Raw genomic sequence first — 108,796 nt, 5'->3', positions numbered from 1 at the left:
TTCGACGTCCAGCATGTATCAGGCAGCCCCTCATCCGAGGCGCTGCGCGCCCCACCTTCTCCCCCGAGGGGAGAAGGATTGCGGATAGGGCCATCAGATCAACTCCACGTCGACGTGATGCCGCGCCTTGACCAGGTCATAGCGCGCAGGCTTCGACGGCGGCGGCAGATCGATCATCCGCTGCACCGCCAGGGCGGCGCGCTCGGCCATCTCGGGCGCCACCGTCACCTCGAACTTCATGTCGCGCAGGCAGTCGCGGATGTTCTCCAGGGTGATGCGCTTCATGTGCGGGCACAGGTTGCACGGGCCGATGAAGTCGACGCCGGGCACGTCGCCCTTGACGTTCGAGGCCATGGAGCACTCGGTGATCATCACCACCTGCTTCGGCTTGCGCGCCGCGACATAGTCGATCATCGCCGCCGTCGACCCGGCGAAGTCCGACGCCGCCAGCACCTCTTCCGGGCATTCCGGGTGGGCCAGGATCTCAGCCCCCGGATAGGCGGCGCGCATCTCCTTGATGTCGTCTGCGGTGAAGCGCTCGTGCACCTCGCAGCGGCCCGCCCAGGCGATGATGCCCACGGTCGTCTGGGCCGCGACGTTGCGCGCCAGATATTCGTCGGGGATCAGGATGACCTTGTCGACGCCCCACTCCTTGGCCGCCCATTCCACCACCTGAACGGCGTTGGCGCTGGTGCAGCAGATGTCGGTCTCGGCCTTCACATCGGCCGTGGTGTTCACATAGGTGACGACCGGCAGGCCCGGGTGCCGCTCCTTGATCAGCCGCACGTCCGCCCCCGTGATCGAGGAAGCCAGCGAACAGCCCGCGCGCAGGTCGGGGATCAGCACCGTCTTGTCCGGCGACAGGATCTTGGACGTCTCGGCCATGAAGTGGACGCCCGCCTGAACGATCACCTTGGCGTCCGAGCGCGCCGCCTCTTTGGCCAGCCCCAGGCTGTCGCCGACATAGTCGCCGACCCCGTGGAAGATCTCCGGCGTCATGTAATTGTGGGCCAGGATGACCGCGTCGCGCTCGCGCTTCAGCCGGTTGATCTCGCTGATCAACCGGGCCTGCTGCGGCCATTCCAGCGGGGTGACGAAGTCCTTGACCTTGTCCCACACCGGAGCGGTCTCTTCCGCCAGTTCCCTCGACAGACCGAAAGCGCCGTCCGCCATCATCCCTACTCCTGCAACGGCCGTCTGCACGGCCCCGACTTATGCTCAAACTTAGCATAAGCAGGAACAATGTAGGCCGTTCCGCACACGGCGCAAGGGAAAAGGACGCCGCCGCCTGATGAGCGGGCGAAAGCTTGGCTTGCCTTAGGTGGAGAGACTGGGCGGCTTAGAGGTCGCGCATCTGCTTTTGCGCCGCGCTGAAATACTGCCAGCCGGTCCACAGGGTGACGATAGCGGCCAGCCAGATCAGGGCGTCCGAAAACAGCTGGAAGGCCGGCAGGTAGTCGAACGGCAAGCCCCAACCGTCCCAGTTGCGGGCGAACAGCTGGCACCCCAGAGCCACCATCTGCAGCGTCGTCTTCCACTTGGCGGCCAGGGTGACGGGCAGCTTGATGCGCCCGGCCATCGTCTCACGCAGGGCAGAGACGGCGAATTCACGGAACAGGATCAGGCCGCAGGGGATGATGATCTGCTGCACCGAGCCGCTGGTCAGAACGCCCAGCACGGCGCCGGTGACCAGGATCTTGTCAGCGATGGGGTCCAGGATGGCGCCCCAGCGCGTCTCCGCTTTCCAGCGGCGGGCCAGATAGCCGTCGATCCAGTCCGTCGAGGCGGCGATGACGAAGATCCAGAACCCCGTCCGGTACATGGCGAACTGGTCGTCCGGGCTCAGCCAGGCCGAGACGAAGGGGAAGCCGCTGGTCGCCCCCGCCAGCAGCAGGAACATGACGATCCCCGCCGCCAGCCGCAGGCTGGTCAGAATATTGGGGATGGCTTTGTAGGCAGGGGCCATGACGTCTTCCGTTGCAACACGCCGGGTGTGCCACGGTTCGCGGCCAGAGGCGAGGGCGAGGTAAGCGGCGAGGGCGTCGCCTAGTCCAGCCGCTCGAACCGTCCCGGCCCCGTCAGCTTGGACAGGATGCCCAGGGCGATGCCGAAATGCAGGCCGCTGAGCTTCAGTTCGCCCGCCGCCTCCTTCTCCGCGATCCAGGGGAAGGTGCGCAGGTTGTCAAGCGACAGGCGCACCACGGCCTCCTCGGCGGCGCATTCGACCTGTTCGGCGGGCAGGGTCTCGACAGCGCGGCGCACGCTGGGGGCGGCCTGTTCGACCCAGGGGGCGACGAAGTCCTGACAGTTGGCGGGGCGCCGTTCAGCATGGCGTTCACCCCGCCGCACGAGGCGTGGCCCATGACGACGATGTGCCGGACCTTCAGAACATTGACGCCGAACTCCAGCGCCGCCGAGACGCCGTGCAGCTTGCCGTCCGGCTCATAGGGCGGGACCAGGTTGGCGACGTTACGCACCACGAACAGCTCGCCCGGCGCCGTGTCGAAGATCAGCGCCGGGTCGGCGCGGCTGTCGGAACAGGCCACGACCAGGGTGTGCGGCTTCTGCCCGTTGGCGGCCAGAGCCTCATATTCGGCGTGTTCGGACGGCCACCGATTCTGGCGGAAGCGGTGATAGCCCTTGGTCAGTTCGTCGGTCATGAAGCGCTTCCTAGACCCGCGACGCTTGGTCGCTCAACCCGGAATCTTCGTCTCTCATGACTTGTGAAAGAAGCCGTGGATGCGCTCGGCCAGGGCTTGACTGACGCCGTCGACCTTGACCAGATCGGCGACCGAGGCGCGGCTGACGCCCTTGGCCGAGCCGAAGGCGTGCAGCAGGGCCTTCTTGCGTCCAGGCCCGACGCCCTCGATCTCGTCCAGCGGATTCTTCTTGATGTCCATCGAGCGGCGCTTGGCGTGGGCGCCGTTGGCGAAGCGGTGCGCCTCGTCCCGCAGCCGTTGCAGGTAATAGAGGGCGGGGCTTTTCAGCGGCAGCATGAAGGGCGCCTTGCCGGGCATGAAGAACTTCTCCAGCCCCGCGTCGCGATCCGGTCCCTTGGCCACGCCGACCACGGCGATGTCGTCGACGCCCAGATCGGCCATGACGGCCAGCACCTCGGCCAGCTGACCCGCCCCGCCGTCGATCAGCAGCAGGTCGGGGCGCTCGACCGCCTCGCCGGCCTCCTCGTCCTTGACCAGCTTGCCGAAGCGGCGGCGCATGACCTCGCGCATCATGCCGTAGTCGTCGCCGGGGGCCAGGTCTTCGCCCTTGATGTTGAACTTGCGGTACTGGTTCTTGCGGAAGCCCTCAGGCCCCGCGACGATCATGCCGCCGACGGCGTTGGTCCCCTGAATATGGGCGTTGTCATAGACCTCGATCCGCTCGGGCCGAGCGTCCAGGCCAAAGGCCTCGCACACCTCGTCCAGAATCTTGGACTGGGCCGAGTTCTCGGCCAGCTTGCGGCCCAGCGCCTCGCGGGCGTTGGTCAGGGCGTGATCGACCAGACTGGCCTTGCCGCCGCGCTGGGGGCGGGCGATCTCGACCCGGTGTCCGGCCTTCATGCTGAAGGCTTCCTCCAGCAGTTCCAGTTCATGAGGGCGGACGTTGGACAGGATCAGGCGCGGGATCGGCTTGTCCTCATAGAACTGACCCAGAAAGGCGGCGAGGATTTCCGGGTCGCTGTCGCTCTTGTCCACGCGCGGGAAATAGGCGCGCCCGCCCCAGTTCTGACCCGCGCGATAGAAGAAGACCTGGACGCAGGCCTGACCACCCTCGGCGTGCAGGGCGAAGACGTCGGCCTCGGCCACGCCGTCGGCGTTGACGCTGCTTTCCATCGAAATGGCCGACAGGGCGCGATCCGGTCGCGCACGCGGGCGGCGGTCTCGAAGTCCAGGTCGTCCGACGCCGCCTGCATCTCCTGCGACAGACGGCCGATGACCGCGCGCGACTTGCCGCGCAGAAACTGTTCGGCCTCAGTGACCAGCTCGCCGTAGTCCTCAAGGCTGATCAGGCCGGTGCAGGGCGCCGAGCAGCGCTTGATCTGGTGCAGCATGCAGGGGCGGGTGCGGGTCTCGTAGACGCTGTCGGAACAGGACCGCAGCAGGAAGGCCTTCTGCAGGGTGTTCAGCGTGTGGTTGACCGCCCAGGTCGAGGCGAAGGGACCGAAATAGTCGCCGGGAATCGTATGGGCGCCGCGATGCTTCCTGACCTGAGGCGCGCGGTGGTCGCGGCGGATCATCAGCTCGGCGAAGGACTTGTCGTCCCTCAGTACCACGTTGAAGCGCGGCTTCAGCTTCTTGATGAAGTTGGATTCGAGCAGCAGGGCCTCGGTCTCGGACGCCGTGACCACCAGCTCCATCGAGCGGGTCAGCGACACCATGAGCCCGATGCGCTGGGTGTGGAATCGCCCTTGCGCATACTGGACCACCCGCTTCTTCAGCGACTTGGCCTTGCCGACATAGAGGCAGGCGCCGTCCTCGCCGTACATGCGATAGACGCCGGGCTTGTCGGGCGCGCGCCGGGCCTCGTCCGCGATCAGCTCGGCGGCCTGAAGCGGAAGGGCGTTCGCCTGCGAGTTGGGCGTTTCCGGAGTATCGGGCGTCGGATCGGTCATCAGCCGGGATATAGGCTCAGCCGCGCCGGACCAGAAGCACCCCGCCGATCACCAGCGCCACCCCGGCGACGCGGGTCAGGCTGAGCGGCTGCTGGGGCACGCCCATGGCGCCGAAGTGGTCGAGGATCAGGCTCAGCGCCAGCTGGCCCGCCACCATCAGGGTGATGGTCAGCGCCACGCCGATCTTGGGCACGCCCCAGGCGGCGGCCACCACGAAGACGCAGCCGTACAGACCGCCCATCCAGCCCCAGGCGGGCAGAGCCTTCATCGCCTGCACGTCCGGCCGCGTCTGCAACGCCATCGCCAGCAGCCCCAGCGCCACCGTACCGACGAAGAAGGAGACGAAGGCCGCATTGACTGGCGACCCGACCGCGCTGGCCAGTCGCGCATTGGTCGGCCCCTGCAGCGCGGTGGCGGCGCCGCCGAGCACCATGGCCAGCAGGGCGAGGACGGGAAGCTGCATCGGCTGTCTCACCAGTTCGGGTCGGGCGCGGCGCCGCCGAAGATCTCGGCCAGGCGGGCGCGAGTGGCGCGGGTGGCGTCGTCGGGCAGGGCGTGGGGATGGAACCAGCCGATCTCGGCGATCTCGCCGTGGCTGGTCCGCTCGGTCAGGTCGAAGGCGTCGATGCGAAAGACCAGCACGTGATCCCCTGGAAAGAAGCGTTCATTGGAGTGGACCGACAGCAGGCGCGGCTCGCCCCTGACGATCAGCCCGGCCTCTTCGCGCAGTTCGCGGATGACGGCGGCCTGCGTCGTCTCGCCCTTGTCCACCCCGCCGCCCGGCAGCCACCAGCCCTCCAGATAGGTGTGTTTGACCAGCAGCACCCGTCCCTCTGGGTCGACCGCCGCGCCGCGCACGCCCAGCGTCATGCCCCGGCTCATACGCGACCAGGCGAAGAACAAAGGCCGGGTGAAGGGTTCGATGCGCGTGCGCCAGTTCGCCATGCGCGCACGATAGGCTGCGGTCGGGCGGCTTGAACAGGGGCGCGCTTGCCCCTATTCGGGGACAAAATCAGGAGCTGCACCATGCTGGCCATCGCCACCATCTTCGTTTTCATCGCCGTCATCGCCGCCGTCAACTATTACGAGTTCGGCCGGGTTGACTGAGTCCGGGCGCGCTGACGCCCCTTCGCCGCCCTTGTCGAGAGGCGCAGCGCTGGTCACCGCCGCCTCGGGCCGGATCGGGGCGGTGCTGGCCAAGGCGGCCGCTCAGGCGGGCTATGACGTCGTCGTCCACTATCGTTCCGACGCCGACGGCGCGCAGGGCGTGGTTCAGGCGATCGAGGGCATGGGACGGCGCGCGGTCGCCGTTCACGCCGAGCTGACGGACCCCGACGCGCGCGCCGCCCTGATGGATCAGGCCTTCGCCTTCGGGCCGTTGCGGGTGCTGGTCAACAACGCCTCCCTGTTCGTCTATGACCAGCTGAAGACCTTTCAGGAGGCGGATCTGCGCCTTCATCACGAGGTCAACGTCCTGGCGCCGCTGGCCCTGATCCGCGACTTCGCCGCGCGCCTTCCTGAGGCGGACGAAGGCGTGGTGGTCAATATGCTGGACTATAAAGTCACGGCGCCGAACCCCGACTTCTTCTCCTATACCGTCAGCCGCGTGGGCATCGCCCACATGACCGGCGCCCTGGCGCTGGCCCTGGCGCCGCGCATCCGCGTCTGCGGCATAGCGCCGGGCCTGACCCTGCCCTCCGCCGGCTGGCCCGAGGCCGACTATCAGGCCGGGGCCGAGGCCACGCCGCTGAAACGGCCCGTCCCGGTCGAGGATCTGGCCGCCGCCCTGACCTTCATCCTGACCGCGCGCAGCCTGACCGGACAGAATCTGGTGGTCGACGCCGGGGCGTCCCTGACCCGCCGCGACCGCGACCTGGAGTTCGCCTGAGCCGTCAGCGGCGGCGTCGTTCGCCGCCACATGACCTTTATTTGCCGATAGGTTGGTGCTTTAGCTGCCGCCGTTCATCCTGAGACCTTCATGCCCGCTGTCCGTTTCACTCGCCGCTTCTCGATGGCGCACCGGCTGATCGCCGATGCGGGGTCGAAGTGCGCCGTGCCGCATGGGCACAACGAGTTCGTGACCGTGACGCTGGAGCCGACGGCCGAGATCGACTTCGGCGGCGCCAACTATGCGGCCTCCTTCGAGCGGCTAAAGGCGCGCTGGCACGGCTTCGTCGACCGCAGCCTGGACCACGCCTTTCAGCTGAACCGCGCCGACCCCTTGCTCGGCTGGTTCCAGCAGCATGAACCGCATCGGCTCAACCAGTTGCTGACGGTCGACGGCGACCCGACGACCGAGGCCCTGGTCATCGCCCTGTGGCGCAAGCTGGAAGCCATCCTGCAAGCCGAGGGTCTGCCGTTCCGCCTGGCCGAGCTGGCCATTGAGGAAACGCCGACCAACACCGTCCTGACGCGCGGCCTGACCGAGCCGGAGCGGGCCTGGGCGCTGGGCGGCTGGTGCGACCGGGCCGATTTCAGCATCAATGATCTTCTGCCGCCGGAGACCTGGTCTTGAGCGCCGTCGTCACCCCCTGCCCTCCGCCGAGCCGCGCCGCCTGGGCCTGAAAGTCATGGTGCGGGCGCTGAAGGTCGAAGCCTCCATCGGCTTCTATGACCACGAGCATGGACGGCTCCAGCCTCTGGTCGTGGACGTCGAGCTGGACCTGGGCGACGCGCCGGTCGAGCGGTTGGCCGACACCCTGGATTACGACGGCGTCGCCCGCATCGTGCGCGAACTGGCCGCGGGGCCGCACATCGCCCTGATCGAAACCTTCGCCGAACGCACGGCGGTCGCCTGCCTGGCTGATCCCCGCGTGCTGGGCGTCATCGTGCGGGTCGAAAAACCGGGCGCCATTCCTGACGCCGCGGCCGCCGCCTGCGAAGTCGCCTATTCGCGCTGAGGCTGGTTGCGCGGGGCCGTCCGTCCCGCCATCATCTCGCTCTGACAAGAGGTTCCGATGGTCCAGTCCGGCGATTACACCAGCAACAGCGACGGCGAGGTCTCGGCTGACCTGTCCGGGCTCTATGTCGGCTATGCGCTGATCCTGCTGGCGGCGCCGACCTTCGGCGTGGCGGCGGCGGTCGGACTGCTGCGGGTCTGGCGCCGTGCCGCGCCGGTCGATCCGATTCTGCGCAGCCATTTCATCTTTCAGCAGCGCACCCTTCTCGCCGCCGTCTGCGCCATCATCGCCGGCGCGGTGTTGATCCTGGTCAACGTCGGCGTCTTCGTCCTGTTCATCATGGCCGTGTGGACCATCGTGCGCGGCGCTCTGGGGCTGAAGGACCTGCTGAACGGACGCCCTATCGCTGAGCCCCGCCGCCTCTTCTACTGAAAGGACCGCCTTTATGAGCGAGCAGAACCCGGCCGCCCCCATTGCGGGCCGCGACGGCGCCATCGTGGCGTGGATCCTCTACATCCTGTCGATCCCCAGCGCGAACGTGCTGGTGCTGGTCGGTCTGGTGGTGGCCTACATCACGCGCGGCTCGGCCACGGGTCTGGCGGCCCAGCATGTCGAGGCGCAGATCAAGCTGTTCTGGTCGGTGTTCTGGATCAGCGCCATCCTGTGGGTGCTGGTGGCCGTCAGCGCCGTGGCTTCGGCCTTCCTGATCGGCATTCCGTTCCTTCTGCTGTTCGGACTTCTTTTGCTGCTGGTGTCGATCTGGTTCACGGTGAAAAGCGTTCTGGGTCTGCTGGCCCTGTTGAACGATCGGCCGGCCTGATCTGACCCCTTCAGGAGGAGCCTTTCGTGTCCGCCTTCAAAGACCACGCCGCCGACCACCGCTTCCAGCAGACATTCGCCGATTCTGACGGGACCGAGCATCCCGTCTGGGCCGAATACGCCGTGCGCGGTCATGCCCGCATCATCCTGCACGTCGAGGCCCACCCGGCCCTGCGCGGCACGGGCGCCGCCGGCCGCTTCATGCAGGCCCTGGCCGAACACGCCCGCGCCGAAAAGCTGACGCTGATCCCCCACTGCAGCTACGCCGTCGCCTGGCTGAAACGCCATCCCGAGTACGAAGACGTACTCGGTTCGTAGTGGGCTGCGGTCAGAAGGCTCCGCCTTCTCGACCCGACGCAGCCTGGCGCTTCGCGCGCTCAAGCAGCGAGCCGCCGCGCGGCGAGCGGTAGCGCCCTTAGATCAAGGATGACTCTTGGCGACGATGGCCTTCATCGTCTCGGCCTTGGAAGGCAGGTCCGCAACCAGGCGGGCGGCCAGTTCGCGGGCGCCGACCGGATAAGCGTCGCCGCCGTCGGCGATCTCCTTGGCCATCTCGGCGGCCTTGCACAGGGCGGCTTCGAGCGCCTCGACCTGTTCAAGGGCGAGGGCGCGAGCTTCGGCCTGCAGGCGCTTGACCCGTTCGGCGGTGGTTTCGGGGGCGCGCATCAGGTCATAGACCTCGGCTTCCGGCGAGGAGACCACGCGCAGGGCGGCGCGGGCGTCGGATTCATTGCTGGACTTGGTCATCGCATATTCTCCTGGCGACAGCATGCCTCATTTTCGCCTTAGGGTCGCATCCCATCTGCAGCCAAGCTGCAAGGACGGCGCCGCATGTTGCGCCAAGGCCGCATCAATCACGACCGCCGCCAACGGTTCCGCTTGTGTTACGCTCTTTGACACTGTGGTCCAGCCGCGCTTTGCTGTCGCCGCACAGGGAGACGCTGATGAGACAGACCGTTCCGCCGCCGAAGCCGCCTCAGGGAGAAGCAGGCGAGTGGACCCTTCTGCAAAGCCGGCTCGACCGCACCTTCTGGCAGTGGGACCGGCGTCCCGAGCCCGCCGCCCCCGTCCTGACCCGCTTCGTCATCGTGCGCCCGCCCGAACGCCTCGACTACGACACCTTCGATGAGGCCGAGGCCATGTTTGAGGCGATGGAAGAGTAGAGGGCTTCAGTCCGACGCCGCCTCGCCGCCCTGAACAATGCGGACCACGGCCAGGTCGGCGGTGACGTTGCCGAGGGTGCGGAAGATATCGGGCACGACCTCGACCGCCAACAGCAGCGGCAGCAGCTCCAGCGGCACGCCCATGGCGATGCAGATGGGGGCGATGGAGGCGAAGAAGCTGGCCTGACCGGGCAGGCCCACCGTGCCGATCGAGATCAGCACCGCTGTCAGCATGGCGGCGAACAGCTGGCCCGCCGAGGGCTCCAGCCCGAACAGGTGGGCGCAATAGATGGCCACCCCCAGATTGGCGACCGGGCTGGTGATGCGGAAGACCGCCACCGCCAGCGGCAGGACCAGACCCGCCGTCGCCCGCTTGACGCCCAGTTCGTCGACCGCCCGCTCGACCATGACCGGCAGGCTGGCCAGCGACGACTGGGTCGAGAAGGCCACCACCTGCGCCGGCGCCGCCGCCCGGGCGAACCGGCCCAGCGACACCCGGCCGAAGATGACCGCCAGCGGATAGAAGATCAGGCCGATGCCGATGCAGGCGATGGAGATCAGCGCCACATAGTGCAGCAGCACCCCCGCCGCGCTGGCCCCCGCCGTCAGCCCCACCCCGATCGACAGGGCGAAGACGCCCAGCGGCGCGACGCTCAGCACCCAGCGGACGATGACGATCATCGTCTCGCCCACCGCCTCGAAGAAGGTGATCAGAGGCACGCGCAGCCGCTCGGGCAGCCCCGAGGCCGCAAAGCCGAAGAAGACGGCGAACACCACCATGCCCAGAATGGCGTCCTCGGCGGCCGCGCGGATCGGGTTGGACGGGGCGATGGTCTTCAGAAACTCGCTGAACGGCGCGCCCGCGCCCAGGCCTTCGGCGCCTTCCGGCTTGATGGCCAGCAGCAGGCGCGCGCCTTCCGGGTCGATCGGCCACAGGGCGTGCAGCCCATAGGCCGCCGCGACGGCGTACATGGTCGCAAAGACGATCAGCCCCCGAACCAGGCCACCGCCTTCAGCGCCAGACGCCCGGTCCGCGCCGCATCGGCGATGGAGGCGATGCCCGTCACCAACAGGCTGAACACCAGCGGGATGATCGTCATCCTCAGCGCATTGAGCCACAGCTGGCCCAGCGCCTGGATGAGGTCGGCCGTCACATGCCCGCCCGGCAGGCCCCAGCGCTGCGCCGCCGCCCCGGCGACCAGGCCCAGCACAAGCGACAGCAACACAAGCATGCTGAGAGAGGTCAGAAAGGAACGCGCCGATTTCATCCGGCCACGCTAGCAGCCGCCGCGCCGTGCGCCAGCGGAAATCGGCGACCGCCTCCTGCCTTAATGCGGCGTGCCTGAATTGGCCGGGTCCAGCGGCAGGCCCGCCGCCTGACGCGCCTTCATCACCCGCAGCCAGCCGTGCATGGCCTCTGAATCCAGCCCGTGCATCATCAGCCGATAGCCCGCCTGCAGCGTCGACAGCGCCACCAGCGGGTGGCCGTTCTTGACGAAGGCCATGTGGTAGCTCGTGCCCAGGATGCGGGCGATGTAGATGGCGATCACTTCATCCAGCTGCAGCGAGCTGGACGCCCGCACGAAGTCGTCGCGCGGCAGCATCAGGGCGTAGATCGGAGTGTAGAACTCCACCGCCGTCTGCACGTCGACGAAGTTATGCCATTTGCGCGGAAACTCCTCGAACGGCGGGAATTCGTCCGAGATCATGGAGAAGTCGATGCGTTCGGGCGGCGTCAGCTCCCGCCCCTCGGCGCGCAGGGCGGCGTTCAGCTCGATGACGAAGTTGAAGATGTTCAGATCGTGCTGAAGGAACAGGTCCGGCTCGATGTCCTTCAGCCGCGTCGGCGTCAGCGGCCACTTCGTCACCTTGTCGCCCACGCCCGCATTCTCCCGCACGAAGGCGGTCAGCTCGGACCCGACATGGAAGTGGCGCAGGATCACCCGGTTGGCCTCGGGCGTGGCGAAGGTGCGCAGGCCCCAGTGGATGGTCTTGTGCAGCAGGCCGTTCAGGTTCGGGTATTTCGGCGAAATGACCCGCAGCACCTTCACCAGACAGAAGAACAGGAACACCAGCGGCCGCGCCACCGGGAACAGCCAGCGCCGCGAGCGCGACCGCGCCCCCAGCAGCAGGTCGCGCTTGGCCCCGTCGTCGATCGGCAGGCTGTGATCGAGATACAGCGCCATCCACGGGTCGGGATCCCTGGGGTCGAACCGCGCGGGGTCGAACGGGTCCTCGTGCGGCTTATAGTATCTCACGCCGCGATCTCCTCGATCTGCAGGGCGTAGAGGCGGGCCGTCACCCTGGCCGTCGTGACGATGCGTTCGGCGATGAAGGGATCGGGCAGGACCATGCCCAGCATCTCCTCGAATTCCTTCATGTGCTCGGCGTCGTTGTCGCCGTGATACAGCAGGAAGCGCACCGCCTCGTCGGGCAGGGCCAGCCGCTCCTGCACCTTCAGGCCCCACGGCCGCGCCTTGATCGAGCCCAGCCCCTCGATGATGAACATGGCGCCCAGCAGGCCGAAGGGATCGGGCTTGGACGCCTCATGGAACATCCACGCCGACAGGGCCTCGGACCCCACATTCTTCGGCGCCGACTGAATATCCTCCAGCGCCCCGCCCGAGGCTGTGAAGTCGGCCTCCAGCAGGCGGAAATCGCGATGCTCCGTCACCGCATGGCGCATCAGGGTCGAGCGCAGCTCCAGATGATCCTCGCCGATGTTCGACGCCGCCCGGCTCATCCACAGCGCCCCGTCCTTCACCTGCTGGCGCAGGTTGATCAGGAAGGCGTGGTAGTCGGCGACCTCGAACCGCCCGCGCGTCAGCTTGCGGATCAGGGGCGTGGCCTCCAGCCGCTGCTCGAAATCGGCGAAGACAACCGCCAGCTTCCTCAGAGTATCGGCCACCGCCGCCTCGGCTTCGCGTTCCGCCATCACACAATCTCCAGCATCATGAAGCCGATCATCGCCCGCCCGCTCTCGGGCACGATGCACAACACCCTGTCTCCGCGCTTTCCGCGTCCCGACTTCAGGAAGGCGTCCAGCATGACCCAGATCGAGGCCGAGCCGACATTGCCGCTGTCGGCCAACGTCGTGAACCACTTCTCCTCCGGGATCATCGCCGCCGTGCTTTCCAGCAGGCCGACAATCTCCTGACGCAGCGACCGCGCGGAGTAGTGACACAGCAGATGGTCGACCTGATCCGGCACGATCCGCCCGGCGTCCACCTTCTCCAGCCAGACGCCGATCCAGGCGCGGATGACGATCTTCAGCAGGTCGAAGTCCTGCAGCAGGGCCACCGCCCCCGCCGCATGGGCCGCCGCCGGGCCTGCGTGGCTCCAGGCGCTGGTCATGTCGGCGCGCGCTTCCGGCGTCGATCCGGCCCACATGCAGGGATCGAAGCGCCCGGCCAGCGACGTCATGTCGATCCACTCGACCTTCAGGCTGAAGCCGTCGGGCTTCGGCCTCGGCTCCATCACGACGGCGCCCGCCCCGTCCGACAGGGTGAAGCGCAGGAAGTCCGCCTCGATCCGCGCGCGGCCCTTATCGTCCACCAGCGCCGTGCCCTCATAGAAGGCGGGCCGGAACCAGCGCGAGGAAAACTCTCCCGCACAGGCGGCGGCCACATCCGCCTCGCCCGCGCGCACGCTCAGCCACGCGCCCTTGGCCGCCATCAGGGCGCTGGCGCAGACTGACTGATAGCTGAACGCCTCCAGCGGCCCCGCGCCCAGTTCGGCCTGAACGGCGCTGGCGTGGCCGGGCACCAGATAGTCGCCCTGCGTCGCCGCCGCGCCCAGATGCTGCAGGTCGCCCAGGCTCAGCCCCGCTGCGTCCAGCGCCGCCCGCACCGCCTCGGCGCACATGGAGGCGTTGGAATGCAACGGCGCCCCGTCTTCGTTCAGGGCGTAGTGCCGCCCTTCGATCCCGTTCCAGCGCAGGGCGCGGCGCCCGACAGCGGACGGCCGCCCGCCGATCCGGCCGATGAAATCCTCCATCCGATCGTTGCCGATCCGCTCGCCGGGCAGGACGGCGCCGGTCCCGGTGATGAAGACGTCGCGAAGCTCACTCATGGCGCGGACCTTGGCGATACGGCCCCAATCGCACAACCGGGAAATCGCCGTTTCAGACGTCGCCCTTTATCGGAATCGCCGTTCCGCGCGCCCTAGCGTCGCGCAGGCGCAGGCATTACCTTGATGTTCATGGCCCGTTCTCCCGCGACACCGTCCCCGAAGCTGACCAAGCCCGTCCACACGCCCAATCCCGGTCTCAGCGAGGCGCCCGTCGCCTTCGATCACGGTCGTGCGCCGATGTTCGCGCCGGTGAGCGGTCCGCGCCTGACGCCCGAGGAAGCGCCCGCCGCGCCCGCCGACTGGGTCCCTCACCGCCCCGACCGGCCGACCAACAAGAAGCGCATCCCGTTCCGGCTGGAGACGAAATACCAGCCCGCGGGGGACCAGCCCTCCGCCATCGCCGAACTGGTCGCCCAGGCGAACGACGGGGAACGCGAACAGGTGCTGCTGGGCGTCACCGGCTCGGGCAAGACCTTCACCATGGCTAAGGTGATCGAACAGACCCAGCGCCCGGCCCTGATCCTGGCCCACAACAAGACGCTGGCGGCCCAGCTCTATTCCGAGTTCAAGGCCTTCTTCCCCGACAACGCCGTCGAGTATTTCGTCAGCTACTACGACTACTATCAGCCCGAGGCCTACGTCCCGCGCACCGACACCTACATCGAGAAGGACTCGTCGATTAACGAGCAGATCGACCGGATGCGCCACGCCGCCACCCGCGCGATCCTGGAGCGGGACGACGTCATCGTCGTCGCCTCGGTCAGCTGCATCTACGGCATCGGCTCGGTCGAGACCTACACCGCCATGACCTTCGGCCTGAAGGTCGGCGACCAGATCGACGAGGCCAAGCTGCGCGCCGACCTGATCGCGCTGCAGTACAAGCGCAACGACGTCCACTTCGAGCGCGGCATGTTCCGCAAGCGCGGCGATACCCTTGAGATATTCCCCGTCCACCTTGAGGACCGCGCCTGGCGCATCAGCCTGTTCGGCGACGAGATCGAGGCCATCGACGAGTTCGACCCCCTGACCGGCAAGAAGACCAATGCGCTGGACGAAGTCACCGTCTACGCCGCCAGCCACTACGTCACCCCGCGCCCGACGCTCAATCAGGCGATTACCGGCATCAAGGCCGAGCTGAAGGAGACGCTCGACTGGATGGTCGAGAACGGCAAGCTGCTGGAGGCCCAGCGCCTCGAACAGCGCACCCGCTTCGACCTGGAGATGATGGAGGCCACCGGCTCCTGCGCCGGCATCGAGAACTACAGCCGCTGGCTGACCGGCCGCGCGCCGGGCGAGCCGCCGCCCACCTTCTTCGAATACATCCCCGACAACGCCCTGCTGTTCGTCGACGAGAGCCACGTCACCGTGGGCCAGATCGGCGCCATGTACCGCGGCGACTACCGCCGCAAGTCGACCTTGGCCGAGTACGGCTTCCGCCTGCCGTCGGCCATCGACAACCGGCCGCTGAAGTTCGAGGAATGGGACGCCATGCGGCCCCAGACCGTCTTCGTCTCGGCCACCCCCGGCGCCTGGGAGTTGGACAAGACCGGCGGCGTCTTCGTCGAACAGGTCATCCGCCCAACCGGCCTGATCGACCCCCCGGTCGAGATCCGCCCCGTCTCCGGCGCGACCCGCAACCAGGTCGACGACGTCATCGACGAGGTGAAGGCCACCAGCCGCGCGGGCTACCGCTCCCTGGTCACCACCCTGACCAAGAAGATGGCCGAGGACCTGACCGAATACATGCACGAACAGGGGGTGCGCGTCCGCTACATGCACTCCGACGTCGACACGCTGGAGCGCATCGAGATCCTGCGCGACCTGCGCCTGGGCTCGTTCGACTGCCTGATCGGCATCAACCTGCTGCGCGAGGGCCTCGACATCCCCGAGTGCGGCCTGGTCGCCATCCTCGACGCGGACAAGGAGGGCTTCCTGCGCTCCGAGACCTCCTTGATCCAGACCATCGGCCGGGCCGCGCGCAACGTCGACGGCCGCGTCATCCTCTACGCCGACCGCATGACCGGCTCGATGGAGCGCGCCATCGCCGAGACCGACCGCCGCCGCGAGAAGCAGCAGGCCTACAACCTCGAACACGGCATCACGCCCGAGACGGTCAAGCGCGACATCAAGGAGATCCTCGACAGCCCCTATGAGTCGCGCGACCTGGACCGCCTGACCCGCCCCGGCGTCGCCGAGGAAGCCAAGCCCTTCATCGGCTCCAACTTCCAGGCCGCGCTCAAGGATCTGGAAGGCCGGATGCGCGAAGCCGCCGCCAACCTCGAGTTCGAGGAAGCCGCCCGCCTGCGCGACGAGATCAAGAAGATGAAGCTCCTCGACCTCGAGTTCGCCAACGAAGCGCTGACGGGCGCGGGCGAGGAAGTCGACAAGTCCGCCCCCAAACGCTGGCGCAGGGAAGCGGCGGCCGAAAAGGCCGAGGCGTTCAGGAAGGGGCGCTGACGCCCCTCCCCTTCACCCCCGTCAGTTTCCCTTGGTCCCGGAGGTGTGAGCCGGGCCGCGGAAGATGGCGTTCAGGAACATCGGCTTCAGCCCTTCCAGGAAGGCGCGCATGGTGACGTCCTGGGTGAAGGCGACGACCTGGCCGCGCCCGACTTCGGACGCCATGGCGACGGGCTTGTAGGCCAGCTGGCGGCGGTTCTCGGCCCACAGCTGCCCGGACGCCAGCACCTGATCCGGTCCGGCCAGACGCACGACGTTGGTCCCCTGATCGCGGGCCAGAGGGGTGTAGATGTCCGAGCCGCGCACCATGACGCTGAGGGTCGGGGCGACGCCCGCGCCCAGCCAGTGTTCATTGTCGACCACGGCGCTGGCCAGGACGCCCGCGACCGGATCGGGCGCCCCGCCGTGGTGGCCGGTCAGGGCCAGGTATTCGGCGTCGGTGGCGATCTCGCTGCCGCCGTCCTTCTTGTCCTTGTCGCCGTCGCCGGAGGCGGCGCTCTCGCGGCGGCTCTCCAGCAGCTTGGAATCGGGATCGGTCAGCAGGCGGCTGGCCGAGCCGACGCCGATCAGGACGCCGCCCGCCTGGACCCAGGCGCGCAGATTAGCGACGCCGCTCTCGCCGAGGATCTGCTTATAGTCGCCGCCCGAGGGCAGGATCAGCACCTGGTAGCGGGACAGGTCGGCGTTCGCCAGGCGGCGGGTGCGCACCGCCGTGACGGGCCAGCCGTATTCCCGCTCCAGCACATGGCGGATGGATCCGGCCGATTCCGGCTCGGTCGGGTCATCCCAGGCCATGGCCACGCGCGGGGCGGCGATGAGCGTCGCCTTGTCCGAGCCGACGCTGGGACCGCTGGAGACCCAGGAGGTGGCCAGCGGCGTCACCTGGGCGCCGCTGCCGGCGGCCAGACGGCGGACGCGCTCGTCGAGGTCGGCGGGCGACCCGGCGCGCGGCACGATAAAGGTCCCGCCCGGATAGGCGCGGCCGTCCAGGGTGAAGGGCTCCTCGACGGAGCGGACCGGCAGCTTGTCGGTCAGGGCGGCCGTCAGGAAGCGCATCCCCGCCGTGCCCGGATGGATGGCGTAGCCGTAGGTCGCGTCGCCGGAGGCCACGGCGGCGGGGCGGATCAGTTCGGGGCCGACGGCGGCCGTCTGGACCGAGGGGGCGCCGGTGCAGCGCTGGCTCGGCACGTTGAACAGCAGGGGCAGCGACCAGCCGGTCAGATCATAGATCTCATCGCCCAGACCGCGCGCGCGGCGGGCCTCCTGCTCGGCCAGGAATTTCGGGTCCAGCGGCACGTCCTTGGCCAGCAGGGTCTCGGCCATGCGGCGCTGCGGCTGGGACAGATTCACGATGTAATCGCCCGCCTGATAGCTCTGGCCGCAGGCGGAGAAGGATGCAGTCGCGCGTCCGACCTCCAGTCCCGAACGCACCAGCAGTCCCGCCAGCTTGTCGGCGGCGGCCGGGTCGGCCGCGGCGGAGCGCGACAGGACATAGGCCCCCGTCCGCCTGAAATCCCGTCGCGGTGGAAGGCGTAGAAGTCGCTGAGCAGTTTCTCGCGGTCGCGGGCGGCGGTCTCGATGGTCGACAGGGTGGCGGTCAGGTGGCCCTTGACCGTATCGGCGTAGGTCAGCATCTCGCCCGAGGAACGCCGCGCCAGCAACCCGCGCGATGAGCCCTGCTCATAGGTCATGGAGACGGCGCCGAAATAGGCGGGCCAGCCGTCGCCGTAGCCGGGGTAGAAGGCGTCGAAGGTTTCGCGCGTGAAATAGTCCAGCCCCGCCTGATCGAAGCGTCCGGCGGTGTTGCGGCCGAACCGCTCGCGCGCGTCCAGGATCGGCGGATAGATCCAGGGGTTCAGCGGCTGGGCTTCGGGCGGGAAGAAGAAGCTCGAATCCGTGCCCATCTCGTGGGAATCGACCACTACCTGCGGACGCCATTCGCGGATCAGGGCCGAGTGCCCTTGCGTCTCCGGCTGGGACTGGATGAACCAGTCGCGGTTCAGGTCGAACAGATTGTGGTTGAAGCGGCCCGACGGCCAGGGCTCGGCCCGCTCGGCCGACAGGGGATCGCCGTTGGGCTGGGCGCCCAGGCCCGCCTCGAAGCTGTTGATGAAGCGCTCGCGCCCGTCGGGGTTCTGGGTCGGGACGAAGACGACCACGACGTTCTCCAGCCAGCCTTGCGCCTCGGCGTCGAGGCTGTCGGTCAGGCGGCGCGCGGCGGCCAGAGCGGCGTCGGCGGGGCTGATCTCATTGCCGTGGACCGAATAGGCCATCCAGACGATGGCCGGTGTGTCGTTGATCAGGGCGCGGGCCTGCTCGGGCGAGGTCTTGCGCGGATCGGCCAAGGCGTTGGTCGCGGCCTTGATCGCATCCAGCCGGGCGATGTTGCGCGGCGAGCCGACGGCGGCCCAGAACAGGGGGCGGCCCTCCCACGACTGGGCGTAGTCGCCCATGACCATGCGGTCGGGATTGGCGGCGCGCAGCGCCTCGAAATAGCGGCGCACATCAGCCGAGCGTGTGATGCGCTCGCCGCTGTCATGGCCGACGACGGCCTGAAGCGCGGGCGGCGTCTGTTGCGCCAGTGCAGGCGCGGCGCCCAGGGCCAGGCTGAGCGCCAGCATGGAACAGGCGGCGCGGCGACGATACGACATTCAGAATACTCCCCTACGGAGCGGCCAACTTAGCCTTGCGGGTCCCGTGAAGGAAGCGGCGGGACATCCTGTATTGACTATGGCGCACAGTATGTCGCATACACTGTGCGTCACACACTATGTGGCGGCAGGTGAGGCGACAGCGTGGATCGGGAACTGTTCGAGACGATGCGGCTGGAGCTGCGGCGCGGGACGCTGGTCCTGGCGGTGCTCGCCTGCCTGCGGACCGAACGCTACGGCTACACCCTGCGTCAGGCGCTGGCGGCGGATGGGCTGGAGATGGAGGAATCCACCCTCTACCCCCTGCTGCGGCGGCTGGAGGGGCAAGGGCTGCTGACCAGCGAATGGCGCGAGGAGGAGAAGCGAAAGAAGCGCTTCTATGTCCTGTCGCCGGGGGCGAGGCCATGCTGGCCGCCCTGACCGAGGAATGGCGCGGCATCAACGCCTCGCTGGAACGAATTCTCTGAAGGGACGGGAGAGGGCGCGATGGACATCATCGAACGCTATTTGGAGGCCGTGGCGGCGCAACTGCCGACCGAGGACCGCGAGGACATCGTCGCCGAACTGCGCGACCTGATCCTGAGCCGCGTCGAGGCCCGCGAAGAGGAGCTGGGCCGTGCCCTGAGCGACGAGGAGAAGGAGGCGATCCTGCACGAGATCGGCCATCCGCTGATCGTCGCCGCCCGCTATCGCAAGGGTCCGGACAGCCTGATCGGGCCGGAACTGTTTCCCTATTGGCTGTTCGGGGCCAAGGCCGGGCTGATCGTCATTGCGGCCGTTCAGGCGCTGGGGCTGTTGGTCAGCGTGTTAGGCGCGCCGGCTGATTTCGGACGAGCGATCAGCCAGGCCTTCCACGGCTTCTTCTCCGGGGGCTGACCCTGCTGGGAGCGCTGACCTTGGCCGGCGCGATCCTGGAGCATTACGACATCAAGCCGACCTGGCTGACGAAATGGCGGGTGCGCGACCTGTCGGCCTTCGGCCTGGCCGATCCGGCGAAGTGGGGCGCCTCTCTGTCGGGCTCTGAGAAGGCCAAGGCGGAGTGGTTGCCGAAGGGCGCCCGCGTGTGGGGCGTGACGGCGAACGACAAGCCGGGGCTGGAGGCGCTGGCCTCGCTGATCGTCGGGGGCGTCTTCGTGATGTGGTGGATCGGCGTGATCCGCTTTCCGGGCCTGGGCGAGTTCTCCTTGAGAAGCGGCGCGGTCGGGATCGAGGCGGCGCCGGTGTGGGCGGCCCTCTACGGCCCCATCCTGGCCCTGGCCGTCGGCGGCATGGCGGTGGACGCGGTCAGCCTGATCCGCGGGCGCGAGGGGCGGTTGACCTTGCTGCTGAAGATCCCGCTGGCGGGCGCGGCGCTCTGGGTGCTGTGGCGACTGTTTGATGCGGGCTGGTGGCTCACCTTGACCCAGGGCGCGGCGAGCGCCCGCGTCGAGGGCGGGGCGACGAACATCAGCCTGGACGCCCTGCGCGCGGTGAACGATGCGGGCCGCGATCTGGAGGGGACAGCCCTGACGCTGGGCACGGTGCTGACCTGGGTGTTCGCGGTGATGGCGATCAGCTTCGTCGTCAACATCGCGACCTATGTCTGGCGGCTCGCGACGACGCGCGAGGGGTGATCTGCCGGGCTGCGGCGCCGTCATGTCCGAAAACCGCGAGACAGGCCATCATCTCAGGCGCAAGGTGCGGGCATGGACAACGCCCGCGACACGCTGGATCAGGAGGCCTGTTATCGGGCGGTCCTGACGCGCGACCCGCGCTTCGACGGGCGCTTCTTCACCTGCGTGAAGTCCACCGGAATCTATTGCCGCCCGGTCTGCCCGGCGCGGACGCCCAAGCGTGAGAACATGCGCTTCGTCATCAGCGCGGCGGCGGCCGAGGAGGCGGGCTTCCGCGCCTGCCTGCGCTGTCGGCCGGAAACCGCGCCCGATATGGGCGCGTGGCGGGGGACGTCCAACACTGTCAGCCGGGCGCTGAACCTGATCGAGGCGGGGGCGCTAGATGAGGGCGACGTCGACGCCCTGGCCGCGCGGCTGGGGGTAGGCGAGCGACACTTGCGCCGCCTGTTCCGCCAGCACCTGGGGGCCGCCCCGGTCGGCGTGGCCCAGACGCGCCGCGTCCTGCTGGCCAAGGCCCTGATCCACCAGACCGACCTGCCCATGGCCCAAGTCGCTATGGCGTCCGGCTTCGGCAGCGTGCGCCGCTTCAACGAGACGTTTCAGGCCCTTTATGGACGGCCCCCGTCAGCGCTGCGGGCGCGGGCCGAGCGGCCGTGGGACGCCAAGTCGAATGAAGGCGTGCGGCTGAGCCTGCCCTATCGCCCGCCCTATGAGGTCGAGGCCATGCTGGCGGCCCTGAAGGCGAGGGGCGAGACGGTTGAGGGCGGGGTCTGGCGTCGCGTTCTGAACCCGGCGACGGACGGGGCGACGGGCGAGGTCTCGGCCCGGTTCGAGGACGGGAACCGCCTGGCGGTCACGGCGGCGCTGGACGACCTCAAGGCCCTGCCAGGCGTGCTGGCGCGGGTGCGGCGGCTGTTCGACCTGCCAGCCGACCCCGAGGCCATCCGGCGCGACCTGTCGCTCGACCCTGTTCTGGCGCCCTTGGTCGCGGCGCGGCCCGGCCTGCGCCTGCCGGGCGCCTGGATCGACGATGAGGGCGACATGGCCAGCGACCGGCTTGAAGATCACAGGCTCGCGGCGCGGGCCGAGCGGTGGCGACCCTGGCGGGCCTATGGCGCGCTGCACCTGCGCGAGGCAGGCGTAGACGGCGCGGCGATCATGGAGAGCGACGATGAAAAAGACGCAGCTTGAAGCCTTTACGCTGGACCGCATCGCCACGCCGGTGGGCGAGGTGCTGCTGGTCACGGACGCGGAGGGGCCGTGCGCGCTTTCGACTTCACCGACTATGAGGCGCGGATGATGACGCTCCTGGCCCGTCATTACGGCGAGGTGCGGCTGACGCCCGGCCGCGCGCCCGAAGCGGTGCGGAAGGCCATTATCGCCTATTTCGACGGCGACCTGACGGCGCTGGACCGCCTCGCCGTGAAGACCGGCGGCACCGACTTCCAGCGCGCGGTCTGGGCGGCGCTGCGCACCATTCCGGCGGGACGAACCTGGAGCTACGGCCAACTGGCGAAGGCCATCGGCAAGCCCGCGGCGGTGCGCGCCGTGGGGCTGGCCAACGGAGCCAATCCGATCGGCGTCATCGTGCCCTGCCACCGCGTCGTCGGCGCCAAGGGAACCCTGACCGGTTACGCGGGCGGGCTGGAGCGCAAGCGCTGGCTTCTGGCGCACGAAGCGTCGCAGCTTGGCCCTGATGATGGAACGGGACAGGGGGCGTTTGCGCTGGACTGACAGCGCCCTTTCCTTTCGGCGCTCATATGTGGAGTCTGATATGAACCTGCCCAACGGGGCTCTGGTCGCCGTCGCCGACGGCGAGAAGCTGAGCCTGTTCCGCAACACCGGCCACAACCTCGACATCCAGCTCAAGCCGATGGCGACTCCCGAAATCCCCGAACGCCTGTCCGGCGCGCCGGGCCGCCGCTCCAGCGACGCCAACCCCGACAACGACACCCAGGCCGAGGACGGCTTCGCCATGGGCGTGGCCGAGGCGCTGAACCACATGGCCCTGACCAACAAGTTCGAGGCCCTGGCCGTCGTCGCCGCGCCCAAGACCCTAGGCCAGTTGCGCAAGCATTGGCACAAGACGCTGGAAGGCCTGCTGGTCGGCGAAATCGCCAAGGATCTGACCGGCCGCCCGGCCGATGAGGTGGCCGAGGCGATCAGCCGGGCGTGACATAACGCCCGTCATCCCGGCCGCAGCCTCGCTGGCGAGGCGGAGAGCCGGGACCTCCCAGACCTCGACGTTCGCCTCTCTGGCGGTCCCGGACAGCGGCTGCGCCGCTTCCGGGATGGCGCCGGTGGTCAGGCCGCCCCGTCCAGGAACAGGCGGCAGGCCGCGTTGTCCGTCTCGTCGACGTACGGATAGCCCAGGTCGTCCAGCGCCGTCGTCAGGGCCGCCGCCTGATCCGGCGGGACGCTGACGCCCGCCAGCACCCGGCCCGCGTCGTCGCCGTGGTTGCGATAGTGGAAAAGGGTCAGGGCCCAGGCGGGCTGAAGGCTGTTGAGGAAGCGCAGGAAGGCGCCCGGCCGCTCGGGGAACTCGAAGCGCAGCAGCCGCTCATGCGGCAGGCCGATGGTGCGTCCGCCGACCATGTGGCGGACGTGCAGCTTGGCGGTCTCGTTGTCGCTCATGTCGACGACGGCATAGCCGTCGGCGGTCAGGCGACGCAGAAGGCTTTCACGCTCGGCGGCGCCGTCGCGCAGGGCCACGCCGACGAAGATCTGGGCCGTGCCGTCGCCGGACCAGCGATAATTGATTCCGTGATCGAGCGGCCGTCCAGGCTTTGCAGGAAGCGGTGATAGTCGTCGCGCCGATCGGGCATGGAGACCGCGAACAGGGCTTCGGCGCCCTCGCCGATCTCGGCCCGCTCGGCGACGTGGCGCAGGCGGTCGAAGTTGACGTTGGCCCGAGTTGATCGCGACCAGCGCCCCCGATCCGGGATTGCGCGCGGCCCAGGCCTTTAGGCCGGCAAGCGCCACGGCGCCCGACGGCTCGGCTACCGCGCGCACGTCGTCGAAGATGTCCTTCACGGCGGCGCAGATGGCGTCGGTGTCGACCAGGACGATCTCGTCCAGCAGATCGCGGCACAGGCGGAAGGTTTCGTCGCCCGCGCGGCGCACGGCCACCCCGTCGGCGAACAGGCCGACCTGATCCAAATCGACGACCCGCCCGGCCTCAATGGCGCTTTTCATCGTCGGAGCCTCGGCCGGTTCGACGCCGATCAGGCGCGTCTCAGGCCGCAGGAAGCGGACGATGGCCGCCACCCCCGCCGCCAGCCCCCGCCGCCGATGGGGATTAACACGGCGTCGATCGGATCGGCGTGCTGGCGCAGGATCTCCAGCCCCACCGTCCCTTGCCCGGCGATGACGTCGGGATCGTCGAAGGGGTGGACGAAGGCGGCGCCGGTCTGCTTCTCCAACTCGCGGGCGTGGGCGTAGGCGTCGTCAAAGCTTTCGCCATGCAGCACGACCCGGCCGCCCAGCCCCTGGACCGCCGCCACCTTGATGCCGGGCGTGGTGGTCGGCATGACGATGGTGGCCGCCGCGCCGCGTTTCGCCGCCGCCAGCGCCACCCCTTGCGCATGATTGCCCGCCGAGGCGCAGATGACGCCGCGCGCCAACTCCGCCTGGCTCAGGGCGGCGATCTTGTTGTAGGCGCCGCGGATCTTGAACGAGAAGACCGGCTGCAGGTCCTCGCGCTTCAGCAGGGCGGTCCGGCCGAGGCGGGCCGACAGCCGCTTGAGCGGATCGAGGGGGTCTCCTCGGCCACGTCATAGACGCGGGCGGTCAGGATGCGGCGGACGGTGTCTTGCACGATGATCTCGGTCAGGCGTCAGAAAAAGAAACGAAGCGTGTGCTCGTCTAGGCCAGACCAAACCTTATGAGAACGAAAATTGCGCCCTTCCCTGCTAATCTAAAGCGCCTTCTCCAGAACCACGAAGGCCAGGTCGCGCGTTCGGGGCAGGCCGAAGCGGGGGTCGTCCAGCGGGAAGGGGCGGGTTTCGCCGGTCAGGCGATAGCCGCGCCGTTCGTACCAGGCGATCAGTTCGGCGCGCTGGCGGATGACGGTCATCTCCATGCGCGTGGCGGCGAAGCGGGCGGCGGCCTCGGCCTCGGCGGCCTCGATCAACAGACGGCCCAGACCGCCCGCCTGACGCGCCGGATCGACGGTCAGCAGGCCCAGATAGGCCAGGCCCCGCCCCTGATCCGCGACCTGAACGCAGCCGATCAGGGCGCCGTCGACCTCGGCCAGCAGGATGATCCGCGAGGCGTCGGCGAGGATGTCGCGCAACTCCGCCTCGTCGGTGCGCTGGCCCTCCAGCAGGTCAGCCTCGTGGGTCCAGCCGGCCTTGGCGCTGTCGCCGCGATAGGCGCTTTCGATCAGGGCGCGCAGCGCCGGCACGTCGTCCGGCGCCGCAGGTCGAAAGACCGGGCCGGTCAACGGCGCGCCCGGCGCGGGGCGGCCTTGGGCGCATCCGCGCCCAGTTCGGCGATCAGGTGATCCATGCCGTAGACGTCGCGCAGGGCCGTGGTCACGGCCTGGGTGGTGACGATGACGCTGCGGTTGACGTTGCGGTCATAGCCATAGGCGTTGCGCTGGGTCAGGACGGTGGAGTCGAAGTTGGCGCCGATGATCTCGCCCTTCGCATTCACCGCAGGCGAGCCCGACGAGCCGCCGATGGTGTCGGACGAGACGGCCATGTTCATCACCGCGTTCGGGTCAATGCGGTCCTTGGCGGCCAGCAGCTTGGGCGCGACGTTGAACGGCTCGGCGCCGGTCGCCCGGTCCCACAGGCCGGCGAAGGTGGTGAAGGCGGGGATGCGCTGGCCCGGCACGTCCGTGCCTTCGACCCGGCCGTAGGTCAGGCGCAGGGTGCCGGTGGCGTCCGGATAGACGGCGTCGCCGAAGACGGCGAAGCGGGCGGCGGCCAGCTGTTCCGAGGCGCGGTCGGTCGGCGCCTTGACCTTGTTGTCCCAGTCAGCGCGCACGGCGCGGGCGTCGGCGTCGATGGCCAGGACGTACTGGATCAGAGGATCGGTCGAGGCCTGAACGGCGGGCAGGCCGCCTTCCCACAGGGCGCGGCGCACGTCCGGATCGGCCAGCTTGGTGCCCTCGACCAGACGGGCGGACAGGCCCTCGGGGCTCTCCTTGCCCAGCAGGGTGCGGACGTAAGGGCTGTCGACGGTCAGCCATTCGCGCGTCTTGGACAGCCACCATTCCAGACGGATCTGCTCCAGCTCCGGATAGGTCGGGCGGGCGGCGAACAGGCTGGACTGCACGCCCGGCAGGCGGCTGTCGGCGAACTCGGGCAGGCGCTGATCCGACGGCTTGGCGCGCTCCTGCGCCCCGCGCACGATGGCCCGCGCCCAGCTGAACAGGGGCGAGCCGCCCGCCACCGAGGTGGTGCCCATGCCGGTGCCGCCTTCCAGCAGGGCCATCGGGGCGTAGAGCCTCGCGCGCGATCGGCTGGACCTGCGCCAAAACGGCCCAGGGATCGCCGACCTCGGCCGACAGGGCCTCGTTCTCGGCCACGCCGCGGCGGAAGACGGTTTCCTGCCCGGCCAGCTGATCCATAAAGGCCGGGTCGATAAGAGCCGCCATCCGGCCGCGCCCGCGCTTGTAGGTGTTCTCGACGCCCGACAGCGGGTCCATGGCGATGAAGGCCTGATCCTCGCCCTCTTCCGAATAGCGGATCAGACGCCCGCGCAGCTCCGACGCGATCAGCTGGTCCAGCGGCAGGACCACGTCGCGGATGGTCATCAGCTGAGCCTGCGTCAGCAGACGCTGGGTCGAGCCGGGGTTGCCGGTGACGAAGACGGGCTCGCCCTCGGTCGGCTTGTTCGGGTTCCAGGTGAAGTGGGTCGGGGTCGCGGCGGGCTTGCCGTCTTCATACAGGCGGATGAAGGCGGCATCGATGGCGAAGCGCGGGAAGGAGAAGTTGTCCAGATCGCCACCGAAGGTCGCGGCGCGGTCTTCCGGCGCCCAGGCCAGACGCACGTCGGAGTATTTGCGGAACTTGTAGAGTTTGAACTGGCCGCCGCGATACAGGCTGACGACCTGACAGCGGATCTTGGCGTCGTCGCCGCAGGCTTCGGTTTCGATGCGGCCGGCCTCGGCCTCGCGCGCCTGGGTGTAGGCCTGGCCGTCCAGCCCGGTGCCCGCCTTCTGGACCCGCGCGGTGACGTCGGTGATGTCGGTCAGGATTTCCGCAGAGGCGCCGGGGCATTGCAGCTCTTCCTCGCGGCTCTTGGGGGTGAAGCCGGTCTCATTATACTGAAGCTGGGGCGTCGACAGGTTGGCGACGCAGGACGAGACGCAGTGGTTGTTGGTCATCACCAGCCCCTCGGCCGAGATGACGCCCGCCGAGCAGCCGCCGAACTTCACCGACGACAGGCGCACGCGGTCCAGCCAGGCCTGATCGATATTGGTGCCCAAGGTCTGATTGGCGCGGGCGATGGGGAAGTTGTCGTAGGTCCACATGCCCTCCTCGGCCTTGGCGGAAGAGGCGGCGGCGAAGGCCAGGACGGCAGCCGAGGCGAACAGCATGTGACGCATGAGAAGCTCCTGATTCAGACTCCGGCGAGGAAAAACAGAGTCTAATTCGTCTGAATAGTCTGAAATCGGCAGGAAGAAAGCTAGCAGGCCGATGCGTCAGAGGGGGCGTAACTTTTCCTCCCTATCGCATGGCGATGGGGAGGTGGATCGGCGGCGAAGCCGACGAGCCGGAGGGGCTGCTTGGTTCTGCTGTCGCAGGCCCCTCCACCACTTCGTGGTCCCCCTCCCCACGATGTGGGGAGGAGAAAGTCGCCTTATTTAGCGACGCACGCCCAGTTCGCGCAGGAGGCGCGGCTGGTTGTAGACGTTGCGCAGGGCCTCGGTGACGGCGGCGGTCGAGACCGACACCGTGCGGTTCAGCTCGCCGTCGTAGCCGAACGAGCCGCCCAACGAGTGGATGTTGCCGTCGAAGGCGGCGCCGATCACTTCGCCCTTGGCGTTGATAACCGGCGAGCCGGAGTTGCCGCCGATGATGTCGTTGGTCGAGACGAAGTCGTAGACGACATCCTTGTTGATCCGGTCCTTGGCCGCCAGGAAGCGCTCGGAGGCGTTGAACGGCTCGGCGCCGGTGGCGCGCTCGTACAGGCCGCCCATGTAGGTGAAGGACGGCACGGTGACGCCGCGATAGGTCCAGCCCTTCACCTGGCCGTAGGACAGGCGCAAGGAGAAGGTGGCGTCGGGATATAGGTTGTCGCCGTAGACGGCGAAGCGGGCCTGGGCGACCTTTTCCGCGGCGCGGGCGGTCGGGGCGTTGACGCCGGCGTCCCATTGGGTGCGGACGGCCTGTGCGGCGTCGTCGTTGGCCAGGACGAAGGCGATCATCGGGTCGCCCGAGGCGGCCAGCTGCTCCGGCGTCATGGCCAGGGCCTGCGCGCGGAAGGCCGGGTCGATCAGGCGGCTCTGCACCAGACGGGCGGCGATGGTTTCGGGGCTTTCGGCGCCCAGCATGGCCTTCACATCGGCGCTGTCGACCGTCAGATATTCGCGGGTCTTCAGCATCCAGTGCGACAGCTGGATCTCCTCGACGCCGACCGGGATCGGGGCGTCCGAGGCCAGGCGGCGGCCCAGGGCGGCGATGTCGCTGTCGGCGTAGCCGGCGCGGCGTTCGGCGACCGGCTTGGCGCGCTCCTTAGACGCGCGGACGATGGCGCGGGCGTAGGAATACAGGGTCGAGCCGCCGCCGGCGTTCGCCTCAAGCTGGCGATAGGGCAGATAGAGGTCGCGGGCCGTCGCCTGCACCTTCTCCAGATCGCCCCAGGGGTCGCCGATCCGCTCGGCCACGGCCGGGTCGGCGGCGACGCGCTGGCGCAGCTCGGCCTCTTCCTGGCGCTTCTTGGCCATGAAGGCGGGGTCCGTCAGGGCGCCCTGCTGGCCGTAGTAGACCTTGAAGCTGTTCTCCAGACCGAAGATGGGGTCCAGCGCGACGCGCTTTTCTTCCTCGCCCAGGGTCGAATACTCGACCAGACGGCCGCGCAGTTCGGCGCTCTGGATCAGGGTGATGGGGATCTGCTGGTCGCGCAGGCGCTCCAGCTGGCTCATGGTCAGCAGGCGCGAGGTCGAGCCGGGGTTGCCGGCCACGAAGGTCGGCTCGCCGTCGGTGGGGGCGTTGGGGTTCCACTTCAGGTGGTTGGGCGAGGCGACCGGCTTGCCGTCCTCATAGGCGCGCAGGAAGGCCGCATCGAGGGCGTAGCGCGGGAAGTTGAAGTTGTCCGGGTCGCCGCCGAAGAAGGCCGCCTGGAACTCCGGCGCGAAGGCCAGACGCACGTCCTCATACTTGCGGAACTTGTACAGGGCGTATTTGCCGCCGCGATAGAAGCTGATGACCTGACACGTCAGCTTGCGGTCGTCGCCGCAGGCTTCTTTCTGGATCTTGTCGATCTCGGCCGAGCGGGCGGCGACGAAGGCGGCGCCTTCCAGGCCCGAGCCGGCGCCCAGGACGCGGTCGGTGACGTCGGTGATGTCGGTCAGGACCTCGGCCGTCTGGCCGGGGCAGGTCTTCTCTTCCTCGCGCGTGGCGGGCATCCAGCCGTTCTTGACGTAGTCGTTCTGGGCCGTCGACAGGTCCTGGACGCACGAGATGACGCAGTGGTGGTTGGTCAGGATCAGGCCTTCGCCCGAGACGAAGGAGGCCGAGCAGCCCTGCAGGCGCACGGCGGCGTTGCGGACGCGGTCCAGCCAGGCCTGATCGATGCGCGTGCCGTACTTCTCATTGACCGTCTGGATCGGGAAGGTGTCGAAGGTCCACATCCCCTCGTCGGCGCGCGCGGCCGAGGCGGGAGCGTTGACCACCACGGCGGCCATGCCGAGGGCGGCCAGCGAGGCGGTGAAGGAAAGGGTGCGGCGAACCGACATAGGCGTCTCCGAGAGGCGGGACACCACGCCCACGCCTTGCTGTTGAAGTCGTCACTAAACCCGCGAGGGGCGCCCCTCAAGCCCCGTAACAAATCCGGCCGAGCCAGCCTTACCCCGATTTAACTTGGCCAAGCGCGGCCAGAGCGTCAGATAACAGTGCAAGTCAGGGGAATGAATACGCGTCATGTCGCTCGCGCTATCCACGCTGCTCTTTGAGTGGCGCCGCTATATGGCCGCCGTCATGGCGCTCGCCCTGTCGGGGCTGCTGGTGCTGGCCATGACCGGGGTCTTCATCGGCATCGGCAAGGGATTCACCGCCGCCATCGAGCGCTCCAGCGCCGACATCTTCATCATGCAGCCCGGCGCCAAGGCCCTGTTCAGCGGGCCGATGGGCATGCCGCGACGCTTTGTCCCGCTGGCCTACAACCACCCCGAGGTGGTCGAGGTGAAGACGCTCGACATGTCGGGCGGCAATTTCCAGAACATCAAGAACGTCGACCCGACCGCCACGGCCGCCGATCGCGCCAAGCAGGGCGCGCCGCGCCAGAAGAGCGTCCTGGTCAACATCATCGACACCGCGCCCGGCTCGGTCACCATCCCGCGCGACTATTCGGACGAACTGGTCGAGGCCCTGCGCCAGCCCTTCACCGTGGCGGTGGACGAGACGGCCCTGACGCCGCTGGGCGTCAAGCTGGGCGACAAGGCCCTGTTCAACGGCCAGACCGTGACCGTGGTGGGCGTCCTGCGCGGCTATCCCAACATGATGCAGCCGACGATCGTCATGTCGCGCGACAGCTTGCGGATGCTGGGCCAGGCCTTCGAGGGGCCGCGCGTCGGCCCGCTGATGCTCAAGATCAAGGACCCGGCCCGCGCCGAGGTCGTGGTCGCCCAGCTGAACGCCATGGGCAACGGCCAGTGGAAGGCCTGGACCCGTCAGCAGCTGGCCGACGCCAACGCCGGGGCCATGTTCGAGGAAGGCATTCTGGTCATCATCATCGGCGGCTGCGTGGTGCTGGGCATCATCATCGGCGTGGCCATCACCTGGCAGACCCTGCGCGGCGCCATCATGGCCAACATCAAGGAGTTCGCCTCTCTGCGCGCACTGGGCGTCGGCATGGGATCCTTGCGCCGCATCGTCATGGAGCTGAGCTTCTGGGTCGGCATGGTGGGGGTCGGCGCGGCCATCCTGCTGACCTGGCTGCTGTCCCTGCTGGCCCTCTCCAACGCCGTCATCATCGCCCTGCCGCCCATGCTGCTGATCGTGGTCGGCGGCGGCCTGATCGCCATCTCCATGCTGTCGGGCTTCCTGTCGATGGGCATCCTGAAGAAGAGCCAACCTGCGGACCTGCTGCGATGAACAAACATGCGAAAGTTCAAGGCAGGCACGGCGAGTTCGCCCTGGAAGCCAAGGGACTGGTCAAGCGCTTCAAGTCCGGCCGGTCCTATGTCGAGGTGCTGAAGGGCGTGGATTTCGACGCCCGCCACGGCGACCTGACCATGGTCATGGGCCCGTCGGGCTCGGGCAAGTCGACGCTGATCGCCGCCCTGTCCGGCCTGTTGCGGCCCGAGGAAGGGCGCGTCGACGCCCTGGACGTGGACGACCTGTGGAAGCTGTCGGGCGGCAAGATCGACAAGTTCCGGCTGGATCACTGCGGCTTCATCTTCCAGGGCTTCAACCTGTTCCCGGCGCTCAGCGCCCTGCAGCAGGTGACGACGGTGCTGAAGTATCAGGGCCTGTCGCCGGAGAAGGCCAAGAAGCGCGCCGCCCTGGCGCTGGAGGAGGTCGGCCTGGGCCATCGCCTGCACCAGCGCCCGGCCGCCCTGTCCGGGGGCGAGAAGCAGCGCGTCGCCATCGCCCGCGCCCTGGCCAAGGACCCGCAGATCCTGTTCGCCGATGAGCCGACCTCGGCGCTGGACGGCGAGAACGGCCAGGTGGTCATCCGCCTGCTGCGCCGGGCGGCCACCGAACACGGCGCGGCCGTCATCTGCGTGACCCACGACCCGCGCCTGGAAGCCTGGGCCGACCGGGTGATCCACATCGAAGACGGCGTGATCATCGACGATCAGCGCCGCACCCCCAATCCCGAAGCCATCCTGGCGTCGCACTGACCCCGATCCCCTTGAGGACCCCCATGCCCGCATTCCTGAAAAACAAATGGCTCTGGATCGGCCTGGCGCTGGTGATCGCCATCGTCATCGGCCTGAGCCTGATGCAGAAGGCCGGCGCCGCCAAGAAGGCTGAACTGGCGCAGGCCGCCGACAAGAAGGTCGAAAGCCCTTACTCGGCCATCGCCAACGGCAAGATCGACATCGAGGGCGGCATCATCCAGATCGCGGCGCGCCGCGGCGGCGTGGTGCGCGACGTCCTGGTGCAGGAAGGCGACCTGGTGAAGGCCGGTCAGATCCTGGCCCGTCAGGAAGACGACGAGCCGCGCCTGTCGCTGCAGACGGCGGCGGCCGATCTGGCCCAGGCCGAAAGCCAGCTGCGCATGATCAACGTCGACATCGCCACGGCCCAGCGCGAGCATGACCGGCTGCAGAAACTGGTCGCCACCAACTTCGTCGCCGCCCAGCGCATGGATCAGGCCCGCGACGCCATCGCCCAGGCCCAGGCCCGCCTCGCCTCGCAACAGGCCGCCGTCCAGACCGCCCGCGCCCGCCGCGATCAGGCCGCCTATAACGTCGAGCTGACGGTGATCCGCTCGCCCGCCGACGGCCGCATCGTGCGCCGCTACGCCAACCCCGGCGCCGGCCTCGACCCTGAACGTGTCGAACATGTTCGACCTGGAGCCCGCCGCACCGCGCATCGCCCGCGCCGAGATCGTCGAGGCCGACATCCCAAACGTCAGCGTCGATCAGGCCGTCGAGATCACTCCCGAAGGCGATCCGACCAAGGTCTATGTCGGCAAGGTGCTGCGCCGCGCCGCCGTCTTCGGCGCCCGCAAGCTGGCCTCGGACGACCCGTCGCAACGCACCGACGAGCGCGTGGTCGAGGTGGTGGTCGCCGTCGACGAGGCCCCGCTGCTGATCGGCCAGCGCGTGCTGGTCAAGTTCATGAAGCCGGGCGAAACGGCGGGCGCCAAGCGCGACAACGCCACCACCGGCGTGCCCGCCACGCGCGCCATGAAGGCCCCCGCCCGGGCGTAACATCGGGTCGGGATGAAAACGGAAAAGGGGCCTCGCGAGGGGCCCTTTTTTGTTGGCGTATACTCTCCCGCTCATCCCGGCGGACGCCGGGATCCAATCCTTTGGCCTCAAGCGCGATGACAAGGATCGCAGACCTTGTGCACGCGGCTCTCACTGGGCCCCGGCGTCCGCCGGGGTGAGCGGAAGAGAGGAACTCAGTTCCCCGTAAATCCCCTGCCCGCTTCTCCAGCACCGCGCTCACGCCTTCGATGTGGTCGTCGGTCAGATGGGCCAGGGCCTGCATGGCGGCGGACAGCTCCAGCATCTGGTCGAAGTTCATGTCGCGGCCCTGACGCAGCAGGCTCTTGGCCATGCGCAGGGCCTGGGGCGGCTGGGCGGCGATCTGGTCGGCCGTCTGCATCGCCTCGTCCATCAGCGCCTCATGGGCGACGACGCGGTTGACCAGACCCCACTGCTCGGCCGTCGCCGCGTCGATCGAGCGGGCGGTGAACAGCAGTTCGGCGGCGCGGGCGTAGCCGATGTTCCGAGGCAGCAGCCATGAGCCGCCGTCGCCGGGGATGATGCCCAGCTTCATGAAGGGCACGCCGAAGCTGGCGCGCTCGGAGGCGATGCGGATGTCGCCCAGACCGGCGATGTCGCAGCCCAGCCCCATGGCCGGGCCGTTGACGGCGCTGATCAGCGGGACCTCCAGCCCATAGAGGGCGCGCACGATGCGGTGGACGACGCGGCGATAGCGTTCGCGGATGGCGACGCCGGAGCCCTCGAACAGGTCGCGGCGGTCCTTCATCGCCTTCAGATCGCCGCCGGCCGAGAAGGCGCGTCCGGCCCCGGTCATCACCACGCAGCGGATCGAGGGGTCGGCGTTGACGGCGTCGCAGGCGGCGGCGAAGGCCTCGCCGTCCTCCAGATCCGGCAGGGCGTTCAGCCGGTCGGGCCGGTCCAGCGTCCAGACCATGACCGCGCCTTTGCGCTCTTCGACGATCAGACCCATGCCGCGTATCCTCTTTAGCAATGCAGGCTTGGGTTTCGGCCAGGGCGCGCGGCGATGGCAAGGGCGGAATTGAAAACCCCGGTCGTTCTGACCGGGGCTTCTGGCTGGATCATCCGCTCTGGCGACTACGCGCGCGGCCGTTTGATCGTTATGGGTACGAAGTTGGACGGGTGGCTGACCACGCGGTCGCCGGCGCCGTTCATCTGCTTCGTGTTGACCAGCATCCCGCCGAACAGGGCGAAGGACATCATGGCGTGCTGGAGATTACGCTCTTTGTTTTCGTTCATTTTTGGCGTCTCCTTTCGTTGAACGATGAAAGAAGACACGTCGTGCTTTTTGGGACTCTCACCCTGTCAGTCGTTTCGCGTCGACGGTGAATATAGCCGCCTGGCGCGAAAAGTCAAGAAATTATAGTCCGTTCTCGGACTCATTGTTGCGATACCGTCACGAACCATGTCCCACGCCCCCGCCCCCTCCCCGCCCCGCTCCATCGCCAGCCCCTGCGTCATGGTCTGCACCGTCGACGGCGCCTCGGGCCTGTGCCTGGGCTGTCTGCGCACGCTGCAGGAGATCGCGACCTGGAGCCGGATGACCGACGAGGGCCGCGCCGACGTCATGGCCGACCTGCCGGGGCGCAAGAGCCGGATCGACCCTCGTCTGTTGGGCGAGTGACCCGGCGGCGATCAGCGGTCCGGCGTCAACCTTTCGTTCGCCACGTCGCTTCACCGCATGGGAAGACCCCGGCGGCATAGTCGCTTCCATGATCCGCTTTGACCCGCGCTCTGCTGTCGTTTTCGCCGCCGCCCTGGCGTCGGCCTGCGCCTGCGCCGGCGCCCTGATGTGGTGGGAGGGGCCGGCCAAGGCCTACGCCGCCGTGGCGCTGAAGGAGGCGCCGTCGGTGACGCGCGCGGCCGACGGTCACTACTGGGCCGAGGCGACCGTCGAAGGGCGGCCGATGCGGATGCTGGTCGACACCGGCGCCAGCGCGGTGACGCTGAGCCGCGCCGATGCCGAACGGCTGGGCGTGCGGCTGAAACCGCATGACTTCAACCAGACCTTGAACACCGCCTCGGGCCAGACGCCCGCCGCGCGGGTGCTGCTGACCTCCGTGTCTGTGGCGGGGGTCGAGCTGACCTCGGTCGAGGCCCTGGTGATCGACCGCGACATGCCCGCCGCCCTGCTGGGGATGAGCTTCCTGGGGCGGCTGTCGGCCTTTGAGGCGCGGCCCGACGGGCTGATCCTGAAGGGCTGATTGCGCCTCAGGCGCGCGGGCCGAACGGCACCACCTTATTGTCCCGATCATGGCCGATGTCGGCGGCGCCCAGATAGGGGATGCCGGAGCGCACGCACCAGTGGCGCACGATCTCTTCGGCCGTCAGGCCGAACTCGGGATCATTGGCCGTCACGTCCGACACCCGGCCCAGACGGATGCCGGCGATGCGGCGGATCGAGGCCTGGCCGGTTAGGTGGAACATCATCCGATCGACGCGGTAAAGCGCCTCGGACACCTCTTCTAGCATGACGACGTGGCCGGTCAGATCCGGCTCGATCGCCGTGCCGACCAGTTCGTTGAGGATGGTCAGGTTGAAGCCGACGGCGGGCCGCGGGTCGCTCAGAAGGGACGGCTCCAGCGAGGCCGGGTCGCCGTGCCTCAGCCAGTTCACGGCGCGCAGGCCCGTGGCGTCATGGCGCGACCCGTCCGAGGCCATCGGCCCGTGCGCCACGTGGGGAAACCCTGCGCGATACAGCGCCGCCAGCAGGCTGCCGGCGTCCGAATAGCCGAGATAGCGCTTGGCCCAGGCGTGGGCGGTCAGCTCGGGGATCACCGCCTCGGCGATGCGGCAGGCGCCGTAACCGCCGCGCGCGAACCAGACGGCGTCGATGTCGGGGTCGTTGGCCGTCTCGACCAAGGCGCGGGCGCGGGTGGCGTCGTCGCCGCCGAAATGACCGTGGACGTCATACAGGGCCGGGTGCAGCACCAGTTCGACCGCCCCGTCCGGCCACTGCGCCGCCGCCCAGGCCCGGATCGCCTCGCCCCGCGCCGGTTCGAGGCGGGAGCTGGCGTTGACGACGCCGATTCGGAACGGTCTGGTCTGCATGGACGGGATGGCCTTGAGCGTCTTGCGTGCTAGTCAGGCCGGACCTTCCCCGGTTTCCCGCATTGAAATCAAGCCGATGAACAAAGACTACTTCTTCTGCGGCGTCGGCGGCTCGGGCATGATGCCGCTGGCCATGATCGTTCAGGCGCAGGGCGGCCGCATCTCAGGGTCCGACCGGGCGCTGGATCAGGGACGCACGCCCGAGAAGTTCGACTGGCTGCGCGCCCACGGCGTGACCCTGCACCCGCAGGATGGATCGGGCGTGGTCAGCGCCGATCAGGTGGTGGTCGCCACCGGGGCGGTCGAGGACACCGTGCCCGACATCGGCGCGGCCAAGCGGGTCGGCGCCGCCATCAAGACCCGGCCCCAACTGCTCAGCGAACTGTTCAACGCGGCCCCGACCTCGATCGGCGTGGCGGGCACCAGCGGCAAGTCGACCATCACCGGCATGATCGCCTGGATCCTGGATCAGGCCGGGCGCGCGCCGACCGTGGTCAACGGGGCGGTGATGAAGAACTTCGCCACGCCCGACCACCCGTTCGCCAGCGCCCTGGTCGGCGGACCCGATCTGTTCGTCGCCGAGGTGGACGAGAGCGACGGCTCCATCGCCCGCTATGATCCGACGGTCGCCGTGGTCTCCAACATCTCGCTGGACCACAAGTCGATGGAGGAGCTGCGCGACCTGTTCGGCGGCTTCGTCGGCCGGGCGGCGACGGCGGTGCTGAACCTGGACAATCCCGAGACGGCGGCGCTGGCGCAGACGCTGAAGCCCGGCAAGGCGATCACCTTCGCGCTGGGCGAGGAAGAGGCGGACCTGTCGGCGCACGACCTGCAGCCCCTGCCGACCGGCACGGCGTTTGAGCTGCGGGTGCGCGGCGAGGCGGCGCGGGCGGTGACGCTGACCGTGCCGGGCGCGCACAATGTCGCCAATGCTCTGGCGGCGCTGGGCGCGGTTCGGGCGCTGGGCGTCGGTCTGGATCAGGCGGTCGCGGCGCTGGAGACCTTCAGCGGCATCCGGCGGCGGCTGGAGGTGGTGGGAACGCAGGGCGGCGTCACCGTGATCGACGACTTCGCTCACAACCCGGACAAGATCGCCGCCACCCTGAAGACCCTTCACGCCTTTGACGGGCGGCTGCTGATCCTGTTCCAGCCGCACGGCTTCGGTCCGCTGAAGCTGATGAAGCAGGAGTTCATCGAGGGCTTCGCCGGGCTGATGCGGCATGACGACGTGCTGCTGATGCCCGAGCCGGTCTATTACGGCGGCACCACCGACCGCAGCATCGGCAGCGAGGACATCGCGGCCGGCGTGCGCGCGGCGGGACGTCGGGCGCAGGCGCTGGCGACCCGCGCCGACTGCGGCGACCGCATCGTGGACATGGCCCGGCCCGGCGACCGGGTGGTGGTCATGGGCGCGCGCGACGACAGCCTGTCGACCTTTGCGGCCGAGCTGCTGGCGCGGATCTGACTGTCCGCCGTCGGACCATCCGTCAAATTAGCCTTGCAAAACATTCATTTCCGGCAAAGCGGCTGTTAAGCCGCCTCGCCTAACCCTGCTCCGGCAAGAAGCAGGAGACGGCTGGGAAATGGCCCGGATAGGAGATTTCGTGGACGCCTCGGCGCCGATGGCGCCCGACGCCCTGGGCGCAGAGGCTCTGGCCCGGTTCGAGGCCGAGCCGGAAACCCTGGTCATCGCCGTGGCCGACGCCGAGGGCGCCCCGTCGGCCTGATCGAGCGCAACGCCTTCACCCTGAAGCTGGCGGCCGAGTTCGGACGCGCCCTGTATGTCCGGCGCCCGATCTCGGCGCTGATGGACGCGGCGCCGATGGTGGTGGAGGCCGACGCCTCGGCCGACATGCTGTTCCAGTCGATGGACGCGGCCGGGCTGGGCGCGCTGTTGAAAGGCTTTATCGTCGTCTCGCGCGGCCGTTACGTCGGCGTGGGGGCGGGCCTGCACGTGCTCCAGGCCGGGGTGGCCATCCACAAACGCCGCGCCGAGGCCATGGCTGATCTGGCCCAGGACCTGGTGAGGGCCGAGGCCGAGGCCCGCGCCTCCAGCCGGGCCAAGTCCGAATTCCTGGCCGTGATGAGCCACGAGATCCGCACGCCCCTGAACGGCGTTCTGGGGGTCGCCGCCCTGATGGAGCGGCAGCTGACGCAGGACGACCTGCGGCCCCACGTCCGCACCATCCTCGATTGGGCGCCAGCCTGCTGCGGCTGCTGACCGACGCGCTGGATATGTCACGGGCCGAGGCGGGGATGTTGACGCTGGAGCCCGCACCGCTGGACCTGCAGTCGGTGGCCGCAGACCTGTCGGCCCTGTGGAGCCCGCGCGCCGAGGAGAAGGCGCTGGAGCTGCAGGTCGAGGCGGAGCTGACGGCCGCGCGATGGGTCGTGGGCGATGAGACGCGGCTCAAACAGCTATTGAACAATCTGATCGGCAACGCCCTGAAGTTCACCGAGGCCGGATCGGTCGCGGTGCGGCTGGCGACGGCGCTGGATGATGGACGAGTGCGCCTGTCCGCGACCGTGGACGACAGCGGCCCGGGCGTCAGCGACGAGGCGGCGCGCGCCATTTTCGAGCCCTTCAACACCGGCCAGGCGGGGCGACAGGGCGCCGGCGCCGGGCTGGGCCTGGCCATCTGCCGCCAGATCGTGGAGCGGATGGACGGCGCGCTGACCGTGGAGCGTTCGCCCCAGGGCGGGGCGCGCTTCGGCTTCGAACTGCATCTGCCGCTGGCGGAGCGCGACGCCCGCCGCGCCGAGGATCGTCAGGCGTCCCCGACGCTGCATGAGACCCTGCACGTGCTGGTGGTGGACGACCACGCCGCCAACCGCTTCGTCGCCGGCAAGGTGCTGGAGCTGTTCGGCTGCACTCACGAGACCGCCGAGAACGGGCGCCAGGCGGTGGAGCGCGCGGCCGCCGCGCCGTTCGACCTGATCCTGATGGATGTGAAGATGCCGGTGATGGACGGGGTGGCGGCGACGCGGGCGATCCGCGCCCTGCCCGGCCCCGCCGCCGCCCTGCCCATTCTGGCCCTTACCGCCAACGCCGATCCGCGCGACGAAGCGGCCTATCTGGCGGCGGGGATGGACGGGGTGGCGCAGAAGCCGATCCAGCCCGACGCCCTGCTGAACGCGATCCGGCTGGCGCTGTCGCGCGGCGAGGCGGCGAAGGCGGCCTGAGCGCGCCGAGGCGTCACACCTCCGACCAGCGGCGCAGCAGGTTGTGATAGACGCCGGTCAGTTCGATCACGGCCGCATCCTTGGGCCCCTTGTCCAGGTTCACGCGCTGGATCGCCACGTCGAGGCGGAACAGGGTCTCGCGGTCGGCGTCGTCGCGGATCAGGCTCTGCAGCCACATGAAGCTAGAGACGCGGGCGCCGCGCGTCACCGGCGTCACCCGGTGCAGGCTCTTGGACGGATACAGGACCAGGTCGCCCGCCGGCAGCTTGATCGACTGGGCGCCGTACATCTCTTCGATGATCAGCTCGCCGCCGTCATAGTCCTCGGGCTCGGACAGGAAGAGGGTGGCCGACAGGTCGCTGCGAATGCGGTGCTCGCCGCGCTGGCGGATGGCGTTGTCGACGTGCAGGCCGAACTCGCCGCCGCCCTCATAGCGATTGAACAGGGGCGGAAAGATCGTGTGCGGCAGGGCGGCCGAGACGAACATGGGATTGGCGTTCAGCGCCTGGACCACCAGGGCCGAGACCTCGCGCGCCTGGGGGCTGTCCTCGGGCAGCTGCTGGTTCTTCTTAGCGCTCGCCGATTGATGGCCCGAGGTCATGTTGCCGTCGGCCCAGGGACCGGCGTCCAGGGTCCGGCGCAGCGCCTGCACCTCGGCCTTGGTGAAGACGTCGGGGATGTGCAGCAGCATGGCTCTCTCACCGTCTGGAGACATATCGGCCCCGCGACTTGTGAAAGCGCGGGGCCGACAGGATGACGCGAAACGCGGCCTCTTAGTAGCGGACGTTCAGCGTCAGGATGGCCTGACGCGCCGGGGTGACGTCGGCGTGGTGCACGCCGTTGGTGCGGATGATGTAGTCCTCATCACCGGCGTTCTGGACGTTCAGCTGCAGCGAGGCGCGCTCGCTGATGTCGTAGGAGGCGAACAGGTCGACGCGCGTGTAGTCCGGCGCATAGACGCGGTTGGCGCCGCCGCCGGCCCCGCCCTGGTTGCCGCCCCAGGACTTGGACACGTAGTAGACGCCGCCGCCCAGGCTGAGCTTCGGCAGGACGCGATAGGTGGTGAACAGGCTGGCGCTGTGCTCGGGCGTATTGGCCAGAGGATCGCCCACGTTGATGCTGTTGTAGGCGCCGCGCACCAGCTCGGAGTCCATCCAGGTGTAGCCGCCGAACACCTGCCACTTGTCGGTGATGTTGCCCGAGACGCCCAGCTCCAGACCCTGCACCCTGGCCTCGCCCGCCTGCTCATAGCGGTCCGGCGCCACCAGAATGGCGGCGTTCTTGCGGGTCAGGTGGAACAGGGCGCCGCTGAGCGCCAGACGGTCGCCGAACAGATTGGCCTTGGCGCCGATCTCGAAGCTCTCGGTCTCCTCAGGGTCGAGAACGGTGGCGACGAAGTTGGCGCTGCCGTTGGTCGTGCCCGTGTTCTGATCCCCGGCCGAGATGGTCGGCGGCGTCGAGGCGGTCGACCAGGCGGCGTAGACGCTGCTGTTCGCCGTCGGCTTATAGACTAGGCCGAGCTGATAGTTGACGAAGTCCCAGTCGCCGCGCGTGGCGGTATAGACGGGCGCCGTCACCGTGCCCGAGGCGTTCAGCCCCTCGACCGAATAGTCGTCCCAGCGCAGGCCCAGGTTCACGATCAGCCGGTCGCTGAGGTGAATGGCGTCAAAGGCGTAGACGCCGATGGAATCGGTGTCGGCCCGGCTGACCAGACCGCGCGTCCTAGTGCCCGTCCACGGATCGTTCGGATTGGGCGCATAGACGGGGGTGCAGTCCAGCCCCGTCAGCGGCGCCGGGCAGGCCGTGCCGGTCAGGGTCGTGACCGTATAGGAGGCGTTGCGGTTCTTCTCGCGCGATAGCTCCACGCCGACGTCGAAGTCGTGCTTGATCGAACTCGTCAGGAAGGACCCGTGCAGGTCGGTGACGTTGGCCAGGGTCTCGGCCGGGTTCCAGCGCGACTTCAGGCCCCGCTTCATCCACCAGACGCCGTCGATCAGCTGGGCCGCGCCGCCGTCGCCGGGGTTGGTGACGACGTAATCGTTCAGCGTCTGCGAGTAGCGGGTGACGTTGCGCAGGGCCAGGGTGTCGCTGAAGCGGTGCTCGATCTCCAGCGTCAGGCTGTCGACCGTATTGTTCAGATAGTCGCGCGCCTTCAGGCCGTAAAAGCTGTCGTAGGGCACGTCCAGCACGCCAGAGGCGTCCGGACGCGGCGCCGTCGCCCCGCCCAGCTTGGTGTAGAGCGGGACGCCGTAGTCAGGCAGCTGATTGCTGTCGAGGTGGTAGTAGCTGGCGGTGACGGTCGTCGGCGTGCCCAGACCCGCCGCGATCGACGCCCCGACGCCCCATTTGTCGAAATCCGCCCCGTTGCGGCCCGGCACGTCGCCTTGCGAGGCCATGAGGTTCAAGCGCATGGCGGCGGTCGGCCCGACCTGCCAGTTGGCGTCCGCCGTGCCGCGCAGATAGTCGTCCGTACCGGCCCCGACCGAGCCGTTGACGAAGTTGGTCAGACGCGGCGCCTTGGACGACAGATTGATGCTGCCGCCGCCCGAGCCCCGGCCCGAGTAGACGGAATCGGCGCCCTTGATGACCTCGACCTGCTCCAGGTTGAAGACCTCGCGCTGCTGGCCGCCGGTGTCGCGCACGCCGTCGACGAAGATGTTGTTGCCCGAGGCCTGGCCCCGGATGAACGGCCGGTCGGCCAGCGGCTGGCCGCCCTCGCCCGCGCCGAAGGTGATGCCCGGCGAGGTGCGCAGGATGTCTTGAAGCGAGGTGGCCGCCGTCTGTTCGATGATCTGCTGCGGGATCACCGTGACCGTGCGCGGGGTGTCGACCAGGGGGCGACGAACTGCGGGTCCTTCGGCTCGCGCTTCACGCGATGGCCGTGCACGTCCACCGTGCCCAGGTGGGTGGCGTCCTGGCTAATCACCCCGTCCGAGGGCGAGGTCTCATCGGCGACTGCGGCCAGCGCGGGGGCGGCGCACAACATGCCGGCGGCGCTGGACGCGAACAGAAGCGCCTTGAGAGCGGCGGAGCGGGCGTCAGGGCGAGCGTCGGGGCGGACGTCGGACATGGGGGAGGAACCGATCTATTATTGAGACCGGCTCGCATTAGCACCTTTTCCGGGTGCGACAATCTGACCCTTGCGACTAAATCTCAATTGCGAAGCGAGTGTCACACGCAGGTCACACCTTGGGGCTTGGCCACCGCCTTGATCGACACCGCCGGGTCGGCCAGCAAGGCGTCGTTGACCGGCGTCCCCTTACCGATCAGCAGCCGCCCGCCCATGAAGTCGGCCGGGGCGTTGACCGCCTCCACCGCCACGATCCGCTCCCCCGCCAGATGGAAGACGGAGAAGGCGCCGCTGGCCGGATCGCCGCGCACCAGTTGACGGTCGGCGTCGAAGGGCACGCCCGCGATCTGCAGCTTGACGTCGTACTGGTCGGACCAGAACCAGGGGACCTCGGCGCCGGGGCGGCGCGGCCGACGATGGCGCTGGCCGCCTGCTTGGCCTGTTCAAGGGCGTTGGGCACGCTCTCCAGCCGGTGCATGACGCCGCCGTGAACCGGGATGGGCCGCCGCGTCACGTCGCCGATGGCGTAGATGGAAGGGTCGCTGGTGCGGGCGGCCTCATCGACCACTACGCCGTTTTCGCACGCCAGTCCCGCCGTGCGCGCCAGGGCCTCGCAGGCGAAGGCGCCGACGCCGACTAGCACCGCATCCGCCGCGATCAGCGTCCCATCCGCCAGCCGCACGCCCGCATCCTCGAACCCCGCGACCTCCACGCCGGTCAGGATCTCGACGCCGTGCGTCTTGTGCAGGTCGGTGAAGAAGGCCGACAGGGGCTGAGAGGCCACGCGCGCCAGCACCCGGTCCATGCGCTCGATCACCACCGCCTCGGCGCCCAGGGCGCGAGCCGAGGCCGCCGCCTCCAGCCCGACATAGCCGCCCCCGACCACCGCCAGCTTCTTGCCCGGCGCCAGAACCGCCTTCAGCCGCTCGGCGTCCTCCAGCGTGCGCAGCTCCAGCAGGTCCGGCCGATCCGCGCCGGGGATGGCCAGCTTGCGCGCCGTCGAGCCGGTGGCCAGGATCAGCACGTCGTAAGCTTCGACCGTCCCGTCAGCGAAGGTCACGGTCTTGGCGCCCGCGTCGATGGCGGTCGCGGTGACGCCGGTGCGCAAGTCGATGTTCTGCTCGGCGTAGAAGCTCTCGGGGCGCAGCAGCAGGTCTTCCAGACCCGCCTCGCCTTTCAGCCAGGCCTTCGACAGGGGCGGTCGCTGATAGGGCGGCGCGCTCTCCTGCCCCGCCAGGACGATCTCGCCCTCGAAGCCATACTGCCTCAGCAGCGCCGCCGCCGAGCCCCCGCGTGTCCCGCGCCGATGATCAGAACCTTGGTCATGGCGGACAGATAGAGCGGCGAGCGGCGAGTGGCGAGTGGCGCCCGCGCCGGCTACGCTTTTTCCTCCCCATGAAATGGGGAGGGGGACCACGAAGTGGTGGAGGGGCTGTTTGTAACCCGCCTACCGTCCTGTCGCGTGTCGGAGGATCGACGCCAGCACGCCATCCAGATGATCTCGAACATCGGTTGCGCGCACCCGCAGCACTTCCACGCTCTGCGTGGCTAGCCATCGTGCTCGCCGCTCGTCGTGAGCGATCTGCTCCGGGTCGTCATGCGCCGCGCCGTCAACTTCAACCGCCAAACGGGACGCAGGACAGTAGAAGTCGACGATGTAAGGGCCGATGGGATGCTGACGCCTGAACTTCAAACCTTCCAGGCCCCCGGCTTTGAGGCAGGCCCACAGCCGCGCCTCGGGCGGCGTCAGGGCGCGACGCATTCCTGCCGCGCGGCGATAGGTTTCGACGGTCGGCGGCATAGCCCCTCCACCACTTCGTGGTCCCCCTCCCCACAGGTGGGGAGGAAAAGAGGTAACGTCAACTCGAGGCGCTTGACTGTTCCATTGTTACAGCATAATGGAACGCGCCATGAGCACCGACGCCGCCAAGACCGCCCTGCTGGACGCCTTGCTCTCGCTGAAGACGCGGGAGGAGGCCGACGCCTTTCTGGCCGACCTGTGCACCCCGGCCGAGCTGCGCGCCATGGCCGAGCGGTGGCAGGTGGCGCGGATGCTGGACGCCGGGGACAAGACCTATCGCGAGATCGCCGCCGAGGCGCCGGCCAGCCCGACCACGGTCGTGCGCGTCGCCCGCTCCCTGAAGGACATGCCGCACCAGGGCTATCGGCTGGTGCTGGACAGACTGAAAGCCTGAGACGACATCATGAGCACGGTTCAGGGGCGGCTGCGCATCGCCGTCCAGAAATCCGGCCGTCTGGCCGAACGCAGCCTCGACCTGGTCCGCGACGCGGGCCTGCGCGTGGTCAAGGGCAACAACGACCTGCTGTATCGGATCGAGAACTATCCGATCGACCTGCTGCGGGTGCGCGACGACGATATTCCGACCTTCGTGGCGGACGGGGTCTGTGATCTGGGCATCGTCGGCGAGAATGTGCTGGAAGAGGTCAGGAACGGCGGGCCGAATGCCGAAGTCGTCATGCCGCTGGGCTTCGGCCGCTGCACGCTGAAGATCGCGATGCCGCCGGCGCTGGACTACGCCGGGCCGTCGTCGTTGCAGGGCTTAAGGATCGCCACCTCCTACCCGAAGATTCTGCGCCGTTTTCTGGATGAGGCGGGGGTGGACGCCGACATCGTCACCATGCGCGGCGCCGTCGAGGTGGCTCCGCGGCTGAAGCTGGCCGCCGCCATCTGCGACCTGGTCTCGACCGGAGCGACGCTGGAGGCAAACGGCCTTATGGCGCGCGACACCGTGCTGGACAGCCAGGCGGTGCTGATCAAGGCGCCGACCGCGCCCGAGGCGGGCCTGCAGCACCTGCTCGACAGCATCGTCGAGCGGATGGCGGGCGTGGTGTCCTCTCAGGGCGCCAAATACGTGATGCTGAACGCGCCGCGCGCGGCGCTGGACCGGATCACCGCCCTGTTGCCCGGCGCAGGGTCGCCGACGGTCATGCCCCTGTCGGGGCGCGACGACGCCGTGGCTGTCCACGCCGTCTGCCAGGAGGCGGTCTTCTGGGAGACGCTGGAGAAACTGAAGGCCGAAGGGGCGTCGGCCATCCTGGTCCTGCCCATCGAGAAGATGATGTGATGAAGCGTATCGACTGGAACCAACTGGACGCCGACGGACGCAAGGCCGCCCTGGCCCGCCCACAGCGCCGCACCGAGAGCTTCGTCGCCAGCGTGGTGCGCGAGATCTTCGACGACGTGCAGGCGCGCGGCGGCGAGGCCGTGAGCGACTGGGCCACGCGTCTGGACGGCGCCGCGCCGCGCCGGATCGAAATCACCGAGGCGGCCGCCGCCACGGCGCGCCGCGACCTGCCGCCCGCCGCCGCGCGCGCCCTGCGCGTCGCCGCCGACAATGTGCGCGTCTTCCATCAGGCGACGAAGCCCGAGGACACGGCCTTCATCGAGACCACGCCCGGCGTGAAGTCCAAGCTGGTCTGGCGGCCGATCGGCTCGGCGGGCCTCTATGTTCCGGGCGGGACGGCGCCGCTGTTCTCGTCGCTGCTGATGCTGGCCATTCCGGCGGGCGTGGCCGGGGTCGGGCGGCGCGTCGCCGTGACGCCGCCGTCCAAGGACGGCTCGGTCCACCCCGCCATGATCGCCGCCGCCGCCGAGGCGGGGCTGGACGAGCTGTGGCTGCTGGGCGGGGCGCAGGCCATCGCCGCCCTGACCTTCGGCGCCGAACTGGAGGACGGCGTCATCGCCCCCGTCGACAAGCTGTTCGGCCCCGGCAACGCCTATGTCGCCGAGGCCAAGCGCTACGCCGCCTCCCTGCCCGGCGGACCGGCGCAGGACCTGCCGGCGGGGCCGTCGGAGCTGCTGGTCATCGCCGACCGCGACGCCGATTTCGAGATCGTCGCGGCCGACCTGCTCAGCCAGGCCGAGCATGACGCCGACGCCCAGGTGATCCTGGTGTCCGACAGCGGCACGGCCCTGAGCGAGATCATCGCCGAGGTCGAACGACAGGTCGAAAGCCTGCCGCGCGCCTCCATCGCCCGCGCGTCGCTGGCCGAGGCCCGCGCCATCCGGGTGCGCGACATGGCCGAGGCGTGCGCGGTCGCGAACCTCTACGGTCCCGAGCACCTGTCGATCCAGGTGGAGGATGCGGAAGCCCTGGTCGACAAGATCACCGCCGCCGGGGCCGTCTTCGTCGGCCGGTGGGCGGCCGAGACGCTGGGCGACTACGCCGCCGGACCCAGCCATGTCCTGCCGACCGACGGCGCGGCGCGGACGCTGGGCGGCGTCACCACCGCCAGCTTCATGACTGCGATGTCGGTGCAGACCGTCACCGAACAAGGCGCCGCAGCGCTGGCCCCCGTCGCCGCCGCCCTGGCGCGGCTGGAGGGGCTGGAGGCCCACGCCCGGGCGGCCGATCTGAGGAGCGCGGGATGACCAACGATTTCTTCCTTCTCCCCTTGAGGGAGAAGGCGGCCTGCGGAGCAGGTCGGATGAGGGGGACGTTGGCTTCGCCCTCATCCGTCTCGCGCGTGGACACAGCCCCCTCATCCGAGCGCCTTCGGCGCCCACCTTCTCCCACGAGGGGAGAAGGGTCATGAGCTTGCCCGCCCCCTATCCGCCGCTCGTCTCGGGCGGCGACGGCCTCGAGCGCTATCCGGGGAGCCCGCTGCGCTGGCGGCCCGCATGGCCGCGCTCTATGGCGTCGACGCCGATCAGGCGCTGCCGACGCGCGGGCTGACGCACGGGCTGGAGCTAGTCTGGCGCCTGGCCGCGCGCGACGGGCTGAAGGTGCAGGCGCCCGACGCCGAGCCCTATGCGCAACTGGCCGCCCTCTACGCCCGCCCGGCTGCTGACGCCGGGACCGCCGCCGTGGTCATCCGCGCCCTCAGCTCGCCCGAGGCCGCAGCCGAGATGGCCGAGCGCATCGCTCCCGCCCTGCTGGTCGTCGATGAAGGGATGGTCGAGTTCGCCGAGGCGCCGTCCGCTGCGGCGGTGGTCAACGACCACGCCAATCTGATCGTGCTGCGCAGCCTGTCGCTGGCCTATGGCCTGGCCGGGGCGCGGGTCGGGGCCGCGCTCGCGCAGGCGCAGACGCTAGCGCGGCTGGCTGAGGCGCTGGAGCCCTACGCCCTGCCCGAGGTCTCGGTGCGGCTGGCGATGCAGGCGCTGGACCCGTCGCGGATGATGGAGACGGCCGAACGCATCAGCGCCGTGCGCCGCGAGCGCGCCCGCGTCGCCGAGGCCCTTTCGCGCATCATGGCGCTGGAGGCCGGCGTGGGACCGGTGATCGTCGCCAGACCCTCCGATCCGGAGGGCGCGGCGGAGGCTCTGCGCCGCTACGGGCTGGCTGCCGATCTTGCGGGCGAGCGGGTGCGGCTGCCCGTCTCGCTGAAGCCCGAGGTCAACGACCGCCTGCTGACAGCGCTCGGCGCCGCCACCCCGGCGCGCGGCGCAACCGCACCGGTCAGGCTATCCGCGACACCAAGGAGACGCGCATCGTCTGCGCCGTCGATCTGGACAGCGCCGGGCCGGTGACAATCGAAACCGGCGTCGGCTTCTTCGACCACATGATCGAACAGGTGGCGGCGCACGGCGGGTTCTCGATCCGTCTGGCGTGCGAAGGCGACCTGCACATCGATCCGCACCACACCATCGAGGACTGCGCCATCGCCCTGGGCCAGGCGCTGAAACAGGCGCTGGGCGAGCGGCGCGGCATCGGCCGCTACGGCTTCGTCCTGCCGATGGACGAGGCCGAGGCGTCGGTCTCCATCGACCTGTCGGGGCGGCCCTATCCGGTGTTCGAGGGGACGTTCGCCACGCCGATGCTGGGCGGCTATCGCACCGACCTGACGGCCCACGTCGTGCGGTCTCTGGCCGAGAATCTGGGCGCGGCGGTCCACGTCCGTGTCACCGGCGACGACGACCACCACAAGACCGAGGCCGTGTACAAGGCCCTGGGCCGCGCCCTGCGTCAGGCGATCCGGGTCGAGGGCGACGCCGTGCCCAGCACCAAGGGGGTGCTGTGATGGCGGCCGCCGCTTTCCTTCTCCCCTCGGGGAGAAGGTGGCTCGCGGAGCGAGACGGATGAGGGGGACGTCGACGTCACCCTCCGCCCTGTCGCCTGCGGACGCAGCCCCCTCATCCGAGTGCCTCCGGCGCCCACCTTCTCCCCGAGGGGAGAAGGGAAATACGGCGGAGGAGAAGGGCGATGAACGTCACCCTGATCGGTTATGGGGCGGGCAATGTCGCCTCGGTGCGGTTCGCGCTGGAGCGGCTGGGCGCGCGGGTGCGGATCACCGACGATCCGGCCGATGTGGACGAGGCCGAGCGGGTCATCCTGCCGGGCGTCGGCGCGGCGGGTTATGCGATGCAGCGGCTGAAGGCGCTGGGCCTGGTCGAGGCCTTGCGCGCTTTTCCTCGCCCCCTGCTGGGCGTCTGTCTGGGCCAGCAGCTCTTGTTCGAGACCAGCGCCGAGGACGGGGGCGCCGACCTGCTGGACCTGATCCCCGGCCGGGTGGGGGCGATCGCGCCCGCGCCGTCGCGTCCTTCGCCCCACATGGGCTGGAGCCGGCTGAGCCTCCGTCGGCCTGATCCGCTGCTGGAAGGGATCGAGGACGGCGACTGGGCCTATTTCGTCCACGGCTATGTCTGCCCTGACGGCCCCGCCACCATCGCCGCGGCCGACTACGGCCTGCCCGTGCCCGCCGTGGTCAACAGCGCCAACCGCTGGGGCTGCCAGTTCCACCCCGAACGCTCGGCGGCCGCCGGAGCGCGTATTCTGAAGAACTTCCTGGAGTTGCCCGCGTGATCATCTATCCCGCCATTGACCTGATCGACGGCCATGCGGTTCGCCTGCTGCACGGCGATTTCAATCACGTGACCCGTTACGATTCCCATCCCGCCAACCGGCTGGCGGCCTTCACGGCCGAAGGGGCCGAGTGGATCCACGTCATCGACCTGGACGGGGCGCAGGCGGGCGAGGCGCGTCAGTATGCGCTGATCGGCGACATGGCCCGGGCCGTGGATATCAAGGTCCAGTCCGGCGGCGGCGTCCGCTCGGAAAAGGATATCGAACACCTGCTGGGGGCCGGGATCAGCCGCGTCGTCGTCGGCTCGCTGGCCGTCACCGATACGGATCTGGTGCTGAAGTGGCTGGAGCAGTTCGGCCCCGAAGCCATCGCCCTGGCCCTGGACGTCCGCTACGAGAACGGCCTGCCGGTGCCCGCGCTGAAGGGCTGGACCCAGTCGTCCGGCGTGGATCTGTGGAGCGTGCTGGAGCGCTATCCGGCGGGGCTGCTGCGCCACATCCTGATTACCGACGTCGGTCGCGACGGCGCCCTGACGGGCCTGAACCAGGACCTTCTGTCCGAAGCCGTTCGCCGTCGGCCTGAGCTGGAGATCCAGGCCTCGGGCGGGGTGGCCGACCTGGACGATCTGAGGGCGGCCAAGGCCATCGGCTGCGCGGGGGCCATCACCGGCCGCGCCCTTTATACCGGCCGCTTCACCGTGGCCGAGGCGCTGAGGGCCGTCGCGGGATGACCGCCCATTTCTGCATAGGGGCGGTCCGATGACCGCCCGGCGCATCATCCCCTGCCTGGACGTCAAGGACGGACGGGTGGTCAAGGGCGTGCGGTTCGAGGGCCACGTCGACATGGGCGACGCCGCCGAACTGGCCGCGCGCTATCGCGATCAGGGCGCCGACGAACTGGTCTTTTACGACATCACCGCCAGCCCCGAAGGACGCACGCTGGACTATGGCTGGGTGCAGGACATCGCCCGGCTGCTGGACATTCCCTTCTGCGTCGCCGGCGGCATCCGTAACGTCGAGCAGGCGGCGCGCTGTCTCGACCACGGGGCGGACAAGGTGTCGATCAACTCCCCCGCGCTGGAGCGGCCCGAACTGATCGGCGAGCTGGCCCAGCGACTAGGGCGCCAGTGCGTCGTCGTCGGGGTCGACAGCGCCTTTCAGGACGGCGAATGGCGGGTGCATCAATACACCGGCGATCCAAACGCGCGGCGCGGGGCGGGGCGACTGACCATGGACTGGATCGTCGAGGCGCAGGGGCTGGGCGCGGGCGAGATCGTGCTGAACTGCATTGATCAGGACGGGGTGCGCAAAGGCTATGACGTGGCTCAGCTGGCCGAGGCGCGCAGGCGGCTGACCATTCCGCTGGTGGCCTCGGGCGGGGCCGGGGCGGTGGAGCATTTCAGGGACGTGTTCGTGGAGGCGGACGTGTCGGGCGCGCTGGCGGCGAGCGTTTTCCACTCGGGCGCGATCTCGATTCCCGATCTCAAGCGTTACCTGGACGCGCAAGGCGTGGAGGTGAGGATATGACGACGTTCGACATTTCCCAGATCGACTTCGCCAAAGGAAACGGCCTGATACCCGCCGTGGTGCAGGACGCCGACACGCTGCAGGTGCTGACGCTGGCCTATATGGACGCGGCGGCGCTGCGCGAGACGCTGGACAGCGGGCAGGCCACCTTCTTCTCGCGCTCGCGCGGCGGGCGGTGGAGGAAGGGCGAGACGTCGGGCGACTTCCTCAACGTCGTCTCGGTGACGCCTGATTGCGACGGCGACGCCGTGGTGGTGAAGGTGCGCCCGGTCGGCAACGCCTGCCATCTGAACCGCATCAGCTGCTTCGGCGAGGAGGACGCGCCCGGCCTGGGCCGCATCGGGCGGCTGGAGCGCACCATCCATGTCCGCGCGCAGGCCGATCCCAACGACAGCTGGACCGCGCGGCTGATCGCGCAAGGCCCCAAACGCGCCGCCCAGAAGGTCGGCGAAGAGGGCGTCGAGACGGCTCTGGCCGGGGCGGCGGGAGATAATGCGGAACTCGCCAGCGAGGCGGCGGATTTGATCTATCACCTGCTGGTGCTTCTGCACGCCCGTGACATGGTGTTCCAGGACGTGCTGGACGTTCTGACCCGGCGGGCGGAACCGGCTGAAGATCAAGGCTGACGGCCCGCTGTGCGGGTCGGCCTGAAGCGAAGGAGACCTGAATGGCGGCGCTGATACTGTTCGGAGGCGGGGGCGACCTCGCCCTGCGGATGCTGCTGCCGTCGCTGTACTTCCTCGATCACGACGGCCTGCTGCCGGACGGGCTGAAGATCATCGCCGCCGCCCGCACCGAAGAGACGACCGAGGCCTATCTGAAGAAGGTGCGCGAGGCGGTGCAGCCGCGCGCCGAGGCCGACAACGCCTGGAGCGAAGACAGCTGGCGGCGATTGACTGAGCGGCTGGAATACATGGCCGTAGACGCCACGGACGCTGACAGCCTGAAGCCGCTGAGGGCGCGCGCCGGCGAGGGCGCGATCACGGCTTTTCTGGCGGTGTCGCCGTCGCTGTACGGCCGCATCGTCACGGCCATGAAAACGGCCGGTCTGGCCGGACCTGACGACCGCATCGTGCTGGAAAAGCCGGTCGGGCGCGATCTGGAGAGCTTCCGCGAAATCGACGACGCCGTGGCCGACGCCTTTGGCGAGCGGCAGGTGTTCCGCATCGACCACTACCTGGGCAAGGAGACGGTGCAGAACCTGATCGCCCTGCGCTTCGGCAACGCCATCTTCGAGCCGCTGTGGAACAATCTGACCATCGACCATGTGCAGATCACGGTCGGAGAGACGGTCGGCGTCGGCGACCGCTGGCCCTATTACGACGAATACGGCGCCCTGCGGGACATGGTGCAGAACCATATGCTGCAGCTGCTGTGTCTGGTGGCGATGGAGCCGCCCAGCGACCTGGACCCCGACTCGGTGCGCAATGAGAAGGTGAAGGTGCTGCGCTCGCTGCGCCCCATCATGGCCGAGGACGCCGAACGCGTCACGGTGCGCGGCCAGTATAGGGCTGGAGATATCGAGGGCCGGTCGGTCGAGAGCTATGAAGCCGAGCGCGGCCAGCCGTCGGACACCGAGACCTTCGTCGCCCTGCGCGCCGATATCGACAACTGGCGCTGGGCCGGCGTGCCCTTCTTCATGCGCACCGGCAAGCGGCTGGCCGAGAAACGCACCGAGATCGTCATCCAGTTCAAGCCGGTGCCCCACTCCATCTTCGGCCATGGCGAGCGGGGGCCATCTACGACAACCGGCTGGTGATCGAGCTGCAGCCGGACGAGGACATCTCCCTGTCGGTGATGAACAAGAAGCCGGGGCTGGAGCAGCGGATGCAGCTTCAGCCGATCCAGATGAGCCTGTCGTGGGGGCAGGATGGGAAGGACGGCGCGGCTCCGCGTCGCCGCATCGCCTATGAGCGGCTGCTGCTGGACGCCCTGCACGGCGACTCCACCCTGTTTGTGCGCCGAGATGAAGCCGAGCAGGCCTGGAAATGGGTGGACGAGGTGGCGGACGCCTGGTCGTGCCGGGAGTGTCGGCCGCTGGACTATGACGCGGGAAGCTGGGGGCCGGAGGCGGCGGACCTGCTGCTGTCGCGCACTGGGCGGAAGTGGAACGTGCGATGAAGAAGCTCAACTTCTCTCCTTCTCCCTTCGAGGGAGAAGGTGGCCTGCGAAGCAGGACGGATGAGGGGGCTGTGTTATCACGCAAGACGGCGGAGTGTGGGGCTAACGTCCCCCTCATCCGAGCCGCGCTGCGGCCCACCTTCTCCCCGAGCGGAGAAGGAGCGTGACGGCATGATCCGGAACTTTCCCACCCGCGAGGCCTGGGCCGAGGCCGCCGCCGACCGGCTGGCCGAAGCGCTGGCGCAGGCCCTGGCCGCCGACGGGCGCGCCCTGTTCGCGGGGTCAGGCGGGTCGACCCCCTCGCCCATCTATGCGCGGTTGGCGCAGGCCGATCTCGACTGGGCCAGGGTCACGGCGACGCTGGTGGACGAGCGCTATGTGCCCGAGACCTCGCCGGATTCGAACGCGGCCCTGCTGAAGCGCGCCCTGCTGACCGGCCCGGCCGCCGTTGCGCGGTTCATTCCCCTATACAGTCCTGCCGTGACGGTGGATCGGGCGGCCGCCCTCGCCTCTCAGGCTCTGGCCGCCGAGAGTAGAGCCCTGGACGCCGTCCTGCTGGGCATGGGCGAGGACGGGCATATCTGTTCGATGTTTCCCGGCAGTCCGACGCTGACCACCCTGCTGACGCCGGGGCTGAAACCCGCCGTCTATGGCGTGCCCGCCGGGCGCGACGGCGCGGCGCCGCCGCAGGAGCGGTTGACGCTCAACCTGCCGTGGCTGACGGGGGCTCGATGCGTGGTGCTGGCCCTGACGGGCGCGAACAAGCGCGCCGTGTTCGAGCGTGAGGCGGCGGGCGATCCGGCCGTCAGCCCTGTCGCCGCCCTGATCGCGGCGAAAGCCCCTCTTGAAGTAATCTGGACGGAGGCCGGGTGATGGCGCTCAATCCTGTGGTGGCCGAGGTCACCGACCGCATCGTCGCACGCAGCCGACAGACCCGCGCCGACTATCTGCGCCGCATGGACGCGGGCTCCGCCTCGGGACCGGGGCGGGCCAAGCTGTCCTGCGCCAACTGGGCCCACGCCTTCGCCGGGCAGACCGTCGCCGATAAACTGACGGCCATGACCGGCGCCCAGCCGAACCTCGGCGTCGTCACCGCCTATAACGACATGCTGTCGGCGCACCACCCGTTCGAGCGCTTCCCTGAGATCATCCGACAGGCCGCGCGCGAGGCGGGGGCCACGGCCCAGGTGGCGGGCGGAACCCCGGCCATGTGCGACGGCGTCACCCAGGGCGCCCCGGCATGGAGCTGAGCCTGTTCAGCCGCGACGTCATCGCCATGTCGACCGGGGTGGCGCTGACACACGACGCGTTCGACGCGGCCCTGATGCTGGGGGTGTGCGACAAGATCGTGCCGGGCCTGTTCATGGGGGCGCTGGCGTTCGGCCATCTGCCCGTCGTCTTCGCCCCGGCAGGGCCGATGCCCAGCGGCATCCCCAACGCCGAGAAGGCCCGCGTTCGGGCTGAATACGCGCAAGGGCTGATCGACCGCGCCGAACTGCTGAAGAGCGAGATCGCCAGCTACCACTCTCCCGGCACCTGCACCTTCTACGGCACGGCCAACTCCAATCAGATGATGATGGAGGTCGCCGGACTGCATATGCCGTCGACGGCCTTCGTCCACCCGGACACCGGCCTGCGCGACGCCCTGACGGCGGCGGCGGCGAAGCGGGCGATCGAGCTGGCGCGCGAGGGGCGCGGCCGGATGGCCGACGTCGTGTCGGAAAAGACCATCGTCAACATGATCGTCGCCCTGCTGGCCACCGGCGGGTCGACCAATCACGCCATCCACCTTGTGGCCATGGCCCGGTCTGCGGGGGTGCTGATCGACTGGACCGACATGGACCAGCTGTCGTCGGTCACGCCGCTGCTGGCGCGGGTCTATCCGAACGGCTCGGCCGATGTGAACGCCTTTCAGGCGGCGGGCGGGGTGGCCTTCGTCACCCGCGAGCTGGTCGAGGCGGGGAACCTGCATCCCGACGTGACGACCATCATGGGCCAGGGGCTGGAGGCCTATTTCAAGGAGCCTCGGCTGGAGGACGACGAACTGGTCTGGCGCGACACGGTGCGTGAGAGCCTGGACCTGACCATCCTGCGGCCCGCCACGGACCCGTTCGACCGCGAGGGGGTTTGCGGCTGGTGCAGGGCGACCTCGGCCGGGCGGTGATCAAGATCTCGGCGGTCAAGCCTGAGAACCGCATCGTCGAGGCCCCCGCCGCCGTGTTCGAGACCCAGGAAGACGCGCTGCAGGCCTTCAAGGATGGAAAGCTGGACCGCGACGTGGTGGTGGTGCTGCGCTTTCAGGGGCCGCGCGCCAATGGGATGCCGGAACTGCACAGCCTGTCGCCCGCGCTCAGCGTGCTGCAGGACAAGGGCTTCAAGGTCGCCTTCGTCACCGACGGCCGCATGTCGGGCGCCAGCGGCAAGACGCCCGCCGCCATCCATGTCAGCCCCGAGGCGCTGGCCGGCGGGCCGCTGGCCCATGTGCGCGACGGCGACGTGATCCGGCTGGACCCCGAGGCGGGGGTGCTGACCACCGTCGGCGCCGGCGACCTGAAGGCCCGTCCTGCGGCCGCCCGCTCACGCGTCCACGCAGAGGGCTCGTCATGGGGTTATGGACGCGAGCTGTTCGGCGCCTTCCGCCAGGCGGTGTCGACGGCCGAGCAAGGCGCCAGCGTCTGTTTCAGCGCCCCCATCGGCGCCGACGGCCATGACGACGGCCCGCCCGATCCGAACCTGGTCGATCGCGCGGTGGACGCATGACGCAGGACAGCATGACCTCTGCCCCGCTTCTGGTCGGCGACGTCGGCGGCACCAACGCCCGGTTCGCCCTGGCCCGCACCGTCGAGGGCCGCACCGTGCTGGAGCATTTCGACAGCTTTCCCGCCCGGACCTATCCGACCTTTCTGGAGGGCGTGGCCGCCTATCTGGACGGGTGCGAGGTTCGGCCCAGCGGCGGGGTGATCGCCGTGGCGGGGCCGGTCGCGCACGGCGCCATCGACATGACCAACTCGACCTGGCGGGTGTCGGAGCAGGAGCTGCAGACGCTGGGCCTCGATCCGGTGCGGCTGATCAACGACTTCGAGGCCCAGGCCTGGGGCGCGCCGGTCGTGCCGCCGGATCAGCTGGCGTCGCTGGGCGGGCCGGACGAGGGCGATCCGCACGCGACCATCGCCGTGGTCGGGCCCGGCACGGGCTTCGGCGTGTCGGCCCTGGCGCGCGACGCCCAGGGGCGCGAGACGGCGCTCGCGGGTGAAGGCGGCCACGCCTGTTTCGCCCCCGGCGACGCGGTCGAGGACGAAGTGCTGCGCATCCTGCGCCGCCGCTATGAACGGGTGTCGATCGAGCGGCTGATCTGCGGGCCCGGCCTGCTGAACCTGCATCGCGCCCTGGCCGAGATCGACGGCCGCGAGACCCATATTGACGACCCCGCCCAGATCACCGCCCAGGCCCTGGACGACCCGAACAGCCCGTGCGGCGCCACCCTGGCCCGCTTCTGCGCCATGCTGGGAGCCGTGGCGGGCGACATCGCCCTGACCACCGGCGCGCGCGGCGGGGTCTATATCGCCGGGGGCATCGTCCCGCGCATTCTGCCGTTCATTCAGGCCAGCCCCTTCCGTCGCCGGTTCGAGCGCAAGGGGCGGTTCCAGGACTATATGGCCGCCATCCCAACGAAGGTGATCCTGCACGAACACGCCGCCCTGCTGGGGGCCGCGCGCGTCGCGCTCGCACAAGAGCGATAAAAATGATCACAGGGGCGTGAACCGAATGTGAGGACGAGGCGTTACTCGGGCCTCAACCTTTGGAGGAACACCATGCGTAAACTCGTTCTGACCGCCGTCTCCATCGCCGCCTTCGCCGGCCTGGCCGCCTGCGGCGAAAGCGCCGCCGACCGGGCTGCGGAACAGAAGGCCGACGCCCTGGAAGCTCAGGCCGCCGCCACGCCGAATGAAGCCGAAGAGCGCGCCCTGAACGCCGAGGCCGACCGCATCGAGCAACAAGCGGGCAACGCCGACGGCGGCATGACCACCGAGAATACGCCGAACACCTCGCCGAGCACCAATCCGCCGGCCCCGTCGAACTAAGAGACGGTCCAGAATGATCAAGCCCCCACCGCGCTGGCGATGGGGGCTTTTTCACGCCTAGAATTCAAGCTGGAGCGCCACGCCTCAGCCGGCCGCGCCCTTCTGGAACCCGGTCCAGCAGTCGTCGTAATCGAGCTGCATCAGCGGAGTCTGTTCAGCCCACTGGGTCGTGCGGATCGGCATCCGGGTCTCGAACATGAAGGCCAGGGTGTTCTCGATCTTGTGCGGCTTGAGGTCCGCCTTGGTCGCGCCGTTCCAGCTGGCCTGGTCGGGGCCGTGGCCGCTCATGCGGTTGTGCAAGGAAGCGCCGCCCGGCGCGAAGCCGCCCGCCTTGGCGTCATACTCGCCGAAGATCAGCCCCATGAACTCGCTCATGACGTTGCGGTGGAACCACGGCGGGCGGAAGGTGTCTTCGGCCACCATCCAGCGCGGCGGGAAGATGACGAAGTCGCAGTTGGCGGTGCCTGGCGTATCGCTGGGCGAGGTCAGGACGGTGAAGATCGACGGGTCAGGGTGGTCGAAGCTGACCGTGCCGATGGTGTTGAACCGCGCCGTGTCATAGCGGCAGGGGGCGTAGTTGCCGTGCCAGGCGACCACGTCCAGCGGACTGTGGTCGAAGGTCGTGGCCCACAGCTGGCCGCCGTATTTCTGAACGCACTGGGTCGGACGGTCCACGTCCTCGAACCAGGCGACGGGCGTCTCGAAGTCGCGCGGATTGGCCAGGCCGTTGGAGCCGATGGGGCCCAGGTCCGGCAGGCGGAAGGGCGCGCCGTAGTTCTCGCAGACATAGCCGCGCGCCTCGCCGTCCACCTCGACGCGGAAACGCACGCCGCGCGGAATGACGACGATGTGGCCCGGCGCCGCCTCGATGAGGCCCATCTCGGTGACGAAACGCTGCATCCCCTGCTGCGGCACGATCAGCAGTTCGCCGTCGGCCGAATAGAAGACGCGGTCGACCATCGAGCGGTTGGCGACATAGAGGTGAACGCCCACCCCCGTGCCGGAATCGGCGCAACCGTTGCCGCCATAGGTGGTCAGCCCCTCGACCCAGTCGGTCGGCTGGTCCGGCATGGGCAGCGGGTCCCAACGCATCCGGTTGGGATTGGGCGGCGTCTCGGTGAAGGGGCCGGACCGCACCCGGCCCTGCGCGAACGGCTGATACGGCCCGTGCTGGGCCGAGGGCCGCAGGCGATACAGCCAGCTGCGCAGATTGTGGTCGCGCGGCGCGGTGAAGGCGGTGCCCGACAGTTGTTCGGCATAGAGGCCCAGCGCCGGGCGCTGCGGCGAGTTGCGCCCGACCGGCAGGGCGCCGTCCACGGCCTCCGTAGCGAAGTGATTGGCGAAGCCGCTCTGATAGGCGGGCGCGTTGGATCGCGTCATATCGTTTCTCCCTTGGCGAGAGATGTAAGCGATCCGCATCGCAGCGTCACCCCGAGGGGGATGACTTTGCCTTGGATCAAACCCGCCCCGGCATCATCCTTGTGCGAACAGGGATGAAGAGGGCGGGCTCGGCCGTCAGTCCTCGTCCATCTTCAGGGCGGCGATGAAGGCTTCCTGCGGGATCTCGACCTTGCCGAACTGGCGCATCCGCTTCTTGCCCGCCTTCTGCTTCTCCAGCAGCTTCTTCTTGCGGGTGGCGTCGCCGCCGTAGCACTTGCTCGTCACGTCCTTGCGCAGGGCGCGCACCGTCTCGCGGGCGATGATCTTGCCGCCGATGGCGGCCTGGATCGGGATGGTGAACATGTGCGGAGGGATCAGCTCCTTCATCTTCTCGACCATACCCCGGCCGCGCGTCTCGGCGCGGGCGCGGTGGACCAGCATGGACAGGGCGTCCACCGGCTCGGCGTTGACCAGGATCGACATCTTCACCAGGTCGCCGACCTTGTAGTCGGTGATCTCATAGTCGAACGAGGCGTAGCCCTTCGAGATCGACTTCAGCCGGTCGTAGAAGTCGAACACCACCTCGTTCAGCGGCAGCTCGTAGACCACAAGCGCGCGGCTGCCGACATAGGACAGCTCGATCTGGCTGCCGCGACGGTCCTGGCACAGCTTGATCACGCCGCCGAGGTATTCGTCGGGGGTCAGGATGGTGGCCTTGATCCACGGCTCGCTGATGGTCTCGATCTGCATGACGTCCGGCAGGTCGGCCGGGTTGTGCAGGTCGATCTCGGTCCCGTCGCGCAGGCCGATCTTGTAGACGACCGACGGCGCCGTCGCGATCAGATCGAGGTTGAACTCGCGGCTCAGGCGCTCCTGAATGATCTCCAGGTGCAGCAGGCCCAGGAAGCCGCAACGGAAGCCGAAGCCCAGGGCGGCCGAGCTCTCCATCTCATAGGTGAAGCTGGCGTCGTTCAGGCGCAGCTTGCCGATGGCGGCGCGCAGGTCCTCGAAATCGGCGGCGTCGACCGGGAACAGGCCGCAGAAAACCACCGACTGGACTTCCTTAAAACCCTTCAGGGCTTCGGCGGTCGGCTTCTTCTCGTCGGTGATGGTGTCGCCGACGGCGGCGTGGGCGACTTCCTTGATCTGGGCGGTGATGAAGCCGACCTCGCCGGGGCCAAGCTGCTCGACCGGGGTGTTCTTGGGCAGGAAGACGCCGACGCGATCGACCAGATGGGTAGAACCGGTCTGCATCATCTTGACGCGCATCCCCGCCTTCAGAACGCCGTCGAACACGCGCACCAGCAGCACCACGCCCAGGTAGGGGTCGTACCAGGCGTCGACCAGCATGGCCTTCAGCGGAGCGTTGATGTCGCCCTTGGGCCGGCAGGCGCGCGACGATGCCTTCCAGCACGTCTTCGATGCCCAGACCCGACTTGGCCGAGCATTCGATGGCGTCCGAGGCGTCCAGACCGATGACGTCCTCGATCTGGGCCTTGACCCGCTCCGGCTCGGCGGCGGGCAGGTCGATCTTGTTCAGGACCGGGACGATCTCATGGTTGTTGTCGATGGCCTGATAGACGTTGGCCAGCGTCTGGGCCTCGACCCCTTGCGAGGCGTCCACCACCAGGATCGAGCCTTCACAGGCCGCCAGCGAGCGCGACACCTCATAGGCGAAGTCGACGTGGCCCGGCGTGTCCATCAGGTTCAGGACGTAGTCCTGCCCGTCCTTGGCCTTGTAGTTCAGGCGCACGGTCTGCGCCTTGATGGTGATGCCGCGCTCTTTCTCGATGTCCATGTTGTCGAGCACCTGCTCGGACATTTCGCGCGCGGTCAGGCCGCCCGTGAACTGGATCAGGCGGTCGGACAAGGTCGACTTGCCGTGGTCGATGTGGGCGACCACCGAGAAATTGCGGATGCGTTCGATAGGGGGCGTCGTCATGGTCCGGCGCGCGTAGCACGGCGCGCGGCTTTGCGCCACGACGCTGACGCGCAAGGAGCCGAAGATCAGACCTCAAGGGCCACAGGCCCTGGAGCTTCCGCTGGGGAGGCGACGAAAAACGCCGCCCGCCCCTGCATCAGGAACGGACGGCGTCTGCTGCCTTGGCGGGCGCTGGGTTAGCGCGCGCGGATGAAGGAGCGGATGTCGCTGGACAGCTTCTTCAGGTCGTCTTCACGCACGTACATCATGTGGCCCGAGTGGTAGTAGTGCCACTCGATGCGGCCGTCGGTCGGGAAGCCCGGACGGTTCAGCGAATATTCGGCGCCGAAGAAGGGCGTGGCGAAGTCGTAGTAGCCTTGCCCCACCCAGACGCGCAGGGCGCTGTTCTCGCGCAGGGCGCGGCCGATATAGGGGGCCACGTTCAGATACTCGGCGCCGCCGCGCCCGGCGGTCGGCAGGTTCCAGTCCCAGTTGCGGGTGCCGCCGATCGAGGAATAGACCACGTCAGGCGAGTACTTCAGCCCTTCGCGCGCCCAGGCGTTCATGGCGGCGGTATAGGCGCCGTCGATGCCGTAGAAGCTGGGGTCGTTGTCCGGGCGGTCGCCGGCGTTGTCATAGTCGACGCCGGTGTAGCGGGTGTCCAGACGGCCGATGGTCAGGCCCCGATCCCGCAGCAGCTCCTTGTAGAAGCGGCTGGGCGACAGGCGCAGGTTGGCGTTGCTCAGATAGGCCTGGGACACGCCGGTGTAGCGCGATAGCTGCGGCAGGATGGCCGCCCGCTCTTGCGCCGTCAGGTCGTTGCCCTTCAGCAGGGCCGTGGCGTAGGGGCCGATGGCCCACGCCCGGGCCTCGGCGACGAACTCCTCCACCGTGGCGGGCTTGTTCGGCACCTTGTCGTGATACCAGGCCGTGGCCGCCATCGACGGCAGATTGGTGACGAAGCCGAGGCTCGTTGCCCTGCGCATCGGCGGCCAGGCTGAAGTCCAGGATCGACGAGATCAGCAGGATGCCGTTGATCGAAACGTCGGTGTAGCTGCCTTCCAGTTCATTGATGACGGCGGCCGAACGGGTGGTGCCATAGCTTTCGCCGCCGATGAACTTGGGCGCGTTCCAGCGCTCATGCGTGTTCAGCCACATGCGGATGAACTCGGCGATCGACTTGGCGTCCTTGGTCACGCCCCAGTAGTCGGCCGGATCGGTCTTGCCCAGGGCGCGGCTGAAGCCGGTGCCGATCGGGTCGATGAAGACGATGTCGGTGACGTCCAGCAGGGACTCGGGGTTGTCGATGATCGGAAACGGCGCCGCGCCGTCATCCTTGGCGTCCGAGGGCACGACCACGCGCTTGGGCCCGAAGGCGCCCATGTGCAGCCACAGCGAGCCCGAGCCGGGGCCGCCGTTCCACAGGAAGGTGACCGGACGGTTCGGATCCTTCGGGCCTTCCTTGATGTAGCTGTAGGAGACCATGGCCGCGAGCGGCTTGCCGTCCTTGTCCTTCAGATAGGTCTCGCCGGCGATGGCGCGATAGGCGATGCGCTGCCCGCCGAAGACGCCGGTGTGGCGGGTCTCGGACATCACGGGCGGCGGAATGGCCGCCTCGCCGCGCTCACGCGCCGCGTCCGAGCGCGCCCCGGCCGGCGCCGCGTCCTGAGCCATGACCGGCCCGGCCAGAGCCAGCGCCGACACTGCGGCGACAAGCAGTTTCTTCATCCTCAACCCCCAATAAGCGTCACGGCTCCCCTCGAGAGCCAGGCGCGCGGACAAGCGTCGCCCAATGGGGGATTGGGCGGCAAGCTGGGCCGAATGTAAACCGGGATACAGCGCAATAATCCCGGACGGATCAATGAGTGCCGGCGCGATACCCGAAGAAAACACGGCGCGAGAGAGCAAGAGATTCTGAGCTGGCGAACAACCCGCCGCAGGCCGCCAGAGGCGAATCACGCTTCAGCGAAGCAAGCCTCGCGCCGCTCAGGCCATCCAACGGCTTGTAAAGAATGGCGGCGGGCAGGCATTGAACCTTTGACCCCACGATGACAACCTGGGCGCTCTATGAGTTTTCAGTAGCTTGTCGGCGCCGAAGCGTCCGAAGCGCCTTCGTCCAGCACTGATAACCGCAGGCGGCCCCGCGTAAGAGTCCGGCTTCGGGCAGAGACCCGGTGCGATGGTTCAAGCTTCAATAACGACCGCCGGCTGGGTCCGTAGGTCTACGCGCTGCTGCACAGCGTGCACGGTTCTCAACAGCGACAAGGCGCCAGGACCGCTGATTCGTTGCGGATCAAACCCGCGTCTCAGCGCCAGGACTTCCAGGATTTCATTGTCTGCCGGCCCCATATTGTGGCCGCACATCGCCCAGCCGGCGAAACTTCTGGATGTCGGCGTCGCGTCCTGAAGAAGCTTGAGGTCCTGATGGCGCGGGTCTCGCCGCACCCGGCGATAGATGGCTTCCACGGCGGCAGCCGACCCTTCCAGCGCCTGGAAGAAATGGTCGCGATGGCGCAGCAGCATGCCGCTCACCGCCACGGCGGTGTTGTTTCGGACCGAGACCTCGAGGATGGATCGCAGCAAGGCGTCTTCGTCCTGCAAGCCGGGAACGACCCTGCTGACGTAGATCAGTTGTCGCATGTGGGTTCAGGCGACTTGGCGCGCCTGCATGGGGGTCAGGGCGTCGGCGTTCACCAGGCTCTCGAACGCCGGTCGGGCCAGGGCGTAGCCCTGGATCAGGTGGGCGCCGAGATCCTCCAGCGCCCGCAGCTCGTCCTGGGTTTCGACGCCTTCGCAGATGGTCTGAATGCCCAGGTCGGCCATCAGGCCCAGCAGGGATTTGACGATCTTCTGCTTAGCCTGATCGCGGTCGATGTCGCGGATCAACTCCATATCCAGTTTGACGATGTCGGGCTGGAATTTCGACAGCAGGCCCAGACCCGCATAACCGGCGCCGAAATCGTCGATCGCCGTCTTGAACCCCATGGCGCGGTAGGTGCGCAGGATATTCAGCAGGTGGTTGGCGTCCAGCTTCTCGTCTTCGGTGAACTCGAAGATGATCCGGTCGAGCGGAAAGCCGGTGCGCATGGCCGTCGCCAGGGTCAGGCGAATACAGGCCCGCGGCTCATAGACCGCATTGGGCATGAAGTTGATCGACAGTCGCGCGCCGTCGCGCGGCAGGTCCAGGGCGGTGGCCATTTCGATGGCCTTGACCCGGCACTGCTGGTCGAAAGCATAGCGGTTGTCGTCCGCGACCCGGCTCAGAACCGAATAGGCGCCTTCGCCGCCGACGCCGCGCACCAGGGCCTCGTGCGCGAAGATCGTCTGGTTGGCGATATCCACGATGGGTTGGAAAGCCATCGAGAAGGGCAGATCGAACCCGGCCGTCGCGGCAGCCCTCGCATCCCGTCGCCATCGCTCGCGCTCCCTGCTGGTTGGATATCTGCGTAGAGCCGGACCTCTTTACGAAATCTTGCAGACGGCGACGGCGCGCTGAAAAAGCGAACAGGGCGCTGATCGGGACGCCGGGCGAACGGCGCGCCGCGCTCTCCCGCCTCACCGCGCGTGAGCACCTCCGTTTCCTGCTGCGATCCGACGTGGATCACAATCTCCCTGTGGCGCAGGCCGTCGTGCAAACCCGAGCCTGCGCGCACGGCCGACAAGACCTGGATCCAATGATCGGTCTCTATGGCGATCAGGCCGGGCGCCAGGTCGGGGTTATGGCCGTCGGCTGCGGCCATGGCGTCGAGAGCGTCGTTCAGTTCACCGGCATCAACCGCACCGTGACGCTGCGGGTCGAGCGGTTCAACTATTCGGGAATCTGACGGCGGCGGTCACCTACGTTTATCGAGGGCCGGGGCCGAACGGGCCGTGGACGAAGGTGGCCGAGATCGACTCTCGGCGATCGGCCACGCGGTATGTCGATTTCACCGTGAACAACGGCGATTGGGTCTACTATTACGCCTATGGCGACACCTCGTCCGGGCGGCGGTGGGGGCAGTGGGACATCGCTTTCTGGAACGAAAGCGTGGGCCACGTCAGCCTGACGGGCGGCCGCCTAACGCTGACGGTTGATAACGACGACAACTATAATGTCGCCGGCTATTCCCTGAACCACATGGATTTCGGGAATATCTGGTTCGATACCTACGACGGCGGTTACTACACCTATAACAACTATCAGTCGGTATCGGGCATCAATCAGCCGGTTACTGTCGTCGTTCAGATCGCCAACTACTCCGTGTCAGGTCCCATCCGCGACAGCGTCATGGCCTGCCAGACCCAGCGCGGCGATATCCTGACGACGCAGCTGTACAACGGCACCAGCTACATGACCGTTTATAACGGCGACAGCATCCGCTTCGCCGTGGTCCTGAATACGACGGGCGGCCGACGCAGCTTCGGCTTTGATGTCTACCTCTACAACCAGAACACTGGCGATTTCATCGACCACTTCAACGTGTCTGGTTACTTCGGCGCGTAGCAAAGGAGCGCATAATGTCGACTACGCAAAACAATCCCGAGGGCGGTACGCCCTATCCCGACGCACAACAACTGCTGGATGCCCGGAACGCCCAGGTGCAGGCCATCATCGACAAGCTGATGATCATCAGCGCCGAGGTCGTGGCCATGAAGACGTCGGATCTGGATGGGTTCGCGCTCTGGCACGGCGGCCTGCCCGACCGTCTCGCGAACAGCGGCGCGCAGGCCCGTTTCCTGGCCGGGCAACTGGCCGAGAACTTCGGGCTGCCGCAGCCGCCCCAGGCGGAACCGGCCGAGCCGGCTGCCTGACGAACCAGGTTCGTCTCTTCTCCAAAACCCATCGCGTAGGAGCCCGCATGTCCGCAGGCGACGAGATCATCACTCCGGTCACCAAGCCGGAGGCCGTCAGCATGGCCGAAATTCATGCCATGCGCGGTCTGACCGATGCGGTGTCAGCCCTTGGCCGTCAGGTCGAGCGGATGAACGCCAAGGTCGATGACGTGCGCGAGCGGGTCATCAAGCTGGAGGCGCGCGAGTATGAGCGCCAGATCGAGGCCCTGAACGACCGCCTGTCGGCCGCTTTCAAGCGCATCGACGATCTGGAGGGGACGCGGGATCAGCAGAAGGGCGCCAAGGCCCTGGTCGATTGGCTGCGTCAGACCGCGCCGTGGCTGCTGGCCGGCATCGCCGCCTTCGTCGCGGGCATCAGCATCAAGAACGGAGCCGGAGCATGAGGCGCAAACCGCCCCGCTGGTGGCCTCAGGTGATCAACCTGCCGCGCACCACGACGATCCTCGCCCTCGGCTTCCTGGCCGGCAACCTGCTGTTCCTGCCGATGATCGCCTGGCTGGGCGACATGGTGGCCGAGCGCTATGCCGACGCTGTCATGCTGGTGGCGTCGATGTTCAAGGACGGGATGCTGCTGATCCTCGGCTTCTACTTCGGGCGCAACCAGAGTGGGGATCAGGCCGCCGGACGCCGCCGCTGGATCATCAGCGCCGCACCGCCAGCCAGCAAGACGCCCAGCAAAATCATCGCCCATTCGGACATGGTGGGAATGGCGGTGGGAGCGACATATCCAGGAAGAAGGAAAGTGTGGCCGTCACACTGAAATGAGTCTTGGCCCTGAAATGTCATCTTATTCAAGACGCCAGGAGGACTCGGGAGGAATGTCAAATAATTCTTGCCGGTTATGTTATTAACACCGATATTATATCTAGTTAAATCTCTATCGACGCCGTCAATAGTAGCCAATACTACAGAAGGCGAAGAAGAAGATAGAGATTTAAATGAGCATGTTGGCCAAACATTAATCCAATAAATCTCCCACTGTGTACCGTCATGACTTGCAACGCCCTGATAGGTTCCAGCAGCAGCGGTGCCTGCGCACGACAGTAATGCTGCAATCATGACAGTCGTCGCAATCAGCTTCTTCAAATCGCCTCTCCCCTAAGTAGACGCATCGCCTAACCGCGATTGGCGGAAAGCGCAAATCCGACCCTCACAAGCTGACCTGGAGATCATCATGGCCTATCGCCTTGGTCGCAGTCGCGCGTCACAATCAGCCCACTTGACGCCTTCGGCGTAGCGTCAAGGCCGCCCCGCCAGCCAACATCACGCCCAGCAGGATCATCGCCCATTCTGAGAGGGTGGGGACAGGGGTTGGCGACCCTACGTAGCCGGGCAGGAGAAATGTGTGGCCGTCACATTGAAATGAGTCTTGCCCCTTGAATGTAATCTTACTCATGACGCCAGCAGGACTTGGGCCAAACTTCACTGAATTCATGCTGGCCGTAATATGATTGAAGGCTGCATATGTAACTAAAGTTTCATCTACGCCATCAATTGTAGCTACTACTGAAGACGCAGCAATCGTCAGAGGGCTGGCTGAGCATGTTGGCGAGACATTGCTCCAAGTAATTTCCCATCGCGTGCCATCATGACTTGCAACGCCCTGATATGTTCCTGCTGCAGCTGCCCCTGCGCACGACAGTAATGCTGCAATCATGACAGTCGTCGCAATCAGCTTCTTCAAATCGCCTCTCCCCTAAGCAGACGCATCGCCTAACCGCGATTGGCGGAAAGCGCAAATCCGACCCTCACAATCTGAACTGGAGACCATGATGGCCTTTCGCCTTGGTGCGCAATCGCGCGCCCGGCTCGCTGGCGTGCACCCGGACCTCATCCGCGTGGTCGAGCGGGCCATCCAGCTGTCGTCCGTCGACTTCTCGGTGCTGGAGGGCGTTCGGACGCCCCAGCGCCAGCGCGAGCTTTACGCGCAGGGCCGCACGAAGCCCGGCCCCAAGGTCACCTGGACGCTGACCAGCAACCACTTCGTCAACGCGCAGACGGGCTATGACCACACCGTCGATCTGATCCCGTTCCCGGTGGACTGGGAAGGGCCGGTTCGGGTCCCGAAGTTCGACGCGATCGCCGAGGCCATGTTCGCGGCGTCGGCCGAGCTGGGCGTGGCGATCCGCTGGGGCGCCGACTGGAACCGCAACGGCAAGCCGCGCGAGCGGGGCGAGACGGACAGCCCTCATTGGGAGCTCGCGCGATGATCGCCGGCTTCATTGTCGAGGACATCGACCACCACAACGACACGCCCGGCGCGGTGGAGATCCGTTCATATCCAGACGGTAGCGTCGGCGGGATCGCCTTCATCTGCCCCTGCGGCCGCAAGCGTGAGGGATATCTGCCGGTCGAGACCAACACCATCGAGCCGCGCTGGGACTGGGACGGCAACCGTGAGCACCCGACGCTTACGCCTTCGGTCCTATTCCGGGGCGGGTGCGAGTGGCACGGCTTCCTCACCAATGGGGAGTGGCGGACATGCTGACCTTGGCCCTCGGCCTCGGCCGCGCCCTCGCCCCGACCACCTGGCTGGCCATTGCCCTCCTCACCGCCTTCCTGATCTTCGGCGGCTACTGCGCTCGCAGGGGCGCTGAGGGCGTTCGCGACCGTCAGGCGGCCGAGCAAGCCAAGGTCGAGGCGAAGGCGTCAGCCGCCCGGGAAGCGGCGGCCAGCGAGCGCCTGACCGACACCACCACGATCCGCAACCGGCAAGAGGAGAGAGACCATGCCGCGCAAGCCCTTCCTGACGGCGTGCCTGATGAGCGTGAGCTTAGGCGCCGGTGTCGCCAGTTGCGGGACGCTGGGCGCATCCCGCCCGCCTGTCGAGGACTTGAGGGTCCAGCCTAAGCCGGTCCCGCCCGACGATGTGCTGACCAGCCGGATCGCCGGCGAGCTGCACGACAACGCCATCGAGGCCTGGGGCGAGGCGGGTTGGGCGCAGGTCGGGCGCCTGTGCCGGTTCTTCGATGAGATGGGGTTGAAGGGCCTGAGTTGCCCGCCGCCGCCTGAACTTCCGCCCAGGCCTGGCTGACGGGCACGTCCCGTCTGCCAGATTGGCACTCAGACGGGCATTGAGCCGAGGCTCCTATCCTAAATGGGGCTTAGAGGCCGGATTGCAAGGCGTCGAGCCTCTAAGGCTCCGCTATACGCCCCGTCGCCCTTCACCGGGTGGCGGGGTTTTCTGCGTTTTCGGGCGTAGACTTTCGGTCGAGGAGTAAACGGCCGCTTGCGACCCATTGCGGAACTCGCCCACGAAGAAATCAAAGCGCGGCGGACGCTGACACAAATACGGACGCTGGCGGTCGATCTAGATAGACGATGATTGGGTGCTGGACGTATCGAGCGCACCCCAGCCCACCGGCGAAGACATAGAGATCATCACGATGCCAGCCGACACTAATGCTGGGGTGCGCTGTCGGATACACTGCACGAATTATGTAGGGTGCCGTCTCAGAGCCAAGAGGCCGCGCGGGCTCGCCAGCGAACCATCGCACCTGTTCGGTAGTAAGCCCAACAGCGCCTTCGGTCGCGAGCAGCGCAGTTGCAGCCGGGATGTCATTGGAAACCGTTTGCACAAACGAGGGGTCTATGTCCTTCCAACCGATCCTATCGGTTTGATGGTTATCTCGTAGCCATTCATTCGTTGTGGGCAGATTGCAGGTCGACTGGGTATCACTTCCCGACCCGAGCACGCAGCCAAGGCCCAGAAGCCGATGATCGAAAGCGCGCGGACCATGGCAGTCTCCCGTCACCCGATATCATATCGCTCGGGATGTCCGCTAACCACCCTCAAGCGAACTTCACTTCGCGACCCGTTGGGGGCTCAATGCTTTGGGTGGAGTTTCCCAGCGGCGCCGCTCCACGCGCGTGGCGAATGACCCGCCAATCGGATACGCCGACAACGCGCCCGATGCATACGAGCTATATTGCAGCCGACCATTATTGCCAAAATTCCAATGGTCCCCAGCCCAAGGCGAGCGAGAAGCGACCAAGGCAGAAGACATGCCCACAGAAGAGAGGTGATGCCGCTTGCGTTCCAGATAGCCACGCCCATGACGACATCATGCCGTCGGACAAACGCTCGCCATCGAAGAGACCGGTCCATTTCTGCGAAGATGATGCAAAATCGCTGGAATGCGAAGTCCGCTTTCCACCCGTTGCGGACGTTCGCGCGCGGCATCGAAGCAGAGTCTTAGTTCTGCGTTTCGTACGTCGCCGTCACCAAGACCTGGACGCGGTCTAGCCTCTCGCCCGGCCGTTTCGCTCGACTGACAACCGCGGACAGGGACGGATCGGTCCGGTTCCGGAACGTGGTCGTCGCCATGTCTCGCCGCTCGATCTGCCGAACCGCCTCCCAGCGGCTGGCGAAGTCTGCAGACGTCAGGACGGCTTCCACCACGGGCTGCAAATCGACATTTCCACCGCCGGTGATGTGGCACATGGGCGCCTGGTCCGAGACGACCAGGACATAGCCGGCGGTCTCTGTCGAATTGATGCGCCAGTAGCGGTTTCCGCGACGCAAGGCCGGAGGCGGAAGCGACGCCTCATCGACCTTGGCAACCAGCTCCATCGTGTCGCCCAGGCCTACCGTTGCGATGAAGGGAGCGGGGCCGTTGATCCAGCTTTCTGGATTTAGAATCCATTCCTCACAGCCACGCAGAGCGCCAGCGAATCCTTGCTCTAAAGCTGGTTGCGCGTTGGCAACCGAAGCAGAACACGCCGCGAGTGCTGCAATGAAGACTGCGAGGGTGTGATGGCTGAAGACCGCATACCTCACCGTGCGGCGCTGAACTTCCGCTGTCCACCCCTAGCGGACGACCACGGCGACCGCTTTCCGGCCTGACGGCCAACGTCCGCTTTCGGCGCGGGAGCCCAGGATCGAAATCGACCCGTTGCGGACCTTTGAGCGGATCACCCCTCAACGACGCGGATATGCCTCCGTTTGGTGTAGAGCCATAGTCCAAAGACGGCCAACCCGCCGAACATGACGGCCTGAATGGCGAGGATCACGGGCACCATTATCAACGGCAAGAAAGCGACGAGGATACCTCCGCTGGCTTCTACTGGCTCACCATTCAAAGTCGGCGGAACCCCAGCGGCCAACGTGATCACGGTGATGAGCACGAAAAGCGGGAGGAAGATCACCCCAGCCCCGAGAAAATAGCCCGTGGCTACAAGTTTGAACGCTCCGCCCGGTTTCAGATGCCCGCCCGTCGTTCTCAATTCCATGGTTTACCCCTGTCGATCCACGGTGAAGACATAACCGAGGGTTGGTCCGCGTCCTACCCATAAGCGAACGTCGCTTCACGACCCGAAGCGAGCAATATCGAGTTGATCGGAAAAGGCGGTAGGGCCGATGTGTTTACGCTAGATTCTCAACTTGGACGTCGAGAACGAAAGCGTCGCCGCACTCAAGAACGTGTTGGAAATAGTCGTATATCCAGGCTGCGATAGATTCAGGATCGCGCGCCGCCAACGTGACAGTCAGGTGATTTCCCGCCTCAAACGAGGTGACGACGGCTGGGCCCATCGCATAAAGCAGGTCATCCAACGGGGGCTCGTCGCCGAAGTAGGCGGCATTGACGCTGTCAGCCATATATTGGACCCAACGGTCGACATCACCCTCAAGCGTAAGCGTCAGGCACACGCCGTCAGGGCCTGAAATGATACTCGCCAACAAGGGCGTCATGCCGGCGATGAGATCGTCGCGATGAGGGGTCGAAGGCGGCTTGTCGATCATGGTGTCATCCCTGCTGCAACTCGTCGGGCACCGCTGCCCACCCGCTCATTTCCTGGCGAGATTTCACGTTATGACCGTCAGGGTGGCTGAATGAGGGAGTGTCCGCAATCCACCCTTGGCGGACATTTGGAGCCGCCGCTTTTGATCATCAGGCTCTAGCCTCCAGATCGCGATAGGGCGTCCCGAGCTCCCCGCTTCAGCACGCGTCAGCACCTTCGTTTCCTGCTGCGATCCGACGTGGATCACGATCTCCCTGCGCAGGCCGTCGTTCAGCGCCGCGCAAGTCGCGCGTACTGCCGACAGCACGTCCACCCAATGGCCGCTCTCCACTGTGATCAGGCCGGGCGCCAGGTTGGGGTCATCGCCTGCGGCTGCGGCCATAGCGTCGAGGGCGTGGTTCAGTTGGTCGGGTGTCATGGCGCAGCGGTGTAGCTGAGTCGCGCGATGAGCGCCTCGTGCTGTCCGTCAGGCCGCCATTCTGGAAACCATTCTGACAACAAGACGAGGAACGAAGATCGCGCCACCGTGGCGCAAACCGCTTAGAGGCCTGATTCTAAAAGGAAAGGCAGATGGTGGACGCGACAGGGATTGAACCTGTGACCCCTACGATGTCAACGTAGTGCTCTCCCGCTGAGCTACGCGTCCGCCTGTTCTGCGGCCCCTCGGCGGTTGGGCCGGTGGGCGGGAAGGCGGCGTCTATAACCCGCAGTTTGCGCAGGCCGCAAGGGGGTTCGACGCCTTTCTTCGACTTTTCTTTTGGTTAAGCCGCGATCATGCGCTCGACCTCGTTCACCAGGTCGCGCAGGTGGACGGGTTTGGACAGGACCTTGGCCTGGGGCGAGGCCTGGGCGGCGCTGAGGGCGACGGCGGCGAAGCCGGTGATGAACATGATGCGCAGGCCTGGCTGGCGGGCGGCGGCGACACGGGCGACCTCGATGCCGTCGGCGCCGGGCATGACGATGTCGGTCAGCAGCAGGTCGTAGGGACCCTGGTCCAGGGCGTCGATGGCATCGTCGCCGTTCTCGCAAGCCACGACCTCATGGTCGGCCCGCTCAAGCGCGCGGGTCAGGAAGCCGCGAAGGGAGTTGTCGTCTTCGGCCAGAAGAATGCGCGCCATGATCGAGTCTAAACCGTTGAATTCAGTCGCCAGACTAGGCGGGCCGGGTAAACCGGCGATGAAGACGAACGGCGGGCTCGCCGGACGCGCCTTTGCGCGCGAAGCAGGCTATGGGCGAAGCATGGACGCGCCTCAGTCGCCCTTCTGGATCGCGCCGGCCGCCGCCGGGCGCGCGACGCCGCTGGTATTCGCCTCGCCGCATTCGGGCGACGTGTATCCGGCGGACATGAACGCATCCGCCTCGGTCCGCGCCGTGCGCAGCGCCGAGGACGCGGCGGTGGACCAGTTGATCGACTGCGGACCCGAGCAAGGCGCGGCCGTGATCGCCGCGCGGTTCGGCCGGGCCTATGTCGATCTGAACCGGGCGCCGGACGAGTGGGATCCGGCCCTGATCATCGACGCGGACGACAGTCCCGCCACCGCCAAGGCTCTGGCCGGATACGGCGTGGTGGCGCGCCTGGCGGGGGACGGGACGCCTCTGTACGAGCGACGCCTGACCAAGAGCGAGGCCGGGGCGCGGGTGGCGCAGGTTCATGCGCCCTATCACGCGGCCCTGACGCAGATGATGCAGGCGACGCGATCGCACGCCGGACGGGCGGTGCTGGTCGACTGGCACTCCATGCCTGCGCGGGCGACAGGCGGCGCGGTGGACGTGGTGCTGGGCGACCGGCATGGGAGCAGCTGCGACGCAGCGTTGACGCGGCGGCTGCGGCGGCTGTTCGAGGCGCAGGGGCTGACGGTGGGGCTGAACCGGCCCTACGCCGGCGGCTATGCGACCCAGCGGTGGGGACGGCCGGACGAGGGCTTTGAGGCCATTCAGGTGGAGCTGAGCCGGGGGCTGTACTGGGATGAGGTCGCCTGGGCCCCCTCCCCGGCTGGAACCGCTGCCGCTCCGCGCTGCGGCGCGTGATCGCCGAGCTGTGCGCCGACGGGCGCGTCTGACTGCGGGTCCCAGGACAAAAAGAGCCGCGCCAAACGGCGCGGCTTTGAAAGTCTATAGGGAGGAAACGCCCAGGAAGGGCAAGACGCTCGAAAGCGTCGAAAAAGAAGTTAGTTTGCAGCGCACAAAAAAACAAGCGCCGTTTCGGCCTTATGCAATCACGGGATGTTACGGACTTCACGGTCGACGCGGAGCGCCGGACGGGTCGTCAGCCGCGCCTATCTCGCACCTGCGAGATAGCTAGGCCTGCTCCAGAAGACGCCGGGCCTGACGTATGGCGGAGGCGGCGGGCGAGGCCAGCTGGCGCCAGGCCAGCAGGGCGAACACCGACACTGCGCCGAGCAGCAGCCACAGCGGCCCGAACAGCCAGGCCGCGGCGGCCAGGGCGAAATAATAGCCCCGCACGCCCTGATTGAAGTTGGCCAACGCAGGGTTCAGCACCCGCGCCACGGCCCGGCCATAGGCGACGCGGTCGGCCTCTTCGTGGATTTCCGGCGCGGCGCCGATCAGAGCGACGGTGTAGTTCAGCTGGCGCAGCGCCCAGATGAAGTCGAGGAAGCCGCGCGCCAGGCACAGCAGCACCAGGGCCAGCTTGGCCTCCATCAGGCGCGGCGTGACGGCCTCGGCGCCGACGGCGGCGAAACCGCGCAGGGCCGCCTCCCCCGAACAGCACGCCGGCCACGGCGGCGATCAGCAGCAGATTGGTCGAGGCGAAGAAGGAGCCCGAGTTGATCGAATGGCCCAGCAGCTGGCTGTCGATCAATCGCATCTCGCGGTGGGTCATGGCGCGCATCCAGGCGTCGCGCACCGACAGCATGTCCACGTTGAGCGAGCCGCTGCGGCGCGCTGTCAGACGCATCAGCGGGCCATAGCCCAACCAGGCCATGACGAAGACGAACAGGGCGATCCAATCGAACAGACTCATGCCTGATTGACGCCACGTCGGCCCGCGCAAGGCAAGCGTGATCGCCGCGACGCTTGCCGTAAAGACGCGCAAAGCTTATCACGCGCGTCAATTCTCCCCGTTCGCACCTGCAATAAGAGCGTACCATGAACATCGACGCCATCCCGGTCGGCCCCAACGCGCCGTGGGACATCAACGTCATCATCGAGATCCCGCAGGGCGGCCTGCCGGTGAAGTATGAGATGGACAAGGACTCCGGCGCCCTGTTCGTCGACCGCTTCCTGCACACCGCCATGTACTATCCGGGCAACTACGGCTTCGTGCCGCACACCCTGTCGGACGACGGCGACCCCTGCGACGTCATCGTGCTGAACCCGACGCCGGTGGTGCCGGGCTGCGTCATCCGCTCGCGCCCGATCGGCGTGCTGAAGATGGTCGACGAAGCCGGCGGCGACGAAAAGATCCTGGCCGTGCCGGTCGACAAGCTGAACCCCTATTACACCGAGGTTTCCAGCTACCGTCAGCTGCCCGCCATCCTGATCGAGCAGATCGAGCACTTCTTCACCCGCTACAAGGATCTGGAGAAGGGCAAGTCGGTCAAGGTCAACGGCTGGGGCGACGCGGGCGAAGCCGCCGAGCTGATCGCCGCCGGCATGGCCGCTCACCAGGCCAAGCTGGCCGCCAAGAACGAAGCCGCCGCCTGATCGGCGAAGGCGTTTGAATAGAAGAGGCCCCGCTGGAAACGGCGGGGTCTTTTTGTGCGCTAGAGCTCGCCGCGCGGCGGCTCGCTGCTTGAGCGCAATATAGGCGCGACGCCTCTCCCTCCCCGTCCCGGGGAGGGTGGTCGGAGCGAAGCGGAGACCGGGTGGGGAGGGCCAGGCGATCCTGGGCTCGGCGACTGAATGACCCAGCCGCCCCCACCCGGCTTCGGCCTAACGGCCTCAGCCACCCTCCCCGGGACGGGGAGGGAGAGCCGTTACTACTTCTTCCGAAACGCCGCGATGGCCTCGACCGTCTGGCGCACCTGAGCCTCTATCCCGCCCCAGTCCTTCGCCTCGATGGCGGCTTTGGTGATCAGCTTGGACCCCATGCCGGCCGCGACGATGCCCGCGCCGAACCAGTCGCGGATGGAGGCTTCGTCAGGCTCGACGCCGCCGGTCGGCATGATCTTGGTCCACGGCATCGGCCCCAGCACCGCCTTGACGAAGTCCGCCCCGCCCACCGAGGCGCCGGGGAACAGTTTGACGATCTCGCAGCCCAGCTCTTGCGCCTCAGAGATATCGCGCACCGAACCGCAGCCCGGCGCATAGGCGACTATGCGGCGGTTGCAGACCTGCGCCACCTCGGGAACCAGACACGGGCTGACCACGAACCGCGCGCCCGAGGCCAGATAGAGGGCCGCCGTCGGCGCATCCAGAATCGAGCCGACGCCCAGGATGATGTCGGGGTCCGTGCGCGCGAACTCCTTTGACAGGGCGGTGAAGGTCTCCCAGGCGAAGTCGCCGCGATTGGTGAACTCCACCGCCCGCGCCCCGCCGCGCGCGCAGGCGCGGATCACCTGGGCGCAGACCTCGGCGTCGGGATGGTAGAAGACGGGCACCACCCCTTGCGTCTCGATGGCGGTCAGCACGGCGAGGCGGTCGTGACGCATGAAAACTCCTTACAGCCCAGAGACCGAAGCCTATTCGGCGGTCGCCAGTTCCACCAGACGCTTGACCATCGGACTGTCGGGATCGGCCAGAGGGTCCAGCACGGTGAAGTGGTCGGCGCCGTCGACGATCTCGACATGGGTGTCGGCGCCCTTTCCGCCCCAGGCGGCGGCCATCTCTCGGCTCTGGCGAACGAACTCATTGCTTTCGGCCCCGCCGACCCAGCAGTCCAGCGTCGTGCCGCCCGGCGTCGCCCCGTTCGGCGCGGGCCAGTGGATCGGCGACAGGGCGCGGGCGACCGGCGCATCCAGGCCCAGGGCGTCGTTCAGCGAGGTGTGGATCAGCGGCTCCAGATCGAACACGCCCGAGATCGCCAGCGCCGCGCGCGCCCGGCCCTCGGACAGCATGGCCGCCGCCATGTGGCCGCCGACGGAATGGCCGAACACCAGCGGCCGCTTGCCGCTGCGGGCGCGCACGAACTCCGTCGCCTCGCGCATCTGGCTGATGATCTTTCCGACCGAGACGCCCGGCGCCAGGTCATAGCCCGGCACGACGACGCTGATCCCGTGCTCCAGCAGGGCGGGCGCCACCCAGGCGAACCAGCCGCGGTCCAGCGCCTGCCAATAGCCGCCGTGCATGAAGACGGCGACGGGGCGCCGGGCCCGGCGTCGAACCACTCCATCTTCTGGCGCTCGGACGGGCCGTACTCGATCGTCTCGGGGCGCCGGGCGTCGATCACCCGCAGCGACTCCTTGCGCCAGCGGTCCAGGATGGCGGGGTGGCCCGGCACGCGGGCGCGGTTGTTATAGGCCGCCTCATAGGCCGCGGCCCGTTCGTTCTGCGTCGCCTCGGGCGACAAAGCCTTACCCATGTCGTCTCCATCCGCTAGAGACCTCCGCTTGAACGGGAGGCTTGAAGGCCATGATGACCGCCATTTTCGTCTTCATCAAATGCGAGTTGGGCTTTGCGAACGATGTTGCGGCCGATCTGGTCGACAATGTCGAGAATGTGAGCGAGGTCTATTCGACATCGGGCCAGCACGACCTGCTGGCCAAGTTCCAGCTGCCCAAGGACGCCGACATCGGCACCTTCGTTACCAAGCAGGTGCAGACGCGTCCGCACATCCGCGACACCTTCACCGTCATCACCTTCTCGCCCTTCCTGCCCAGCAAGCGCGCCTGAGAGGCGTTCGCTTCGAACATGAACAATCGTTCATGTAACCATGTGCCGCGTTGCGGGGCGCGTTTAGGCGGCTAAGGTCCGGCCCAACATGATCCGTTGGGGACCAAACACCATGCGCCTTGCCGCCTCTTCCGTAGCCCTCGCCGCCCTTCTGGCCGTGAGCACGCCCGTTCTGGCCGCGCCCGTCGCGACCGCCGCCGCCGCGACTACAGCAACCCAGGCCCAATCCCAGGCCCAGCCTCTGCGCGGCGCGCCGGTGTCTGAGCTGATCGCCCGCGTCGACATTCCGTGGCAGCGCTTCCAGCTGGACAACGGCCTGACCGTGCTGGTGCACGAGGACCGCAAGGCGCCCGTCGTGGCGGTGTCGGTCTGGTACAACGTCGGCTCCAAGGACGAGCCCAAGGGTTCGACCGGCTTCGCCCACCTGTTCGAACACCTGATGTTCGGCGGGTCGGAGAACTCGCCCTCCAGCCACATCCAGACGATGAATGCGGCCGGCGCCACGGGCCTGAACGGCACGACCTGGTTCGACCGCACCAACTACTTCCAGACGGTGCCGACCCCGGCGCTGGAATACACGCTTTATCTGGAATCCGACCGCATGGGCTATCTGCTGGGCCAGGTCAGCCAGGAGGTGCTGGATCTGCAGCGCGGCGTCGTTCAGAACGAGAAGCGCCAGGGCGACAACCAGCCCTACGGCATGACCTATTACGCCACGCTGGAAGCCCTGTTCCCGGAGGGCCACCCCTATCGCCACTCGACCATCGGCTCGATGGACGACCTGGACTCCGCCAGCATGGAGACGGTGCGCGACTGGTTCCGCCAGAACTACGGCCCGAACAACGCCGTCCTGGTCCTGTCCGGCGACATCAATGAAGCCAAGGCCCGCGAACTGACGCAGAAGTATTTCGGCTCCATCGCGCGCGGCCCGGTCAACACCCCGGCGGCGGCTCCCGTGCCGACCCTGGCGGCGCCGGTCGAGCAGGTGCTGCACGACCGCGTGGCCCAGACCCGCATCAGCCGCACCTGGGCCGTGCCGGGCCTGGGCGATCCGGACTCCGTGCCGCTGAGTGTCGGCGCCTCGGTGCTGGGCGGCCTGGCCAGCTCGCGTCTGGACAACGTCCTGGTGCGCGACGAGCAGACGGCCTCGGGCGTCTCGGCCGGCAACCAGGTGTTCCAGCGCGTCGGCATGTTCAGCTATTCCGCCATGGTCAAGCCGGGCGCCGACGCCGACGCCGTGGCCAAGCGCATGGACGAGGTGCTGGCCGACCTGATCGCCAACGGCCCGACCCAGGACGAGATCGACCGGGTGGTCACGCGCTACGCCTCGCAGCGCATCCAGGGGCTGGAAATGGCCAACGGCAAGGCCTCGGTCCTGGCCGAGGGGCAGCTGTATGCCAACGATCCGGACTTCTACAAGAAGGAGCTGGCGGCCTATGCGGCGGTGACCCCGGCCCAGGTCCAGGCGGCCATGAAGAAGTGGCTGAGCCGCCCCGTCTACAGCCAGATCGTCATGCCGGGCGAGCGTGAGGCCTATGTCGAGGCCGCCGCCGCCCCGTCGGGCGCGACGCCGACCCCGGCCGAGCCGATCCAGCGCGTCGCCCGCGATCCCGCCCCGGCCATCGGCCAGGTGTCCAACGTCGTCTTCCCGGCCGTGGAGCGCGCCGCCCTGTCGAACGGCGTCGAGATCGTCTACGCCCGCTCGACCACCGTGCCGGTGACGCGCGTGGCGCTGGAGTTCGACGCCGGGGTCGCCGCCGACCGCGCCGACCGTCTGGGCGCCCACACCCTGATGCTGAACGTCATGCAGGAAGGCACGACGACGCGCGATTCCAAGGCCCTGGCCGAGGCGCAGGAGCGTCTGGGCGCCAGCGTCTCCGTCGGCTCGTCGATGGACCGCACGGTGGCCAATCTGTCGGCGGTGACGACCAATCTGCAGCCGTCGCTGGCCCTGCTGTCGGACGTGGTGCGCAACCCGGCCTTCGCCCCGGCCGAGATCGAGCGCCTGCGCGCGACGCGCCTGGCCGGCCTGGCCAATGAGAAGACGCAACCGACCGCCATCGCCGGCCGCGCCCTGCCGCCGCTGCTCTTTGGCGAGACCCACCCCTATGGCCGCTCGTTCAGCGGCACGGGCGACGAAGCGGTGATCCGCAGCCTGACGCGCGACGACCTGATGGCCGAACACGCGCGCTGGATCCGTCCGGACAACGCCAAGCTGTTCGTGGTGTCCGACCTGCCGCTGGCCGAGCTGAAGCCGCAGCTGGAAGCCGCTTTCGGCAACTGGCGCGCGCCCTCGACGCCGAAGGGGACTAAAGCCTTCGACGCCGCCCTGCCCCAGACCTCGGCCCGCATCGTGCTGATCGACCGGCCGCAATCGCCGCAGTCGCTGATCTATGGCGGTCAGGTTCTGCCGGTGTCCGGTAGGGACGATCTGCTGACCCTGACCACAGCCAATACGGTCCTGGGCGCCGACTTCCTGTCGCGGATCAACGCCGACCTGCGCGAGACCAAGGGCTGGTCCTACGGGGTGCGCGGCTATGTCGTCGCCCAGGAGCAACGCTCGCCCTACATCGTCAACGCCCCGGTGCAGGCCAACCGCACCGGCGAGTCGATCGCGGCCCTGATCGGCCAGTACGAGCGCTTCCTGACCGCCGACGGCGTGACGGCGGCCGAGCGCGAGCGCACCGTCCTGGGCGACACGCGCGGCCTGTCGGGCAGCTATGAGACCTCGTTCCAGGTGCTGAACGCCCTGCGCTCGAACGCGCTGTACGGCCGTCCGGACAACTATCAGGAGACGCTCGCGGGCCGCATCAACGCCCTGACGGCCGAACAGATGGACGCCGCCGCCCGCGCCGCGATCAAGCCCGACAGCTTCGTCTGGGTGGTGGTCGGCGACGCTGCGGTGGTCAAGCCGCAGCTGGACGCCCTGGGCCTGCCGGTCGAGGTGCGCGCCGCCGAGCGCCGAAGCCGGCCCAGTAAGCCGCTTCGATCCAGACCTGAACGAGACGGCCGGCGGGGCGACCCGCCGGCCGTTTTGCTTTGCGGTTGACCCGCAGGGCCGGGAGGGCGAGCCTTCCTCGTCCCCTCCCTCGCCGGAGCCCCCATGCCGACCGACGCCCTGATCCCTTCCGCCCGCGCCCCGCGCCTGGCCGTGCTGATCGACGGCGAGAACGCCTCGGCCCGGATCGCCGAGGCGCTTTTTAGCGAGATCGCCACCCTGGGCGAGGCCTCGGCCCGGCGCATCTACGGCGATGCGGCCAACCCATCGCTGAAGGGCTGGATCGACGTCCTGCCGCGCTGGGCGATCCAGTGGCAGCAGAACTTCCAGAACACCAAGGGCAAGAACTCGGGCGACATCGCCTTGGTCATCGACGCGATGGACCTGCTGCATTCGGGACGGTTCGACGGCTTCTGCCTGGTGTCGTCGGACAGCGACTTCACCCGGCTGGCCGCGCGCATCCGCGAACAGGGCGTCCCGGTCTACGGCTTCGGCGAGCAGAAGACGCCCGAGAGCTTCCGTCAGGCCTGCACCCGCTTCATCTATACGGAGAACCTGACGGTCCCGTCGCCCGAGACCAATGACGAGGCCGCGGCGACGCCCCCGCCCCCGCTCGCCGCAAGCCGTCCGAAGCCGGGCGTCTGATCGCCAAGGCCATCGCCGATATGGACGAGGACGGCGACGGCTGGGTGGCGATGGGCGGCATCGGCAGTCGGCTGCGCAACGCCTATCCCGACTTCGACCAGCGCACCTACGGCCATGTGAAACTGTCGGACCTGATCCGCGCCACCGGCCGTTTCGAGGTCAAGGCCGGGCCGAACGGCGCGATGAACGTCCGGGTGAAGGCCAAGTAGGGCGTCTCGCCTCTTCCCCCGGCGCGGCATGGTCTATGTGTGGCGCATGGCCGCCGCAGAGACCCCCGTCGAGACCTTTAAACGCGCCCTGTCGCACGCGGCGCGAGCCTTGGCCGAACAGGCCGAGCTGGAGGTGCGCTTCGGCTCTGACGGGCCGAGGCTGTCCGGCGGCGTGCTGACCCTGCCGCACCCGCCGCGCGACCCGAGCGGGCCCGAAAGCGCCGCCCTGCGCGGTCAGGCCGACCGGCTGGCGCTGCGCCTGGCCAATCATGACGCGGCGCTGGACGCGCGGCTGCGTCCGACCGACATGAACGCCGCCGAGGTGTTCGACGCCGTCGAACAGGCCCGCGTCGAGGCCGTCGGCGCGCGCGAGCTGAAGGGTGTGCGGCGCAACCTGGATTCGGCGCTGCTGACCCGGCTAGAGAAGTCGGGCGCCCTGCGCGCCCAGGCGGAGCAGGTGCCGGTGGCCGAGGCCGCCGCCCTTCTGCTGCGCGAGCGGATGACGGGCGAGCCCGCGCCCGACGGCGCCAAGACCATGCTGGACCGGGTCCGCGCCGAGCTGGAGGCCAAGGCGGGGTCGGAACTGGACGCCCTGGCGGCGTCCGGCGACGATCAGGCGGCCTTCGGCGCGCGGCTGAAAGACCTTCTGCGGGCGCTGGACCTAGACCCCGGCGACGCCGATGGCGGCGAGTCGGAGGAAGACGGCGAGGACGACGCCGAAAAGCCGGATCAAGACCAGGCCGAACCGGACGAGCAGGAAGAACAGGACGGCGGCGACGGGGGCGATTCTCTGGACGGCTCGGCCGACGATCAGTCCGCCGACGACGAGCGCCCCGCCCGCCCCGACGGCGCGCCGGGCGAGACGGACGGCGAGGGCCAGGAAGAGGCCCCCGAACTGAGCGAAGGCGACCGCCCCAACCATCAGCAGACCCAGGACGACGGCCGCGCGGTCGAGGTCTATCACGCCTTCACCACCGCCTTCGACGAGGTCATCGACGCGGCCGACCTGTGCGACCCGATGGAGCTGGACCGGCTGCGCGCCCTGCTGGACGCCCAGCTGTCGACCCTGGGCAGCGTCGTGTCGCGCCTGGCCAACAAGCTGCAACGGCGCTGCTGGCGCAACAGAACCGCAGCTGGATGTTCGACCTTGAGGAAGGGATGCTGGACACGGCGCGCCTGACCCGCGTCATCACGGATCCGACCAGCCCCCTGTCGTTCAAGATGGAGAGCGAAAGCCCGTTCCGCGACACGGTGGTGAGCCTGGTGCTGGACAACTCGGGTTCGATGCGCGGGCGGCCGATCATGGTGGCGGCGGTCTGCGCCGACATCCTGGCGCGGACGCTGGAACGGTGCGGGGTCAAGGTCGAGATCCTGGGCTTCACCACCCGCGCCTGGAAGGGCGGGCAGAGCCGCGAGGCCTGGATCAGCGCGGGCAAGCCCGCCAACCCCGGCCGCCTGAACGACCTGCGCCACATCATCTACAAGAGCGCCGACGCGCCCTGGCGCCGGTCCAAGAAGAACCTGGGCCTGATGATGCGCGAAGGCCTGCTGAAGGAAAACATCGACGGCGAGGCGCTGGAATGGGCGCACGACCGCCTGCTGGCCCGGCCCGAGGCGCGGCGGATCATGATGGTCATCTCGGACGGTTCGCCGGTCGATGACTCGACCCAGTCGGCCAACGCCGCCCTCTATCTGGACAAACACCTGCGCCAGGTGATCGAGAAGATCGAAACGCGCAGCTCGGTCGAACTGCTGGCCATCGGCATCGGCCACGACGTGACCCGCTGGTATCGCCGCGCTCTGACCATCGTCGATGTGGAGCAGCTGGCGGGCGCCATGACCGAGAAACTGGCCGAGCTGTTCGAGGCCGAGCCCAAGGCTGTCAGCGCCAGGACGGGACGGCCCTCGCACAAGCGCGCGGCGTGAACCGGCGCCTCTATGTCGCCGCCCTGATCTCCCTCGCCCTGGCCGCCTGCGCCGGGGCGGCGGCGACCTCCCATCCCTGGACGCCCGAGGCGACGGCCGACGGCTGGTCGCCCGCAGGCGGTTCGACCCGGCAGGTCGGTCTGGGCTGGCCGGGCGGGGCCAGGCTGGCCAAGGGCGTGCGCTATGCGGGCGGGGTGCAGTTGGTCGCCGCGCCCGTCTCCACCCTGCACGGCCTGTCGGATCTGAAGCTGACGGGCGACGGCGGCTTCGTCGCCGTGTCGGATCGGGCGATCTGGTGCACGGGCGGCTGGAGCTGGATGCAGACGGCAGGCTGACGGGACTGCATGACCTGCGGGTGCGGCGACTGACGCTGACCGATGGCGCACCGATCACTGAGAAACGCATGGGCGACGCCGAAGGGTTGGCCTTGACCGACGATGGCGAGGTGCTGGTCAGCTTCGAGCGCGAGCACAGCATCTGGAGCTACGGCCGGCTGGACGCCCTGCGCGCGCAGCCGCGGGCGCAGCCGCACCCGGCGGCGGACTTTCCCTTGAACGAAGGCATGGAGGCGCTGGCGAGCGCGCCCGGCGGCTGGCGCGTCGGGGGGAAGGCGGCGGGGTGTGGGACTGCTCGACGCAAGGCTGTCGCGTCGTGACCCGGCCGAGCCCGCCCGCCGACAGCTGGCGCCTGACGGGCCTTGAGCGCGATCCGCGCGGCGGCGGCTGGTTCGCGGTGGAACGCTCATGGCGCCCGCCCTTCGACGTGCGCGCCCGCGTGCGCCGCATGGACGCGCAGGGCGCGCTGGGCCCGGCGCTGGTCGAGCTGAAGCTGCCGGGGCTGACGGACAATTTCGAGGGGATCGCCGCCGAGACGAGGGGCGACAACGTGCGCCTCTACATCCTGTCCGACGACAACGCCAACCCGGCGCAGAAGACGCTGCTGCTGGCGTTTGACGTTCAGTGATCTTCTCCCCTTGTGGGAGAAGGTGGGCGCCGCAAGGCGCTCGGATGAGGGTGCCGACGGCGGCGTTCAGACGATGAGGTCAGGGCGTGGCCGACCTTCAGGCCGCCCGCAAACACCCCTCATCCGTCAGGCTACGCCTGCCACCTTCTCCCTCAAGGGGAGAAGGACCATTCCTGTTTGACCTCTTCGTCTGTTTCGTGCGCCAGTCGCGCCGCGCGCTCGGTCTCGAACCGTTCGGGCGCGAGTTGTGCCAGCGCCCAGATCGCCGCGCCGCGCACCACGGGGGCGGGGTCGTCCAGCAGGGCCTCGACCGGCGCGACCAGCGCAGCGTCCCCGGAATTGCCCGCCGCATAGAGGGCGTTGCGGATGAAGCGGTCGCGGCCGATGCGCTTGACCGGGCTCTTGGTGAACAGGGCGCGGAAGGCGGCGTCGTCCAGCGCCAGCAGGTCGATCAGCGGCGGCGACTTCAGCGCGTCGCGCGCCTGCAGCCGGGCCTCCGACGCGCTTTGGGCGAACTTGTTCCAGGGACAGGCGGCCAGGCAGTCGTCGCAGCCGTAGATGCGGTTGCCGGTCGCGAGGCGGAACTCGCGCGGCCAGGCGCCCGCATATTCGATGGTCAGATAGGAGAGGCAGCGTCGGGCGTCGATCTGGAACGGCGCCGGAAAGGCCTTGGTCGGACAGGCCTCCAGACACGCGGTGCAGCGGCCGCAGTGCTCAAGCTCGGCCGCGTCCGGCTCGATCTCGGCGGCGGTCAGGATGGTCCCCAGGAACAACCAGTTGCCGTGGGTGCGGCTAAGCAGATTGGTGTGCTTGCCCTGCCAGCCTAGCCCCGCGCGCTGCGCCAGCGGCTTCTCCATCAGGGGGCTGTGTCGACGAAGACCTTGACCTCCTGACCCAGCCGCGCGGCGATCTGACCGGCCAGGATCTTCAGCCGTCCCTTGATGACCTCGTGATAGTCGTCGCCGCGCGCATAGACGGAGATGTAGCCCGCCGACGCCTCCTGAAGCTCTGGCCGGGGGTCTTCGTCAGGGCCGTAGTTCATGCCCAGGACGATGGCCGTCTTGGCGCCGTCCCACATGGCGGTGGGGTGGGCGCGGCGCTCCAGCGTCGTCTCCATCCAGCCCATGTCGCCGTGCCGGCCTGCATCGACGAAATAGGCCAGCCGCTCGCCCGCGCTCCACGGCTCGGCGGCCGAGGCGAAGCGGCACACGCCGAAGCCCAGCTCGGCGGCGCGCTGTCGGATGAAGATGCGGGGATCGGCCGCCATGAGGGCGCTTTAGCCCTCCCGGCCCTCAGAAGTCGAGGTCGGCGTACCAGGGCGCGGGGTGGACGCCGGGGAAGCGGTCGCCCAGCAGGGGGCGGAAACAGGGGCGCGACTTCAGCTTGGAGTACCACAACTTCAGCGAAGGCCAGGATGCCCAGGCGATCTCGCCGAAATAGTCGAGCACCGACAGATGGCCCGCCGCGATCAGGTCGGCCTGGCTGAGCCGGCGCCCCGCCAGCCACTCGCGACCCGCCGCCAGCGGCTCCAGAACCGTCAGATGCCCCTTCAGGAATTCGCGTCCCTCGCGCAGCATCCGAGCGTCGGGGGCCCCATGCGCAGCAGCGGCTTCTCCATCCGCTCATGCAGCAGGACGGCGTCGACCTCGTCGGTGAAACGGCGGCTGAACCAGGTCGCCAGACGCCGGGCCTCCGCCCGCTCGGCCGGGTCGGACGGCAGCAGGAAGTCGCCCTTGGACCGGTCCTCCAGCCAGCCGAGGATGGCGTCCTGTTCGCACAGGGTCAGCCCCTGCCCTTCTCGGTCACGCTCAGCACCGGCGGCATGCCCGAAGGGTTCATCTCGAACAGGGGGCAGTCGCCCTCCCACGGGCGGACCAACTCCTCGCCGTACTCGACCTTGGCCTCGCCCAGCGCCAGCCGCGCCGTGCGCGAAGCCGGGTGAAAGGCGAAATGATACAGGACGGCGGGCGTGGACATTGTCCGCCTTCAATGCGCCCTCGCCCGTTAAGGCTCCGTTTACCGCGCGCGATTGTCGCAGGGCTCAGGACCAGGGGCCGACCCGCGCCGAGGGCGAGTCCGGCGCCTGGGGCGCCCGCGATCCAGACGGGGACGCTTCGGTTGAGGGCCCTTCAGAGCGGGGTGATGGGGGCGCATCGCGATCCGGCGTCTCAGGCCGCGGCGAGGCGAAGGCGCCGCCGTGCGGCTCTGCCGCGCCCCGGGGGTCGGCGTGGATCAGAATGTCGGCGTGGGGAAAGGCCTGCAACACCCGCTTTTCGGCGTCCAGGGTGATGTCGTGCGCGGCCTTCAGGCTGAGATCGGGGTCCAGGTCGACGTGCATCTGCACCATCAGCGCCTGCCCGGCCATGCGGGTGCGAAGTTGGTGGACGTTGGCGATGCGGGCGTCCTCAGTCACCGCAGCGACGATGGCGGCGCGCTCCGCGTCCGAGGCGGCCCGGTCCAGCAGGTGATCGGCCGCGCCCTTCAACAGATTCAACGCCCCCCAGGCCAGCCAGACCGCGACCACCAGGCCCGCCGCCGCATCCAGTCCCGGCGCCTGCAGCAGGGCGCCGGAGACGACGCCGATCAGCACCACGACGTTGGCGGCCAGATCGGCGGCGTAGTGGGCGCGGTCGCCCGCCACCGCCAGGGAGCCGGTCTTCTTCACCGCCTGCGTCTGCATCCACACCAGGCCGGCGGTGATGGCGATAGACAAGACGACCACGCCGATCGCCCATCCGCCCGAGGTGACGGGGCGCGGGTCGAAGATGCGCTGCACCGCCTCCCAGCCGATGAAGACGCTGGAGGCCAGCACCATGCCCGCCTGCACCAGGGAGGCCAGGCCCTCGGCCTTGCCGTGGCCATAGCGGTGCGATCGTCCGGCGGCAGGGCCGCCCAGCGCACGGCGACGAAGGTCGCCAGCGACGCGATCAGGTCCAAGGTCGAATCCGCCAGGCTGGCGAGGATGGAGACCGAGCCGGACGCCCCCAGGGCGAAGGCCTTCATGACGATCAGCAGGACCGCCGTCGCCACCGACAGGGTGGTGATCCGGCGGGTGGTCTCGTGGGCGGCGTCGAGGGGAGAGACGGTCATTTCCCGACCTTGTCGCCTAAAACCGCGCCCGCGCCAATGGCGGCGCGATGCCCGGGACGCTAAGGAAGGCGGACGCGACGCCGCACGGCGCGTGCCTGACCCCCGACCCTGGCGAACAAGACGGAGAATTCATGGCGGACTGGCTGATGGCGATCCTTCTGGGTCTGGTCGAGGGATTGACCGAGTTCATTCCGGTGTCGTCCACCGGCCACCTGCTGCTGCTGGGGCATTTTCTTGGCTTTCAGAGCACCGGCAAGACGTTCGAGATCGTCATTCAGCTGGGCGCCCTGCTGGCCATCATCAGCGTCTATTTCAAGCGACTGTGGACGCTGGCGACGCGCTGGCCTTTCGACGCCGAGGCGCGGCGCTTTCTGATCGGCCTGCTGGTCGCCTTCGCCCCCGCCGTGGTGATCGGCTTTCTGGCCTACGGCTTCATCAAGACGGTGCTGTTCGAGACGCCGCTGGTTATCTGCGTCGCCTTGATCATCGGCGGGGTGCTGCTGCTGTGGCTGGACCGGATGAACAAGATCCCGGCCTATCTGGACGCGGACCGTTATCCGTTCCGGGTCTACTTCCTGATCGGCCTGTTCCAGTGCCTGGCCATGATCCCCGGCGTGTCGCGCTCGGGCGCCACCATCGCGGGGGCTGCTGCTGGGCACGGACAAGCGCTCGGCGGCCGAGTTCAGCTTCTTCCTGGCCCTGCCGACCATGGGGGCGGCGGTGGCCTATGACCTGTTCAAGAACCGCGACGTGCTGGACTTCAGCGACCTGGGCCTGATCGCCATCGGCTTCATCGCCGCCTTCATCTCGGCCCTGGCCGTGGTCCGGTTTCTGCTCGACTTCGTGTCCAAGCGCGGCTTCGGCCCCTTCGCCTGGTGGCGGATCGCGGTCGGCGTCGTCGGCATCATCGGCCTGGCGGCGACGGGGGCGCTGTAGGCCATTTCCTCCCCACGCAGTGGGGAGGTGGATCGGCGGCGTAGACGCCGAGACGGGGGCGGTTTCGGGCCGGGCCGGCCCCTCCACCGCTTCGCGGTCCCCCTCCCCATTTCATGGGGAGGAAAAAGGCGCGCGTCAGGCGCCCGCCGAGGCGCTGGAAATCAGGCGGCGGGGCTTTCGGCGTACTGGCCGCCGGCGCGATAGCGCCACAGATAACCCGGGGCGATGGCCTCGATGCCCGAGGGCTCGACGCCGAGGTCGGCCAGGCCTTTGGCGCCCGGAGAGACGACGTTGTCCGTCTCCAGCAGCGTCACCTGATCCTTGGTCAGCTGCGGCGCCAGGCCGATCATGGCCGGGATCTGGGCCAGCGAGCCGATCATGCGCGCCACCGGGAAGGGCAGCGGCAGCAGGATGTTCCTGCGGTTGGTTTCGCGCAGGATGAACTTCAGGATGTCCTCAAAGGTCCACACCGACGGTCCGCCCAGCTCATAGGTCTCGCCCACAGCCTCGGGGGCGACGGAGGCGCGGGCGATGGCCTCGGCGGCGTCGGCGACATAGACCGGCTGGAACTTCGTCTGGCCGCCGCCGATCAGCGGCAGGACCGGCGACCAGCTGGCCATGGCGGCGAAGCGGTTCAGGAACTGATCGCCCGAGCCGAAGACGATCGACGGGCGCACGATCACCGCGCCCGGGAAGGCGGCGCGCACGGCGGCCTCGGCCTCGCCCTTGGTGCGGGCGTAGTCGGCCTTGCCGTCGGCATCGGCGCCGATGGCCGAGATTTGCGTCAGGCGCTTGACGCCCGCCGCCGCAGCCGCCTCGGCGACGTTGGTCGCGCCCTGGACGTGCAGGGTCTGGAACTTGCGGCCGCCGGTCTCGAACAGGATGCCGACCAGGTTGATCACGGCGTCGGCGCCGCGCACGGCCTCGGCGACGGCGGCCTTGTCGGTGATGTCGCAGCGCACGACCTGAACCTGGCCGACGTCGCCGGCCATGTGCAGCACGGGCGCGCTCTTGGCGTTGCGGGCCGCGACGCGCACGCGCCAGCCGCGACGGGCCAGGGCGCGCACCACCTGGGTCCCGATGAAGCCCGAGCCTCCGAACACAGTGACCAGACCGGGGGCGAAATCAGCCATCTCAGACGCTCCAAACGCCAAGCCCCGGCCGCAGACCCGGCCGGAGATAAAATCCTATGCGCGGGGCTTAACCGAAGCGGCCACGCCCCGCAACGAGAAGGGCGGGATCCGAGCGATCAATCCCTCCTAGTCGGCCCGGTGGACGATCTGTCCGTCGACCACCGTCAGCACGGCCCGGCCCTTGGGAATGTCGGCGGCGGGGACGGTCATCAGGTCGATGTCGAAGGCGGTGAAGTCGCCGCGCTTGCCGACCTCGATCGTGCCCAGCTCATTCTCGCGGAAGCTGGCGTAGGCCGGCCATAGGGTGAACATCTTCAGCGCCGTCGCCCGGTCCACCGCCTCGTTCGGGCGCCAGTCCGGCCCCTGGAAGCCGTTCAGGTCGCGGCGCGCCACGGCGGCGTAGAACTCGATCAGCGGGTCGCCGCGCTCGACCGGCGCGTCCGAGCCGCCGACCACGATCACGCCGCGGTCGACGAGGGTATGCCAGGCGTAGGCCCCGTCCAACCGCGCGTCGCCCAGGCGGTCGGCGGCGAAATGCAGGTCGCCGATGGCGTGGCTGGGCTGCATGGAGGCGATGATCGGCAGGTCGTTGAAATAGTGATAGTCGGCCGGCCGGATGATCTGGGCGTGCTCGATGCGCCAGCGCGGGTCGGCCAGCTTCCACTCGGACTTGGGCGTCGAGCGCAGGGCCTCTTCATACCAGGCGGCGACGTCGTGGTTGCCCTGGTCGCCGATGGCGTGGGTGGCGATCTGGATGCCCGTCCGCAGCGCCTGCTGATACAGCGGCATGACCTCGTCGCGCGAGGCCAGCATCAGGCCGGAGGTGTCGGGCCGGTCGGCATAGGGCTCGAACAGCTTGGCCCCGCGCGAGCCCAGGGCGCCGTCGGCGTAGATTTGATCGCCCGGGTGATGACGCGCCCGTCGCCCACGTCGCGCGGCCCGCCCGCCATCAGGGCGCGCGCATCGCCCATGTCGATGGCGTTGTAGACCCGCAGGGCGCCTCGCCCGCCTCGGCCATCGCCTCCAGCAGGGGCACGTCCTTCCACGGCGCGCTCATGAAGTGAACGCCGGTCCAGCCATAGCGGGCGTAGACGCCGAACCCGGCGCGGTAGGCCTCGCGCGTCGCCGCCGGGTCGGCCTCGGGCGTCAGGCCTTCGAGCAAGGTCATGGCGCCGTCGACCAGCAGGCCGGTCGGCTGTCCGTTTGCGTCCTTGAGGATTTCTCCGCCCGACGGGGTCGGCGTCGTCGCATCGATCCCTGCCGCCGCCAGGGCCGCGCTGGAGACCGCCCGCGCATGACCGTCGGCCCGGCTCAGCAGCACGACCCGGCCGGGCGCGGCGGCGTCGAGGTCGGCCGCGGTCAGGAAGCGCTTCTCGGGCCAGTGGGTCTCGATCCAGCCGCGCCCGACGATGACGCCTTCGGGGTGCGTCTCGGCCCAGGCCGTCAGGCGCGCCATGGCCTCGGCGAGCGAGGCCGCGCCTTCGAGGTTCAGCGTCATCTCGCGCCAGCCGATGCCGTCCAGGTGGGCGTGGCCGTCGGTGAAGCCGGGGAACAGCGTCGCGCCCTTCAGATCCACCAGTTCCAGCCCCTCGGTCGAGGGGCGCTCGCCGCCGCGCCGACATAGGCGATGCGCCCGTCGCGCACGACCACGACCTCGGCCGTCGGCTGGGCCTCGACGCCGGTATGGATAGTCCCGCCCCGGATCAACAGGTTCTGAGCGTAGGCCGCAGGCGCGGCGGCCAGCAACAGCGCGGCCGCCAGCGGCAGGGTCGTCTTCAGGGTTCGGGTCATCAGCGCCTCCAGTCGCGGCCAAGGGAGCCGCAGCCGCGCTTGGCGTCAAGCCGCCGCCGTCGCATGATCGGCCTATGAAACTGTTCACCATCGGCTACGAAGGCTCGACGCAAGCCCAGGTTCTCGACCGGCTGAAGGCCGCCGGGGTCGAGCTCGTGGCCGACGTGCGCGCCGTCGCCTCGTCCCGCATCGCCGGCTTCTCCAAGACCGTGCTGGGCGAAAGCCTGAAGGCGGAAGGGCTCGACTATCTGCAGCTGCGCGCCCTGGGCACGCCCAAGGCCGGGCGCGACGCGGCGCGCAAGGGCGACGTCGCGACCATGCAGGCGATCTTCAACGCTCATATGCAGGAGCCCGACGCCGAGGCGGCCTTCCAGCAACTGCGCCATGTCGCGGGCGAAAAGCGCGTCGCCTTGCTGTGCTTCGAGGCGGACGCCTGCGGCTGCCACCGCGCCGTCCTCGCCGACCGGCTGGCCCGCGAAGACGGCGTCGAGGTCGTGAACCTCTAGGTTACGGGCGCCCCACCACCTGATCGACAGAGTTGCTGGTCACCGGGTGATACAGCGGCCGGGCCTTGGCGTAGATGCGCGTGGCGATCGGGCGGCCCCAGTCGCCTTCGGCCCACAGGGTCTGGAACAGCGGCAGGACGAATTTGCGTCGGCCCTGGCTGGTCAAGAAACGCTCGGCCACAGCCGCCGCCGGCTCGTAGCGGTTGGCCAGGGCCGCTTGCAGCCAGGCGAAGGTGAGTTCGGCGTTGCCCTCGCTGTCCAGCTTCAGCGTGCGTTCCAGATCGGCCAGTTGCGCCGGGGTCAGCCAGTCGGCCCCCGCCGCCAGCCCCTGCGGGCGCCACGACAGGAAGCGCAGGCGCTGCTGGGTGTTCCAGTCCTTCCACGGCACAGCCGAGGCCGGGCCCTTGGCGACGTAGAAGGCCTCGGCCGCCGCATCCACGGGCTCGAAGGCCCGCGACACCGGCGCCTGGACGTTGGACGGCAGGCCGGGATCATAGACCCAGGCGTTCAGCTGCAGCCTTTGCTCCAGGCCCGCGTCGCCCTTGATCAGATGCGTGCGGATGTCCTCGAGGAACCGCTCCGACGTCATCGGCCGCCAGGCGTTGCGCTCGAAATAGCCGCGCAGCCAAGCGTCGAACCGCTCGCGCCCGGCGATCTGCTCGATGGTGCGCAGGAAGGCGGCGCCCTTGTCATAGGCGATGGTGTTCATGCCCTCGTCGGGATCGCGGCCCGCCAGTTCGAGATGCAGGCGGGTGTCGGCGGCGGCCAGCGTCTTCAGCTCGTCCTGCAGCCCGTCCCAGGCCAGCACCTGTTCCTGAACGGCGGCGTCGCGACCGTAGACCGCCTCCATGATCCGGTTCTCGAAATAGGAGGTGAAGCCTTCGTTCAGCCAGAAGTCGTCCCAGGTGGCGTTGGTCACCAGATTGCCCGACCAGGAGTGCGCCAGCTCGTGCGCCACCAGCGAGACCAGCGAGCGGTCTCCGGCGATGATGGTCGGGGTGGCGAAGGTCAGGCGCGGGTTCTCCATGCCGCCGAAGGGGAAGCTGGGCGGCAGGACCAGCAGGTCGTAGCGACCCCAGCGATAGGGGCCGTAAAGCGCCTCGGCCGCGTCGACCATCTGGGCGGTCGGCTGAAGCTCATGCGCCGAGGCCTGAAGCTGGCTGGGCTCGGCCCAGACGCCGGTGCGGGCGTCGAACGGGGCGAAGGCCAGGTCGCCGACCGCGACGGCGATCAGATAGGGCGGGATGGGGTTGTCCAGCTTGAAGCGCCAGGCCTTGGTCCCGGCGCGGCCGCCTCGCCGTTCGGCGTCAGTTGCTCGGCGGACATGACGACGGTCAGGTCGGCCGGGGCGGTGATCCGCGCGCTGTAAGACTGACGAATCCCCGGGCTGTCCTGGGTCGGGATCCAGGTGCGGGTCAGGATCGCCTGACCCTGACTGAACAGGTAGGGTTTCTGGCCGCCCGCCGTCTGCTGCGGGCTGAGCCATTGCAGCGCCGAGGCGTCGGGGCGGGTGGAATAGGCGACGACGATCTTCTGCGTCTCGCCGCCGCGGAAGGCCGGGAGGCGCACGCTGAGCGGCTGACCCTTGATCGGATCTGCGGCGCCCAGGCTCCAGTCCAGCGGACGGCCGGCGGCGTCGGTCACGGCCTTGATGTCCAGCATCTTGGCGTCCAGCACCACCTCGGTCGCGCCGGGACGGCCGGTCACGTCCAGCGTCGCCTTGCCTGACAGCGTCTTGGCGGCGAAGTCGGCAGCCAGGTCCAGATCGACGTGCGTCACCCGCGCCTCGGCCGGCCGCGCGTAGGAGTGGGCGTCGTTGACGTAATCGCTCGGGGGGACCGACGCGGCGGGCACCAGAGGCGTCATCGGCACGGCGTCTCCGGTCGTGGCGCAGGCGCCCAGGGATGTGGCGAGGGCGGCGGCTATAGCGAGGGCGGAAACCCGCCCGACCAGCTTCAGGGTCATCGAACGCTCCGTATTCAGATGCGCCCGAAGAGGCTCCTCGCGGCCGAAAGATCAAGTCTCGGCGACAACCGGCGGCAGATGGCGGGCCTTGAACAGCCGCCCCTGCTCGGCCGCCAGAACCAGCGCCAGAGCCGCCACGCCCAGCAAAGCGAAGCCGACCGTCATCGGCACCGTCGTGCCGTCGAACTGCTGGCCGATGGCGAAACCCAGCAGGGCGCCGCCGATGGAGGAGATGAAGCCCTGGGCCGAGGAGGCCGTGCCGGCGATGTGGCCCATCGGCTCCATGGCCATGGCGCCGAAGTTGCCGGCGATGAAGCCGAAGCAGAACATCTTGCAGGCCTGCATGGCGGCGAACATCCACAGGCTGTCATGGCCCAGCCAGGCGATCACGGCGTGCAGGACGCTGAAGCCGATGAAGCCGATCAGGGCGGCGTGGGCGATCAGGCGCGAGCCCAGCTTCTCGACCAGACGCGCGTTCAGGATCGAGGCCACGGCGATGCCCGCCGCCACCAGGGCGAAAACCACCGGGAACAGGCCGGGCGCCTTGAACACATCGAAGAAGATCTGCTGGGAGGAGTTGATGAAGCCGAACAGCGCCCCGCTGATGACCGTCATGGCCAGGGTGTAGCCCATGCCCTGACGGTGGGTGAAGGCGAAGCGGAAGGCGGCGGCGATCCGGCTGACGTCGATCGGCATCCGGTCTTCGGGATGCAGCGTCTCGGGCAGACGCAGGCCCGCCCAGATCAGGAAGGCCCCGCCCGACAGGGCGAAGACGCCGAAGATCCACGGCCAGGGCGCCACCAGCATGACCAACTGTCCCATCGCGGGCGCAATGATCGGCACGCCCAGAAAGACCAGGAAGCTGAGCGACATGACGCGCGCCATCGTCCGCCCGACATAGCGGTCGCGCACAATGGACACGGCCAGCACCCGCGTCGCCGCCGCGCCGATCCCCATGCCGATCCGCGACAGGATCAGCATGTCGAACGTATGGGCGAAGGCCGCCAGAATGCTGAAGACGACATAGACGCCGATGCCCGCGAACAGGGCCGGTCGCCGTCCATAACGGTCCGACAGCGGCCCATAGAACAGCTGAGCTACGCCGAAACCGAGCAGATAGGCGGTGATCACCCACTGGCGGCTGTTCTCATTGGTCACGCCCAGATCCTCGCCGATGTGCGGCAGGGCCGGCAGCATGGCGTCGATCGCCAGGGCGTTCAGCGCCATCATCACGGCGATCAGGCAAACGAATTCAGCGAAGCCCGGCCCCTTGGACGGAGTCTTGATCGCGGGAGAAGGGGCGCTGGTCATCGGCTCCAGATGCGGCCTGCGTCAGGCTGACGCAACCCCGGACCGGCGAAGTTTTCCGCACTGCAACAAAAAGTCAGGCGCTCCTTTTGCGCCGGATCTAACGCCCGCCGCCTAGGCCTTCACCTTGATCCGGGCCGTCACCGACATGCCGGGCGACAGGCGCTCGACGCCCTCCTGCCCCGGATCGACGGCGATGCGGACGGGGATGCGCTGGGCCACCTTGGTGAAGTTGCCGGTGGCGTTGTCGGGGCGGATGACGCTGAACTCGGAGCCGGTCGCGGGCGAGATGCGCTCGACCTTGCCGGTCAGGACGCGACCGCCCAGGGCGTCGACGGTGATTTCGACAGGCTGGCCGACGCGCACGTCGCGCATCTGCGTCTCCTTCATATTGGCCGTGACCCAGACCACGTCGGGGACCAGCGCCATGAACTGCGTCCCGACCGCGGCCTGCTGGCCCTGACGCACGGTCACCTCGCCCAGCCGGCCGTCGCGCGGCGCGGTGATGCGCGTATTGTCCAGATCGATCTGCGCCAGACGCACCTGGGCGCGGGCGTTCTCGACGGCGGCCTCCAGCGAGCCCTTGCCGACCACGGCCGAGGTGACGCCGGTCTGGGCCACCTCCTCGGCGGCGCGGGCCTGCGCCAGCTGGGCCTCGGCGGCGCGCAGGGCGTTCTGGGCCGTGTCCACCTGGGCCTGGGCGACCCAGCCGCCCTCGAAAAGGGCGCCAACCCGCGTGGCGTCGGCGCGGGCCTTGGTCACGGCCGACTGGGCGGCGGCGATGGCGGCGCGCGTCTGGGCCACCGATCCGCGCGCCGAGGCCTGGCTCTGGGCGGAGTTGGCCAGCGCCGCCTCGGCCGCGTGCAGGGAGGCCTGCGCCTGCTCCAGCCGCTGGCGATAGATGCGATCGTCGATGGTCGCCAGAAGTTGTCCCTGCTTCACCGTCTGGAAGTCCTGCACCTCGACCGAGGTCACATAGCCGCTGACCTGAGGGCTGATGATGGTCACCTGACCGCGCACATAGGCGTTGTCCGTCGTCTGCGGCCCGCCCGAGAAGGGCGGCAGGCGCCAGGCGTGAAGGATCAGGCCGATCCCCACCAGCGCCATGGCGATCAGGGCCACGCTCCACATCACGCGACGACCGTTGGACGGCGGCGGCGCGGCAGGAGTCGGCCCAGACGGAGGGGACGCAGGAGGCGCGGCGGCAGCGGACGGCGGGGGGCGGCGTCGGTCATGGTCTTGTCCGGTTCAATCGACGGCCGCCGCGACGGAGGCGGCGGCGTCGGAGGCTTGCGTCTGGGCCAGGCGGGCGGCGCGGCGCGCCTCCAGCCTGGGCCGGTAGTGGTTCAGGGCGACCCAGGCGGCGCCGATCGCGGCGGCCCCCGAGATCAGCAGGAAGACGTCGTTGTAGGCCAGCACCTGGGCCTGCTGGCTGACCTGCTGCTGCAGCAGGCGCAGGGCCGCGCCCTGACGCTGGGCTGCGTCGCCGATGACGTGGGCGTAGGCGCCGCCCAACTGCTGCAGGCGCAGCACGGTCTCCGGATCGCCCAGGCCGATGCTCTCGGACAGTTGGCTGGAGTGAAACTTCTCGCGCAGGGTCTGGATCGTGCCGACCAGGGCCGAGCCCATCAGTCCGCCGACGTTCTGGCCGATCGAGAACAGGACAATGAAGCTGACCATGTTCTTGCCCCCGCCCTGCAGCACCTGGCCGAAGCCCAGGATCATCGTCGGGCCGATGAAGAAAGCGGCGGCGAAGGCCAGAAGCGCCTGGCTGAAATAGAGCTGGGTCGGGCGCGTCAGCACGGTGGCGTGGCTGTCGATGAAGGCGCCGACGGCGATCATGACCAGGGCGATCGAGATCGGCTTCCACAGCTTCATCGGATTGAGGGTGAAGGCGCTGACCAGCGTCCCGGCCGCCGTGGCGACCAGCATGACCAGGAACAGGCCCTGCATCTGCTGCGGGACCAGCCCCATCTGTTGCAGGAAGCCGACCGCGCCGGTGGTCTGTTCCGACAGGACGATCCGCACCAGCAGGATGGCCAGCAGCAGCCGCACCAAGTCCCGGCCCGCCAGCCACTTGAGGTCGATCAGCGGGTTGGTCCGGTTGTATTCGATCAGGGCGGCGGCGGTCAGCAGCAGGATCGCCCCGACCAGGGCCCAGCCGATCCACGCCGCCTCGGTCCACCAGACGACGCGCCCCAGCCCCAGCACCGCCGTCAGCAGGGCCACCCCCGGCGCGAACAGGGCGAAGGTGACGAAGTCCAGTTTCTCAAACACGCGCACACGCTGCGACGGCGGCATCTTCAGGGCGAAGACGGCGGGCAGGGCGACCAGCACCAACCCCAGCTCGAACATGTAGAACGCCCGCCACTGATCCAGATCCAGCAGGCGCATGACGCCCAGCCGCGCCAGCGGAATGGCCAGACTGGACAGGCCGACGCCGATGATAATGCCCTTCAGCCGGTGCTGCGCTGGAAAGGCCTGGATGATGTAGAGGATGCCGAGGGTCGACATCCCCGCCGCCGCCATCCCGGCCACGCCGCGCACGACCAGGGTCGAGCCGAAATCCTCCAGGAACAGATGCGCCGCCGCCGTGGCCAGGAAGACGACCAGGATGATCTCGGTGAACAGGCGCAGGCCGTATTGCATGCGGAACTTGACCAGCAGCAGGTTCATGCAGGCGTTGGTCATGACGAACACCACGGGCAGCCAGGCCGCCTCGGTCATGGTCACGCCCAGGGCCCCGGCCAGTTGCGGCAGGTCGGCCGTCACGGCGGCGTTGCCCAGACTGCCGGTCAGGGCCACCAGCACCCCGACGAAGGCGTAGGCCAGCCGCCAGGGCGTCGTGTGATCCGGCGTCGCGGGCGAACCGGGCAGGACCGGCCGCTCGTGCGGCTTCAGGGTGGCGAGGTAATCCTCCCACGGCAGGTCCCAGTGACGGCGGCTCATGCGGCCTCGCCACGCGGCCGCACCGCGTCCAGCACCAGGGCCAGGGACCGCAGGCTGAGCGCCTCGCGCGCCTTCGCCGGCGCCGTCCGCGACGGGGCGCCCAGCATTAGGGCCAGGACGCGGATATCCTCGACGCTCAGATCCGGCCGCACCCGCCCCGCCGCCTGGGACACGGCCAGGGCCTCGGCGCCGGCGGCCTTTAAACCCTGACGGATCGGGGCCAGAGCCTCGTCCTTCAGATCGCGGATCGCGCTGGACAGGCCCGCGCTGTCCAGCATCAGCCGGGTCATCTGCTCCAGGAACCAGATGAAGACGTCCGGATCGTCCAGCCGCGCGCGGGTGCGCCCCGCCAGGTCGTCGATCTGCTTCAGGAAAACCGCCAGGGCCAGCTCGGAGCGATCGGCGAAGTTTCGATACAGGGTCGCCCGCCCGACCCCCGCGTGCTCGGCGATCAGGTGCAGCGGCGCATCCAGCCCGTCGCGCGCAAAGGCGGCCTGCGCCGCCTGAAGCAGCTTCTCACGACGTTCTGCGGCGTCTTGTCGCAACGGACGGGTCATGGCGCGCTAAGTGGACACGGGTGTCCGGTTGTTCAAGGGCTGTCTTGCCTTGAATGCGCAAGTCGCGCGCAAGCTGCGCCGCGAACGCCTTCGCGACGGAACATTTGGATATTGTCTGGAAGCCGGCTCAGGGGCCGGTGGTGCCGGTGGTCGGACTCGAACCGACACTCCTTGCGGAACCGGATTTTGAGTCCGGCGCGTCTACCAATTCCACCACACCGGCACGGCCTGGCTCAAGGCGGCGCAATCTAGCGACGGCTGAGGTCGCGTCAATCGATGAAGCGCAGCCGTCGCCAGTTTTTATCGGGTTGCTCAGGCCGGCTCGACCGTCTGTTCGATGGCGCCGAAGACGGTGCGGTTCTTGTCGTCCAGCATTTCAATGCGGACGGTGTCGCCGTGCTTGAGGAAGGGCGTCTTGGCGGCGCCGCTTTGGATCGTCTCGACGGTGCGGATCTCGGCGATGCAGCTGTAGCCCAGACCGCCTTCGGACACCGGCTTGCCGGGGCCGCCGTCGGCGTCCTTGTTCGACACCGTGCCCGAGCCGATGACGGTTCCGGCGCCCAGAGCGCGGGTCTTGGCCAGGTGGGCGATCAGGGTCCCGAAGTCGAAGGTCATGTCGACGCCCGCGTCGGCGCGGCCGAAGTCCTGGCCGTTGACCTGAACCAGCAGGGCGCCGGACAGCTTGCCGTCTTTCCAGCGGTCGCCCAGCGCATCGGGCGTGACGAAGACCGGCGACAGGGCGCTGGCTGGCTTGGACTGGACGAAGCCGAAGCCCTTGGCCAGTTCGCCCGGGATCAGGTTGCGCAAGCTGACGTCGTTGACCAGGCCGACCAGGCGGATCGAGGCCAGGGCCTCTTCGCGCGTGGCGCCCAGGGCTACGTCGCCGGTGACGACCACGATCTCGGCTTCAAGATCGCAGCCCCAGGCCTCGTCCTTCAGCGGGATGGCGTCGCGCGGCGACAGGAAGCCGTCGGAGCCGCCCTGATACATCAGCGGATCGGTCCAGAAGCTCTCAGGCATCTCGGCGCCGCGGGCTTTGCGCACCAGTTCGACGTGGTTCACGTAGGCCGAGCCGTCGGCCCACTGATAGGCGCGCGGCAGGGGGCGGCGGCCTCGTGCTCGCGGAAACGGCCGCGCGGCACGGCTTCATGCTCCAGGCTTTCGGCCAGGGCGCGCAGCAGCGGCTCGCACCGCTCCCAGTCGTCCAGCGCCGCCTGCAGGGTCGGCGCGATCAGGAAGGCGTCCGTGAACCAGTTCAGGTCATTCGAGACGACGACGAGGCGGCCGTCACGGCCGTGCTTGAGCGAGGCGAGTTTCATGAGCTGAAGCTAATCCGAAGCAGGGCCGGAGGGAAGTCTGCGCGAGGGGCGCAGGCGCGTCAGACGGTCTGGACGCCCGGCGGGCTGATGACGGCGCGCGCTTCGGCGCCGGTGCGCTTGGCCGGGTCGCGCACCTCGACCTCGATGATGATGGCGCCGACGGGGTCGTGCGCCCACAGATAGCGACGCTCGACCTCGACCTCGCGACCGGACGGGGCCATGCCCTCATAGGTGTCGCCCCAGGGGGTGATCGCCTTCATCTCGACCCAGCGCAGGGCGCAGGCGGCGTCCAGCTCCTCTATGGCCATTTCCGACAGTTCGTCGGCGTGGGGTTCGGGCGTTTCAGGGCTTACAGCCATCGACGGACCTTCTGGCGATAGGCCTCGTACTCGGGGCCGAAACGGGCGGACAGATAGCGCTCCTCGCGGGCGATGACGAAGCGGTCGACCACGATCAGGCAGGGGATCAGCAGGCCCAGGGCGATCGGACTGTCCATGGCGACCGCCAGCCCCAGATAGGTGATGGCGAACCCCAGATAGATCGGGTTGCGGCTAAAACGGTAGAGGCCGCCGGTGGCCAGCACCGTCGTCGGCTTCCACGGCTCGGGCGGGGTGCCGAGGCGGCGGAAATAGCCCGCCGCCGCCCCGTCCAGCAGCAGGCCGCCCAAGATCAATACGAGGGCGAGGCCGCGCCGAACCTCTGTCGCCAGACCGAGCGACGGCTCGCCCAGCCACTGGCCCAACCCCCAGCCGCCGAGCAGGAAGGCGAAATAGATGGCGGGCGGCGGCACGACGACGCCCGAATGATCGCCCCTGCCCGGCTTCATGGGCGTCAACGCGCGGCTTCTTCGTCGCCGTAGATGGCGACGCGCGCGGGCGAGGTCGAGGACACCGCGCCGCGATACATGCCCGAGGTGTTCATCGAGAAGGCGTGTACGCCGTCCTTGCCCATGACGATGACCCCGCCGTCGCCGCCGATCGAGCCGACCTCGGCGATCTCGGCGTCGGCCGCCTGTTGCACGGAGGCGCCCGTGGCGGTGCGCGCACAGATGTCGCGGGCCACGGTGGCGCGGATGAAGTATTCGCCCGAGCCCGTCGCCGAGACGGCGCAGCCGTCGGCGTTGGAGGCGTAGGTCCCAGCGCCGATGACCGGCACGTCGCCGACCCGGCCCCAGCGCTTGGCCGTCATGCCGCCGGTCGAGGTGGCGGCGGCCAGGCGGCCCTGGCTGTCCATCGCCACAGCGCCGACGGTGCCGAACTTGCGCTCGTCCAGCGGGGCTTCATGCAGGTTGAAGGCCAGGGGCGCGGCCGGGCCTAGACGGGCCGGTTCGGCCGGCGCGCCTTCGGGGCGCGGCGGCAGGGGCTGGCCGGCGTCGCGCAGGGCCTTCAGCAGGGCCTGCCAGCGGCTTTCGGTGAAGAAGAAGCCGGGGCCGACCTCTTCCAGACCCGCCGAGCGGGCGAAGGTCTCGGCGCCTTCGCCGATCAGCATGACGTGGGGCGACTTCTCCATCACCGCGCGAGCGGCGGCGATGGGGTGGCGCGTGCGGGTCAGGCCCGCGACGGACCCGGCGTTCAGGTCCGTGCCGTCCATGACGGCGGCGTCCAGTTCGTTCTTGCCCGCCGAGGTGAAGACGGCGCCGCGCCCGGCGTTGAACAGGGGATTGTCCTCCATCACCTCGACGGCGGCCTGAACCGCGTCCAGCGAGGAGCCGCCGCGCGCCAGCACGGCCGAACCGGCGTCCAGCGCCGCCTGCAGCCCGGCGCGATAGGCCGCGTCGCGCTCGGGGCTCAGTTGGGCGCGCTCGATCACGCCCGCACCGCCGTGGATGGCCAGCGACCAGGTCGGCCCCTCCTGAGCGAGGGCCGGCGCGGCCAGGACGGCGGCGGCCGCAGCAGCGGCGAAGGCGATGGACTTCATTTCAAGCTCCCCAGTGTGTTTCTCCTCCCCATTCCATGGGGAGGTGGATCGGACGCGTAGCGGACGACATGGAGGGGCTGCTTGGTTCCGCTGAAGAGACCCCTCCACCGCTTCGCGGTCCCCTCCCCATTCCATGGGGAGGAGAGCAAGGCTAGCGTTTCTGATGCAGGCGTCGCCAGACGCGATAGGCCAGGATCGGAGCGAAGCCGCAGACGAGGGCGGCGATCAGGACCATCCAGAACCCGCCCCCAGCCAGTATTCGCCCGCGAGCGCCCCGGCGCCGGCCGCCAGAAGCGGGCCGAGCCAGGGCAGCCAGTGCGGCGGCCGGAACCGCATTCAGGCGTCGACCTTGATGACGCCGCGACGGATCTGGTCCAGCTCGATCGAGTCGAACAGGGCCTGGAAGTTGCCGTTGCCGAAGCCTTCATTGCCCTTGCGCTGGATGATCTCGAAGAAGATCGGGCCGAAGGTGTCCTGAGTGAAGATCTGCAGCAGCAGGCCTTCCTCGTCCGAACCGTCGATCAGGATGCGGTTCTTACGCATCCGCTCCACGTCCTCGCCGTGGCCCGGCAGGCGTTTGTCGATCAGCTCGAAATAGGTCTCGATGGTGTCCTGGAACTCGACGCCGCGCGCGCGCATGGCCTCGACCGTCTCGAAGATGTTCTCGGTCGTCAGGGCGATGTGCTGGATGCCTTCGCCGTTGTAGCGACGGATGAATTCCTCGATCTGGGAATTCTCGTCCTGGCTCTCGTTCAGCGGGATGCGGATGGCGCGGTCGGGCGCGATCATGGCCTGGGAGAACAGGCCGGTCGCCTTGCCCTTGATGTCGAAATACTTCTGCTCCTCGAAGTTGAACACCGAGTTGTAGAAGCCCGACCAGGTCCGCATCTCGCCACGACGGACGTTGTGGGTCAGGTGGTCCAGGATCTCCAGACCGACGCTGTTCTTGCGCTCGGCCTCTTCCCAGCCCTCGATCTCGTCCCAGGCGTCATAGAGGGAGCCGGTCTCGCCATATTGGTCGATGACGTAGAGCAGGCTGCCGCCGATGCCCTGGAGCACATAGGGGTAGTCGTGCGCCAGCGCCCCGCCATGCACGCCCTCGGCGGCGCGGGCGCCGCGCGCCAGCGCGCCTTCATAGGCGGCCTTGGCGTCGGCGACGCGGAAGGCCATGCCGTTGGCCGATGGGCCGTGATCCTTGGCGAAGTCCGCCGCCTGTCCGGCGGGGGTGCGATGGACCAGCATGGTGATGTCGCCCTGCTTCAGGCGCACAACATCGTTGGCCGGGTTCACATGGGTCGGGGTGAAGCCCATCAGCTCCAGACGCGAAATCATCGCCTCGGGCTCGGGGCCGGTGAATTCGACGAACTCGAAGCCGTCGACGCCAAGGGGGTTTTCCTGGTCGAGTTTGGCGGCGTCCTGCATGACGCGTCTCCTCTCTCTTATGGTTTGGCGCGGCCGGGACCGTGATGGCGCGGCCGCTGATTGGGGCGGAACCTACTGGCGGGGCGGCATGGGGCGCAAGGCGGGTTTCAGCGGAAAGGGCGCACGTTCCGGTGTCGCAGCCGCGCCCTGACCTCTCGCCCGCATCGGCGCAGCCTGCTATCGGGCGGGATGACAAGAGGCGGGGGCCTCGATCAGGACGCCTGAATGCTGCGCAAGCTCTACGACTGGGTCTTCTCTCTGGCCCGCCATCGTCACGCCACCCGCTCGCTGGCCGTCGTCTCCTTCGCCGAAAGCTCCTTCTTCCCGATTCCGCCGGATGTGATGCTGGCGCCGATGGTGCTGGCCAAGCCCGAGCGCGCCTATTTCTATGCGGCGGTCTGCACCATCGCCTCGGTGCTGGGCGGCCTGCTGGGTTACGCCATCGGCTATTTTCTGGAGCCGGTGGGCCTGCAGATGCTGGCCTGGCTGGGCAAGGCCGATACGTTCGAGGCGTCCAAGGCCCTGTTCCAGCAGCACGGCGCCTGGGTCATCCTGATCAAGGGCCTGACGCCCATCCCCTTCAAGCTGATCACCATCGCCTCGGGCATCTTCCAGTTCAATCTGGCGCTGTTCATCGCCCTGTGCGTCGTGACGCGCGGCGCCCGCTTCTTCCTGGTCGCCTTCGTGCTCAAGCGCTGGGGGCCGCCGATGCTGGCGATCGTCGAAAAGCGGCTGGCCCTGTTCACCGTGCTGTTTCTTGTGCTGCTGGTCGGCGCCTTCTTTATAGTCAAGCTTATCGGACACTGATCGACGCCGCCCCCGGCACGGTTTATGAGAGGCGCCCGGTTCCTGTGAGGCGCACATGAGCGCGATCTACAATTGCTGACCCGCTGGTGGACGGCCTTCGCCCTGGCCGCCGCCCTGGCCATGCTGGGCGCCGCCCATGCGTTCGAGCGGTTCGGCGGAATGCCGCCGTGCAGCCTGTGTCTGAAGCAACGCGAGGTCTATTGGGCCGCCGTCGCCATCGCCGGAGCCGCGACCTTCTGGGCCCTGTTCAGCCGGGCCAGCCGGGGCACGCCGCGCATCGCCTCTTTCCTGCTGGCCGTCGTCTTTCTGACGGGGGCGGTCACGGCGGGTTATCATGCCGGAGGCGAGCTGAAGTGGTGGAACCTGCCCGCCACCTGCATGGCCGCGCCTTCGACCTCGATCGACCTGTCGGCGCTGACGGCGCTGCTCGACGGCACGGGCGGCAGCACGGCCTTCGTCTCCTGCGGCGACGTGCCGTGGAGTTTTGCGGGCCTGTCGATGGCGGGCTGGAACTTTGTCATCTCCCTGGCGCTGGCTATCATCAGCCTGCTGGCGGCGAAACGTCCCAAGGACGCGCGCGCGCCCAAGAGCTAAGAAGGGGCGTCATGACCCAATCCGCTGAAGACATCGCCGCCGCCCGCCGCATTCCTCTGCCGCGCCCCGGCGTCGGTCAGGACAAGGCGCGGCTGGCTGAAATGCTGCGCGTCGACCATGCGGGCGAGTTCGCCGCCGTCCACATCTACCGCGCCCAGCGCGCCGTGCTGGAAGGCCGCAAGGGCAAGGACGCCATCGCCGCCGACCTGACCGAGATGGAGGGGCACGAGGCCGTCCACCTGGCCCGCTTCGAGACCCTGCTGAACGAGAACCGGGTGCGCCCGACGGCCATGATCCCGCTGTGGAAGCTGGCGGCCACGGCGCTGGGCGCCGGGACGGCCCTGATTTCGGAAAAGGCGGCCCACGCCTGCACCGAGGCGGTCGAGAGCGTCATCGAGAAACACTATGCCGACCAGATCGAGGAAATCCGCGACCGCGACCCCGAACTGGCCGCCGAACTGACCAAGTTCCGCGAAGAGGAACTGGCCCACCACGACCACGCCATCGAGCACGGCAGCCGCGAAGCGCCCGCCTATCGCCTGCTCAGCAGCGTCATCAAAGTCGGTTGCAAGGCCGCCATCAAGATCAGCGAACGCATCTAGAGCCCTTCTCCCTCCCCTTTATGGGGAGGGTGGTCGCGTAGCGACCGGGTGGGGAGGACTTGGTGATCCCGGCCTCCGCGCCTGCACAGCCTTGCCGCCCCCACCCGGTTTCGCCCTGCGGGCTCAACCACCCTCCCCATGAAGGGGAGGGAGAGGCATCGGCGCTTGGCTTACCCCATCGCCGAGCCGACGCCGCGCCCGCCGCCGGGGACCGGCGCAACGTCCAGCAGCTTGAGGCGGAACACCAGCACGGCGTTGCCGGGGATCATCGGCGGGCCGCCCATCTCGCCGTAGCCCAGCTCGGGCGGCAGGAAGAGAATCCACTCGTCGCCCGGCTTCATCATCTGCAGGGCCTCGGTCCAGCCGGGCACCACCCCTCGGGCGAGAAGACAGCCGGGGCGCCGCGCTTGAACGAGCTGTCGAACACCGTGCCGTCCGTCAGCGTGCCTTCATAGTCGACCTTGACCAGATCGTTGCGGTCGGGGCTGACGCCGCCCGCCGGGCCTGAGGCCACGACCTTGTACTGCAGCCCGGACGGCAGGGTCTGGACGCCTTCTTCGGAGGCGTTCTGTTTCATGAAGGCGGCGGATTCGGCGGCGTTCTTCGCCAGGTCCTCGGGCGCGGCGGCCGGGCGGCCGCAGGCGGCCAGGGCCAGCAGGGCGGTCGCGGCGAGGGCGGCGGCGGCCGGGCGTTTAGCCCATGCGAAGTTCATAACCCTGATCCTTCAAGGCGGCGCCGATTTCCTCGGCATGACGGGCGTCGCGGGTCTCGACCATGATGTCGAACTCGGCGCCCTTGGCGGGCACGTCCAGCGCCAGCCGGTTGTGCACGACGTCGATGATATTGCCGCCCAGCCCGCCGATCACGGCGGCCATGGCCGACAGCATGCCGGGGCGGTCGTCGCCCAGGATGCGATAGACGATCAGTCGCTTCTCGCGGACCATTTCGCGGTTCAGCACCACGGCCAGCATGCGGGCGTCGATGTTGCCGCCGGTCAGTTCGACGCCGATCTTCATGCCCTTGAAGCGTTCGGGGTTGGCCAGGATGGCGGCCAGGCCGCCCGCCCCGGCGCCCTCGGCCACCGTCTTCTCCAGCGTCGCCAGCAGGGCCACGCCCTTTTCGAAATCAGCCTCATCGCAGACGAAGACCTCGTCGATCAGGCTGTCGACCAAGGCGAAGGGGATCTCGCCCACGGCCTTGATGGCGATGCCCTCGGCGATCGTCTGGCCGCTGCATTTGGCGGGCTCGCCGCGACGGCGCGCGGTGAAGGACGGATAGCGGGCGGCCTCGACGCCGAAGATCTTGATGTCCGGCTTGACCGCCTTGGCGGCGATGGCGCTGCCCGCGATCAGACCGCCGCCGCCGATGGGGATGATCAGGGCGTCCAGGTCCGGCGCGTCCTCGACGAACTCCAGGCCGCAGACCCCCTGCCCCGCCACAATGCCCTCATCGTCGAAGGCCGATACGAAGACGTAGCCGTGCTCGACCTGAAGCCGCTTGGCCTCCTCGGTCGAGGCCGAGAAGTCGAGGCCGTGGATGACGACATTGGCGCCGTGGGCGCGGGTGCCGTCCACCTTCACGAAGGGGTGCCCTCGGGCATGACGATGGTCACGGGCACGCCCAGACGGCCGCCGTGATAGGCCAGGGCCTGGGCGTGGTTGCCCGCCGAGGCGGCGACGACGCCGCGCTTCTTCTCGTCCGGGGTCAGCTGCAGCAGCCGGTTCAGGGCGCCGCGCTCCTTGAAGCTGCCGGTGAAGTGCAGATTGTCGAACTTGATCCAGATCTCGGCGCCGGTCAGCTGCGACAGGCGGCGCGAGTAACGGACGGGCGTGCGGTCGACCTGGCCGGCGATACGCTGCTGCGCCGCCCGGATGTCGTCGATGGTGACGGTCATGAAGTCCCTAAATTCAGTGTGGCCGGCCTCTGTCGTCCGGTCTCCGGCGCCTCTTGTGGAACAGGCTGCGGCGGCGGGCAACCTTGACTCACCCCTGCGACGGGGCTCATGCCGGAACACGCCTGATCGAGTAAAGCCGGAGCCGACCCACGATGACCGACCGTCCCTCGAACGCGCGCCGCTCGCGCCGGATCGCCCTCGCCGCCGTGGCGGTCGCCGGACTGACGCTGGCCGCCTGCGCCACCACGCCGATGGGCGGCGGGACCACCGGCCCGGCCGTCTTCAGCGCCGACGACTTCGCCTGGTCGGCGCGCGCCGGTCAGGGATCGATCAACGGCCGTGTCGAATTCATTCAGGACGGCCGCGCCTTCCAGTGCGTCGGCAATGTCGGCCTGATCCCCGACACCCCCTACACCCGCGCCCGGATGCAGCGCCTGTACGGCTCGACCGAACGCGCCGCCGTGCCCGCCGCCGTGGTGCGCGCCCGCTCGGCCGGGGAACAGGGCGCCGACTATCGCTCGTTCGAGCGGGCCGAAGCCTGTACGGATAACGGCTTCCGCTTCACCGGCCTGCCCGACGGCGGCTGGTTCCTGATCTCGCCGGTCAAGGCGGGAGACGAGATCGTGGTGGTTATGCGCCGGGTTCAGACGCGCGGCGGGCGCGCCATCAGCGTCAACCTTGGCCATTGACAACGCAGGCGATTACAAAATCCGACCGGCGTTCGCCATCCTTTGGCCTTATCGGGCCGCTCTCTGACTCGTCCGCTACAGGACAGTCGGGAGCGTATTCTTGTCCCAGCATAACATCGTGGGCTCCGAGGCCTTCAGCAATCGACAGTATGTGCTGATCACGCACGTCAGATCGAGCGGTTCACGCCGCCGTCGCGCGCGCGCCATGACCGCCTATGTGGTGGTCGCGGCCCTGGCCCTGTCGGCGGGCGCCGCCGCGGCCGCCTTCGCCCTGGGGCCCTTCCTGGTGGGGACGCCGGCGAGCCTCGGCTACGCTCGCGGCCGAGGCGCCTTCGCCCAGCCTGCCGACGCCGCCCGCCCCCTGATCCGTGCCCTCGCGCGGCGGACCCCGTGCGTCAGCATGTCCGATCAATGCGCTTGCAAGTGCGAGTGATTATTACTATCCCATCCATCTTGACGATGCATGGGAATGAGACGCTTGACGACCGGAGCTGCGACCCCATTGAAACCGGGCCGTCGCGCCCTTCTGCTGGGCGCGGCCGCCCTGTTTGCCGCCGGAACCGGCGCTTGCGCGCGGCGTGATGAGGCCGCGCCGTCGTCGCTGCTGACCGACCTGCGCGAGCGACCCGTGGCGATCACCCCGCCGGTGACGAAGCTGTCGATCGACGACAGCCGTTTCCTGATCGCCCTGTCGCTGATCCACCCCGATCCGGTCAGCCTGCTGGCCGCCTGGGCCGGCGACGTGAACCGGCTCAGCCCGGAAATCTACGCCGCCTATCTGGAGAAATCCCCGGCGCTGGCCAGTCTGCCCAGGACGCCCAGTTCGGCCGCCGCCTTCAACGTCGAGGCGGTGCTGGGCGCCCAGCCCCAGGTCGCCCTGGTGTCGCTGGATTCCGGCCCGACCGACGCCCAGACGGCGCAGCTGGAGCAGGCCGGCGTGCGCGTCGCCTATATCGACTTCTTCCAGCACCCGTTCGAGAATCAGCCGCGCAGCCTGTCGCTGCTGGGCGCCATGATCGGCCGCGAGGAACAGGCCGAAGCCTACAACGCCTTCCGCGCCGCCAAGCTGAAAACCATCGCCGAGCGCGTCGCCGGGCTGACGGACGCGCAGAAGCCGACCGTCTTCCTGGAGGCTCACGCGGGCAACGGGCCGGACTGCTGCAACTCGGTCGGGGCCGGAAACATCGGCGACTATCTGACCTTCGTCGGCGCCCGCAACATCGGCGCCGAGGTGCTGAAACAGCCGTCCGGAAAGCTGAACCTGGAGTTCGTGGTCGAGCGCGATCCCGACATCTACATCGCCACCGGCGGCCCGCACCTGGAGAAGACCGGCGGCTTCGTCGTCGGCCCGAAATACGACGCGGAGACGTCGCGCGCCTCGCTGCGCCGCGTGGCCGGACGGCGCGGCCTGTCGACCCTGAAGGCGGTGCGCGAGGGCAAGGTGCACGGCCTGTCGCACCAGCTGATCAACTCGCCCATCGACATCGTCGCCACAGAGGTGCTGGCCAAGTGGATCCAGCCCGAGCTGTTCGCCGATCTGGACCCGCGCGCGACGCTGGACGCGATCAACAAGGACTTCCTGGCCGTCCCCTATCGCGGGGACTACTGGACCGATCTGGTCCCCACTGCCTGATATTCCGCCGCCTGATTTCACCACGGAGAACCGCCATGACCACCCTGCGCCACGGCCTGATGACCGTCGCCGCCTTCGCCGCCCTGGCGATCGCGTCGACCGCCTCGGCCCAGACGATCGAGAAGACCGTCAAGGTCGCCCCCGGCGGCCTTTATGAGATCGTCTTCAACCCAGCCGACAACGACCTCTATGTCGCCGCCGTCGGCCCGCGCGGCGCCAATCAGGCCCAGATCGTTCGCCTGCAGGGCCAGAGCCTGGCGCCGGAGTCCTCGGTCGACGTCTCGGCCAATCCGCTCTACGGCCTGAACCTGAACACCCGCACCCAGATCCTGTACGGCACCGACACCCGCGCCGGCGCGGTCACGGCCATCAACGCCCGCACGGGCGAAGTCATCGCCACCATCCGCAACGGCGACGAAGAAGGCGCTCACGTCCGCCAGGTCGTCGTCGATGAGGCGAACAACAAGGTCTACGTCAGCGTCGTCGGCGGCGAGGCCGGCGACGCCGCCAAGCCGAACCTGATCTGGGTCATCGACGGCGCGACCAACACGGTCGAGCGCACCATCACCGCCACGGTCGGCGGCCTGACCGGCGCGGCTTTGGATCCGGCGACCAACCGCCTCTACGTCACGGGCATGACCAGCAACGAAGTCGCCGCCATCGACCTGGCTACCGGCGAGACGGTCGGCAAATGGCCGTCGCACGGCGACTCCGCCATCAACGTCGCCGTCGATTCCGAAGGCCGTCGCCTGTTCGTCGCCAACCAGAAGTCGGGCGAGCTGACAGTGCTGAACGCCGACACCGGCGCCCTGATCCACAAGGCAGCCACCGGCGCGGGCGCGTTGAGCGTCGCCTATAACGGCGCGGTCAAACAGATCTACGTCGCCAACCGGCAGGCGGGCACGGTGACGGTGCTGGATGCGGACACCTATGCCGTGAAGGCGAACCTGGAGACCGGGACCTTCCCCCAGACCATCGCCATCGATCGCGCGACCAACGCCGTCTACGTCTCGAACAAGGCGCGCGGCCTGCCGCGCGGCGCCCGGCCGGCACGCCGGTCCCGGTCGACCCGACCGGCGACGTGGTGACG

Annotated in this window: 107 protein-coding genes, 2 tRNA genes and 21 pseudogenes; 66 read left to right on the top strand and 64 right to left on the bottom strand. The window is 68.3% G+C overall.

Annotated features, from left to right (window positions below; genetic code table 11):
• Window positions 1-93 precede the first annotated feature (93 nt).
• The 7 genes and pseudogenes from nadA to V8F63_RS07215 all read right to left on the bottom strand — a co-directional run bounded on the left by nadA (window position 94) and on the right by V8F63_RS07215 (window position 5,557).
• A complete protein-coding gene (nadA, locus tag V8F63_RS07245) occupies window positions 94-1,173 on the bottom strand; it encodes a quinolinate synthase NadA (protein ID WP_025978595.1) in 1,080 nt (359 codons plus the stop codon).
• A 166-nt stretch (window positions 1,174-1,339) separates the two neighbouring features.
• Window positions 1,340-1,966 carry a CDP-diacylglycerol--glycerol-3-phosphate 3-phosphatidyltransferase gene (pgsA, locus tag V8F63_RS07240; protein ID WP_392354902.1) on the bottom strand — a complete coding sequence of 209 codons (627 nt, stop codon included), beginning with the start codon at window positions 1,964-1,966 and terminating at the stop codon, window positions 1,340-1,342.
• Between the two features lie 80 nt (window positions 1,967-2,046).
• Window positions 2,047-2,262, bottom strand: a complete 216-nt coding sequence (locus tag V8F63_RS07235) for a hypothetical protein (protein WP_392354901.1) — start codon at window positions 2,260-2,262, stop codon at window positions 2,047-2,049.
• A 116-nt stretch (window positions 2,263-2,378) separates the two neighbouring features.
• A pseudogene (locus V8F63_RS07230) lies at window positions 2,379-2,660 on the bottom strand (carbonic anhydrase); the annotation flags it as partial.
• A 54-nt stretch (window positions 2,661-2,714) separates the two neighbouring features.
• Window positions 2,715-4,612: pseudogene (uvrC, locus tag V8F63_RS07225) on the bottom strand (excinuclease ABC subunit UvrC).
• 16 nt (window positions 4,613-4,628) lie between these two features.
• Window positions 4,629-5,075, bottom strand: a complete 447-nt coding sequence (locus V8F63_RS07220) for a DMT family transporter (protein WP_392354900.1) — start codon at window positions 5,073-5,075, stop codon at window positions 4,629-4,631.
• An 8-nt stretch (window positions 5,076-5,083) separates the two neighbouring features.
• Window positions 5,084-5,557, bottom strand: coding sequence for an NUDIX domain-containing protein (locus V8F63_RS07215; RefSeq protein ID WP_392354899.1), 474 nt, complete (start codon window positions 5,555-5,557; stop codon window positions 5,084-5,086).
• A gap of 193 nt (window positions 5,558-5,750) precedes the next feature.
• Between V8F63_RS07215 and V8F63_RS07210 the strand changes: the two genes are divergently transcribed.
• The 6 genes from V8F63_RS07210 (at window position 5,751) to V8F63_RS07185 (ending at window position 8,649) form a co-directional block, all read left to right on the top strand.
• Complete coding sequence (locus V8F63_RS07210; RefSeq protein WP_392354898.1) at window positions 5,751-6,500, top strand: SDR family oxidoreductase; 750 nt, start codon at window positions 5,751-5,753, stop codon at window positions 6,498-6,500.
• Window positions 6,501-6,590: 90 nt separating this feature from the next.
• Complete coding sequence (locus V8F63_RS07205) at window positions 6,591-7,127, top strand: 6-carboxytetrahydropterin synthase (protein WP_392354897.1); 537 nt, start codon at window positions 6,591-6,593, stop codon at window positions 7,125-7,127.
• Window positions 7,128-7,182: 55 nt separating this feature from the next.
• Window positions 7,183-7,512, top strand: coding sequence for a dihydroneopterin aldolase (locus V8F63_RS07200; protein WP_167309558.1), 330 nt, complete (start codon window positions 7,183-7,185; stop codon window positions 7,510-7,512).
• Between the two features lie 57 nt (window positions 7,513-7,569).
• Entirely contained in the window at window positions 7,570-7,944 is a 375-nt protein-coding gene (locus V8F63_RS07195) for a serine/threonine protein kinase (RefSeq protein ID WP_392354896.1), read from the top strand.
• A 13-nt stretch (window positions 7,945-7,957) separates the two neighbouring features.
• Complete coding sequence (locus V8F63_RS07190) at window positions 7,958-8,332, top strand: membrane protein (protein ID WP_025978605.1); 375 nt, start codon at window positions 7,958-7,960, stop codon at window positions 8,330-8,332.
• A gap of 26 nt (window positions 8,333-8,358) precedes the next feature.
• On the top strand, window positions 8,359-8,649 hold the full coding sequence (locus tag V8F63_RS07185) for a GNAT family N-acetyltransferase (RefSeq protein WP_025978606.1): 291 nt from the start codon (window positions 8,359-8,361) through the stop codon (window positions 8,647-8,649).
• 102 nt (window positions 8,650-8,751) lie between these two features.
• Here the strand turns inward: V8F63_RS07185 and V8F63_RS07180 are convergent, their stop codons facing one another.
• Window positions 8,752-9,078, bottom strand: a complete 327-nt coding sequence (locus tag V8F63_RS07180; protein WP_392354895.1) for a hypothetical protein — start codon at window positions 9,076-9,078, stop codon at window positions 8,752-8,754.
• Between the two features lie 197 nt (window positions 9,079-9,275).
• On the opposite strand from V8F63_RS07180, the gene V8F63_RS07175 reads away from it, so the two are divergent.
• Window positions 9,276-9,494 (top strand): hypothetical protein, encoded by a 219-nt coding sequence (locus V8F63_RS07175; protein WP_025978608.1) that lies wholly within the window; start codon window positions 9,276-9,278, stop codon window positions 9,492-9,494.
• Window positions 9,495-9,500: 6 nt separating this feature from the next.
• On the opposite strand, the gene V8F63_RS07170 is transcribed toward V8F63_RS07175, so the two are convergent.
• From V8F63_RS07170 to V8F63_RS07150, 5 genes are all read right to left on the bottom strand, one after another.
• On the bottom strand, window positions 9,501-10,466 hold the full coding sequence (locus V8F63_RS07170; protein WP_392354894.1) for a cation:dicarboxylase symporter family transporter: 966 nt from the start codon (window positions 10,464-10,466) through the stop codon (window positions 9,501-9,503).
• Between the two features lie 14 nt (window positions 10,467-10,480).
• On the bottom strand, window positions 10,481-10,726 hold the full coding sequence (locus V8F63_RS07165; RefSeq protein WP_392354893.1) for a cation:dicarboxylase symporter family transporter: 246 nt from the start codon (window positions 10,724-10,726) through the stop codon (window positions 10,481-10,483).
• A 96-nt stretch (window positions 10,727-10,822) separates the two neighbouring features.
• Window positions 10,823-11,752 carry a DUF6999 family protein gene (locus V8F63_RS07160; protein ID WP_025978610.1) on the bottom strand — a complete coding sequence of 310 codons (930 nt, stop codon included), beginning with the start codon at window positions 11,750-11,752 and terminating at the stop codon, window positions 10,823-10,825.
• Entirely contained in the window at window positions 11,749-12,489 is a 741-nt protein-coding gene (locus V8F63_RS07155) for an iron-containing redox enzyme family protein (protein ID WP_392354892.1), read from the bottom strand. The genes V8F63_RS07160 and V8F63_RS07155 overlap by 4 nt, the downstream gene beginning before the upstream one ends.
• Complete coding sequence (locus V8F63_RS07150; protein ID WP_392354891.1) at window positions 12,429-13,565, bottom strand: beta-ketoacyl-ACP synthase III; 1,137 nt, start codon at window positions 13,563-13,565, stop codon at window positions 12,429-12,431. Before V8F63_RS07150 ends, V8F63_RS07155 begins: the two co-directional genes overlap by 61 nt.
• A gap of 129 nt (window positions 13,566-13,694) precedes the next feature.
• On the opposite strand from V8F63_RS07150, the gene uvrB reads away from it, so the two are divergent.
• Window positions 13,695-16,022 carry an excinuclease ABC subunit UvrB gene (uvrB, locus tag V8F63_RS07145; RefSeq protein WP_392354890.1) on the top strand — a complete coding sequence of 776 codons (2,328 nt, stop codon included), beginning with the start codon at window positions 13,695-13,697 and terminating at the stop codon, window positions 16,020-16,022.
• Window positions 16,023-16,043: 21 nt separating this feature from the next.
• Here uvrB and V8F63_RS07140 read toward each other — a convergent pair whose 3' ends face one another.
• Together V8F63_RS07140 and V8F63_RS07135 are read right to left on the bottom strand one after the other, a co-directional pair.
• Window positions 16,044-17,453: a hypothetical protein gene (locus tag V8F63_RS07140; protein ID WP_392354889.1), complete on the bottom strand. Its 1,410-nt coding sequence runs from the start codon at window positions 17,451-17,453 to the stop codon at window positions 16,044-16,046.
• A complete protein-coding gene (locus V8F63_RS07135; RefSeq protein ID WP_392354888.1) occupies window positions 17,369-18,673 on the bottom strand; it encodes a M14 family zinc carboxypeptidase in 1,305 nt (434 codons plus the stop codon). The genes V8F63_RS07140 and V8F63_RS07135 overlap by 85 nt, the downstream gene beginning before the upstream one ends.
• A gap of 168 nt (window positions 18,674-18,841) precedes the next feature.
• On the opposite strand from V8F63_RS07135, the pseudogene V8F63_RS07130 reads away from it, so the two are divergent.
• The 7 genes and pseudogenes from V8F63_RS07130 (at window position 18,842) to V8F63_RS07100 (ending at window position 22,462) form a co-directional block, all read left to right on the top strand.
• Window positions 18,842-19,140 (top strand): annotated as a pseudogene (locus V8F63_RS07130) (helix-turn-helix transcriptional regulator).
• Window positions 19,141-19,159: 19 nt separating this feature from the next.
• Window positions 19,160-19,549 carry a hypothetical protein gene (locus V8F63_RS07125; RefSeq protein ID WP_392354887.1) on the top strand — a complete coding sequence of 130 codons (390 nt, stop codon included), beginning with the start codon at window positions 19,160-19,162 and terminating at the stop codon, window positions 19,547-19,549.
• Window positions 19,550-19,569: 20 nt separating this feature from the next.
• Complete coding sequence (locus V8F63_RS07120; RefSeq protein ID WP_392354886.1) at window positions 19,570-20,286, top strand: hypothetical protein; 717 nt, start codon at window positions 19,570-19,572, stop codon at window positions 20,284-20,286.
• 72 nt (window positions 20,287-20,358) lie between these two features.
• Window positions 20,359-21,477 carry an Ada metal-binding domain-containing protein gene (locus V8F63_RS07115; RefSeq protein WP_392354885.1) on the top strand — a complete coding sequence of 373 codons (1,119 nt, stop codon included), beginning with the start codon at window positions 20,359-20,361 and terminating at the stop codon, window positions 21,475-21,477.
• On the top strand, window positions 21,458-21,586 hold the full coding sequence (locus tag V8F63_RS07110) for a hypothetical protein (protein WP_392354884.1): 129 nt from the start codon (window positions 21,458-21,460) through the stop codon (window positions 21,584-21,586). The genes V8F63_RS07115 and V8F63_RS07110 overlap by 20 nt, the downstream gene beginning before the upstream one ends.
• Window positions 21,547-22,020, top strand: a complete 474-nt coding sequence (locus V8F63_RS07105; protein ID WP_392354883.1) for a methylated-DNA--[protein]-cysteine S-methyltransferase — start codon at window positions 21,547-21,549, stop codon at window positions 22,018-22,020. The genes V8F63_RS07110 and V8F63_RS07105 overlap by 40 nt, the downstream gene beginning before the upstream one ends.
• Window positions 22,021-22,060: 40 nt before the next feature.
• On the top strand, window positions 22,061-22,462 hold the full coding sequence (locus tag V8F63_RS07100) for a host attachment protein (RefSeq protein ID WP_025978619.1): 402 nt from the start codon (window positions 22,061-22,063) through the stop codon (window positions 22,460-22,462).
• A gap of 128 nt (window positions 22,463-22,590) precedes the next feature.
• On the opposite strand, the pseudogene ilvA reads toward V8F63_RS07100, so the two are convergent.
• The 5 genes and pseudogenes from ilvA to V8F63_RS07075 all read right to left on the bottom strand — a co-directional run bounded on the left by ilvA (window position 22,591) and on the right by V8F63_RS07075 (window position 29,197).
• A pseudogene (ilvA, locus tag V8F63_RS07095) lies at window positions 22,591-24,106 on the bottom strand (threonine ammonia-lyase, biosynthetic).
• A gap of 96 nt (window positions 24,107-24,202) precedes the next feature.
• Entirely contained in the window at window positions 24,203-24,730 is a 528-nt protein-coding gene (locus V8F63_RS07090) for a GNAT family N-acetyltransferase (RefSeq protein ID WP_392354882.1), read from the bottom strand.
• Window positions 24,727-25,701 (bottom strand): S46 family peptidase, encoded by a 975-nt coding sequence (locus tag V8F63_RS07085; protein ID WP_392354881.1) that lies wholly within the window; start codon window positions 25,699-25,701, stop codon window positions 24,727-24,729. Before V8F63_RS07085 ends, V8F63_RS07090 begins: the two co-directional genes overlap by 4 nt.
• Before the next feature lie 91 nt (window positions 25,702-25,792).
• Window positions 25,793-26,770 (bottom strand): annotated as a pseudogene (locus V8F63_RS07080) (S46 family peptidase); the annotation flags it as partial.
• 333 nt (window positions 26,771-27,103) lie between these two features.
• Window positions 27,104-29,197, bottom strand: coding sequence for a S46 family peptidase (locus tag V8F63_RS07075; RefSeq protein WP_134582290.1), 2,094 nt, complete (start codon window positions 29,195-29,197; stop codon window positions 27,104-27,106).
• Window positions 29,198-29,381: 184 nt separating this feature from the next.
• Here V8F63_RS07075 and V8F63_RS07070 point away from each other — a divergent pair, with 184 nt between their 5' ends.
• The 3 genes and pseudogenes from V8F63_RS07070 to V8F63_RS07060 all read left to right on the top strand — a co-directional run bounded on the left by V8F63_RS07070 (window position 29,382) and on the right by V8F63_RS07060 (window position 32,344).
• The gene (locus tag V8F63_RS07070) at window positions 29,382-30,554 is read left to right on the top strand and encodes an ABC transporter permease (RefSeq protein WP_134582289.1); all 1,173 of its coding nucleotides are present in this window, start codon (window positions 29,382-29,384) and stop codon (window positions 30,552-30,554) included.
• Window positions 30,551-31,306 (top strand): ABC transporter ATP-binding protein, encoded by a 756-nt coding sequence (locus V8F63_RS07065; RefSeq protein ID WP_134582288.1) that lies wholly within the window; start codon window positions 30,551-30,553, stop codon window positions 31,304-31,306. Before V8F63_RS07070 ends, V8F63_RS07065 begins: the two co-directional genes overlap by 4 nt.
• Before the next feature lie 23 nt (window positions 31,307-31,329).
• Window positions 31,330-32,344, top strand: a pseudogene (locus V8F63_RS07060) (biotin/lipoyl-binding protein).
• 208 nt (window positions 32,345-32,552) lie between these two features.
• Here V8F63_RS07060 and V8F63_RS07055 read toward each other — a convergent pair.
• Both V8F63_RS07055 and V8F63_RS07050 read right to left on the bottom strand, forming a co-directional pair.
• Window positions 32,553-33,335: pseudogene (locus tag V8F63_RS07055) on the bottom strand (crotonase/enoyl-CoA hydratase family protein); the annotation flags it as partial.
• Window positions 33,336-33,460: 125 nt separating this feature from the next.
• Entirely contained in the window at window positions 33,461-33,622 is a 162-nt protein-coding gene (locus V8F63_RS07050) for a hypothetical protein (RefSeq protein WP_167309526.1), read from the bottom strand.
• A gap of 166 nt (window positions 33,623-33,788) precedes the next feature.
• Here V8F63_RS07050 and V8F63_RS07045 point away from each other — a divergent pair, with 166 nt between their 5' ends.
• Together V8F63_RS07045 and V8F63_RS07040 are read left to right on the top strand one after the other, a co-directional pair.
• Window positions 33,789-34,007 carry a DUF1289 domain-containing protein gene (locus tag V8F63_RS07045; RefSeq protein ID WP_312446859.1) on the top strand — a complete coding sequence of 73 codons (219 nt, stop codon included), beginning with the start codon at window positions 33,789-33,791 and terminating at the stop codon, window positions 34,005-34,007.
• Window positions 34,008-34,095: 88 nt separating this feature from the next.
• Entirely contained in the window at window positions 34,096-34,587 is a 492-nt protein-coding gene (locus V8F63_RS07040) for a TIGR02281 family clan AA aspartic protease (protein WP_025978628.1), read from the top strand.
• Window positions 34,588-34,594: 7 nt separating this feature from the next.
• Here V8F63_RS07040 and V8F63_RS07035 read toward each other — a convergent pair whose 3' ends face one another.
• Entirely contained in the window at window positions 34,595-35,434 is an 840-nt protein-coding gene (locus tag V8F63_RS07035; protein WP_313633841.1) for an LD-carboxypeptidase, read from the bottom strand.
• Between the two features lie 76 nt (window positions 35,435-35,510).
• Here V8F63_RS07035 and V8F63_RS07030 point away from each other — a divergent pair, with 76 nt between their 5' ends.
• From V8F63_RS07030 to V8F63_RS07015, 4 genes are all read left to right on the top strand, one after another.
• Complete coding sequence (locus V8F63_RS07030; protein WP_392354880.1) at window positions 35,511-36,899, top strand: Mur ligase family protein; 1,389 nt, start codon at window positions 35,511-35,513, stop codon at window positions 36,897-36,899.
• A 139-nt stretch (window positions 36,900-37,038) separates the two neighbouring features.
• Complete coding sequence (locus V8F63_RS07025) at window positions 37,039-37,161, top strand: hypothetical protein (RefSeq protein ID WP_392354879.1); 123 nt, start codon at window positions 37,039-37,041, stop codon at window positions 37,159-37,161.
• An 80-nt stretch (window positions 37,162-37,241) separates the two neighbouring features.
• Window positions 37,242-37,655: a histidine kinase dimerization/phospho-acceptor domain-containing protein gene (locus tag V8F63_RS07020; protein WP_392354878.1), complete on the top strand. Its 414-nt coding sequence runs from the start codon at window positions 37,242-37,244 to the stop codon at window positions 37,653-37,655.
• Complete coding sequence (locus V8F63_RS07015) at window positions 37,628-38,617, top strand: ATP-binding protein (protein ID WP_392354877.1); 990 nt, start codon at window positions 37,628-37,630, stop codon at window positions 38,615-38,617. The genes V8F63_RS07020 and V8F63_RS07015 overlap by 28 nt, the downstream gene beginning before the upstream one ends.
• Before the next feature lie 13 nt (window positions 38,618-38,630).
• On the opposite strand, the gene V8F63_RS07010 is transcribed toward V8F63_RS07015, so the two are convergent.
• The 4 genes and pseudogenes from V8F63_RS07010 to V8F63_RS06995 all read right to left on the bottom strand — a co-directional run bounded on the left by V8F63_RS07010 (window position 38,631) and on the right by V8F63_RS06995 (window position 43,488).
• Window positions 38,631-39,308 carry a Fe2+-dependent dioxygenase gene (locus V8F63_RS07010; RefSeq protein WP_392354876.1) on the bottom strand — a complete coding sequence of 226 codons (678 nt, stop codon included), beginning with the start codon at window positions 39,306-39,308 and terminating at the stop codon, window positions 38,631-38,633.
• An 82-nt stretch (window positions 39,309-39,390) separates the two neighbouring features.
• Window positions 39,391-41,687, bottom strand: a pseudogene (locus V8F63_RS07005) (TonB-dependent siderophore receptor).
• Window positions 41,688-41,788: 101 nt separating this feature from the next.
• Window positions 41,789-43,013 (bottom strand): annotated as a pseudogene (locus tag V8F63_RS07000) (FAD-dependent oxidoreductase).
• Between the two features lie 121 nt (window positions 43,014-43,134).
• Entirely contained in the window at window positions 43,135-43,488 is a 354-nt protein-coding gene (locus V8F63_RS06995) for an endonuclease domain-containing protein (RefSeq protein WP_392354875.1), read from the bottom strand.
• Window positions 43,489-43,597: 109 nt separating this feature from the next.
• Between V8F63_RS06995 and V8F63_RS06990 the strand changes: the two genes are divergently transcribed.
• The 14 genes and pseudogenes from V8F63_RS06990 to V8F63_RS06925 all read left to right on the top strand — a co-directional run bounded on the left by V8F63_RS06990 (window position 43,598) and on the right by V8F63_RS06925 (window position 56,184).
• Window positions 43,598-43,882 (top strand): YerC/YecD family TrpR-related protein, encoded by a 285-nt coding sequence (locus tag V8F63_RS06990; protein WP_253119987.1) that lies wholly within the window; start codon window positions 43,598-43,600, stop codon window positions 43,880-43,882.
• Window positions 43,883-43,891: 9 nt separating this feature from the next.
• Entirely contained in the window at window positions 43,892-44,773 is an 882-nt protein-coding gene (hisG, locus tag V8F63_RS06985) for an ATP phosphoribosyltransferase (protein WP_392354874.1), read from the top strand.
• The gene (gene hisD / locus V8F63_RS06980; RefSeq protein WP_392354873.1) at window positions 44,773-46,080 is read left to right on the top strand and encodes a histidinol dehydrogenase; all 1,308 of its coding nucleotides are present in this window, start codon (window positions 44,773-44,775) and stop codon (window positions 46,078-46,080) included. The genes hisG and hisD overlap by 1 nt, the downstream gene beginning before the upstream one ends.
• A gap of 249 nt (window positions 46,081-46,329) precedes the next feature.
• Entirely contained in the window at window positions 46,330-47,181 is an 852-nt protein-coding gene (locus V8F63_RS06975; protein WP_392354872.1) for an aminotransferase class I/II-fold pyridoxal phosphate-dependent enzyme, read from the top strand.
• Window positions 47,118-47,672: an imidazoleglycerol-phosphate dehydratase HisB gene (gene hisB / locus V8F63_RS06970; protein WP_392355054.1), complete on the top strand. Its 555-nt coding sequence runs from the start codon at window positions 47,118-47,120 to the stop codon at window positions 47,670-47,672. The genes V8F63_RS06975 and hisB overlap by 64 nt, the downstream gene beginning before the upstream one ends.
• Window positions 47,673-47,854: 182 nt before the next feature.
• Entirely contained in the window at window positions 47,855-48,454 is a 600-nt protein-coding gene (gene hisH, locus V8F63_RS06965) for an imidazole glycerol phosphate synthase subunit HisH (RefSeq protein ID WP_392354871.1), read from the top strand.
• Entirely contained in the window at window positions 48,451-49,185 is a 735-nt protein-coding gene (gene hisA / locus V8F63_RS06960) for a 1-(5-phosphoribosyl)-5-[(5-phosphoribosylamino)methylideneamino]imidazole-4-carboxamide isomerase (RefSeq protein WP_392354870.1), read from the top strand. Before hisH ends, hisA begins: the two co-directional genes overlap by 4 nt.
• Window positions 49,186-49,213: 28 nt before the next feature.
• A complete protein-coding gene (gene hisF / locus V8F63_RS06955) occupies window positions 49,214-49,981 on the top strand; it encodes an imidazole glycerol phosphate synthase subunit HisF (RefSeq protein ID WP_278070353.1) in 768 nt (255 codons plus the stop codon).
• Window positions 49,978-50,607, top strand: coding sequence for a bifunctional phosphoribosyl-AMP cyclohydrolase/phosphoribosyl-ATP diphosphatase HisIE (hisIE, locus tag V8F63_RS06950; RefSeq protein WP_278070352.1), 630 nt, complete (start codon window positions 49,978-49,980; stop codon window positions 50,605-50,607). The genes hisF and hisIE overlap by 4 nt, the downstream gene beginning before the upstream one ends.
• Window positions 50,608-50,648: 41 nt before the next feature.
• Window positions 50,649-52,102 (top strand): annotated as a pseudogene (gene zwf / locus V8F63_RS06945) (glucose-6-phosphate dehydrogenase).
• 171 nt (window positions 52,103-52,273) lie between these two features.
• Window positions 52,274-52,975, top strand: a complete 702-nt coding sequence (gene pgl / locus V8F63_RS06940) for a 6-phosphogluconolactonase (protein WP_392354869.1) — start codon at window positions 52,274-52,276, stop codon at window positions 52,973-52,975.
• Window positions 52,975-54,862 (top strand): annotated as a pseudogene (gene edd, locus V8F63_RS06935) (phosphogluconate dehydratase). The gene pgl and the pseudogene edd overlap by 1 nt, the downstream one beginning before the upstream one ends.
• A gap of 11 nt (window positions 54,863-54,873) precedes the next feature.
• The gene (glk, locus tag V8F63_RS06930; RefSeq protein ID WP_303705354.1) at window positions 54,874-55,842 is read left to right on the top strand and encodes a glucokinase; all 969 of its coding nucleotides are present in this window, start codon (window positions 54,874-54,876) and stop codon (window positions 55,840-55,842) included.
• A gap of 72 nt (window positions 55,843-55,914) precedes the next feature.
• Window positions 55,915-56,184: a hypothetical protein gene (locus V8F63_RS06925; protein ID WP_025976207.1), complete on the top strand. Its 270-nt coding sequence runs from the start codon at window positions 55,915-55,917 to the stop codon at window positions 56,182-56,184.
• A gap of 84 nt (window positions 56,185-56,268) precedes the next feature.
• On the opposite strand, the gene hmgA is transcribed toward V8F63_RS06925, so the two are convergent.
• From hmgA to V8F63_RS06900, 5 genes and pseudogenes are all read right to left on the bottom strand, one after another.
• Window positions 56,269-57,564, bottom strand: coding sequence for a homogentisate 1,2-dioxygenase (gene hmgA / locus V8F63_RS06920; RefSeq protein ID WP_392354868.1), 1,296 nt, complete (start codon window positions 57,562-57,564; stop codon window positions 56,269-56,271).
• A 135-nt stretch (window positions 57,565-57,699) separates the two neighbouring features.
• Window positions 57,700-59,506: pseudogene (gene lepA, locus V8F63_RS06915) on the bottom strand (translation elongation factor 4).
• A gap of 612 nt (window positions 59,507-60,118) precedes the next feature.
• Window positions 60,119-61,213 (bottom strand): hypothetical protein, encoded by a 1,095-nt coding sequence (locus tag V8F63_RS06910; RefSeq protein WP_392354867.1) that lies wholly within the window; start codon window positions 61,211-61,213, stop codon window positions 60,119-60,121.
• A gap of 456 nt (window positions 61,214-61,669) precedes the next feature.
• Window positions 61,670-62,125 carry a BLUF domain-containing protein gene (locus tag V8F63_RS06905; RefSeq protein WP_392354866.1) on the bottom strand — a complete coding sequence of 152 codons (456 nt, stop codon included), beginning with the start codon at window positions 62,123-62,125 and terminating at the stop codon, window positions 61,670-61,672.
• A gap of 6 nt (window positions 62,126-62,131) precedes the next feature.
• On the bottom strand, window positions 62,132-62,845 hold the full coding sequence (locus V8F63_RS06900; protein WP_392354865.1) for an EAL domain-containing protein: 714 nt from the start codon (window positions 62,843-62,845) through the stop codon (window positions 62,132-62,134).
• 314 nt (window positions 62,846-63,159) lie between these two features.
• Between V8F63_RS06900 and V8F63_RS06895 the strand changes: the two genes are divergently transcribed.
• From V8F63_RS06895 to V8F63_RS06875, 5 genes are read left to right on the top strand one after another with little or no spacing between them, the layout of a single operon-like run.
• The gene (locus V8F63_RS06895) at window positions 63,160-63,309 is read left to right on the top strand and encodes a hypothetical protein (RefSeq protein ID WP_392354864.1); all 150 of its coding nucleotides are present in this window, start codon (window positions 63,160-63,162) and stop codon (window positions 63,307-63,309) included.
• 56 nt (window positions 63,310-63,365) lie between these two features.
• A complete protein-coding gene (locus tag V8F63_RS06890; protein WP_392354863.1) occupies window positions 63,366-63,968 on the top strand; it encodes a hypothetical protein in 603 nt (200 codons plus the stop codon).
• Window positions 63,969-63,982: 14 nt separating this feature from the next.
• On the top strand, window positions 63,983-64,276 hold the full coding sequence (locus V8F63_RS06885) for a hypothetical protein (RefSeq protein WP_313633817.1): 294 nt from the start codon (window positions 63,983-63,985) through the stop codon (window positions 64,274-64,276).
• A 47-nt stretch (window positions 64,277-64,323) separates the two neighbouring features.
• Window positions 64,324-64,701 carry a hypothetical protein gene (locus V8F63_RS06880; protein ID WP_003170423.1) on the top strand — a complete coding sequence of 126 codons (378 nt, stop codon included), beginning with the start codon at window positions 64,324-64,326 and terminating at the stop codon, window positions 64,699-64,701.
• Window positions 64,702-64,730: 29 nt separating this feature from the next.
• Entirely contained in the window at window positions 64,731-65,078 is a 348-nt protein-coding gene (locus tag V8F63_RS06875; RefSeq protein ID WP_392354862.1) for a hypothetical protein, read from the top strand.
• Window positions 65,079-65,528: 450 nt separating this feature from the next.
• Here V8F63_RS06875 and V8F63_RS06870 read toward each other — a convergent pair whose 3' ends face one another.
• Window positions 65,529-66,002 carry an IPTL-CTERM sorting domain-containing protein gene (locus tag V8F63_RS06870; RefSeq protein ID WP_392354861.1) on the bottom strand — a complete coding sequence of 158 codons (474 nt, stop codon included), beginning with the start codon at window positions 66,000-66,002 and terminating at the stop codon, window positions 65,529-65,531.
• Between the two features lie 85 nt (window positions 66,003-66,087).
• Here V8F63_RS06870 and V8F63_RS06865 point away from each other — a divergent pair, with 85 nt between their 5' ends.
• The 4 genes from V8F63_RS06865 to V8F63_RS06850 are packed head-to-tail and all read left to right on the top strand — an operon-like array spanning window position 66,088 to window position 67,352.
• Window positions 66,088-66,528, top strand: coding sequence for a M15 family metallopeptidase (locus V8F63_RS06865; protein WP_392354860.1), 441 nt, complete (start codon window positions 66,088-66,090; stop codon window positions 66,526-66,528).
• Window positions 66,525-66,806 carry a DUF6527 family protein gene (locus tag V8F63_RS06860; protein ID WP_278070338.1) on the top strand — a complete coding sequence of 94 codons (282 nt, stop codon included), beginning with the start codon at window positions 66,525-66,527 and terminating at the stop codon, window positions 66,804-66,806. Before V8F63_RS06865 ends, V8F63_RS06860 begins: the two co-directional genes overlap by 4 nt.
• The gene (locus tag V8F63_RS06855; protein WP_278070337.1) at window positions 66,800-67,168 is read left to right on the top strand and encodes a hypothetical protein; all 369 of its coding nucleotides are present in this window, start codon (window positions 66,800-66,802) and stop codon (window positions 67,166-67,168) included. Before V8F63_RS06860 ends, V8F63_RS06855 begins: the two co-directional genes overlap by 7 nt.
• The gene (locus V8F63_RS06850) at window positions 67,152-67,352 is read left to right on the top strand and encodes a hypothetical protein (RefSeq protein ID WP_278070336.1); all 201 of its coding nucleotides are present in this window, start codon (window positions 67,152-67,154) and stop codon (window positions 67,350-67,352) included. Before V8F63_RS06855 ends, V8F63_RS06850 begins: the two co-directional genes overlap by 17 nt.
• 1,161 nt (window positions 67,353-68,513) lie before the next feature.
• On the opposite strand, the gene V8F63_RS06845 is transcribed toward V8F63_RS06850, so the two are convergent.
• From V8F63_RS06845 to V8F63_RS06820, 6 genes are all read right to left on the bottom strand, one after another.
• Window positions 68,514-68,891 (bottom strand): hypothetical protein, encoded by a 378-nt coding sequence (locus tag V8F63_RS06845; RefSeq protein WP_392354859.1) that lies wholly within the window; start codon window positions 68,889-68,891, stop codon window positions 68,514-68,516.
• Between the two features lie 341 nt (window positions 68,892-69,232).
• Entirely contained in the window at window positions 69,233-69,550 is a 318-nt protein-coding gene (locus tag V8F63_RS06840; protein WP_392354858.1) for a hypothetical protein, read from the bottom strand.
• Between the two features lie 133 nt (window positions 69,551-69,683).
• A complete protein-coding gene (locus tag V8F63_RS06835; RefSeq protein ID WP_392354857.1) occupies window positions 69,684-70,061 on the bottom strand; it encodes a hypothetical protein in 378 nt (125 codons plus the stop codon).
• Between the two features lie 63 nt (window positions 70,062-70,124).
• Window positions 70,125-70,478 (bottom strand): hypothetical protein, encoded by a 354-nt coding sequence (locus V8F63_RS06830; protein WP_392354856.1) that lies wholly within the window; start codon window positions 70,476-70,478, stop codon window positions 70,125-70,127.
• Window positions 70,479-70,631: 153 nt separating this feature from the next.
• A tRNA-Val gene (locus tag V8F63_RS06825) sits at window positions 70,632-70,706 on the bottom strand.
• 115 nt (window positions 70,707-70,821) lie between these two features.
• Entirely contained in the window at window positions 70,822-71,178 is a 357-nt protein-coding gene (locus V8F63_RS06820; RefSeq protein ID WP_003166166.1) for a cell cycle two-component system response regulator CpdR, read from the bottom strand.
• A gap of 121 nt (window positions 71,179-71,299) precedes the next feature.
• On the opposite strand from V8F63_RS06820, the gene V8F63_RS06815 reads away from it, so the two are divergent.
• The gene (locus V8F63_RS06815) at window positions 71,300-72,088 is read left to right on the top strand and encodes an N-formylglutamate amidohydrolase (RefSeq protein ID WP_392354855.1); all 789 of its coding nucleotides are present in this window, start codon (window positions 71,300-71,302) and stop codon (window positions 72,086-72,088) included.
• Window positions 72,089-72,358: 270 nt separating this feature from the next.
• On the opposite strand, the gene V8F63_RS06810 is transcribed toward V8F63_RS06815, so the two are convergent.
• Complete coding sequence (locus V8F63_RS06810; protein WP_392354854.1) at window positions 72,359-72,721, bottom strand: DUF599 family protein; 363 nt, start codon at window positions 72,719-72,721, stop codon at window positions 72,359-72,361.
• Window positions 72,722-72,842: 121 nt separating this feature from the next.
• Window positions 72,843-72,977, bottom strand: a pseudogene (locus V8F63_RS06805) (DUF599 domain-containing protein); the annotation flags it as partial.
• A gap of 191 nt (window positions 72,978-73,168) precedes the next feature.
• On the opposite strand from V8F63_RS06805, the gene ppa reads away from it, so the two are divergent.
• The gene (gene ppa, locus V8F63_RS06800) at window positions 73,169-73,726 is read left to right on the top strand and encodes an inorganic diphosphatase (RefSeq protein WP_025976190.1); all 558 of its coding nucleotides are present in this window, start codon (window positions 73,169-73,171) and stop codon (window positions 73,724-73,726) included.
• Window positions 73,727-74,001: 275 nt separating this feature from the next.
• Here the strand turns inward: ppa and V8F63_RS06795 are convergent, their stop codons facing one another.
• Entirely contained in the window at window positions 74,002-74,673 is a 672-nt protein-coding gene (locus V8F63_RS06795) for a bifunctional 4-hydroxy-2-oxoglutarate aldolase/2-dehydro-3-deoxy-phosphogluconate aldolase (RefSeq protein ID WP_392354853.1), read from the bottom strand.
• A 30-nt stretch (window positions 74,674-74,703) separates the two neighbouring features.
• Window positions 74,704-75,348, bottom strand: coding sequence for an alpha/beta hydrolase (locus V8F63_RS06790; protein WP_392354852.1), 645 nt, complete (start codon window positions 75,346-75,348; stop codon window positions 74,704-74,706).
• A 244-nt stretch (window positions 75,349-75,592) separates the two neighbouring features.
• Here V8F63_RS06790 and V8F63_RS06785 point away from each other — a divergent pair, with 244 nt between their 5' ends.
• The 8 genes and pseudogenes from V8F63_RS06785 to V8F63_RS06750 all read left to right on the top strand — a co-directional run bounded on the left by V8F63_RS06785 (window position 75,593) and on the right by V8F63_RS06750 (window position 82,594).
• Window positions 75,593-75,853 carry an Lrp/AsnC ligand binding domain-containing protein gene (locus V8F63_RS06785; RefSeq protein ID WP_003167792.1) on the top strand — a complete coding sequence of 87 codons (261 nt, stop codon included), beginning with the start codon at window positions 75,593-75,595 and terminating at the stop codon, window positions 75,851-75,853.
• Between the two features lie 112 nt (window positions 75,854-75,965).
• Entirely contained in the window at window positions 75,966-78,902 is a 2,937-nt protein-coding gene (locus tag V8F63_RS06780; protein WP_392354851.1) for a pitrilysin family protein, read from the top strand.
• A 54-nt stretch (window positions 78,903-78,956) separates the two neighbouring features.
• Window positions 78,957-79,496 carry an NYN domain-containing protein gene (locus V8F63_RS06775; protein ID WP_392354850.1) on the top strand — a complete coding sequence of 180 codons (540 nt, stop codon included), beginning with the start codon at window positions 78,957-78,959 and terminating at the stop codon, window positions 79,494-79,496.
• Between the two features lie 20 nt (window positions 79,497-79,516).
• Window positions 79,517-79,705, top strand: coding sequence for an OST-HTH/LOTUS domain-containing protein (locus tag V8F63_RS06770; protein WP_392354849.1), 189 nt, complete (start codon window positions 79,517-79,519; stop codon window positions 79,703-79,705).
• A 46-nt stretch (window positions 79,706-79,751) separates the two neighbouring features.
• Window positions 79,752-81,631, top strand: a pseudogene (gene cobT, locus V8F63_RS06765) (cobaltochelatase subunit CobT).
• Window positions 81,628-81,966: a hypothetical protein gene (locus V8F63_RS06760; protein WP_392354848.1), complete on the top strand. Its 339-nt coding sequence runs from the start codon at window positions 81,628-81,630 to the stop codon at window positions 81,964-81,966. The pseudogene cobT and the gene V8F63_RS06760 overlap by 4 nt, the downstream one beginning before the upstream one ends.
• On the top strand, window positions 81,927-82,286 hold the full coding sequence (locus V8F63_RS06755) for an esterase-like activity of phytase family protein (protein WP_392354847.1): 360 nt from the start codon (window positions 81,927-81,929) through the stop codon (window positions 82,284-82,286). Before V8F63_RS06760 ends, V8F63_RS06755 begins: the two co-directional genes overlap by 40 nt.
• Window positions 82,283-82,594 carry an esterase-like activity of phytase family protein gene (locus tag V8F63_RS06750; protein ID WP_392354846.1) on the top strand — a complete coding sequence of 104 codons (312 nt, stop codon included), beginning with the start codon at window positions 82,283-82,285 and terminating at the stop codon, window positions 82,592-82,594. Before V8F63_RS06755 ends, V8F63_RS06750 begins: the two co-directional genes overlap by 4 nt.
• A 152-nt stretch (window positions 82,595-82,746) precedes the next feature.
• Here the strand turns inward: V8F63_RS06750 and queG are convergent.
• From queG to V8F63_RS06735, 3 pseudogenes are all read right to left on the bottom strand, one after another.
• Window positions 82,747-83,861, bottom strand: a pseudogene (queG, locus tag V8F63_RS06745) (tRNA epoxyqueuosine(34) reductase QueG).
• A 25-nt stretch (window positions 83,862-83,886) separates the two neighbouring features.
• Window positions 83,887-84,571 (bottom strand): annotated as a pseudogene (locus V8F63_RS06740) (glutathione S-transferase family protein).
• A 64-nt stretch (window positions 84,572-84,635) separates the two neighbouring features.
• Window positions 84,636-85,684: pseudogene (locus V8F63_RS06735) on the bottom strand (cation diffusion facilitator family transporter).
• Window positions 85,685-85,815: 131 nt separating this feature from the next.
• Here V8F63_RS06735 and V8F63_RS06730 point away from each other — a divergent pair.
• Window positions 85,816-86,620: pseudogene (locus V8F63_RS06730) on the top strand (undecaprenyl-diphosphate phosphatase).
• A gap of 161 nt (window positions 86,621-86,781) precedes the next feature.
• On the opposite strand, the gene V8F63_RS06725 reads toward V8F63_RS06730, so the two are convergent.
• From V8F63_RS06725 to V8F63_RS06710, 4 genes are all read right to left on the bottom strand, one after another.
• Window positions 86,782-87,753 carry a complex I NDUFA9 subunit family protein gene (locus V8F63_RS06725; protein WP_392354845.1) on the bottom strand — a complete coding sequence of 324 codons (972 nt, stop codon included), beginning with the start codon at window positions 87,751-87,753 and terminating at the stop codon, window positions 86,782-86,784.
• A gap of 126 nt (window positions 87,754-87,879) precedes the next feature.
• Window positions 87,880-88,608 carry an amidohydrolase family protein gene (locus V8F63_RS06720; RefSeq protein ID WP_392355053.1) on the bottom strand — a complete coding sequence of 243 codons (729 nt, stop codon included), beginning with the start codon at window positions 88,606-88,608 and terminating at the stop codon, window positions 87,880-87,882.
• 94 nt (window positions 88,609-88,702) lie between these two features.
• Window positions 88,703-89,329 (bottom strand): amidohydrolase family protein, encoded by a 627-nt coding sequence (locus V8F63_RS06715; RefSeq protein WP_392354844.1) that lies wholly within the window; start codon window positions 89,327-89,329, stop codon window positions 88,703-88,705.
• Complete coding sequence (locus tag V8F63_RS06710) at window positions 89,320-89,544, bottom strand: hypothetical protein (RefSeq protein WP_392354843.1); 225 nt, start codon at window positions 89,542-89,544, stop codon at window positions 89,320-89,322. The genes V8F63_RS06715 and V8F63_RS06710 overlap by 10 nt, the downstream gene beginning before the upstream one ends.
• Before the next feature lie 74 nt (window positions 89,545-89,618).
• Between V8F63_RS06710 and V8F63_RS06705 the strand changes: the two genes are divergently transcribed.
• Window positions 89,619-90,050, top strand: a complete 432-nt coding sequence (locus tag V8F63_RS06705) for a DUF488 domain-containing protein (RefSeq protein WP_313633789.1) — start codon at window positions 89,619-89,621, stop codon at window positions 90,048-90,050.
• Between the two features lies 1 nt (window position 90,051).
• Here V8F63_RS06705 and V8F63_RS06700 read toward each other — a convergent pair whose 3' ends face one another.
• The 12 genes and pseudogenes from V8F63_RS06700 to hppD form a co-directional block, all read right to left on the bottom strand.
• Window positions 90,052-91,167, bottom strand: a complete 1,116-nt coding sequence (locus tag V8F63_RS06700) for a leukotriene A4 hydrolase C-terminal domain-containing protein (protein WP_392354842.1) — start codon at window positions 91,165-91,167, stop codon at window positions 90,052-90,054.
• Window positions 91,168-91,280: 113 nt separating this feature from the next.
• Window positions 91,281-92,015, bottom strand: a complete 735-nt coding sequence (locus tag V8F63_RS06695; protein ID WP_392354841.1) for a hypothetical protein — start codon at window positions 92,013-92,015, stop codon at window positions 91,281-91,283.
• Window positions 92,016-92,066: 51 nt separating this feature from the next.
• Window positions 92,067-93,326 (bottom strand): multidrug effflux MFS transporter, encoded by a 1,260-nt coding sequence (locus tag V8F63_RS06690; protein ID WP_025976175.1) that lies wholly within the window; start codon window positions 93,324-93,326, stop codon window positions 92,067-92,069.
• A gap of 111 nt (window positions 93,327-93,437) precedes the next feature.
• Complete coding sequence (locus V8F63_RS06685; protein ID WP_392355052.1) at window positions 93,438-94,454, bottom strand: HlyD family secretion protein; 1,017 nt, start codon at window positions 94,452-94,454, stop codon at window positions 93,438-93,440.
• A 117-nt stretch (window positions 94,455-94,571) separates the two neighbouring features.
• A complete protein-coding gene (locus tag V8F63_RS06680) occupies window positions 94,572-96,272 on the bottom strand; it encodes an MFS transporter (RefSeq protein WP_278070317.1) in 1,701 nt (566 codons plus the stop codon).
• Window positions 96,269-96,829 (bottom strand): TetR family transcriptional regulator, encoded by a 561-nt coding sequence (locus V8F63_RS06675; RefSeq protein WP_278070316.1) that lies wholly within the window; start codon window positions 96,827-96,829, stop codon window positions 96,269-96,271. Before V8F63_RS06675 ends, V8F63_RS06680 begins: the two co-directional genes overlap by 4 nt.
• Window positions 96,830-96,967: 138 nt before the next feature.
• Window positions 96,968-97,052: transfer RNA gene (locus tag V8F63_RS06670), tRNA-Leu, on the bottom strand.
• An 89-nt stretch (window positions 97,053-97,141) separates the two neighbouring features.
• Window positions 97,142-98,148, bottom strand: a pseudogene (locus V8F63_RS06665) (fumarylacetoacetate hydrolase family protein).
• A gap of 59 nt (window positions 98,149-98,207) precedes the next feature.
• Complete coding sequence (locus V8F63_RS06660; protein ID WP_025976170.1) at window positions 98,208-98,507, bottom strand: hypothetical protein; 300 nt, start codon at window positions 98,505-98,507, stop codon at window positions 98,208-98,210.
• Entirely contained in the window at window positions 98,498-98,974 is a 477-nt protein-coding gene (locus tag V8F63_RS06655) for an isoprenylcysteine carboxylmethyltransferase family protein (RefSeq protein ID WP_278070953.1), read from the bottom strand. The genes V8F63_RS06660 and V8F63_RS06655 overlap by 10 nt, the downstream gene beginning before the upstream one ends.
• Window positions 98,975-98,979: 5 nt before the next feature.
• Window positions 98,980-100,065 (bottom strand): isoaspartyl peptidase/L-asparaginase, encoded by a 1,086-nt coding sequence (locus V8F63_RS06650; protein ID WP_392354840.1) that lies wholly within the window; start codon window positions 100,063-100,065, stop codon window positions 98,980-98,982.
• A 336-nt stretch (window positions 100,066-100,401) separates the two neighbouring features.
• Window positions 100,402-101,487, bottom strand: a complete 1,086-nt coding sequence (gene hppD, locus V8F63_RS06645; RefSeq protein WP_278070313.1) for a 4-hydroxyphenylpyruvate dioxygenase — start codon at window positions 101,485-101,487, stop codon at window positions 100,402-100,404.
• A 225-nt stretch (window positions 101,488-101,712) separates the two neighbouring features.
• On the opposite strand from hppD, the gene V8F63_RS06640 reads away from it, so the two are divergent.
• The 3 genes from V8F63_RS06640 to V8F63_RS06630 all read left to right on the top strand — a co-directional run bounded on the left by V8F63_RS06640 (window position 101,713) and on the right by V8F63_RS06630 (window position 103,490).
• The gene (locus V8F63_RS06640) at window positions 101,713-102,294 is read left to right on the top strand and encodes a YqaA family protein (protein ID WP_119412627.1); all 582 of its coding nucleotides are present in this window, start codon (window positions 101,713-101,715) and stop codon (window positions 102,292-102,294) included.
• Window positions 102,295-102,366: 72 nt separating this feature from the next.
• Entirely contained in the window at window positions 102,367-102,888 is a 522-nt protein-coding gene (locus V8F63_RS06635) for a disulfide bond formation protein B (protein ID WP_392354839.1), read from the top strand.
• An 11-nt stretch (window positions 102,889-102,899) separates the two neighbouring features.
• Entirely contained in the window at window positions 102,900-103,490 is a 591-nt protein-coding gene (locus V8F63_RS06630; RefSeq protein WP_119412626.1) for a demethoxyubiquinone hydroxylase family protein, read from the top strand.
• 170 nt (window positions 103,491-103,660) lie between these two features.
• On the opposite strand, the pseudogene V8F63_RS06625 reads toward V8F63_RS06630, so the two are convergent.
• Together V8F63_RS06625 and V8F63_RS06620 are read right to left on the bottom strand one after the other, a co-directional pair.
• A pseudogene (locus tag V8F63_RS06625) lies at window positions 103,661-104,202 on the bottom strand (FKBP-type peptidyl-prolyl cis-trans isomerase).
• A pseudogene (locus V8F63_RS06620) lies at window positions 104,183-105,384 on the bottom strand (threonine ammonia-lyase). The pseudogenes V8F63_RS06625 and V8F63_RS06620 overlap by 20 nt, the downstream one beginning before the upstream one ends.
• Before the next feature lie 152 nt (window positions 105,385-105,536).
• On the opposite strand from V8F63_RS06620, the gene V8F63_RS06615 reads away from it, so the two are divergent.
• From V8F63_RS06615 to V8F63_RS06600, 4 genes are all read left to right on the top strand, one after another.
• Window positions 105,537-106,073, top strand: coding sequence for a hypothetical protein (locus V8F63_RS06615; RefSeq protein WP_392354838.1), 537 nt, complete (start codon window positions 105,537-105,539; stop codon window positions 106,071-106,073).
• A gap of 100 nt (window positions 106,074-106,173) precedes the next feature.
• Window positions 106,174-106,506, top strand: coding sequence for a hypothetical protein (locus V8F63_RS06610; RefSeq protein ID WP_392354837.1), 333 nt, complete (start codon window positions 106,174-106,176; stop codon window positions 106,504-106,506).
• Window positions 106,507-106,575: 69 nt separating this feature from the next.
• Entirely contained in the window at window positions 106,576-107,706 is a 1,131-nt protein-coding gene (locus tag V8F63_RS06605; protein ID WP_392354836.1) for an ABC transporter substrate-binding protein, read from the top strand.
• Window positions 107,707-107,741: 35 nt separating this feature from the next.
• Complete coding sequence (locus V8F63_RS06600; RefSeq protein ID WP_392354835.1) at window positions 107,742-108,794, top strand: YncE family protein; 1,053 nt, start codon at window positions 107,742-107,744, stop codon at window positions 108,792-108,794.
• Window positions 108,795-108,796: the final 2 nt, after the last annotated feature.

The sequence above is a fragment of the Brevundimonas sp. LF-1 genome, from assembly GCF_037055305.1.
GTDB lineage: Bacteria > Pseudomonadota > Alphaproteobacteria > Caulobacterales > Caulobacteraceae > Brevundimonas > Brevundimonas sanguinis.
This window is presented reverse-complemented; position numbering and strand designations above follow the sequence as displayed.

What these genes read in the sequence shown, in the direction of transcription:
- nadA (WP_025978595.1), bottom strand. Translation starts at nt 1,173, where the DNA reads ATGGCGGACGGCGCTTTCGGTCTGTCGAGGGAACTGGCGGAAGAGACC.
- pgsA (WP_392354902.1), bottom strand. Translation starts at nt 1,966, where the DNA reads ATGGCCCCTGCCTACAAAGCCATCCCCAATATTCTGACCAGCCTGCGG.
- V8F63_RS07220 (WP_392354900.1), bottom strand. Translation starts at nt 5,075, where the DNA reads ATGCAGCTTCCCGTCCTCGCCCTGCTGGCCATGGTGCTCGGCGGCGCC.
- V8F63_RS07215 (WP_392354899.1), bottom strand. Translation starts at nt 5,557, where the DNA reads ATGGCGAACTGGCGCACGCGCATCGAACCCTTCACCCGGCCTTTGTTC.
- V8F63_RS07205 (WP_392354897.1), top strand. Translation starts at nt 6,591, where the DNA reads ATGCCCGCTGTCCGTTTCACTCGCCGCTTCTCGATGGCGCACCGGCTG.
- V8F63_RS07200 (WP_167309558.1), top strand. Translation starts at nt 7,183, where the DNA reads ATGGTGCGGGCGCTGAAGGTCGAAGCCTCCATCGGCTTCTATGACCAC.
- V8F63_RS07195 (WP_392354896.1), top strand. Translation starts at nt 7,570, where the DNA reads ATGGTCCAGTCCGGCGATTACACCAGCAACAGCGACGGCGAGGTCTCG.
- V8F63_RS07190 (WP_025978605.1), top strand. Translation starts at nt 7,958, where the DNA reads ATGAGCGAGCAGAACCCGGCCGCCCCCATTGCGGGCCGCGACGGCGCC.
- V8F63_RS07180 (WP_392354895.1), bottom strand. Translation starts at nt 9,078, where the DNA reads ATGACCAAGTCCAGCAATGAATCCGACGCCCGCGCCGCCCTGCGCGTG.
- V8F63_RS07175 (WP_025978608.1), top strand. Translation starts at nt 9,276, where the DNA reads ATGAGACAGACCGTTCCGCCGCCGAAGCCGCCTCAGGGAGAAGCAGGC.
- V8F63_RS07170 (WP_392354894.1), bottom strand. Translation starts at nt 10,466, where the DNA reads ATGTACGCCGTCGCGGCGGCCTATGGGCTGCACGCCCTGTGGCCGATC.
- V8F63_RS07165 (WP_392354893.1), bottom strand. Translation starts at nt 10,726, where the DNA reads ATGCTTGTGTTGCTGTCGCTTGTGCTGGGCCTGGTCGCCGGGGCGGCG.
- V8F63_RS07150 (WP_392354891.1), bottom strand. Translation starts at nt 13,565, where the DNA reads ATGAGTGAGCTTCGCGACGTCTTCATCACCGGGACCGGCGCCGTCCTG.
- uvrB (WP_392354890.1), top strand. Translation starts at nt 13,695, where the DNA reads ATGGCCCGTTCTCCCGCGACACCGTCCCCGAAGCTGACCAAGCCCGTC.
- V8F63_RS07135 (WP_392354888.1), bottom strand. Translation starts at nt 18,673, where the DNA reads ATGTCGTATCGTCGCCGCGCCGCCTGTTCCATGCTGGCGCTCAGCCTG.
- V8F63_RS07125 (WP_392354887.1), top strand. Translation starts at nt 19,160, where the DNA reads ATGGACATCATCGAACGCTATTTGGAGGCCGTGGCGGCGCAACTGCCG.
- V8F63_RS07115 (WP_392354885.1), top strand. Translation starts at nt 20,359, where the DNA reads ATGGACAACGCCCGCGACACGCTGGATCAGGAGGCCTGTTATCGGGCG.
- V8F63_RS07110 (WP_392354884.1), top strand. Translation starts at nt 21,458, where the DNA reads ATGAAAAAGACGCAGCTTGAAGCCTTTACGCTGGACCGCATCGCCACG.
- V8F63_RS07100 (WP_025978619.1), top strand. Translation starts at nt 22,061, where the DNA reads ATGAACCTGCCCAACGGGGCTCTGGTCGCCGTCGCCGACGGCGAGAAG.
- V8F63_RS07085 (WP_392354881.1), bottom strand. Translation starts at nt 25,701, where the DNA reads ATGGGCACCACCTCGGTGGCGGGCGGCTCGCCCCTGTTCAGCTGGGCG.
- V8F63_RS07075 (WP_134582290.1), bottom strand. Translation starts at nt 29,197, where the DNA reads ATGTCGGTTCGCCGCACCCTTTCCTTCACCGCCTCGCTGGCCGCCCTC.
- V8F63_RS07070 (WP_134582289.1), top strand. Translation starts at nt 29,382, where the DNA reads ATGTCGCTCGCGCTATCCACGCTGCTCTTTGAGTGGCGCCGCTATATG.
- V8F63_RS07065 (WP_134582288.1), top strand. Translation starts at nt 30,551, where the DNA reads ATGAACAAACATGCGAAAGTTCAAGGCAGGCACGGCGAGTTCGCCCTG.
- V8F63_RS07050 (WP_167309526.1), bottom strand. Translation starts at nt 33,622, where the DNA reads ATGAACGAAAACAAAGAGCGTAATCTCCAGCACGCCATGATGTCCTTC.
- V8F63_RS07045 (WP_312446859.1), top strand. Translation starts at nt 33,789, where the DNA reads ATGTCCCACGCCCCCGCCCCCTCCCCGCCCCGCTCCATCGCCAGCCCC.
- V8F63_RS07040 (WP_025978628.1), top strand. Translation starts at nt 34,096, where the DNA reads ATGATCCGCTTTGACCCGCGCTCTGCTGTCGTTTTCGCCGCCGCCCTG.
- V8F63_RS07035 (WP_313633841.1), bottom strand. Translation starts at nt 35,434, where the DNA reads ATGCAGACCAGACCGTTCCGAATCGGCGTCGTCAACGCCAGCTCCCGC.
- V8F63_RS07030 (WP_392354880.1), top strand. Translation starts at nt 35,511, where the DNA reads ATGAACAAAGACTACTTCTTCTGCGGCGTCGGCGGCTCGGGCATGATG.
- V8F63_RS07020 (WP_392354878.1), top strand. Translation starts at nt 37,242, where the DNA reads ATGGACGCGGCGCCGATGGTGGTGGAGGCCGACGCCTCGGCCGACATG.
- V8F63_RS07010 (WP_392354876.1), bottom strand. Translation starts at nt 39,308, where the DNA reads ATGCTGCTGCACATCCCCGACGTCTTCACCAAGGCCGAGGTGCAGGCG.
- V8F63_RS06995 (WP_392354875.1), bottom strand. Translation starts at nt 43,488, where the DNA reads ATGCCGCCGACCGTCGAAACCTATCGCCGCGCGGCAGGAATGCGTCGC.
- V8F63_RS06990 (WP_253119987.1), top strand. Translation starts at nt 43,598, where the DNA reads ATGAGCACCGACGCCGCCAAGACCGCCCTGCTGGACGCCTTGCTCTCG.
- hisG (WP_392354874.1), top strand. Translation starts at nt 43,892, where the DNA reads ATGAGCACGGTTCAGGGGCGGCTGCGCATCGCCGTCCAGAAATCCGGC.
- hisD (WP_392354873.1), top strand. Translation starts at nt 44,773, where the DNA reads ATGAAGCGTATCGACTGGAACCAACTGGACGCCGACGGACGCAAGGCC.
- V8F63_RS06975 (WP_392354872.1), top strand. Translation starts at nt 46,330, where the DNA reads ATGGCCGCGCTCTATGGCGTCGACGCCGATCAGGCGCTGCCGACGCGC.
- hisH (WP_392354871.1), top strand. Translation starts at nt 47,855, where the DNA reads ATGAACGTCACCCTGATCGGTTATGGGGCGGGCAATGTCGCCTCGGTG.
- hisF (WP_278070353.1), top strand. Translation starts at nt 49,214, where the DNA reads ATGACCGCCCGGCGCATCATCCCCTGCCTGGACGTCAAGGACGGACGG.
- hisIE (WP_278070352.1), top strand. Translation starts at nt 49,978, where the DNA reads ATGACGACGTTCGACATTTCCCAGATCGACTTCGCCAAAGGAAACGGC.
- pgl (WP_392354869.1), top strand. Translation starts at nt 52,274, where the DNA reads ATGATCCGGAACTTTCCCACCCGCGAGGCCTGGGCCGAGGCCGCCGCC.
- glk (WP_303705354.1), top strand. Translation starts at nt 54,874, where the DNA reads ATGACCTCTGCCCCGCTTCTGGTCGGCGACGTCGGCGGCACCAACGCC.
- V8F63_RS06925 (WP_025976207.1), top strand. Translation starts at nt 55,915, where the DNA reads ATGCGTAAACTCGTTCTGACCGCCGTCTCCATCGCCGCCTTCGCCGGC.
- hmgA (WP_392354868.1), bottom strand. Translation starts at nt 57,564, where the DNA reads ATGACGCGATCCAACGCGCCCGCCTATCAGAGCGGCTTCGCCAATCAC.
- V8F63_RS06910 (WP_392354867.1), bottom strand. Translation starts at nt 61,213, where the DNA reads ATGAAGAAACTGCTTGTCGCCGCAGTGTCGGCGCTGGCTCTGGCCGGG.
- V8F63_RS06905 (WP_392354866.1), bottom strand. Translation starts at nt 62,125, where the DNA reads ATGCGACAACTGATCTACGTCAGCAGGGTCGTTCCCGGCTTGCAGGAC.
- V8F63_RS06900 (WP_392354865.1), bottom strand. Translation starts at nt 62,845, where the DNA reads ATGGCTTTCCAACCCATCGTGGATATCGCCAACCAGACGATCTTCGCG.
- V8F63_RS06895 (WP_392354864.1), top strand. Translation starts at nt 63,160, where the DNA reads ATGATCGGTCTCTATGGCGATCAGGCCGGGCGCCAGGTCGGGGTTATG.
- V8F63_RS06885 (WP_313633817.1), top strand. Translation starts at nt 63,983, where the DNA reads ATGTCGACTACGCAAAACAATCCCGAGGGCGGTACGCCCTATCCCGAC.
- V8F63_RS06880 (WP_003170423.1), top strand. Translation starts at nt 64,324, where the DNA reads ATGTCCGCAGGCGACGAGATCATCACTCCGGTCACCAAGCCGGAGGCC.
- V8F63_RS06865 (WP_392354860.1), top strand. Translation starts at nt 66,088, where the DNA reads ATGATGGCCTTTCGCCTTGGTGCGCAATCGCGCGCCCGGCTCGCTGGC.
- V8F63_RS06860 (WP_278070338.1), top strand. Translation starts at nt 66,525, where the DNA reads ATGATCGCCGGCTTCATTGTCGAGGACATCGACCACCACAACGACACG.
- V8F63_RS06855 (WP_278070337.1), top strand. Translation starts at nt 66,800, where the DNA reads ATGCTGACCTTGGCCCTCGGCCTCGGCCGCGCCCTCGCCCCGACCACC.
- V8F63_RS06845 (WP_392354859.1), bottom strand. Translation starts at nt 68,891, where the DNA reads ATGGAGCTGGTTGCCAAGGTCGATGAGGCGTCGCTTCCGCCTCCGGCC.
- V8F63_RS06840 (WP_392354858.1), bottom strand. Translation starts at nt 69,550, where the DNA reads ATGGAATTGAGAACGACGGGCGGGCATCTGAAACCGGGCGGAGCGTTC.
- V8F63_RS06835 (WP_392354857.1), bottom strand. Translation starts at nt 70,061, where the DNA reads ATGATCGACAAGCCGCCTTCGACCCCTCATCGCGACGATCTCATCGCC.
- V8F63_RS06830 (WP_392354856.1), bottom strand. Translation starts at nt 70,478, where the DNA reads ATGACACCCGACCAACTGAACCACGCCCTCGACGCTATGGCCGCAGCC.
- V8F63_RS06820 (WP_003166166.1), bottom strand. Translation starts at nt 71,178, where the DNA reads ATGGCGCGCATTCTTCTGGCCGAAGACGACAACTCCCTTCGCGGCTTC.
- V8F63_RS06815 (WP_392354855.1), top strand. Translation starts at nt 71,300, where the DNA reads ATGGACGCGCCTCAGTCGCCCTTCTGGATCGCGCCGGCCGCCGCCGGG.
- V8F63_RS06810 (WP_392354854.1), bottom strand. Translation starts at nt 72,721, where the DNA reads ATGGAGGCCAAGCTGGCCCTGGTGCTGCTGTGCCTGGCGCGCGGCTTC.
- ppa (WP_025976190.1), top strand. Translation starts at nt 73,169, where the DNA reads ATGAACATCGACGCCATCCCGGTCGGCCCCAACGCGCCGTGGGACATC.
- V8F63_RS06795 (WP_392354853.1), bottom strand. Translation starts at nt 74,673, where the DNA reads ATGCGTCACGACCGCCTCGCCGTGCTGACCGCCATCGAGACGCAAGGG.
- V8F63_RS06785 (WP_003167792.1), top strand. Translation starts at nt 75,593, where the DNA reads ATGATGACCGCCATTTTCGTCTTCATCAAATGCGAGTTGGGCTTTGCG.
- V8F63_RS06780 (WP_392354851.1), top strand. Translation starts at nt 75,966, where the DNA reads ATGCGCCTTGCCGCCTCTTCCGTAGCCCTCGCCGCCCTTCTGGCCGTG.
- V8F63_RS06775 (WP_392354850.1), top strand. Translation starts at nt 78,957, where the DNA reads ATGCCGACCGACGCCCTGATCCCTTCCGCCCGCGCCCCGCGCCTGGCC.
- V8F63_RS06770 (WP_392354849.1), top strand. Translation starts at nt 79,517, where the DNA reads ATGGACGAGGACGGCGACGGCTGGGTGGCGATGGGCGGCATCGGCAGT.
- V8F63_RS06725 (WP_392354845.1), bottom strand. Translation starts at nt 87,753, where the DNA reads ATGGCTGATTTCGCCCCCGGTCTGGTCACTGTGTTCGGAGGCTCGGGC.
- V8F63_RS06710 (WP_392354843.1), bottom strand. Translation starts at nt 89,544, where the DNA reads ATGACCCGAACCCTGAAGACGACCCTGCCGCTGGCGGCCGCGCTGTTG.
- V8F63_RS06705 (WP_313633789.1), top strand. Translation starts at nt 89,619, where the DNA reads ATGAAACTGTTCACCATCGGCTACGAAGGCTCGACGCAAGCCCAGGTT.
- V8F63_RS06700 (WP_392354842.1), bottom strand. Translation starts at nt 91,167, where the DNA reads ATGGTCGACGCGGCCGAGGCGCTTTACGGCCCCTATCGCTGGGGTCGC.
- V8F63_RS06695 (WP_392354841.1), bottom strand. Translation starts at nt 92,015, where the DNA reads ATGACCCTGAAGCTGGTCGGGCGGGTTTCCGCCCTCGCTATAGCCGCC.
- V8F63_RS06690 (WP_025976175.1), bottom strand. Translation starts at nt 93,326, where the DNA reads ATGACCAGCGCCCCTTCTCCCGCGATCAAGACTCCGTCCAAGGGGCCG.
- V8F63_RS06685 (WP_392355052.1), bottom strand. Translation starts at nt 94,454, where the DNA reads ATGTGGAGCGTGGCCCTGATCGCCATGGCGCTGGTGGGGATCGGCCTG.
- V8F63_RS06680 (WP_278070317.1), bottom strand. Translation starts at nt 96,272, where the DNA reads ATGAGCCGCCGTCACTGGGACCTGCCGTGGGAGGATTACCTCGCCACC.
- V8F63_RS06675 (WP_278070316.1), bottom strand. Translation starts at nt 96,829, where the DNA reads ATGACCCGTCCGTTGCGACAAGACGCCGCAGAACGTCGTGAGAAGCTG.
- V8F63_RS06660 (WP_025976170.1), bottom strand. Translation starts at nt 98,507, where the DNA reads ATGGCTGTAAGCCCTGAAACGCCCGAACCCCACGCCGACGAACTGTCG.
- V8F63_RS06655 (WP_278070953.1), bottom strand. Translation starts at nt 98,974, where the DNA reads ATGAAGCCGGGCAGGGGCGATCATTCGGGCGTCGTCGTGCCGCCGCCC.
- V8F63_RS06650 (WP_392354840.1), bottom strand. Translation starts at nt 100,065, where the DNA reads ATGAAGTCCATCGCCTTCGCCGCTGCTGCGGCCGCCGCCGTCCTGGCC.
- hppD (WP_278070313.1), bottom strand. Translation starts at nt 101,487, where the DNA reads ATGCAGGACGCCGCCAAACTCGACCAGGAAAACCCCCTTGGCGTCGAC.
- V8F63_RS06640 (WP_119412627.1), top strand. Translation starts at nt 101,713, where the DNA reads ATGCTGCGCAAGCTCTACGACTGGGTCTTCTCTCTGGCCCGCCATCGT.
- V8F63_RS06630 (WP_119412626.1), top strand. Translation starts at nt 102,900, where the DNA reads ATGACCCAATCCGCTGAAGACATCGCCGCCGCCCGCCGCATTCCTCTG.
- V8F63_RS06615 (WP_392354838.1), top strand. Translation starts at nt 105,537, where the DNA reads ATGACCGACCGTCCCTCGAACGCGCGCCGCTCGCGCCGGATCGCCCTC.
- V8F63_RS06600 (WP_392354835.1), top strand. Translation starts at nt 107,742, where the DNA reads ATGACCACCCTGCGCCACGGCCTGATGACCGTCGCCGCCTTCGCCGCC.